The following is a 115,343-nucleotide window of genomic DNA, read 5'->3' on the forward strand; positions in this document are numbered from 1 at the left end:
ATATAAGGATCAAACATGAAAAAAGTCGTTATTTTAGGCGCAGGTTTTGCAGGCTTGCATATATTTTACAAAATTCGCCATTGCAGCAGGTGACGTTACGGCGCTTGCACAGCCAAAGCTTGGACATGATGCCACGCTTATTGCTTTAAATGTACTTTACGGCGGCAACAGAGATATTGCTTTTCATTCACCGCTTGCAAAAATGATGAAATTGGGATTTGACAACTATCTCTACTATAACAAAGGACATATGCCTCCGGATTTTGTTCTTGATGCAACAGACAGACTTGTGAAATTTTTATAAGGGGTATAATTGTACATGTGGAATATCTTAAGTTTTAATACATTCATTGCACAGGATATATTTATTTTCTTTTATTATATCTTTGCTTTGTTTGTGCCGGTGTTGGTATGGAAGATGCGTTTTTTTCTTATAAAAAGATTTTCTTTTTTGAAAGAGAGGGCTTTAGGCAAACAAAACAAACTTGTGCTTATTCTTTTTTTTGGTGTGATTTTTTTGTGTATGGAGTTGTGCCTGCGAATACTGTTCGAAGGAATGATCGGCTATTTTGACATGCATGATTATCTTTATAAAATTTCTCAAAAAGTATGAAAAATTAATAAAATAAGGGTTATAATTGTTACATGTAAATAATAAACGGAGTATCAAAAATGGTAGATTTTTTAAAAAAAGCAATGGATTGGGTACTTGAAAAAGAGCAGGAAGCGGCAAAAAAATGCTATGTAAATCCTAAAGATGTTGAAAAACAGATAGAGATTTTAGAGGAAAAAAGAGCCGAACTTCGTAAGAAATTTGAAGAAGAAGATGCCGAATTCGGGCATATACTCAGTAAACTCTCATTCATCAAAGCAAATGCAATGAAGTGCGAAAAAAAGTAAGATGCAAAACATTATAGAAGCAATACTTTTTGGTTTTAGTGAAATACTCAATTACAAAATAATGAAACGTGCCTTGGCAATAGGGGCAGCCGTTACCATTGTCTGGTCGATCATCGGCTATTTTATGTGGGGCGGACTTATCTCTGTCGCCGCAGGTTTTATTGATTTGGTACCGTTTTCTATGCTTCGTTCAAACGGAGCCTGGATCTTCTCCTCCTTTTTATGGTTTTCTCTGGTATTGGTTACCTTTGCCTTGATTTTGGCATTTTTTGGCAATATGATTTTAGAGAGGGTTTCTAAAGAAAAGTACAGCTCCTTTTCACTGCTTGTTGTATTTTTAAGTGCTGTATTTTGGGCTGTAATATGGTTTTTTAAAGGTGCATATTTGCATGAGCAGTTTTTAAGACTTTTTAACTGGTTGCCGTTTGAGACAGTACAGGAAAGTCTGGCATATTTGCTGGGGATCTATTTTATCTACAGCGGTATCATTGTCAGTATGTTGCTGATAACAAGCTTTTTCAGTGAGGCATTGCTGGAAGATATCAATGAAGAGCATTTTCCCTATGAACCGCTTTTACAGGAAGATGAGGTCAAAGCAAGCGAAAACAGACTGCTGGATATAGCGATATATACGGTGGTTTCGATTGTTGCTTTTCCTTTGCTGTTTATCCCTGTGCTTAATTTTGTTTTGCAACTCGGCTTATGGATTTGGCTTATTAAAGATACTTTTGTCAACGACAGTGCTCTCTTGGTGATACCAAAGGAAAAAAGAGCAAAGCTTTCCGGATACAAATCGGGCTTTTTTGTTATCAGCGCCGTCACAGCACTTTTTAACTTTTTGCCGATTTTTAATATTTTTGGACCGTTTTTTGGAGAAACTGCAATGTTTTATTATTTGAAAGAAATTCAAAAGGAACTGTAGATGAAAATTGCATTTTTTGAGACAAAACCGGAAGAAAAAGCTTTTTTTCAAGAGCATCTTAAAGAGCAGGAACTCTTCTTTTTTGAAGAGACTGTCAATGAGGCACTCAAAGAGACGCAGGAGTATGATGCTGTTTCTGTTTTTGTACACTCTCGCATCACCGATGAAATTTTAGAAAAACTTCCGGCACTGAAGTACCTGCAGACAAGATCAACAGGCTATGATCATATAAAATGCGATACACTCTACCGGCGCGGACTGCTTGTCTCGAATGTTGCAGGCTATGGCGGTCCTGCTGTCGCAGAGTTTGCATTTTCACTGCTTTTAAATGCCACAAGACATACACATATGGCTCTGCAGCGCACAAAACAAAACAATTTTGACTACAGTGATCTTCAGGGTATGGAAATCTCGGGAAAAACACTGGGAATACTCGGTCTTGGAACCATAGGCTCGCAAATGGCACAAATTGGCAAAGGCTTTGGAATGAAAGTAGTCGCCTGTTCAAGGACAAAAAAACCGATTGTCGATACGTTAGGGATTGATTTTTGTGATTTGGACTCTGTGATAGCACAAAGTGATATTTTGATGCTGGCACTTCCTTTGACACCGGCTACAAAAAATATTTTGAATGAAAAAAATGCAGCAGGACTAAAAAAAGATGCCATTATTGTCAATACGGCACGCGGAGAGCTGATTGAAGATGTGCTGTACGGAAGAATGAAAAATATTCTCTGTCTCGATGTTATAAGCGACATAAAGTACATTCATCGAAATAACATTCTCTACACGCCGCATATGGCATACTATACAAAAGAGGCTCTGCAAAGAATTATGCAGATCTCTTTACAAAACATGAAGGCGTTTCTTGCAGACAGACAGTTGCCAAACTGTCTGAAACTGGCATGTAATCGTGAGTACAGTTAGTGTTTTTTTGTACTTGTGTCCGCTTCATGTTTTGTAAGCAGTGATGCAAAATCTTTTTTGATTTTTTCATAGAGTTTTGCAACAATATTTTTCCCTTTAATCTCTTTTTCAATATTTTTAATCTCTTTTTGCAGCATCTTATACTCAGGCGCATGTTTCTTTGTATAACCCAGATAGACTGCTTTTTCAAGTTCATCCTGTGCCAAATCAAGCAGCTTGAGTGCTTTGTCTTTCTCTTTTTTATTGAGTTTGGATGCTTCGACTACCAGGCTTTGTGCCGTAATAAGCGGCAAAGGAACAATGGTTGTTTTAATGACTATACCGTTTAAGGCAGTGACAAGCATTGAAAAAGCCTCTTTGGCTTTGCCTTTGTTTAACTCTTTGAGTGCTTCTTTTGTCGCAAGCGGATACATACCCATCGGCAGATACTGTGTTGTCATTACCATTTCATCTTCTAAAGGCATGAGAATGGCTCTGGCCGCCTGTGTATCATAATCATCCAGCAGATCCTGCGCAGATTTTATGATGTGTTTGACCAGTTTGGCATCTCCTGTAAAATCATGGACCTCTATGGCATCTGCAACCGGTACGAGTGTGAGTTTCGGATTGTTTTTGAGTGCCGTGTCAAAAAGTTTAGTGGCTTTGTTGAGGGCATCTTTTGCTGTTTTTGTGTCTCTTTTTTGCAAAGCTTTAAGGGCTTCAACTGTCTGTCTGAGCGCCTGTGCAATCTCTTTTGGTGCTTTTTGCAGGGTTTGTCTGTGTTGGTCTGCTTCTTGATTGACAACATCTTTCAACCTTCGCATATCCTCTTTTTTTGCATCTGATTGAAAATATTTAGCATCCATTTTACGCATAAATTCTTCTTTGGATTGGGATTCTTCCACCTTTGCCTGGGCAGCAGCGTGACCTTTTACCAAAGTCGGATTATTAATGGCTCTCTCTTCTTTTTTTGAAACACTGTCATTGTAGCTTGCATAGAGTGCTGAGCTTGAAAGCAGTACGGCTGCCAATACTGTTGATAATATAACTCTTTTTTTCATAACTTTATCCTTTTAATATCAAGTTTATTTAGTCTAATTATGAAATATAATTGATAACAGACAGTAAACACTGTATTGAAAATAGTTGTATATTATTGGATATTTGTTTACTGAAAAAGGAGTACAATACTTTATAAGAGCAAAAAGCAAAAAGTATTTCAAGGAGTGCAAGGATGTCAAAAAATATTAAATGGTTTCAGGAAATCGGGATAGAGGATGTTGCCGAGGTTGGCGGGAAAAATGCTTCCCTTGGAGAGATGTATCAGAATCTGACAGCGGAAGGTGTCCGTGTGCCCAATGGTTTTGCCGTTACATCGAGTGCTTACATACATGTACTGGATGCAAACAATGCCTGGGAAAAACTGCATGCACTCCTTGATAATCTTGATGTCGACAATGTTGATGCCCTGCAAAGTGCAGGAAAAAAATGCCGTGAGATAGTTTATAATGCAAAACTGCCGGATGATCTGCGTGAGGATATTGTAAAGGCGTATGAAAAACTCAAAGAAGAGTACGGGGAGAGTCTCTCTCTGGCTGTTCGCTCCTCTGCTACGGCTGAAGATTCTCCGGAAGCCTCATTTGCAGGACAAAATGACACGTATCTGAATATTTCAAGTGCAGAAGAACTGCTGGATGCCTACAAACGATGTCTGGCATCAAATTTCACAGATCGCTCTATACATTATAAATATGATAACGGTTTTGACTATCTCAAAGTCTACCTCTCTGTAGTTGTTATGAAAATGGTGCGCAGTGATATCGGGGCGAGCGGCGTCATGTTTTCACTTGATACCGAGACAGGTTTTAAAGATGTTGTTTTCATAAATGCAGCACTCGGACTTGGCGAGAATGTTGTGCAGGGAAGCATCAACCCTGATGCTTTTTATGTGCATAAACCGACATTCAACAAAGGGTTTCGTACTGTTCTCAAACGCTCTTTGGGTTCCAAAGAAAAAAAGATGATTTTTACAGATACGATAAATCTGGACAATATAGCAGTGGAATACACAAAAAACATACCGACGACAGCACAAGAGCAGAGCCGTTTCTGTATAACAGATGAAGAGGTAATGGTCCTTGCAGATTATGCCATCAAGGTGGAAAACCACTACTCAAAAAAAGCCGGTTTTACGAAACCGATGGATATGGAGTGGGCAAAAGACGGACTCGACGGGCATCTGTATATGGTGCAGGCACGCCCTGAAACGGTTGAATCTCAGAAAAAAGGCAATATTCTTGAAACCTATCATTTAAAAGAAAAGGGCAGGGTTCTTGTCACCGGTCAGGCTATCGGTACAAAAATAGGACAGGGAAAAGCCCGATACATAGCAGGCGTCAAAGATCTCAATACCTTTAAAGCCGGTGAGGTACTGGTCGCAGATACCACAAACCCTGACTGGGAACCTATCATGAAAATAGCCTCTGCCATCATTACAAACAAAGGCGGAAGAACCTGTCATGCGGCAATTCTTTCACGGGAACTTGGCATACCTGCGGTTGTAGGATGCGATAATGCCACAGAGGTGCTCAAAGATGCTGATGAAGTGACTGTAAGTTGTGCCGAGGGAGAAGAGGGCCATGTGTATGAAGGTCTTTTAGATTATGAAATCATAAGAACAGACCTTTCAAATCTGCCAAAAACAAAAACAAAGATTATGATGAACCTCGGAAATCCTGATATTGCTTTTTCCCTCGCCTCTTTGCCTGTTGACGGAATAGGTCTTGCAAGAATGGAGTTTATCATTAACGAGTACATAAAAGCGCATCCGATGGCTTTGAAACATCCCCAAAAAGTGGATGAGGCAACACGAAACAAATTGGAAGAACTGACACGTGCTTATGATTCGATGGAAGATTTCTTCGTTAAAACACTCTCAGAGGGTGTGGCAACCATCGCTTCTTCTGTATACCCGAAACCCTGTGTGGTTCGCATGAGTGATTTTAAATCAAACGAATACGCAACACTGCTCGGCGGTGAGGTTTTTGAGCTTAAAGAAGATAATCCGATGATAGGTTTTCGAGGCGCTTCACGATATGCCCATCCAAACTATGAGGAAGGGTTTGCTCTGGAGTGTGCGGCTATGAAGCGTGTACGTGATGAGATGGGATTTGCAAATGTTATTTTAATGATTCCTTTTTGCCGCAGAGTGGATGAAGGAGAGCGTGTTATAGACACTATGGCAAAATATGGACTCAAACAGGGTGAAAACGGACTTGAAATTTATGTCATGTGCGAAATTCCCAACAATGTTATTCAAATAGATGCTTTTAGCAAAATATTTGACGGTTTCAGTATCGGAAGCAATGATCTGACACAGCTTACACTTGGAGTTGACCGTGACAGCGAAATCGTTGCCTTTGATTATGATGAGAGAGACGAAGGGGTCAAAGAGATGATACGGCTGGCAGTGGAAGGTTGTAAACGAAATGACCGTCACAGCGGCATCTGTGGCCAGGCACCGTCAGATTACCCTGAAATGGCGGAGTATCTTGTGCGTCTGGGTATTGATTCTATGAGTCTGAATCCTGACAGTGTCTTAAAAACCATAGAAAATGTAGGCAAACTTGAACAAAAACTTGGGAGAACATGATGAAATACAATATTCCGGCAGATGTACCAAAGAACAAAGAAGAAACATACAAAAAAAATCTCAAAAGTGCGACAAACGCTACAAACCATTTGATGCTTTTTGCAGGAGACCAGAAAGTCGAGCATTTGAACAATGATTTTTACGGCAAAGATATTCCGCTTGAAGACAACTCTCCGGAGCATCTGTTCAAAATTGCTTCACGTGCAAAAATAGGTGTATTTGCAACACAGTTTGGGCTTATCAGCAGATATGGGCGTGATTATAAAAATGTTCCTTATCTTGTAAAGCTCAACTCTAAAACAAATCTTGTCCCTTATGAGAAACAAGACCCGTATTCAAAAGCATGGTTGAGTGTCGGTGAGGTTGTTTCCTTTGCCAAAGAGAGTAAACTTGATATAAAAGGTGTCGGGTACACGCTTTATCTCGGCGGTGCGTATGAGCATGAGATGCTGACCCAGGCGGCGAGTATTGTCCATGAAGCACATAAAAACGGACTTTTGGCTGTGCTGTGGATTTATCCAAAAGGCAAATTTGTGAAAGATGAACATGACGGGCATTTAATAGCCGGTGCCGCAGGTGTCGGAGCAGCCTTGGGTGCTGATTTTGTAAAACTCAAAGTGCCATATGATAAAAAAGGAAAATTTGATCCGAAACTGTTGCGAGAGGCTACAATGGCAGCTGGCAGAACAGGTGTTCTGTGTGAGGGCGGCGCCAAAACAGATGAAAAAGAGTTTTTGACACAACTGTACGAACAAATTCACAAAGGCGGTTCTCGAGGAAATGGTACTGGGCGTAACATTCATCAAAGGCCGTTACAGGAGGCTGTAAAAATGGCAAATGCCATTTATGCAATAACTTCGCAAAATGCTACAGTAAAAGAAGCATTAAAACTACTCCAATAGGAGCGAGAAATGAAAACAGAATATGACTTAATTATTATTGGTGCAGGTCCTGCAGGAACTCCAACGGCTATGGCAGCAGCACAGTTTGGTATAAAAGTTTTGTTGATAGATAAAAGAGAAGCACCGGGCGGGGAATGTTTGTTTGAAGGATGTATTCCCTCAAAAGTGCTTGAAAATGCGGCAAACAAATATTGGGATGTGCTCACCTGCAGTACTTTTAATGTAGAGCGTAAAGGAAGCGAACAGATACATTGGGAAGCTGTTTTAGAAGATAAAGATATGATTTTGAAAAAACGCTCTATGGCTGCATTAAAGCAGATAGCCAGATTACCTTCACTCGATTTTAAACAAGGCAAAGCAGCCTTTGTTGACGGGCATACCGTAGAAGTAGGTGGAGAGCTTTTTGGTTTTAAAAAGGCACTGATTGCGACAGGTGCAAAAAGTTCAATTCCTGATATAAAAGGGAATGGGGTTGACAAAGTTTGGACAAACAGAGATTTGTTTTTTGAAGAAGAGATACCAAAAGAGTTACTTTTTATAGGTGCTGGTGCTATTAGTTGTGAATTGGTGCAAATGTTTGCAAAACTTGGCACAAAATGTCATGTGCTGGAGCGTGGTGAAAAAATCTTAAAGCACATCAGCAAAGATGCAACAGACATTGTTTATAACAATATGCTTACACTTGGTATCAAAGTAGACTTGAATGCAGTGTTGGAGAAGATTGATTATGAAAATGATAAATTTATCATACATTTTAAACAAGAAGGTAAAAAACAGATTCTTGAGTATGACAATGTTGTCATGGCAACAGGTCGTGTGGCAAATCTTGATAATCTGGCCCTTGAAAAAGCTAAAGTGGCATATGATGAAAAAGGGATACTGGTTAATGAAAAACTGCAATCATCGCAGGAACATATTTATGCCTGCGGCGATTGTATCAATAGCCCAAAATTCGCACATACTGCAAGTTATGAAGCTGGTGTAGTTGTACACAACATGTATGCGCCAAGCCCGCATGTAGTCGATTATGACAAAAACAGCTGGGTACTTTTTAGTGATCCTCAAATCGCTGTAGTCGGAATAGATGAAAATGTTGCAAAAAAAAGAGAGATAGAGATAAGCACAGAAGTCTATAACTATGAGATAGATGCCAGAGCACAAATAGACAAAAGAACAGACGGCTTTGTGAAGTTTATTATTGACAAGAAAACAAAAATTATCATAGGTGTAGAGATTGTAAGTGCAGATGCTTCATCTCTTGCGGGAGAGGCTTCTTTGATAGTAGCAAATAAAATGACTGCTATGGACGTATTAGGGACAATTCATCCGCATCCGACACTGGGTGAAGCTTTTGGTAAATTGGCACAGCAGATATTTTTTAAATCTATGATGAAAAAAAGCAAAAGCTAAGACAAAGGCAACAGGCAATAAATGAAAATAAAAGAGAATGATTATGAAAAAACGTATAGCAATTAACGGACTCGGAAGAATAGGCAATCAGGTACTTCGGCATTATATTAACAATCTTCCAAAAAACTGCGAAATAGTTGCGGCAAACACTTCAAGTGTAGAAGATGCTGCGTACCTTCTGAAATATGATTCTGTGCATGGGCGGGCAGATTTTTCTATTGAAACAAAAGAAAACAAACTTATCATTGACGGGCATGAAATTACAATCGTCAGTAATCACAATCCTCTAGAACTGCCGTGGAAAGAGTTGGGTATAGATATTGTTATAGACTGTACAGGACGTTTTACGGATGGAACTTTGGCTGTGCAGCATATAGAAGCAGGGGCAAAAAAAGTGCTTATCTCTGCACCGGGTAAAAATGTCGATTTAACAATTGTAAAAGGTGTGAACCATCAGGAGTATGACACTGCAAAGCACCATATTGTCTCCAATGCTTCGTGCACGACAAATTCACTTGCACCTGTGATGAAAGTGCTTGAAGAGAGTTTCGGTGTGCAAAATGCCATGATTACGACAACCCATGCCTATACATCTTCACAGGTAACAGTTGACAAACGTGCAAAAAAACGCAGACGCGGTCGTGCAGCGGCTATAAACATTATACCGACGACAACGGGTGCGGCAGTCGCCACGGTTGAAGTTATTCCGGCATTGGCAGGAAAAATGGAAGCGATGGCACTGCGGGTGCCTGTTCCCGACGGTGCTATAACCGAAGTTGTGGCATTGTTGCACAGAGATGTGAGCATAGAAAGTGTCAATGAAGCTTTTTTAGAAGCTTCAGAGGGTGAATTACAGGGTATATTGGAGTTTACAAAAGATGAAATAGTCTCAAGTGATATATTGGGAAATCGTCACTCCTCTATAATAGACGGACTTTCGACATCTGTTATAGGTGGAAGAATGGTTAAAGTAATGGCGTGGTATGATAATGAATACGGGTATTCACAAAGACTGCTTGAAGTAACTGATTATATGGCTTCAAAATTATAAAAAGAGAGGGTAAAAGTATGAAAAGAATTGTAGCGACTGTTTTGGCAGGGAGTTTATTTTTTAGCGGATGTGCAACACGCGGTGTCAATGAAATAGATCCGAGTGCTGTGAATTATGAATTGAGTTATCAGGTTGGCACAATTGAATCTGTGAAACCTGTTGTTATAAGAGATAATGGCACAGGTACATTTATTGGAGCGGTATCGGGTATAGTGTTGGGCTCACTAATCGGTAAAGGCAGAGGAAGTGCTCTGGCAACACTTGCAGGCGGTTTAGGCGGTGCATATGCGGGAAGCCAACTGGGTAAAGCCAATGCCCTTGAACTCAGCGTTCTTCTGGATGACGGACGAAGAGTTGTGGTCATTGCCAAAGGTAAGGATTTTTACAAGGGCGAAAGAATCCGTATAGTCAAAAGAAATGGTCGTGTATATAGCGTCGAACCGTTTTAAGCATGTATAAGTAGTAAAACATGAACAAACTACTGGCTGAAGAGATGTACTATCTGATGGTTCTTGGACGTGCTTTTGAGTATGCGGCAAAAGAGAATTATATGCAAGGCAATATATCCGGATTTTTACATTTGGATATTGGACAGGAAGCTTTGAGTGTCGGTGCGGTAAAAGCCTTTGAAAAAGGCGATATTTTTTCAGGCTATCGTGAACACATTATGGCAATGAGCCGTGGACTTGAGCCTAAAGCTGTTATGGCGGAACTCTTTGGAAAAGTTACAGGGGTAAGCGGCGGCAAGGGCGGTTCTATGCACCTTTTTGAACCTGCGCATTTCTTTTACGGCGGGGATGCCATTGTCGGAGGACAGCTCCCTAATGCCGTAGGCTGTGCCTATGCAAGAGCTTTTTTGGAACAAGATGAGGGTGTGATGGCCATCTTCGGTGACGGAGCTACAAACGGCGGGGCTTTTTTTGAATCACTCAATATTGCCGCCACACACAAACTTCCCCTGCTTTTTTTGTGTGAAAACAACGAATATGCAATCGGAACAAATATTCAGCGAACGGCGCCGTTTCGCGAACAGGCAAAAAAAGCAGAACCCTATATGATGACCTATACCGTGGACGGAATGGACGTTGAAGCTGTGTATGAGGTAGTGAGTGAGGCAAAAAAACAGATAGAATCAGGACACGGTCCTGTTTTTGTAGAAGCCTTTACATGTAGATACGAAGGACACTCTGTCAGTGATGCAAACAGTTACAGAAGTGCGCAGGAGATGGCACACTGCAAGGCACGAGATCCGATACAGAGGTTTAAAAAAGCCTTACATGAAAAATGGCTCTGCACGAATGAAGAGATACAAAATATAGAAAAAAAAGCACACGAAGAAGTGGAAGATGCCGTGAAATATGCCGAAGAATCCCCTGAACCAGAGGCTGATGCTCTGTTTGAACATCTCTTTTACGAGGAGCGTGAAAATGTTGTATCGTGAAGCTTTAAACAAAGCACTTGATGAGGTGATGCAGGCAGATGATACGGTGGTAACACTGGGAGAAGATGTCGGACTTTACGGTGGCAGTTTTCGTGTGACGGAAGGACTGGTGGAAAAATACGGTGAGAAAAGAGTCATTGATACACCTATAGCGGAACTGAGTATTGTAGGGAATGCCGTGGGCATGGCTATAGGAGGTTTGCGACCTGTAGCAGAGATAATGACGGGCAATTTTTCTCTGCTTGCCTTTGATCAGATTATCAACCACATGGCAAAACTGCACTATATGAGCAACGGTAAAATCATATTGCCTATGGTGGTACGGTTTCCTCAGGGCGTGAGTCGTCAACTCGCAGCCCAGCACAGTGAAAGTTATGAGCAGATGCTCTGTGCGGTACCGGGACTAAGAGTGTTGAGTGTGAATGATGTCAATTATGCCTACCATGCACTCAAATATGCGATTTTGTCAGATGATCCTGTTGTGTTTATAGAGCATGAACTGCTGTATAACAAAAAGGGCGAGGTGGATTTTACACAAAAACTGAACCCTTTTCAGGCAAGAATAGCCAAAGAGGGCAGAGACATTACCATTGTGAGTTACCTGAAAATGGTTGATGATGTGATGCTGGCAGTCCCAGAGATAGAAAAAGAGCTTGGATGTTCCTGCGAAGTGATAGATTTATGCTCCTTGAACCCTGTAGATTATGAAACACTGAAAAAATCTATAGAAAAAACTTCCCGTTTTGTAATGGTTGAAGAGGATCACAAAACAGGAGGCTACGGAGGACAAATAGTTTCCTGGGCGGCAGAAGAGATGTTTTATGCCTTGGATGCTCCGCCTTTGCGCCTGGCAGGAAAAGATGTGCCAGTTCCCTATAACAGAACTTTGGAACTCTTGAGTATTCCTACACCGGAGTCTATTGCTCGTGATATAGTGGCATGGGGTAAGAAAAACGATGTATGAAATAGTGATGCCACAGCTCTCCGACTCAATGGACGAGGGCAAGCTTATCAGCTGGAAAGTCAAAGAGGGACAAAAGGTAGATGTGGGAGATGTGATTGCCGAGGTTGAGAGTGACAAAGCAATTATGGAGGTACAGAGCTTTAAAAGCGGGGTTGTTGCAGAAATAAATGCAAAAGAGGGGGATGTTGTTCCTGTTGGAAAAGTTATTGCCCGGATTCAAACCAGTGAAAGTAAGAATGAAAAAGTTGTAAAAACGCCAGGAACAACAGTTGTTGAGAAACCGGTGGCAAAACAGGCAGAACCAATCCCCAAAACACCTGTTGTCAAACATCTTCAAAAAAAAGAAACAGGCGGTATATCTCCAAAGGCAAGAGCCAAAGCGGCACAGTATGGTGTCGATATGCAGAGTGTTTTGCAAAAAACAGCCAAAGATGCCTTACATGTAAAGGATGTGGAGGCATATTTAAGAGAACATTATTTTACACCAAAAGCATTACAGCTGTTGGACAGGTACGGCTTGGATCTTGCAGGATTTACACTCAATCATAAAATAGACGAAGCAGAAGTGCAGGAGTTTATTGACAAAAATGAAACACCCCTGCCACAGCCTTTGAGTCAGATGCAAAAGGCGATTATTGCCAATGTGACGGCTTCTGCACAAAAGCCTGTGTACCGTTTGTATGAGCATATTGATGCAAAACTTTTTGTGGAGCATGATGCATACAGCATAACCGCCTGGCTGATAAAGATTTTTGCAAAAGTGATGATGCAATATGAAGCATTTCGTTCACGCCTGCAAAATGATTCGCTTGTTATAAGTCCCAATGCCTCTATTGCCGTTGCTGTGGCAGATAAGAAAAATCTTTACATGCCTGTTGTCAAAGATGCGAACAAATGCTCCATAGCAGAAATTTCGGCACAACTGCAAAGCTTTAAAACAAAGCTCAAAGCAAATTCTTTTACTGCAGCAGATATGCAGGGATCAAGCTTCGGTATTTCAAATCTTGGAATGCTGGGTGTAGAATCTTTTGATGCAATGATCAACAAAAATGACTCGGGTATCGCAGCGGTAGGAAGTTTGCAGGATGGGAAGATATCTCTCACCCTGAGTGCAGACCACAGAGTGATAAACGGCTATGAGGCAGCACTCTTTATGCAGGATGTCAAGAAAGAGGCACAAAATCCTCTTCAATTTAAGGACTGAAAGATGTATGACATAATTTTTATCGGTGGCGGATTGAACTATGCAGGAGCAATTGTTGCGGCAAAAAGCGGCAAAAAAGTGGCTTTGGTTGAAAAAGATATGCGTCAGCTTGGCGGTGTCTGTTTGCATAAGGGGTGTATTCCTTCAAAAATGTTTTTACATTATGCCAATGTTGTGTATGCGTCAAAAAGTGATATTTTAGAAGGACAAACAGCACTTTCAATGCAAAAGCTTTTTCAGAAAAAAACAGATTTGATAAACAATGCCTGGCAGGCAATTAAAAAACAGTGTGCGCATGTAGATTTAATAGAGGGCGAAGCCCGACTCAAAGAACCCCATAAGGTAGAAGTCAACGGTAAAATTCTTGAAGCAGAGCATATCGTCATGGGCACGGGCTCTTCGGCTTTTATTCCTGAAGGCATAGAGTATAATGCCAAGGATATTATCGTCAGTGATGAGGTACTGATGATGCAAAAGCTGCCGGAAAAAATTGCCATTTACGGTGTCGGGGCTATAGGTTTGGAAATGGCAGGTTTTTTCGCAACGGCAGGCACACAGGTAACACTTGTCAATCGCGACGACCAAATTTTAAAACACTCAAACCCGCTTATTCAAAAAGAGATAAAAAACCAGCTTGAAAAAATCGGTGTGAAAATTCTTGAGATGCATAAAATACAAACTGCAAAAAGTACAAAAAAAGGTGTGCATATCACTTTTGAAGACAAAAGCAGTATCTATATGCCTGTTTTGCTTGTTGCAGCCGGGCGCAGACCGAATGTTGATTTTCTTACATGTAAAGAGATAGAAGTTGAAAAAGGCATTGTCACAGACAGATTTTTTGAAACAACCCTGAAAAATCATTATGCCATAGGGGACTGTAACGCAAAACTTCAGCTCGCTCATGCTGCAAGAGCAGAGGTTTTAAATGTTGTAGAGCGCATTTTAGGGAACAATCCACGTCCTCTCAATCTGGACCATGTTGTCAAATTTATACACACCCTGCCTATGAGTTATGCTGTAGTCGGAAAAACTGACGGTTTAAAATCAAGCATTGTTCCTTTGAGTCATTTTCCCTACTCTGTATATAATCATGCTGCAAAAGGAGTGATGATTACATATGCGGATCAGGAAGGATTTATCCTTGGTGCCGAAATTCTGGCACCGAATGCAGAAGAACTTGTCGCCATCGCAGGTATGAGTTTGGCTGGTGAAATGGATGCGGCGCAGGCAAAACGGACGATTTTCGGGCATCCGACATTCAGTGAAGCTTTAGAGAGAACATTTTTTAAGTTATGATTGTCCATGACTGGGGTGAAATTGCATATGTTACAGCAAACAGACAGATGCACGCTTTACATGTAAAGGCACAGCAAGATGCACAAAATCACCTCATACTGTGTTCGCATCCTGCGGTTTTCACAGTGGGCAGTGATGAGCAAAGGCATTTCAATGTACCCACCGTGCAAAGCGACAGAGGGGGTTCCGTTACCTGTCACTCGAGGGGACAGAACATCTTTTATTTCTGTTTTCAGGTAAAACAGCCGGCGCGATTTTATAAAAAAGTTCTTGAGGCTTTCGAGAGTTTTTTTATGAAAAATCTGCCTGCAGTCAGATATGACAAAAACAAGCCCGGTTTTTATATACAAAATCGTAAAATCGCCTCTTTGGGTTTTCGCTACTCCAGAGGGGTTTCTTTGCATGGTGTTGCTTTGAATGTTGATGTGGATTTGGACTTTCATTCACTGGTTTCACCGTGTAACCTGGCAAATATTGTACCGACTTCTTTAAAAAATGAAGGCTTGATTCTCACGTCAGAAGAAGTAAACGAGCAGATGGTACATTTTATAGGAAAATATTTTGAAGATGCCGTTTAAACCAAAAGTCAAAGTGCCTGCTCCGGAGATTTTACAAAATATGCAGGATATTTTGGAAAAAAATATTTTGACAACAGTATGCGAAGCGGCAGCCTGCCCAAACAGAGCAGAGTGCTATGCGCGAAACAGTGCAACATTTATGATTTTAGGCGATACCTGCACAAGAGCCTGTGCTTTTTGCAACGTAAAAACAGGTCATGGCAGAGCTGTCGACATGAACGAACCGCAACGTCTGGCGAAGGCTGTCCAGGAGTTAGAGTTGCAGTATGTTGTGATTACATCGGTGGACAGAGATGATTTGAAAGATTATGGATCCGGGCATTTCGCACGCTGTGTCCAAGCGATAAAAGAGAAAAATCCAGAGATAAAAATAGAACTTTTAACGCCTGATTTTAAATACACTCAAGATGCCTTGCAGACAATTACAACAAGCGGTGCTGACAAACTGGCACACAACCAGGAAACTGTCAGACGATTAAGTAAAAGTATACATCCGCAGAGTGATTATGACCGTTCATTAAAAGTTTTGGAGTATTATGCCAGATATTCACCTTTACATGTAAAGTCCTCTTTGATGTGTGGGCTTGGTGAAACAAAAAAAGAGTTGCTGGTCACAATGCAGGAGTTGTTGGATGTCGGCGTGAGTGAATTGACACTCGGACAGTATCTGCAACCGACGCAAAAACATCATAAGGTAGCAAAATATTACCCACCGGAGTTTTTTGATGAAATGAAAGAGGAGGCTTTGTGTATAGGATTTCGTGCAGTAGCTTCAGGTATTTTGGTAAGAAGTTCTTATTTTGCAGAAAATTTGGGAGATGACTAATGAGCAAAGCAAGGTTGGTTTTAGTGCGTCACGGACAAAGTATATATAACCAAAAAAATGTTTTTACAGGATGGACAGATGTTGACTTAAGTCAGCAGGGCAGGGATGAGGCAAAAAAAGCCGGAAGAGTGTTAAAAAAGCATAATATTTACCCGGACATTTGTTTTACATCATGGCTGAAACGTGCCATTCATACAGCACAGATATTACTGCAGGAGCTGGAATGGGAGCATATAAATATGCTTAAAAGTTATAAACTCAATGAAAGACATTACGGAGACTGGCAGGGCAGAGATAAAGATACAGTCAAAAAAGAGTATGGAGAAGAAAAATTTCTGGCTGTTAGACGCGGGTATGACGTGCCGCCGCCACCTTTACATGTAAACGATAAAAGATGTGTATGGAATGATAAAAAATATGCGAATGTCAACAGAGCGCTTTTGCCTTTGTCAGAATCTTTACAGGATACAAAAAAGAGAGTGCTGCAATATTATAAAGAGCAGATTTTTTCGCAACTGCAGGAGAAAAAAACTGTGCTGATTTCGGCACACGGCAACTCTCTGCGTGCCTTGGTAATGGAACTTGAAAAGATGACTCCACAGGAGATAGTGCAATTTGAAATACCGACAGGCGAGATTATAATGTATGATTTTGACAGCGATATGAAGATACTGCAGAAAAATGTTTTGATAGGTTAAACCCGAATTATGTATAATTCGACACTTTAATAAAAAACTTTATGATAGGTAAGTTGGATATTTAGAGAAGGAAAAAAATGGAAAAACTAAAAGAATTTTTTGCATATGGCGAAAAAGTTCCCGGCTATGATGTACGGGTACTCAATGAGAGAGAAGCAAGAGCTGCCGCGGCAATTCTTTTTGTAGGTGCATTTATAGGGCTTACAAACGGAGTGATGCTTGGGACAGCAGTATTTTCTAAATACTTTGTGACGTTTTTTGCTATTGATTTTACACTCAGAGTGATTCAGCCACGATATGCTCCGAGTCTGTTATTGGGACGTTTTTTTGTAAGCAATCAGACACCGGAATATGTCGGAGCCGAACAAAAACGCTTTGCCTGGGCACTGGGCATGATAATAGCCTGGCCGATGTTTTATTATCTGGTGCTTGATTTTCAGCCAAATCCGCTAAAAGTTCTTGTGTGCCTTATCTGTATGGCACTGCTCTTTTTTGAAGCAGCTTTTTCCATTTGTCTGGGATGTAAAATTTTTAATCTGGTAAAAAAGAATAAGGCAACACACTGCCCTGGCGGAGTGTGTGAGATGAAAATTAAAGAGCCTATTCAGACATTTAATCCGGTGCAAAAAAGCATTCTGATTATCACTGTGATTGTAATGGCATACGGAGCCTATGCCTACATGACGAAACTCCCGGACAGAACAAATCTGACAAAAAAGATAAAAACAATGATGCTCAGTGATGAAGAACTGCAGAGAATTTAAGATGAAAAAGCCGATCAAGAATTTGAACAAGACGATTTTTAGGAATGAACTACTATTTTGCTCTTTTAACGCTTATGCTTGGTCTCGGCTTTGCATTGCTGAGTGCCTATGTGATTTACACATACTCCAAACAAAAAAAACTGCAAAAAATCTTAGAACAGCCAATACGTCAAGAATATATAGCAATACTCAAACGTATTGTGCTCTATAACAGACTCAAAGAGGAAGAGCAACAGCGCATACATAAATCTATTTTGATTTTTATCAACACAAAAGAGTTTACAGGTATCAATATTGATGTGAGTGATGAAATGAAAATAGTGATTGCTTTTCATGCCTGTTTATTGGTGTTGCATGTAGAGTTTACAGCCTGTTATGAAAATCTTTCGACAATTTTGATATATCCTTATACTATGGTTGCAAGGCAGGTGAGTGCCAACGGTGGTATATACACCAAAGGTGAATTTTTGCTTGAGGGACAGTCAGCAAGTGATACCGTTGTCATCTCCTGGCACGATGCAAAAAAAGATGCCTATCATCTCCATGAAAATAATGTGTTGCTGCATGAATTTGCCCATGAAATAGACTTTCTTGATGGCAGTGCAGACGGAACACCGCCATTGCCGTATACAAAATATCACGAGTGGGCAAAAGTGCTTTCAAGAGAGTTTAACAAACTCAGTGATGTTGCCCTGAAAAATCGTGACTGGGGGAAATACAAGCTTTTAGGTGCCTATGCCGCAACAAATGAGGCAGAATTCTTTGCCGTTGTTACGGAGCGTTATTTTGACAAGCCTGAAGCTTTGAAAAAACACTTTCCGGAACTCTTTGAAGAGTTTAACAGCTTTTATAAAGGGCAGCCCTAAAGTTTATCTGTAATTTTTTCTCATTAAGAATAAAAGTTTCAGAGTGTGCTATAATTCGTTCGATTTATGGGGCTGGACCCTGTACTTCAATAAGGAAAATCGATGACGAAAGAGTATATATTTACTTCAGAGTCTGTAACAGAAGGGCATCCTGACAAGATGGCAGATCAGATCAGTGATGCAATTCTGGATTATATTATTGAGCATGATACCAATGCACGTGTAGCGTGTGAAACACTGGTATCAAATGGTTTTTGTGTAATTGCAGGCGAACTGAAGACGACGGCGTATGCCCCAATGCAAGAGATTGCAAGAGAAGTGATCCGAGATATCGGGTATACCGATGCAACGTATGGTTTTGATCACAGGTCAGCTGCAGTATTAAACGGCATAGGAGAACAGTCTCCTGATATCAATCAGGGGGTTGATCAGGCCGGAGGAGAAACCGGAGCAGGCGATCAGGGGTTAATGTTTGGATATGCCTGTCGTGAGACAGATGTGCTGATGCCTTTGCCTATTCACCTCTCCCACCGTTTGACAGAACGCCTGGCAGAAGTAAGAAAAGAGGGAATTATTCCCTATCTGCGTCCTGACGGAAAGGCACAAGTCAGTGTAAAGTATGTAGACGAGAAGCCTGTTTCTGTAGAAACTGTTGTTATTTCCACACAGCACGCACCTGAAGTATCGCAAGAGCAGATCCACAAAGATGTTATAGCAGAAGTGATACGAAAAGTAATTCCTGCGGAGATGATGGATGAAAACACTGTTTTTCATATCAATCCGACAGGAAAATTTGTAATCGGCGGTCCTCAGGGAGATGCCGGACTTACAGGTCGTAAAATTATTGTTGATACCTATGGAGGCAGTTGTCCACATGGCGGTGGTGCATTTTCAGGAAAAGATCCGACAAAAGTTGACCGTTCAGCCGCATATGCAGCGCGCTGGGTTGCAAAAAATCTTGTAGCCGCAGGAGCTTGTGACAAGGTGACTATTCAGGTTGCCTATGCAATCGGTGTAGTACAGCCTGTCTCAATTATGGTTGACACGCACAATACCGGCATAGTGGCAGAAGAGAAAATCCAAAGCTGTATAAAAGAGCTTTTTGATCTTTCCCCTGCCGGAATAATCAAATCACTGGATTTATTAAAGCCAATTTATCGAAAAACGGCTGCTTACGGACATTTCGGCCGTGAAAATCTTGGTTTCAACTGGGAAAAAACAGACAGAGTTGATGCAATAAAAGAGTATTTAGGCATCTAATATAGTTTAAGTGTAACCTATAAACTACAGTTTTTAAACTAGCTGAGCGCTTTTAGCTGTATTTAAAAGTCTACAGTGTATAGTTGCATTTTAATAAAAACAAGGAGAATAAAATGTCAGTTGTAATTAATGATACATGTATTAACTGTGGAGCTTGTATAGATGAGTGTCCGGTAGAAGCAATCGTAGATGAGGATGATAATCCAACAGGTGAGGATATTTATTATGTGTATCCAGACAAATGTGTAGAGTGTGTTGGACATCATGATGAGCCTGCATGTGCTACTGCTTGTCCGACTGAGGGTTGTATAACATGGGATGTTGTTGGGCCAAGTCCACAGCACCGTGAAGATATCACTGAAGAACAGCGTTTAAACCACGAACCGGTAGTAGAATAGTTATAAGAGCACTTCTGTGCTCTCATAACACTCCTTTTAATTCATTTAAATCCATAAAATTTACATTTTAAACTAAAAACAATCTTTTTTTAGATACAATTCCATTCTAATTTTATATTTTCAGAGGAGATTTGATGGAACGTACACTATCAATAATCAAACCAGATGCAGTTGCAAAAGGTGTTATAGGCAAAATTTTAGATCGTTTTGAAAGCAATGGTCTTAGAATTGCAGCAACAAAAAAACTACAGCTTTCCCGTGCTGATGCTGAGGCATTTTATGCTGTTCATGCCGAGAGACCTTTTTTCAACGACTTAGTTGATTTTATGATCAGTGGACCGGTTGTTGTTTCAGTTTTAGAAGGTGAAAATGCTATGCAGAAAAACCGTGATTTAATGGGTGCTACAAACCCTAAAGAGGCTGAAGCAGGTACTATCCGTGCAGATTTCGCTGAAAATATCGATGCAAATGCAGTTCATGGAAGTGACTCGGTTGAAAATGCTGCGAATGAAATTGCATTCTTTTTTGCTGAGAGAGAAATTTCTTAAGTATATCCGATGAGGATTGTGCTTAGAAAAGTAACAAAAACTCCTTTAGACTTTGAAGTCACCTCGAATGAAATGACTTTTAAAGGTTTTTTGGAGTATCATAGTGCAAAATTGATTCTGCTTAAAGCAAGCATCAGTGGAACACTGGAAAAATCCTGTGATATATGTGCGCAGGATTTTAATCTTAAAGTTAGTGAAGAGGTCGAATTTTTCATTAATGACGGAATATACGAAGATGACAGCAGCACTCTTTTGGATGTTGTTGAGTCTTTGGACGGTAATGTGGATCTTGAAGAGATTTTACACTCAGAGATCGAACTTATCAAAAGTGATTACCATTCATGTGGAAATTGCTCTAAACCAGAAGAAATTGAGTTTTAAACTCTTGCCTCGTTTGAGGCAAAGCTTTAGTCGTCTCAACGGCGCAATTGAAAAATTAAATTAAGGAAAAAAGTTATGGCAGTACCTAAGAGAAGAGTCTCTCATTCCCGTTCAGCGAAGAGAAGAACTCATTATAAAATTTCTTTAGCCCGTCCGGTTAAAGATAAAGACGGAACTTATAGATTACCACACCACATTAACCCAACTACCGGTGAGTATAAGTAGTCAATGGTAAAAATTGCTATTGACGCAATGGGCGGGGACTTTGGTCCCGAGCCGATTGTAAACGGATGCATAAAAGCACTCAAAAAGAAAAGATTCACTCCGATACTTGTAGGAAATAAATCAGAAATTTTACCTCTGTTACCAAAACGTTATAGAGATAAGATTTTAATTGTCGAGTCTCAGGATATCATTGCAATGAGTGATGCTGCAACAGATGCAGTAAAACGCAAAGAGAGCAGTATCTATAAAGCTGTGGATTTAGTTAGAGACGGTCAGGCAGACGGTGTGGTTTCAGCCGGACACAGTGGTGCCACAATGACACTTGCCACTTTAAGACTTGGTCGCCTGCAGGGTGTTTCCCGTCCTGCACTTGTCACATTGATGCCAACAAAAACAGGGCGTCGTTCTGTTCTTTTGGATGTGGGGGCAAATGTAGATTCCAAACCTGAGCATTTGGCAGAATTTGCTGTTATGGGCGGTTGTTATGCAGAAGATGTTTTAGGTATAGCAGAGCCGAGTATCGGGCTTTTAGCCAATGGTGAAGAAGACTCCAAAGGGAACGAAGTCACAAAAGCAGCCTTCAAAATTTTAGAAGGTTACAAAGGCTTTAAAGGAAATGTCGAAGGCGGTGATATTTTTAACGGAAGCTGTGATGTTATTACATGTGACGGCTTTGTAGGAAATCTGGTCCTTAAAACAAGTGAAGGTGTTGCCTCTACAATCTCACAACTGATTAAAGACTATATAAAAAAATCTCCTATTCGCATTACCGGTGCACTGTTAATGAGAAAAGTTTTCAAACTTTTAAAAAAAGAGATAGATTATGCCGAAATAGGAGGAGCTCCTCTTATCGGTATAAAAGGCTGTGCAATTGTCAGTCATGGAAAAAGTAATGCCAGGGCAATTGAAAATGCAATTTATCAGGCTATTGATTATGTCGATACCGGCGTTAACAGACATATTATTGCAAGGCTTCAAGAGTTAAAACAAAAGGATATCTAAATGGCTTACGCTGCATTTCGCTCTATTGGTGCCTATGTGCCCGAAAAAATACTTACAAATGAAGAACTCTCTCATATGGTGGACACTTCAGATGAATGGATTACCAAAAGAACGGGAATTAAAGAGCGTCACATTGCTGCTAAAGATGAATTTACAAGTGATTTAGGTGCAAAAGCCGCGCAAAAAGCCTTAGAGCGAAGCGGTATAGAAAGCTCTGAGATAGATATGGTAATAACCGCTACAATTTCACCCGACTACTTTTGTATGCCATCAACCGCAACAGTCATTGCTACAAAACTGGGTATCAAAAATGCCACTGCTTTTGACATTTCTGCAGCGTGCACAGGCTTTATCTATGTTTTGGCAATAGCAAAAGCATTTATAGAATCAGGGATGAAAAAAAACATTTTAATCATCGGTGCGGAAAAACTCTCTGCTATTACAGATTACAGTGACCGCGGTACATGTATACTCTTTGGTGACGGTGCAGGGGCTGCTGTAATTTCTGCAACAGATGATAAAAGTGAAGCTATTATAGATGTACATACAGGTGCTGACGGTCAATATGCAGATTTGCTAATGACACCAAACGGCGGCAGCGGTTCTGCACATGATGCACTTGAAAGTGAAGCGGGAAGCTGTTTTATGCAGATGAAAGGCAATGAAACTTTTAAAGTAGCTGTGCGTACGCTGACAAAAGATGTTAAAGAAATTTTAGAAGAAAATAACATAAAAAGTGAAAATATCAAACATTTTATTCCGCATCAGGCAAATTTGAGAATTATCAAAGCTGTTGGCGAAGCTTTAAAAATGAGAGATGATCAGGTCGTAATCACTGTACAAAAGTATGGAAATACTTCAGGAGCTTCCATTCCGATGGCTATTAATGATCTGTATGAATCAGGGGAACTTGAGCCTGGTGAGCTGATGCTGCTTGACGCCTTTGGCGGAGGATTAACCTGGGGAAGCGCCCTTATCCCTTTTTCACCACTCAAGTAACATTTTTATCCAATTTCTGCGTTGGATAATAATGTCTTTTCGTCACTTACTATAGTAAGCTCCTCAAATATATTTATATCCGCCTTGAACTAGAATAAAAATGAGAACTTGAGAGGCGAAAAATATTTTTTTGCTTCTTAATTGCCAACTATTTCGGAACCCGTACTTTAGTGCGGGCGAGAGTGGCAGAAAAACGCCAATAGCCGGCACTAAAGTACCGGTTCCGATGATATTTTGTTAAAATGCTAAAGCACCGTTTCTAAAAGAGCACGTAGGCTAGGTTTTAACCCAGGCTGATTTGTTTTAAAGCTACAACAACTCTTTTATAAAACTCTGCTTCATCCGGCAGGTTTAAAACAGCATCTCTTAGCTTTTCACCCCACATCGGATTAGGAAAGCAGCTGTCATTTTCAAATCTTGCCATTACATGTAAATGGACGCGCGGAAGCATATTTGCAAATGATGCCATATTTATTTTGGAAGGTTTGTAATATTTTTTCATTTCATCTTCGATGATATCAAAGATTTCAAAGAGCTGCAGGCGCAGCTCTTTTGGCATGTCTCCAAGCTCTTTGTAAGGCTTTTTTGTGAAGATTTTGAGCCAGGGAATTTCACTCTCTTCTTTTTCTATAAAAAAATTTTCATCTTCATAAATGATGAGAGTGTCCATAAAAACTAGTCTCTGTTTCGGTTTCTGTTTGAAGAACTTCTGTTGCCTCTGTATCCGCCGCCGTCACGGTTTCTTTCGCCGCCAGAACGGTTTCTGTCTCCGCCCGAACGGTTACGGCTGTTTCCGCGGAATCCGCCACGGCCTCTGCCGCCTTTTCCTCGACTGTCATTGCGTTTTCCGGCACGTTCCAGGATAGCAGCGAGTTTGTCAGCAGGAATACCGATATTGCTCGGTCCTTTTATATCTTGTCTGTCCAGGATCATAGAGATGAGTTTGAACATGATTTTTTCTTCGTCTATATCTTCTTTGAGACGGTCAAGAATTTTATGTGCCTCATCATATATTTTTTGGTCTTCAATTGTTTTGACCATTTTTTCCACAGTAGATTCACGCAAATCATTTTTGCTTGGCACGAATGCATGATTCATTGAGGTACCGACTTTTTGTTTGATACGCTGCAGTTCTTTAAACTCCAAAGGTGTCAACAGTGTGATAGCCTTTCCTTTTGTTCCTGCACGTCCTGTTCTCCCGATACGGTGAACATAAGACTCAGGATCAAAAGGAATATGATAGTTGAATACATGAGAAATATTGCTTACATGTATACCGCGGGCAGCCACATCGGTTGCCACAAGGACTTTGACAGAGTCGTTTTTGAACCCTTTGATAACAGTCTCACGCTGACGCTGCTCCATGTCACCGTGCAGACCGTTCGCCAGATATCCTGCATTTGAAAGAACATTGCTTAATCTGTCAACTTCTGATTTTGTTCTACAAAAGACAACTGATTTTGTACTGTTTTCAGCATCCATAAGACGAATAATCGCATCATCTCTTTCGTGCTCATCAATGACATAATACTCCTGTTCGATATCGGCATTTGTTGTCTCCCCTTTTGTGATAGAGACAAAAGCAGGGTCTTTTAAAATCTTGTTTGCAAGATTTTTAATCGGCTGCGGCATAGTTGCCGAGAAAAGCAGAGTTTGTCTGTCTGTTGGAAGATAAGAGAAAATTTCAGTGATGTCATCCAAAAATCCCATGTCAAGCATCTCATCTGCCTCATCAAGTACAACGACACTCGGTGCAAAATTGTTGAGCATATTTCTTTTTAAGAGATCAAGCATTCTTCCGGGTGTTGCTACGACAACACTTGCACCGCGACCGATAAGGTCAAGTTGGCGCTTATAAGAGCTTCCCCCGTATACGGTAACTGTCTTTACATTCAGATTACGGCCATATTTGAATATTTCATCACTGACCTGTGTTGCGAGTTCCCGTGTTGGTGTGATGACAAGCATCTCCACTTTGCCGTTGAGTTTCATGTTTGAAAGAACCGGAAGTGAAAAAGCTGCTGTTTTTCCTGTACCCGTGTGTGCCTGTCCGACCATATCACGGCCTTCAAGTATGATAGGAATTGCCTGTTCCTGAATAGGAGAGGGGACTGTAAAGCCGGCGAATTTTACACTTTTAAGTATTTCGGGTTTTAGGTTTAACGAATCAAATGTGATTGTAGGTTCTTCTGTAGTTGTTGTTTGTGTTTCTTGTGCAGTTTCTTGCATCATTATCCTTTTTTAACAGGCTTTTGAAGCCTTTTTATACATAAGGAGATGACGCAAGTTCTACTAAAATTTCCACTTTAAGTCTATCAGGGCATCTTCCCCTTAAAATATTTATGGAATTATAGCTAAATTTTTTAATATTTACAGTAAAGTTGCAAATATTTTTAATTACTTAAGTTTATAATGCTACAAAAGAGCAGGTAAATTTTTTTGTAGTCTGGCCTGGAATGATAAAAGAGCGCTCGGAGTCGGCACTAAAGTACCGATTCCGAGAAGTTTCTCAGCAGTTTTTTGCTTAACTTAACGGCATTGAGACTTCAAGTCTGGGCAAAATCCAGTATAATACGCAAAAGAAAATTATAGAAGGTTTTATATGAATGAAAACATCTCTTTAGTCGTTATTGCTTTTTTGCTCCTCTCATTTTTACTGGTTTTATATTTTTATTTAAAAGAAAAAAACACGAACAAACGTTTACATGTAAAGGCAGAAGAGTTGCAAAGCAGTTATTTTACACTCAATGGTTCGTATGAACAGCTAAAAGAAGACTATAATGCGTTGGAGATTGAATATGCAGTTTTAAATGCGAGATACAATGATGAGATGAAAGCATCGGCTGAGAAATTGGAAGTTTTACAAAAAGCAAAAGAAGAACTTTCACAGGAATTTAAAATTTTGGCAAATAAAATATTTGAAGACAAGTCAAAACAGTTCAGCAGTGCAAACAAAGAGCAGCTGGAACTGCTTTTAAAACCGTTTCGCGAACAGATAACAAATTTTTCAAAAGAGGCAAGAGAACAGTTTGAAGTGGAACTCAAAGACCGCCATCTGCTCAAAGATGAATTGCATCGCCTGAAAATGATGAATGAAACACTGGCACAAGAAGCGCTCAACCTGACCAATGCCCTCAAAGGCGAGAACAAAACGCAGGGAAACTGGGGTGAACTGGTTTTGGAAAATATACTTGAACAGTCAGGTTTGCGCGAAGGTGTTGAGTATGAACTCCAAGCCACACTCAAATCAAACGAGGGCAAAACCTACAGACCCGATGTCATAATACATATGCCGCAAAACAGAGATATCATAGTGGATTCCAAGGTCTCACTGACTGCGTATGAACGGTTTGTCAATGCGGATGAGCCTGAAGAAAAAGCAAAAGCCTTAAAAGAGCATATTGCAAGTATCTCTTCACATATAAAAGAGCTGAGTGCAAAAAACTATGAAAAACTTGAAGGGGTCAATACGCTTGATTTTGTTCTGCTTTTTATGCCGATTGAGGGAGCTTTTTTACTGGCGCTCGAACAAGACGGAGAATTTTTCAAGCGTGCATATGAAAACAATATTTTAGTCGTATCTCCTTCTACGCTGCTTGTAACGCTCAGAACCATAGAGCACATCTGGCGAACGCAAAGACAGGAAGAGCATGCAAAAAAGATAGCCGCAGAAGCAGAAGCGATGTATGACAAACTTGTATTATTTGTTGAAGAGATGAAACACATAGGAGCCTACCTGCAAAAAACACAGGACTCTTATGACAAGGCGATGAACAGACTCAGCACGGGACGCGGCAATGTTATCAAAAGAGCGCAAAATATGAAAGCACTGGGATTAAAGCCGAAAAAAGAGTTGCCGCTCAAGAGTGAAGATGATGGAGACGATACATGAAAATAGAGACAAGGTACAATTATGAAAAGAGCTGGACGCTGACATCTGAGAAGGATATTTTAAAAATAATAGAAGAAGAAATAGGCAATGATGATGTAGAGGGTGTTTTTACTTATATAAAAGAGGCTGTGAAAAAGGGTAAGGTAATAAGTGTCGGTTCATGCAAATTTAAAATAACAGAGAAAAAGGGATAAAATGTTTCAAAATCAGGATATAGCAAAACTGCTGTTGCGAATAAGTTTGGGTGTGTTGATCCTGTTTCACGGAATTCACAAAGTCATACATGGTATAGGCGGTGTTAAAAGTCTGGTTGTCAGTGCGGGATTGCCTGAGTTTTTAGCCTATGGCGTTTACTTTGGGGAGTTGATAGCGCCAATTTTTATTATTTTAGGGCTCTATGCCAGAGTTGCAGCAACTGCCTTGGCTTTTAATATGTTTGCGGCAATCTATTTGGCATATGGATTTTCACTGACACTTTCAAAGTTTGGAGGTTTGTCCTGGGAGACACCGTTGCTTTATCTGATACTGTCTCTGCTTGTCATACTTCTTGGAAGCGGAAAATACGCTGTAAATTCCAAATAGAAAATGGAGATTTTAAAGCTTAAAGCCCGCACTGAAGTACGGGTTCCAAGGGTGCTTAAAATGTAAGTTTGACATGTCAGCTTATAAATTTTTTGCAGCATAGATTTCAGTCTGAATGCCATTAAACTAAGGAACTTTTCGGAACCCGTACTTCAGTGCGGGCTTGTTTCTTTAAAGCCTGATACTTAGGGATGTTTTACTTTTATAGTAGAATTCAAACTCCACCCGATAAGCAACATACAAACGATAACTCCGTATGCCGGTAGAATATTGTAAGTATTTAACAAATAGACAAGCCAAAGCAGAATTGCTCCAAGCGGCGTCGGCACACCCGTAAAATATTTATCAACCGCACCGGCGTCGGTATGCAAATTGAAATGGATAAGACGGCGCAGCCCTGATATCACATAGTAGATACTTGCAATTGCCGCAAAAATAAACCACAACCCATGCAAAGAAGGTGCATATGCGGCTTGAAATATCAAAAAGACAGGAACGAGAACAAAACTTAAAAAATCTGCAAAGCTGTCAAGCTGTACCCCAAACTCATTGGAGAGTTTATACTTTCTTGCAATTTTTCCGTCAAATATATCAAAAGCACCGCCAATCCATGCCAAAACTATCGCCAAAGTAAAATTGTTCTGTGTGATAAAATAGGTTGCAAGGAGTCCTGCTGTGATGTTGACAAAGGTAAACATATTTGCGAGATTAAAGTGAGAAGAGGGTGTCCATAAAAATTTCATATAAATAGCTGCCTTTGTAAAATATAAATGAAATTATAGCAAAATCATATTAAACAGAATAGAAAGATATGATAAATATTATCAATATCATTAAGCTTGCTGTAAGTAGAACTGAATTATTATTGCATATCAAAATCATAAATAGGAATTTTATGCTAAAAATTATTAGACTCAGTATATTATATTTTTCTTTTACAGCATTGCTGAGTGCTGCCGAACAAACATCAGTCAATGAGAAACGTCTTCACTCTGTAAGAAAAAATATAGACAAAGAGGCCTTGATGCAGGTAAAAAAAGTTTCTCCAACAAATAATATTGAACACATGTTTGAAGATGCCAGAGTCTCAGGTCAGCTTAGGATTATGTTTGCCGGATATGAGCAAAAAGAACAAAATGTGGCGAATAACTATGCGACTGCACTTGGCGGAAAGTTAAAGTATGAGTTGGCAGAACTGCAGGGTTTTAATGCGGGTGCGGCTGTTTACATATCACATGATTTAGGCTTTGCAACAGGTGAGGGGACTCGGCACAACAGTGAACTCTCTTCAAGTGACGGCAGTTATACGCAGTTTGCCGAAGCATATATAAATTATAAATATAAAGCATTTAACATAAGGGCAGGACGCCAGATTTTAGACACTCCACTGGCTGACAGTGATGATATCCGTATGATAAGTAATACTTTTGAAGCGTATGTTGCATCTTATTCGGATGGCGGGTTAGAGATGATGGCCGGAAATATTCAGTCATGGCAGGGAGTTGATGCCGGACTGGATACTCCATGGGAAAAAACGGGTAGCCGAGGGACAAATTTTGGCGGGCTAAGCTATCATAATGTATGGGAATTAAATCTTTGGGTTTATAATATTACAGATGTAACAAATGCATTTTACCTCGATGGAGGGATTCAGTACCATTTTAATGAGGATATGATCCTTCACTGTGTTTTGCAGTATTTAAATGAAAGAGAGTTGGCTTCAAGTGCTTATGACACTACGATTTATGGCGGGTTGTTTGAATTTGTAGTAAAGGGAATCAGTTTGAGTATTGCCTATGACAAATCTTTAAACGACCCTGCCACAGCAAGTTTTAGCGGATTTGGCGGAGGAACACTTTTTAGCAGTATGGATACACTCATATTGGATGATATTGCGGATGACAGGGATGCGCATGCTTTGGTATCCTCAATTGGTTATACAACAGAGATTTTTACTCTTTTGTATGCCTATGGTGATTTTAAAGGAAATGCAAACAGTTTGGGTGAGAAAGCACATATAACAGAACAAGATGTAAGTTTAGAGTATAATATAGATAATGAATTATTGTTTGCATGTGTATACAGTATGCAAAAAGATAAAGAAAACTCTGTAAATACAGACCATGACTGGAATCGTGTTCAGTTTATGCTTAATTATAATTTTTAAAAGAGACAAAGTGAATAAAATGAAAAAATTAATAGACTGTGAAAAAGGCGAAAAAGTAAAGGTTTTAAAGTTGGCGACAAATTATGATTTAAAACAAAGACTTATCTCCTTTGGCATTATGAAAGATACACAACTGCAGGTACTAGAGCATGCCCCGCGAAAAAAAACAATAGAAGTAAAAGTAGGAAAAATGCGAATTGCCTTACGTGCCGAAGAAGCAGAACTTATTGAGGTTGAAACAATATGAATGAAGAAACAAAAGTATGCCCGATTATTGCCAATCATATTAAAGTAGCACTGGTGGGACAGCCGAATGTCGGTAAAAGTATGCTGATTAACTCTGTCTCCAATGCTCACTTGCATGTAGGAAACTTTTCCGGTGTGACAGTGGATAAAACAGAGGTGTTGTTTGATTATAAACATTATCATTTTACTGTTGTTGATTTGCCCGGAACCTATGCATTTACGGACTATACAATAGAAGAGAGAGTCACAAGAGATTATCTTTGCGCGGAAGACTATGATATTATTATCAATGTTGTAGACTCTACAAATCTGGAAAAAAATCTCCAACTCACAGCAGAACTTTTTACGATGAGTAAAAAGATGGTCATTGCCCTGAACATGAGTGACGAAGCGGATAAAGAGGGCATAGAGATAAATGCCGAGTATATGTCCGAACTGCTCAATGTCCCCTGTGTAAAAGTTTCAGCAGCACAAAAAACAGGGATAGAAGAGTTGATAAACATGGTTGTTGATGTGCATGAAAAGCCCAAACTTGAACCGAAGCTTGTATTTAGCGAACCGGTTGAAGAAGAGATACAAAAGATAGTCTCTTATCTGAAAAAGCACAAATATGAAGCAAAAAACAGTTATAGAAATATTGCAATCAATCTTTTAAAGGAAAACAGAAAAACCTATGAAAAACTGCATGATGATCCGATTTGGATAGAGTTGCAGCCTCTTTTGATAGAAGCGTCCAAACACATAGAACTGCACCATGATACAGATGACATCAAGGAAGCTTTTGCCGAAGAATATGCCTCTTTTAACCGAGGTATTGTTGCTGAAGTCGTGAAAGTAACAAAACAGGAAAAAGAAAAAAAGACAATTACGGAAAAGATCGATTCTGTTTTGATTCATCCTTTATACGGTATTCCTATATTTTTGTTTTTAATGTGGGGGCTTTTTCAGCTTACCTTTGTCCTGGGTGCAGTACCTATGGAGTGGATTGACGGATTTTTTGGTTGGTTTGGAGATGCCATCGGTGCAACAATCACTAATGAGGATATACGTTCTTTGGTTGTTGACGGGCTTATTGCGGGAGTGGGAGCGGTTGTGCTTTTTACACCGAATATCATTATCCTCTTTATAGGGATAGCCTTGCTTGAGAGTACCGGTTACATGTCGCGGGTTGCTTTTTTGCTCGATGGATTTTTCCATAAATTTGGTTTGCACGGACAGAGTTTTATTCCTTTGGTAACCGGTTTTGGATGTTCCATTCCTGCTTATATGAGTGCGAGAATCCTCAAAAATGACAGAGACAGACTGCTCACACTTTTTATCATCAGTTTTATGTCCTGTGGGGCAAGGCTGCCTGTGTATGTGCTTTTTGCCGGAGCATTTTTCAGTGAATCAATTGCAGGTAATGTTCTTTTTGCTATCTATATTACAGGTGCAATGCTCGGGCTGATTGCTGCCAAAATTTTAAAAATTACGGCTTTTAAAGGGGTAGATGAACCTTTTGTTATGGAGATGCCAAAGTACCGTTTGCCATCCTTCAAGCTTGTATGGCATACGGTAGTTTCAAAAACACTGATGTATCTGAAAAAAGCGGGGACTTTTATTGCCGGAGCTACCATACTTATCTGGTTTTTAAGTAATTATCCACACAATACGGAGTTAGAAAAAAAATATGAAGTAAAAATAGAACAGGCACAAACAGCAGAGGCAAAAGCAAAACTGACAAACGAATTTGCAAGTAAAAATTTACAACAGAGCTATTTGGGACGAATCGGTGCATTTTCCGAGCCGCTTTTTCGTCCGCTTGGACTGGATTGGAAAATGGCGGTGGCACTTGAAACCGGCTTGGCGGCAAAAGAGGTCATTGTTTCAACACTGGGTGTATTGTATGCACTTGGTGAAAATGTCGATGAGACAACCTATTCGCTAAAAGATGCCATCAGCAAAAACATCTCTTTTGCATCAGCTGTGGCGTTTATCGTAATAATCATGGTATATCTTCCGTGTTTTGCCGCTTCTGTTGTATTTACCCGTGAAGCAGGTGGCTTGAAGTATTTCTTTTATCTGTTGGCATTTACGAGTATTACGGCATATATTCTTGCATTTTTGGCATATCATATAACACTCTTACTGGGTTATTAACCCATTATTAGATTAGATTGGTTAAAATAAATTATGCAAAAAATATTAATGATTGAAGATGACTTGGAACTGGCAGAGATACTTACAGAGTATCTCGAACAATTTGAGTTTGAGGTTGTCACTGAAGACGACCCTTTTAAAGCAGTAAGTATATTAAAGTTAGAGCCTTTTGACTTGGTTATACTGGACTTGACATTGCCGGGTATGGACGGGCTGGAAGTTTGTGAAGCAATTCGTGAACGCCAGGATATTCCTATAATCATTTCAAGTGCGAGAAGTGATGTGACAGACAAGATAAAAGCACTGGAACTCGGTGCGGATGATTACTTGCCAAAACCGTATGACCCGAGAGAACTTGAGGCAAGGATTCACTCAGTACTGCGTCGTTATGAAGCAAAAAGTGAAGAAAAAGCAGAATCAAAAAGTGATTTCAAATGCGATAAAGAGACGATGACCATTACCTATAAAGGTCGCAAGATTGAGTTGACAAATGCAGAATTTGGAATATTGTCTTATATGATAAGCAAACAGGGTCTGGTTGTGTCTCGTGAAGATTTGATTCATAATGTCAATGCCATTAATGAAGACTCATCCAACAAAAGTATAGATGTAATGGTCGGACGCATCAGAAACAAGCTCGGAGACAAATCCCTCATAGAGTCTGTCCGTGGTGTAGGATACAAGCTCCTCAAATGATCAAACGTCATGCTGTTTTATTTACGGTACTTTTTGCACTTGTTGTCTCTTTGACAAGTCTGAGTGCAATCTTTTGGGAGTTTTACAAACTTAACAAAGAACAGTATATAAACCACATTTTTACAAAATACTCAGTAATCACCCAAATATACCGTGAACATCAGCAGCGCCAGAGTTCAGAGATTATGCTTGAGGCAAATCTGGCTGTGTATAATCTTGAAGTCACCAAAGATGAAAAACTGAAAAAAGAGATATTTGAAAAAGGAAAAGTTCTCAAAAGAGAGGGATTTAAAAGTTTTAAAACCTCCTTGCTTATCAATGACAAAGGGTTATATACGAAAAATATCGTAACAAATCTCAGAGCGACTATGATTCAGTATAAAAGAAATATATACTTTCATATAGAAACACCAAGTGGTGATATCCTGATCAAAGACAACGATTTAAAACCTTATAGCTATATTAATCTGCTCTATTCCTATATTACAATATTTATGATTATCAGTCTCTCTTTTATTCTGATACTTCAAAGACTGCGTCCTTTAATCAGATTGAGAAAAAAGATTGAATTGTACGGTAACGGAAATATGGACATTTCTTTTAAAACAAACCGTGAAGATGAAATCGGTGCAGTTGCCAATGAACTTGAAAATGCACGACAGAAAATAAATACTGTGTTGGAATCCCGTACACTCTTTTTAAGAAATTTGATGCATGAGTTGAAAACGCCTATAGCCAAAGGGACTATCGCCACACAGATGCTTGATTCGCAAAAACAAAAAGACAGATTCAGCTCTATTTTTAAACGCCTGGAGACACTTGTAACTGAATTTGCAATGATAGAAGAGGTGACAAGTCTGAGCGATAAAAAAGATTTTTCCGAGTACAGGCTGCTTGATGTAATTGATGGAGCTATAGATATGGCTATGGTTGACAAAGAACATGTCACAGTAAAAATCAGCGGAAAAATAAAAGTACATGTAAACTACAGACTTTATACGACAGCTATTAAAAATATGATTGACAATGCAATGAAATATGCTACCGATTCGCATATTACAATTCGTATGAATGACAAAAACGAACTTTGTTTTGAAAGCAAAGGCGCATGCCTTTCGCATCCTCTACAGTATTACATAGAGCCTTTTACAAAAGACAACCCATCGAAAAACAGCTTTGGATTAGGACTGTATCTTGTTGACTCTATCCTTAAAGCACATGGGCAGGTTTTGGCGCATGAGTATGAAAACGGAGTCAACCGTTTTATATTTGCATAAGTTTAAAAATGTAAACTAATGCAATGAATAGATACATGTACAGCTTCATATTACTTGTTTTTGCACTCTCTTTTTTTGCATTTGGCTGGGTGAGCCATACTGCCTATGTGCCCTATGAAAAAGAGCAGGAGCAAACACTGCTTGATACAATTCGCGAAAACAAAACTTTAAACGTTGTTCTGCTCAATGCTCCTTCGACCTACTATATTGGTCCGGATGGTCCACAGGGTTTTGAATATGATTTGTTACAGTCATATGCAGAACATTTGGGAGTGGATTTAAACATTACAACAGCACATACTGTCAAAGAAGCGATAGCACTCTCCAAAAATTCAAATATTCATATCACATCTGCATCTTTGTCAAAAACACCACACAGAGAAAAAAAATTTCACTTTGGACCTTCGTATTTTGAAGTCGAAGAGCAGGTAATTTGTAACAGAGGAATGTTGCGCGGATCAAATTTTCCAAGAAATGTGGAGGAGTTGGCAGGATTAAATATTATGGTAGGTGCTGATACGAGTTACAGCGAAACGATAAAATCACTGCAGGCAGACGGATATGAAATAAATGCAACGACAACTTCAGAATACTCAACAGAAGAGTTACTTGAAAAAGTTGCCAAACATGAGATAGACTGCACAATAGCGGATTCAAATATTTATGCACTTAATTTGCGGTATTTTCCTGAAATAGCACTTGCTTTTTCCATCAGTAAAAGAGAACAGTTGGCATGGCTGCTCCCAAAAAATGCAAAAGAGCTAGAAGCTGATATGTATGCCTGGCTCAATGATTATAACCAAAAAGGCAAGATGACACAGCTTAAAGACCACTATTACAGCTATATTCTTTTCTTTGATTATTATAATACAAAAATGTTTTACAAAAGAATGAAAAGCAGACTGCCAAAGTATGAAAAATATTTTAAGTATGCTGCAAAAAGATTTGACATTCCGTGGACACTGTTGGCATCTGTTTCGTATCAAGAATCACACTGGAATGCAAAAGCCAAAAGTTTTACAGGTGTTCGCGGGTTGATGATGCTGACACAACGTACAGCAAAGATGTTAGGTGTGAAAAACAGATTGAATCCGAAAGAGAGTGTAATTGGCGGAACACGGCATTTAAAACAGATGATAAAATTTGTTCCCAAAGAAGTAGAAGGGGAGAACAGACTAAAATTTGCCCTGGCTGCTTACAATATAGGTATGGGACATATAAAAGATGCGCAAAAGCTTGCAAAAAAACTGGGACTTAATCCAAATGTCTGGAGTGATTTGAAAATAGTACTGCCTCTGCTCTCGCAAAAAAAGTATTACAGAACTTTAAAATACGGATATGCAAGAGGGGCAGAGCCTGTCAAATATGTTGAGTCCATCTATAACTATAAAGATATTTTAGATAAACAAAACAAGGTGTTGAAAACTGATCTAGTGACTTCCAAGCTCCCCTAAAAATGTTTCCATATCATACTTTGTTCTGTATTCCGGAGTCATGATGTGAATAAGTATATCGCCCAAATCAACAACAATCCAGTCACCGCTTTCATCTACATTGTTAAAATGTTCGGCAGGTTTGAGTTCATTTTTTAAATGGTCCAAAAGGGCAGTGGTGTGTTTTTGTCCAAGAGAAGAGGCTATAACCGCATAATCAACGAAATAGTTTTTGTCACGAAGATCAAAAACCTCTATGGATTCCGCTTTGTTTTTATCGAGTGTATCTACTATGTTTTGTATTCTGTCTTGCATTGTGTTCCTTGTAATATTGTGTTATTTCGTCTCTGACTTTTTTTGGTATTTTTGAACTGTCAAAATTTTCTCTTAAGCCTGATGAAGATATATCTTCATTTATATCAAGTTGCATGAAATTTTTCGGTATGTTTACAGCATCTCTTGTGACGACTATAAAAGTTACCAGTTTTTTCAGTTCATCATAAGCATACCATTGATGCAGTGAAGCTAAATTATCCGCACCTATAACCAGATAGACTTTGTCATAACTTTTCAGCAAATTTTTGACGGTTGTAATCGTCGGCACTTTTCTTTTCAACTTCACTTCAAAGGCACTGACTTCCACATCTTCGTAAGAAGCAAAAATATCTTTGAGCCATCGGAGTCGTAATTCAGCCGGAGCTGTAAAAGTTTTTTTAAACGGATTTAAAAAAGTAGGCATTACAACTACTTTGTCAATAAAGTCCAGTTTGCCCAAAGCCTTGACTATTGCCTCATGTGCGATGTGTGGAGGGTCAAATGAGCCTCCGTAAAGTGCTATCGTTTTCATTTAATGCGAATTATAACTAATTTTGGATAAAATTACCCAATTATTTTATATTAGGAACTATAATGGCACTAAAAATAGCAATTAACGGATTTGGTAGAATAGGTCGTTGTGTGGCACGTATTGCACACAAAAGGGATGATGTGGAAGTTGTCGCTATAAATGACACTACAAGTATTGATATGATGATATATTTGTTAAAAAATGATTCTGTTCACGGAACATTTGCAAGTGAAGTTGTGCAGCTTGATGATGAAAACATTGCAATTGACGGTAAGAAAATAAGAGTTTTTTCTGATCGTGATCCAAAAAACCTGAAGTTTGCCGAATGTGGCGCTGATATGGTTTTGGAGTGTACCGGTGTCTTTTTGACACAGGAGTCCGCGCAGGTGCATATTGACAACGGCGTGCAAAAAGTACTTTTTTCTGCTCCTGCGAAAGACAAAGCAACACCGACATTTGTGATGGGTGTCAATGAAGAAAAATATGCGGGACAAAAGATCGTTTCAAATGCTTCTTGTACAACAAACTGTCTGGGTCCTGTTGCCCGTGTTCTTGATGATGCATTCGGTATTGAAAAAGGCTTAATGACGACTATCCACTCTTATACCAACGATCAAAATATTTTAGATGTGAAACACAACAAAGACAAACGCCGTGCCCGTGCCGGTGCTATAAACATGATTCCTACAACTACAGGCGCAGCAAAAGCCATCAGCCTTGTAATGCCTCAGCTTGAAGGAAAACTGCATGGGCAGTCAGTACGTGTACCGACACCTGATGTTTCTATGGTTGATTTAAATGTTGTCGTTTCCAAAAATACAACAAAAGAAGAAGTGACGGCTGTTTTTAACGAAATGGCAGATACAAGACTCAAAGGGCTTTTGCTTATGGACAAAGAGATGAGAGTATCTCAAGATTTTGTAGGCTCGCAGTTCAGTGCAGTTGTGGCAGAAGATTTGACACAGGTTATCGGCGGTAACATGATAAAAGTTATGGCATGGTATGACAATGAGTGGGGTTATTCGTCACGACTTTTAGATATGGCTCTTCATATTTCAAAATAGGACAAAAAATTTGGAACTATTACACCTTAAAAAATTAGATATAGCAAATAAGAAGGTCTTCATTCGATGTGACTTTAATGTGCCTATGGATGAGTTTGGAAATATTGCAGATGACCGTCGGATTCGTTCTGCCATAGCCACTATCAACTATTGTCTTGATTTGGACTGTGCTGTTATATTGGCATCTCATCTTGGTCGTCCGAAAGGAGAAGTTGTAGAAAAATACTCTTTGGCTCCTGTCGCAAGGCGTTTACAGCAACTTTTAAAGCGTCATGTAGCGTTGGCAAAAGATGTTGTCGGTGAAGATGCTATGCAAAAAGCAAAAGATTTGCCCCGGCATGAGGTACTTTTGCTTGAAAATTTGCGCTTCGAGCCGGGGGAGACAAAAGATGATGCGGAGTTGTCAAAAAAGCTTGCATCAATGGCAGAGTTTTATATCAACGATGCTTTTGGTGTCAGTCACCGAGCGCATGCATCTGTACACGGCATTACAAAGTTTTTTGACAATGAGCACAAAGCAGCCGGCTTTTTGCTTGAGCGTGAGATTCAGTACTTTTCAAAACTTATGAACAATCCTGTCCGTCCGTTTGCTGCTATTATCGGTGGAAGCAAGGTTTCAGGTAAACTTGAAGCACTTGTAAATCTGCTGCCTAGAGTTGACAAAGTATTCATCGGCGGAGGCATGGCTTTTACATTTTTAAAACAGATGGGTTATGAAATAGGCGCTTCTCTTGTGGAAGATGACTTACTGGAAGAAGCACAAAATATTATGGATGAAGCAAAAAGACTGGGTGTGAAATTCTATCTGCCAGTGGATGTTATAGCAGCAGAAAAATTTTCTGAAGATGCTGTCAGTAAAATTGTCACAGTGCAAGAGATTCCACAAAAATGGATGGGACTTGACATCGGTCCTGCAACTGTAAGACTGTACAGAGAGGCGCTCAATGATGTCCAGACAGTACTGTGGAATGGACCTATGGGCGTCTATGAAATGGAAAAATTTGCCAGAGGTTCTTCAAAAATAGCACATTTTGTAGCAGATACCTATGCCACGACAGTCGTAGGCGGTGGTGATACTGCTGATTTGGTAAAAAGAGTGGGCGTTGATGAAGACATCAGCTTTATCTCTACAGGCGGCGGTGCTTCATTGGAGTTGCTTGAGGGCAAGGTTCTTCCGGGTGTACAACCTTTGATGGTAGAAACTACAGATAAAAAGGACTAAGATGATTATTGCAGCGAATTTGAAAACAAACCTTACAAGAAAAGCGACACACAAATATATGCAAGAGTTGGATTCCTGTGTGCAAAAGAGTTCACAAGAGGTTATAGTTTTTCCTGCAATATCATCCCTTGATGCTTATAAGACGGATATCACTGTAGGTGCCCAAAATGCATATCCTGTTGAAAAAGGAGCTTTCACGGGTGAAATAGGGCTGGAACATCTTGCAGAGTTTGGCATTAAAACTATACTGATAGGGCACAGTGAGCGTCGTCATATTTTGGGTGAGTCCCAAGAATTCATAGCTGAAAAATTTCACTATTTTAAAGAACAGGGTTTTAGGATTATTTATTGCGTAGGCGAGCCGCTTGCTGTGAGAGAGTCTTCAAAAGAGGAGATGCTTGCATATTTATATCAACAATATGAAGGCATTGATACCCAATATGAAAACCTGATTATTGCCTATGAACCTGTTTGGGCCATAGGTACGGGCAAAATACCGACGCTAGAGGATATAGAAGATATTCACTCCGAATTGAAGAAAAAATCATCTGCACCTCTTTTATACGGTGGCAGCGTGAAAGTCAACAATGTTAAAGATATTTTGCAGGTAAAAAATGTTGACGGTGTTTTAGTCGGCAGTGCAGCATTATATGCTGAACATTTTTGTACAATGATAGAGTCGGCAGACGAGTTAGACCACATCTAACCGAAACCCGTACTCCAATTCGGGCTTTGCGTCTTTAAAACTAAAATTTTAATTATAAAGGAAAAAATCGAATGATAATGAAAGGAAAAAAAGGCTTAATAGTAGGTCTGGCAAACAATAAATCCATAGCATACGGCATAGCAAAAGCCTGTGCGGCACAGGGAGCTGAAATGGCTTTTACATATTTGAATGATGCCTTGAAAAAAAGAGTAGAACCTATAGCAAAAGAGTTTGGAAGTGACTGTGTATATGAGTTAGATGTCTCAAATGAAGAGCATATGTCCGGGATTGCTGCTAAAATTGAAAAAGATTTTGGAAAAATCGACTTTTTGGTGCATTCTGTTGCGTTTGCACCAAAAGAGGCACTCTCTGCACCTTTTATGAAAACAACAAAAAGTGCATTTCAGATTGCCATGGATATTTCTGTCTACTCTTTTATTGATTTGACCAATCGCTTGGAATCTGTTTTGTCTGATGATGCTTCCATCTTGACACTTTCCTATCTTGGCGGACCAAAATACATTGTAAATTATAATGTAATGGGCGTGGCAAAAGCAGCCTTGGAGTCGAGTGTACGTTATATGGCAGTTGAACTCGGTGCAAAAGGGCAACGTGTCAATGCTATCTCTGCCGGACCTATCAAAACACTTGCCGCTGCAGGGATAGGTGATTTTAAGCAGATACTGAACTGGAATGAAACAAATGCTCCATTGAAGCGAAATGTAACAATAGACGAAGTCGGCAACTCTGCAATGTATCTGTTGAGCAATCTAAGCTCAGGTGTAACAGGTGAAGTGCATTATGTGGATGCAGGGTACAACATCATGGGTATGGCAGCCGCAGCTACTAACGAAGAAGGCAAAACTGTCTTGGCATGGGATACCAGAAAATAGGATTTCTTAGCTTACATGTAAGTTAATTAAGTTTTTGGAACCCAGATTTCAATCTGGGCTGAGAAGACAACAAAGTTACAGTCGGCATTACAGAAAAAAATTTAGTTTTTCTCACAAGTCATGCTTTAGCATAGAAAGTACCGATTCCGAAAAAACCCGGAACCCGTACTTCAGTGCGGGCTAAACTGAAAAAAAACGGATTATTTCCCTATAACAGGCATATTTCCCAGTTTTTTCACATGAGAATCCTTTTCATCAGAAGGATGTAATTTTAAATATGCTGCCGCTTTGTCAACATACTCTTGAAGTGTAAAGTTCCTTTCCTTGTCCTCTACATATTTTTCTTCCCTGTCGTTGCTGGTATTTGTAGCGTTCATATCTACTTTTTTCATATATTTTTTTTGCACTTTTCTGTCTTCATTTACAGTAGGTGTCCACTCATTTTTGAGCCAACTGTCGAGATTTTTTTGTATTAATCCCGGTTTTGCTTTGCCGTTTGAGTTACTTATCTTATTTAAATCACTGTTTTGTGATGGTGCCACAGGAGCGTCTGTCGCGCATCCACTGAGTAATATAAAGAGTGGTATTGTTAGTGATGTTGTAATTAATTGTTTCATATTGTAATTATATCTTATTTTGTATAATAATTCATCACTTTAATGAAAAGTTAAGAGTTGATTATGCTATACTACCCGTGAAATTTGTAAAAGGATAAGGAGAAAATATGAAATTTACAAAAATGAGTTTGGTGGCAGCGCTGCTAATAGGTTCAAGTGCGTTTGCAATTGAAAACACAAAAGTTAGTGGTGATGCTAACTTGTTTTATGAAACAACTGATGCGGGAAGCAATTCTTTTTTTGATAAAGACAACAGTTCAGCAGATGCCTCAATCAACCTAAATGTTACAACTGATTTAGTAAAAAATTCGACTGTGGCAATTAGTGCTGGTGCCGGTTATACAGTACTTACAACATTAGGTTTAGAGCAAAACCTTGTAAGCAGTGTATGGGGTGGTGCACATGGGATTACTCCTAATACATCAAGTCGCGGTGCACATGTAAATACTCCTAACTGGATGAATGAAGCATGGATTGCAGCAACTGCTGGAAAAACTACAGTAAAACTTGGGCGTATGGAATTAGATACACCATTAGCATTTACAGAAACATGGTCTATTGAAAAAAATACTTTTGAAGCGGCTGTAGTTATTAATCAAGATCTTCCAGACACTACGTTAGTAGGTGCATATGTAGGTAACGGAAATGGTACAGAAAGTCTTGGTGGATCATCTTTGGCAGCAGGTCCAATTGCAACAGCACCTTTAGTAAATGAAGGTGGTAAGTTTGATACATATGGTAAATCAGGAGCATATGCTGTTGGTGTTATAAATAATTCATTTAAACCATTAACTGCACAAGCGTGGTACTACAGTGTTACTGCAGTTGCAGATGCTTATTGGTTACAAGCTGATTTAGATGCTAGCGGCTTAGGTGTAGCAGGTCTTACTGTAGGTGCACAATATTCTAATATTAAATCTGTAGCAAGTGGAGCAAAAGCTGATGATGTATATGCTTTACAGGTAGGGTACGAAATGAAAGATCTTTTTGCTGCAAGTTTGTCTTTCTCATCAGTAAACAAAGGTGGTTCAATCGGTTATGCCGGTTTCAATACTGCAACAGCAGCAACAACTGCACAAACAAAACTTTACACAGAAGTATGGTGGAACTATGGACAGGTTACTATGAGTGATACTGATTCAATCCACTTAACAGTTACATCACCTGTACAGGGTTTATTTGATTTAGGTGTTTATTATACAGATGTTAACCATAAAGCAACTGGTAGTCAAGATCTTAAAGAACTTACAGTAACTGCTGGCAAATCATTTGGACCATTAGATGCAACATTAGTATTTATTAATACAGATGCAGCAACAAATGACAATATAGTACAAGCATATTTAACTTTAAACTTCTAGTCTAAACTTTTCTAGCTCCCTTTCGGGAGTTAGTCTTTTCTCCTCTTCTTCAAAAAAACTAACAAAGATATTTTTTTAACTTATGATATAATATCTTTATGGCAAAAATTAATGAAATAGAATTTGCATATCTGTTTGGCTCCTATGCAAAAAATAATCAAACAGAGAGTAGTGATATAAGACAATACTCTGAATATATACGAAAGGGTTTATAGCAGAGATATGACACTTTTTATGAAAAAAACAGCCTATATCCTTTTTATGTTACTGCTCATCTCAATCATTTCTTTTTTAGCTATTCACGCTGCACCAAACAGTTTTTTTGGAGCGGGAGAATTGAATCCGAATATGACGAAAGAGGCAATAGAAAAACTAAAAGCTGTGTATGGACTGGACAAGTCACTTCTTGAGCAGTATATTTCTTGGGTGAAAAACATTACTATGCTTAATTTTGGCATATCATTTGTAAGTGGTCAGGATGTAAGTTCTGAGATACTCAAACGCCTGCCTGTAACTCTGTGGATGAACAGTATCTCTTTGGTTGTTGTTTTCATGCTATCTTTATATCTGGGTATCGAAGCAGCACTCTCGTATGAAAAAAAGAGCGACTATATTATTCGTCAAATATCTTTAGTCTCTTTTTCTATGCCCTCATTTTATCTTGCATTGATTTTTATTATTCTTTTTGCCATAAAACTTGAATGGTTTCCTATAGCGGGACTTCATTCGATTGAAGCAAAAGAGGGTTTTGCAAATTATACAGATATGGCATGGCATGTGACTTTGCCAGTGTCGGTAATGATTTTTACAGGCTTGGGAAGTATGATAATTTATATCCGGTCACTGACTCTGGAGATACTCAAAAGTGATTATTACTTTTTTGCACGTGCCCGTGGCTTAGAAAAAAAAGAGCTGTTACGATATTATATTTTACCAAATTTGATGCCACCTGTTATAACTCTGTTGGGGCTTTCTTTGCCCGGACTCATCGGTGGGAGTGTTATTTTGGAGTCTATTTTCGGTATAGAGGGGATGGGACAGCTTTTTTACATCTCGGCATTATCACGAGACTATCCCATCATTATGGGGATTTTAATGATAACCGCATTGTTGACACTTGTGGGGAATATGTTGGCAGATCTACTTTTGTTGAAATTAAATCCTTATATGAATAGAACATAAGTAAGCAGGAACAGCCGGCACTAATGCACCGGTTCCAAAAACTTTTCTAGCTAAAAAGTGCCTCCAACGCATCAACACTCTCTTTTTTCTCTTCTACGGTACCGTCTTCGTTTGTAGTGACAGCATCATTTTCTACAAGTTCTATCTGTAAACCTGTGAGCATTGAAGCCAGACGGATGTTGATACCGCTTTTTCCGATTGCCTTGCTTTTTTGGTCGGCAGGCAGTGTAATGATGGCTTTTTCATTTTCGCCCTCTTCGTTTTTGACAATTTCTACATGAGAGATGATAGCCGGACTCATTGTACGTGATACAAAAAGTTCAGGAATGGTAGTATATTCTATACAGTCAATGTTTTCACCAATCAACTCTTGGCTTACCGCATTGATACGCACACCCTTGACACCGACTGTTGCACCGACAGCATCCACTTGCGGGTGTGTGCTTATAAGAGCGATTTTTGCTCTCTCACCCGGAATACGGGCTGACTTTTCTATGATGACCGAACCCTCTGCAATTTCTGGCACTTCAAGTTCCAAGAGTGCTTCTAAAAATTTTGGACTTGTCCGAGAAAGTTCGATTTGCATCCCGTTTTCTTTGTCCATATTTACACGCCTTACAACCGCTTTTATGTGATCACCCACTTCAAATATTTCGCCTTTTATACGGCTTTTCATTGGTAAAACTGCACGAATTTCATCCACTTCGATGTATGTGTTGTTTTGTGCATCAACACGTGTAACACGACCGCTGACAAGTGTACCTACTTTGGATTTGTATTTGTTATAAATTTCATCTTCCACAAGTCTTTGTATATGGTACTCTATTTCACGGTGAAGTTGTGAAGCGGCTGTTCTGCCATAGTCCTCAAGGTCATGGTCAATTTGGAGTTGATCTCCGATTTCTACCTGATCATCATACTCTTTTGCTTCGGTAAGTGAAATATATGCGGGGGCAATCTCTTCATCCTGGAGTTTTTCATCATTATCAGCAACAACTGTGATTGTCTGAATAATTTTTAAATTTTTTGTATCTTCATCAACATCTGCTTCAAAAGCAAAGTTTTGTCCGATTACACGTTTTGCAGTTTGTACAAAAGCAGTTTTCAGTGCTTCCATTACTTTTTCAGGTTGTAAACCCTTTTCATGACCGATTGCTTCGGCTATATCTAAAATTTTTTCCATAGGTATTTCCTTAGTATTTTTAAGAAATCTGACATTGATAATTGCTATGACGGGGGATTTCTTAATTGAAGTATATAATTGTATCCAAAATCTACTAAAAATAGCTTTAACCCAATTTTTAGTAGATTTTGAGTATAATCCAAAACTTTTATGAGTTATAAAAAGCCGCAATGCGGCGTGGACTTCCTGTCGAAGGAAACCTGTGCGCTGTAAGTGAAGCGAGGAAGTACCCTCGGGGTATTAACGCAGTCAAAGGAATCAAGGTACCCCATGAGGGTATATTTTCTTTGACATGTAAATAGGGAATAAAAAGGTTCCCTTGAATGTATAGAATAAATTAAAGGAATAAGTAATGGATTTGAAATTTGCAAGAACTGATTTAGAAGCAAAACCGAAAAAAGTTGATTTAGCTAAATTGGATGCAGAAGTAGAAAAAAATGAGAGTATAATATTTTATTTTGACAGAGAAAATTCACATAAAGATTTACTCGAACTGCAAGACCATTACGAAGCAATGGGAAAAAGTTTTTATATGAGTGAAGTAAAGTACGGATTGTCAGACAATGACTACATGTACCAAGTTCACATCATGAGCTAAAGAGCAGTTTATGAGTAAAAAGTTATTTATTGAAACCTTGGGTTGTGCTATGAACTCTCGTGACTCTGAACATATGATAGCACAGTTACGCGAAAAAGAGGGGTATGAAACGACACAGACCCTTGAAGAGGCCGACCTTATTTTGATAAATACCTGTTCTGTGAGAGAGCGTCCTGTTCATAAGCTTTTCTCCGAGCTCGGCGGTTTTAACAAACGAAAAAAACCTTTGGCTAAAATCGGTGTATGCGGATGTACCGCTTCTCATCTCGGTGAAGAGATTATAAAACGGGCACCCTATGTTAATTTTGTTCTGGGTGCAAGAAATGTTTCTAAAATCGGTGAAGTTTTACATAAAGACAAAGCTGTGGAAATAGACATAAATTATGATGAGAGTGAATTTGCTTTTGATGATTTTAGAACATCCCCCTATAAAGCATATATCAACATTTCAATAGGCTGTGACAAGCGGTGTACATTTTGTATTGTTCCAAAAACACGCGGAGATGAAATTTCGATTCCTGATGATTTGATTATAAATGAAGCAAAACGCGCAGTCAGCAACGGTGCAAAAGAAGTATTTTTACTCGGGCAAAATGTCAACAATTACGGGCGCCGTTTTTCATCAAGTGAACATGAAAAGGTAAATTTTACGGAATTATTGCGAAGACTTTCAAAAATAGAGGGCCTGGAACGTATCCGTTTTACTTCACCGCACCCTTTTCATATGGATGATGAATTTATAGAAGAATTTGCCAAAAATCCTAAAATCTGCAAATCTATGCATATGCCACTGCAAAGCGGTTCAAGCAAAGTGCTCAAAGATATGAAACGCGGGTACACAAAAGAGTGGTTCTTAAACCGTGTGCAAAAACTGCGCGCAGAGTGTCCTGATGTAAGTATATCAACAGACATTATAGTAGCCTTTCCCGGTGAGAGTGATGAAGATTTTGCAGATACAATTGATGTGATGAAACAGGTAAAGTTTGATCAGATTTTTTCATTCAAATATTCTCCTCGTCCTGAAACAGAAGCACAGCATTTTACAAATACGGTAGATGAGGAAGTGGCTTCAGAGAGACTTTCGTATCTGCAATCATTGCATAATGAACTTTTAGATGAGATCAATGCAAAGTATTTGGGACAAACTTTTCGTGTTTATTTTGAAAATCTAAATAAAGATAATTTTGTTTCAGGCAGAAGTGATAATAACCTCGTAATCAAAGTCAAAGGGAGCGAAGAGTTGTTAGGAGAGTTTAGAGATGTTAAAATTACTTCTATCGGCAGAACAATTTTAACAGGCGAAGTCGTTGCTTAAGAAGATAAGCCGTTCTCTTGCACTTTACCTCCTTCCCTTTACAGGCTCTTTGCTTATAAAACTACTCTACCTTACAAATAAAAAAGTTTTTCATGCGCCTGCAACACTTGGTGAAGAGAACTTCATAATGGCTTGCTGGCACGGGGAACTTTTGATGATTCCCTATGCCTATTTACACTACAGAAAAACTCCTCATGTAAAACTTATAATTTCAGATCATTTTGATGGCACACTCATCGCAAAAACACTCAGTTATTTTGGTTTTAAAACGATTCGGGGTTCAAGCAGACGCAATGCTGCAAGAGCGCTTTTGCAAGGGATAAAGGCTTTAAAAGAGGGATATGACCTGGGCATTACCCCGGATGGGCCAAAAGGCCCACGGCATGAGGTTGCTGACGGGATCATCGTCATGGCACAAAAAGCAGATGTGAAAATTACCCTTGTAGAGATCAAACCGAGCAGTTACTGGCAGCTGAATTCATGGGATAAGTTTGTAATTCCCAAACCTTTTGGTACAATTACCTATTATATAAGTGATTTGCTGGATATAAAAGGGCTTGAACTTGAAGAGGCCAGAGACTTGATTAAAAAGGGGTTACTCAAACATGAACAATAAATTTTTTTTTCCGGCTTTGGCTGCTCTTTTTTTAGTAATTATGGGTATCTACTTTTTGGTCAATCCCTCTTATGAAAAGTCCATAGAAGCGAAATATTATTATGAGATTGGTGATTATGAAGAAGCCTATAAACGTGCCAATGAGGCCTTCAGCCTAGACATATACAACCGCATGGCTGCAACAATAATGGCACAGTCCAAAACTTCCATAAAGTATAAAAAATACATAGATCAGGCAAAAGAGTATATGACTGAGATTAATCTTATAGCAGCTAAAGAGACCATAAGTGATGCGGACAGAGCCAAAATAAAACTGATGAGTGAGATAATGGTGGATTCTTATAAAAAACTTGCTCCAAGCGTAATTACAGATAAAAAGTTAGTACGTGAAGCAGCAAAATATTATAAAGATTTTGAGAAGCTTCTTGAAAAAGTCAATAGATAAATACAAAAAAGATTTTCTCACCTCCCTGGAAGAGCACAGAGGCTATTCAGATTTAACGATAAAAACCTATGCAGATGTTCTGAGTGAAGCATTCGGATACATAGAGACAGTGGAGGAAAACGGGCATACCGTTTTAAATTTGATGCCTTACAGGATTTTCATCGCTGGTTTAAATGCAAAAACAATTAGTAAAAAATTAAGCGCTGTTCGAAGTTTTGTTGCATTTGTACAAGAACAGGGTTTACATGTAACCTTGCAGGCGGATGAGAGTATAAAGGTTGCAAAGACACTGCCAAAGCCCATCTCTCATGAACATATTTTGGAAGCTTTGCAAAAGTGTGATTTAAAAGAAAAACTGCTGGTGAGTATGTTCTATACTGTGGGGTTGCGTATTTCTGAGCTTGCATCACTGGAACTGGAAAATATTTCGGGTGAATGGATACGGGTTACAGGAAAAGGTAATAAACAAAGAGATATACCGCTTCTCAAATCCACAAGAACACTCATTGATGAATATTTGTCAACTTTTGTGCTAAAAAAATTTCTTTTTGAAAAAAATGGCGAAAGATTAAGCGAAAATAGTCTAAGATATATGATAACTAAAATATTTAAGCGTGTAGCCTTGAAAGTCACACCCCACCAGCTTCGTCACTCTTATGCCTCCTCTTTGTTAAACGGAGGTGCACCGATAGTGGATGTCAGTGAACTGTTGGGACATGCATCCATGGCAACAACGCAGATATATACAAAATTAGGCAGTGCATTGAAACAACAAAATTACAACAAAGCACACCCCTTAGGGGAGAACGAGTGCTGAGCAGATTACTGGAATCTTTTTACCTTAAAGTCCTGGTGAATATTGTTGTCCAAAAAGAGAGTACCCTGGTTCATATAGAATTATATGGAAAAAAAGGAGTAATCGATGAAGTAAACTCTGAATTTCAAACAACCTCTCTCACTACACAAATGTATGATTTTATTTCTGAATACACAAAAGAGTCTCCCTATTTTTACATAGCTGTTTTAGATACATCTTTGGTGCAGGGAGCTCTTCCTTCATGTGAAAAAAACAAGTTGGATCATTATTTTGATTTGTCTATGTCAAAATACAAATGCTTTGAGAACAGATGGACTTTTTATACTGCAAAAAATGATATTTATGAGATAGAACGCAAATATGAAGATATTGGTGTTGATATGATATTTTCTCCTTTTGTTCTTTTGGCAAATTTTTTTCAGGATAAAATTAATGGAAATCTTGCAATGTATGTTCTTGTTCAAAACAATGTAATTTCTGTGGCTATTTTTGAACATTCAAATCTTCTTTATGCAGAACATCTGGATATGATTGCATCTGATGAAGCTGAAGATATTACACTTCATGAAGGAATAGATGAAGATATTGATACAAATCTTGATCTGGACCTTGATGAGGGCATTGATTTGGAAGATATAGATGTTGATGAGAATGACTTGGATTCTTTAGATGATTTTGGTGATATTGAAGATCTGGATTCGATTGAGGACATCGATGAGTTTTCCGAAAGTAAAGATGTTGAAGAAGAACTGTTTGAGAGTGAGAATGCGTTGCCTGAAGATGAACAAAACGAATCTTTTAATGAAGACTATCAGCGGTTTACACTCATTCAGTTGGCTGTTTCACACTTTTACAAAGATGAAAAATATGAAAGCAGATTTGTAGAGAATGTCTATATTGCCGATGGTACAGGGGTGACAAACGATTTAAAAAAGTATCTTGAAGAAGAGATGTTCTTTAATGTTTATGTAAGACAGGCTGATCTTGGAGCCGAGTTATGTGAACTCACAAAGCTGGAGCTTGGTTTATGAAATACAGCTATATAAAACCAAGAAAAAAGACGCCTCTGACACCGGAATTGCAAATAGTGTTCACTTTTTTTGCGATGACACTGTTAATGCTTCTTGCAACATATTCGTTTTTGCTTTATAAAGATTATACATTCATACAGGATAAGCAATCAATCATAGAACACAAAAAAGAACTTGAAGCCAGTATCAGTCATATGCAGAATCAAATAAACTTTATTCAAAAGCAAAAGGCTTTAGCAGAAAAAGTATTTACACAAAATATGGTATTAAAAGATTCTATCGCAAACCTGTTTGACCTGGTACCGCAACGCATCACGCTTTCACGGGCACAACTTTTAAAAAACGGTTTGATACTGTATGGTATAACACCAAACAAAGATGTCTATAATTTTATGCTCCAGGCGCCATTACGTTCAATATTTCATAAAACATACAGCAGCTTTTATCCTGCAAAGAATGGTTGGCTTATGTTTGTATCGACAAACTATATGGATGAATCACAGACAGAGAGGTTAGAAAGTGAAAATTAAAATTTCCCGTCACTATTTATATATTTTACTGATATCTGTTTTTCTGTTTCTGTTTGTGCTTGTTTTTTCTTTTGGACTGCTTATTCCTAAGGGAAAAGAGTATCGCCAATCCAGGCTTGAGCTGCGAAAAGAGAATGCAGAGTTGCGTAAATATCAGGATTTTTATGACAAAACTCTCAAAACACTCAAAGATTTACAGAGTAAGAACAGACATATTATAACTGCATTTGATATGACATTTAACCCTGACAGGTTTGAAAAAAAATATAAAACTTTTTTTTCATCCTTACATGTAATGAAAGTGGAGCGCTCAAAAGATGAAGAGGGTTTTGCAACATATGAAGTCAATACAACATCCAAAATCAGTTCACCAAAAAATTTCTATAATTTTTTGGATGCACTCAACAAGGCTGACTGGATTATAGGCGTTAATTTTCCTATAGATTTTAAGCGTGAGGGAGAAATGATTAAGTCATCATTCACAATGAAAGTTTATACCAATAACAAAGATAAAAATTCTACTGCTTCCGGGTCTGTGAGTAAATAGCCCCGTAATTTCGGTTCTACATGTAAAGAACGCATTCTTTCTTTAAAATTTTTTGGCATATTGACGGGTTTTATATAGGGTGCAATCAAAATATACTCTGCCGTCATCGTCACCACATACTTTCTGCCTATGACTAAACTGTCTTGAATTTGTAGCAATTTTTTTTCTTCGCCACTCATGAGATGATTGATTGATTTGAGATATTTGTCAATATGATAGATGTCATTTCTTCTTGTAGGTGTTTTTTTAAAGCAGGCGAGTTCATTTATCTTTTGCAAGGAAGTACTCTGTATCAAATCCCTTACATCCGCATCCATGTAGGCAAAACTTTTTTTGATACCCTGTGCATATTTTTGTAAAAGAGGGTTTGTGTAGTTGTGCCGAAAAATATTGCGTGTATACTTTTCGTCCGCATTACTTGCATCTTCAAAATATCTAATGTTGTTTCCATGCAAATATTCAAGAAGTTCCTCTTTGTTTACATGTAACAGTGGTCTGTAAAGCATATAGCCGTTGCGCTGTGTTTTTTCCTGCATGCCTGCAAGTTCTGCACAACCGGCACCTTTGCAAAACTGCATAAGCATCCATTCAAACCTGTCTCCCAAATGGTGGGCTGTGAGGAGGGTGTCGTAACTATTCTGCTGTATAAGAGATTCAAAAAAATCATAGCGAATTTGTCTGGCATTGGCTTCAAAATTAGTTGTAATTTTTTGTGCGTGATGGACATTACATGTAAAGCCGTACTCTTTTGCCAAGGCTTTTGCATAGGCTACCTCTTCTTTGCTTTGTTCTCTTGTTCCGTAATCGACAATGGCAATATCAAATTTGATGTCATTTTCCAAAAGAAGAAAGAGCAGGGCAGTAGAGTCGCCTCCGGCAGAAAATGCCAGCAGGTTTTTTGTTGTTTGTAAGGCCTTTTTAGTCTTGCTTTTGAGCATTGTCTACGGTTGCTGTAAGAATATTTCCGACTAGCTCGGTAATTTTAGCAGGATAAATCTTGCCAAAATCCAAATCTTCATCAAGCGTTCTGTCATTGACATAAATTTCACCGTCAATCTCCGGTGCCCAGATAAGTTCTCTTGCGCTTAAAAGATACTCATGTTCATCACTCTCCCCGTCTATGACGATTTGTGTGGTTTTGCCGACCTCTTTTTGAAGAGATTTTTTTGTGCACTCTGCTGCAATATCACCAAGAATCTGTGCACGCTCGGCTTTGACTTTTTCTGAGATTTTATCTTGCATATCATGGGCTGAAGTCGTCTCTTCGTCAGAATAGGAAAAAACATTGATGCGGTCAAAGCCGAAATTTTGTGCAAAATTACACATCTCATCAAACATTGCCTCTGTTTCATGCGGATGTCCGACGATGAAACTTGTGCGTACAAAAGAGTCTGGCAGGCTTCTCATGTAGTTCAGCAGTTCGAGTGTTTTTTCTTTGCCGAATCCGCGTTTCATAATACGCAGCATCTCATCGTTAATGTGCTGGATAGGCATATCAAAATAGTTGTGAAACACTTTGCTTTTTGCAATATTTTTCAGAAGTTTCATGCTTGTAGTTGAAGGGTAGAGATAGAGAACTCTCGCAGATTTTACACCCTCAATCAGTTCAATTCTCTGAATAAGCAGAGAAAGTCCGTCTTTGATATTTTGGTCACGCAGATAAGAACTTGAATCCTGTGAAACAAAAGAGAAATCCCAGTAGCCTTTTTTGACAAGTCCTTCAACTTCCTTGGCGATAGAATCTAAATTACGCGAGTTTAATTTACCTTTAAAAGAGGGAATCGCACAAAAACTGCATGTCTGATTACACCCTTCTGAGAGTTTGATGTAGGCATGGTATGTGGAACCTGTTACAACACGCTCAGCACCGTCAATAAGGTACACTTCATCAGAAAAACGGCTCTTTTTCTCAACCAAAAGCTCATCAATTTTGTCATAATCACCCACACCGGTAAAAATATCAACCTCGGGAATCTGCTCCGTCAACTCCTCTTGATAGCGCTCGCTCAGGCAGCCTGCCATTACAAGAAGTGAATCCTCTTTTCGTGCATCATGCAGAGAAAGCACGGTATTGATTGATTCTTCTTTTGCCGCGTCAATAAAACCGCAGGTATTGACAATAATGACATCGGCTTCTTCATTATTGTCTGTGAGTTCAAAATTTTGTAGTTTTCCCATCATCACTTCTGTATCGACCAGGTTTTTGGTACATCCGAGTGAAACTATGTGGAGTTTGTTGCTCATATCTCTTCTTTGTATTGTTTTTGCTTCATGGCAATTTAAAATTCATTTTCTGAATGGCTTTTTTGAAACCCGTACTTTAATGCCCTCTTGGAACCGGTACTTCAGTGCCGGCTGTTGCAATAGTCTTGCCACTCTCAGCCCGGACTGAAGTCCACGTTCCAAAAAAGCTGCTTCATTTAAGGCAATAAGATCAAAATTGATTTTAAATTACGATATATTTGTGTAATTATACCGTATAATTAGCCTATGAAAAACTATGATGTAATTATTCTTGGTGCCGGGGCGAGTGGACTGATGTGTGCAGGCAGTCTGAGTAAAAAAATGAGCATTGCTATAATCGAGGGCAATGAAAAAGCTGCCAAGAAACTCAAAATTTCCGGTGGAGGTAAATGTAATATTAGCAATGTCAGTGTGCAGATAAATAATTTTGACGGTGAAGAGAGATTACTCTCAGCAGCCTTTAAACGATTCACGAAAGATGATTTATTGGACTTTTTGGACAGAAACAGGGTAGCGTTGGAGCTGCGAAAAGGACGCTACTATTTTTGTAAAAATTCTTCGGATGATATTATCAATGTATTGAAAAAAAATGCAAAAAACAGTGAAATTATTTTGAACAACAAAGTGTTACATGTAAGCAAATCAGAAGATTTTTTTACAGTTACGACAGACAAAAACAAATACACGGCAAGAAAAGTTGTTGTAGCCACCGGTGGAAAAAGTTTTCAAACGCTTGGTGCAAGTGATGTAGGGTTGCAAATTGCAAAAAGCTTTGGGATCGGTGTGAAAGAATTTACGCCTGCACTTGTCGGGCTTACACTGCAAAAAGAGCAGTTTTGGATGAAAGAGCTCAGCGGGCTGAGCTGCTATGTACATGTAAAGGTGGCAGATAAAACGCTCAAAGAAGAGATGCTCTTTGCGCATAAAGGCATTAGCGGTCCTGCCATACTTTCTGCTTCACTCTATTGGGAAAAAGGGGAAATAAGCATAGACTTTTTGCCCAATAAAAATATTTTAGATTTGGTGCAAAAGAGTAAAAAACTGGTGAGTTCACTCATCCCTTTGCCAAAAAGACTTGCAAAAGCTCTTTTGTCCGCGATAGATTTTAAAGACAAAGAGTGTACAAAACTGAGTAAACACGACAAAGAGGCATTAAAAACATTGCACAATTATACCTTTGCTCCTGCGGGAAATTTTGGTTTTAGCAAAGCGGAGGTAAGCAGAGGCGGTGTCTTGGCAGATGAGCTTACATATAATGGTTTGGAATCAAAAAAAGTAAAAGGTCTCTATTTTATAGGCGAAGTTGTAGATGTAACGGGCGAACTCGGGGGCTATAATTTTCAGTGGGCATTTTCAAGTGCCTACAGTTGTGCTAAATTTATAAAATAAAAAATTTAAAGTTTCAATTGTTTCATAAAATTATTTGCAATCATTTCACCTCTGATCTTAAAAATATCTGCGGCTTTTTTTTCATACAGTCTGTCTATAGTTTCTGAAAAAAGTTCCAGCCATCTTTGAAAACTCTCTTTGTTAAGTCCGGGCATATCCAAGTGCGGTGTTATGGGGGTACCGTTATAACTGTTGTCGCCTGTTGTCATCGCTGCCCAAAAGTCTGTCAGAAGATTGAGATGATGCTGCCATTCATCCGAAATCATCTCATCCCCAAGTTTTTCAATAAAAAAATCAGCGATAAGGTCGTCTTTGAGTACACTGCTGTAAAAGCGGTCAACCATAACGCGAATGTTTTTTTTCGTAATAGTTTGGTATTGCATAAAACCTCGTTTGTCTGTTTTGTATAAAATTATATTATATAATAGCAGAGGTTTACTTGATATAAATCAATCAGAAATACATTATAATCTTTGATGTTTCTTTCATTTGGCTATAATTCCATTAATGAAAAAGAAACCAGAATTTAAAGTAGTATCACCCTATGAACCGGCGGGTGATCAACCGACAGCTATAAAAAAACTCTCCGACTCCATACTGAAAGGGAATCGCTATCAGACACTTGAAGGGGTCACGGGGAGCGGAAAAACCCATACGATGGCACGCGTTATAGAAAATGTAAAAATGCCGACTATTATTATGACACACAATAAAACGCTTGCCGCACAGCTTTACTCAGAATTTCGTCAGTTTTTTCCAAACAATCATGTCGAATATTTTGTTTCTTATTATGATTACTATCAGCCTGAAGCCTACATCCCGCGTCAGGATCTTTTTATAGAAAAAGATTCCGCTATCAATGATGAACTTGAACGTCTTCGACTTTCCGCTACGGCAAACCTGCTTTCGTATGATGATGTTATCGTCATCGCCTCTGTTTCTGCAAACTATGGTTTGGGAGATCCTGAGGAGTACCAAAACATGGTGCAGTCTTTGGCCGTCGGTGATGAAATAGCGCAGAAGAAACTGCTTTTGCGTTTGGTGGAAATGGGATATTCCCGAAATGACAGCTATTTTGACAGCGGGCATATTCGCGTGAACGGAGAAAGCATAGATATCTATCCTCCGTATTTTGAACAAGAAGCAATCCGTGTCGAATTTTTCGGTGATGAAATAGAGGCAATTTATACCTTTGATGTTATCGACAACAAACGTCTCGAAGAGCATAAAAGTGTTACTGTTTATGCGACTTCACAGTTTAGTGTTTCTCAGGAAAAAATGGCTGTAGCTGTCAAACGCATAGAAGAAGAGCTTGATGAACGTTTGGCATATTTTCAAAAAGAGGGAAAATTAGTCGAGTATCAAAGACTCAAACAGCGTGTCGAATTTGACCTGGAGATGTTACAGACAACCGGAATGTGCAAGGGTATTGAAAACTATTCAAGACTTTTGACAAATAAAAAACCGGGAGAAGCCCCTTTTACATTGCTTGACTATTTTGAACAAAACCATAAAGAGTATCTTGTTATCGTAGATGAATCCCATGTTTCTCTGCCGCAATACAGGGGGATGTATGCGGGTGACAGAGCCAGAAAAGAGGTGCTTGTCGATTACGGCTTTCGCCTGCCGTCAGCCCTCGACAACCGTCCGCTAAAGGCAGAAGAGTATATAAACAAAGCGCCGTATTATCTTTTTGTCTCGGCGACGCCTTCTGAATATGAGCTGGAGATGTCGGCAGTCAAAGCGGAACAGATTATCCGTCCGACGGGACTGCTTGACCCTGTTATAGAGATAAAGCCCTCAGACAATCAGGTAGAAGATATACATGATGAGATTAAAAAGACCATTGTCAAAGACGAACGTGTTTTAATTACGGTTTTGACGAAAAAAATGGCAGAGGCCCTGACAAAATATTTGGCGGATTTGGGCATTAAAGTACAGTATATGCACTCAGATATTGACACAATCGAGCGAAACCAAATTATTCGTTCATTGCGCTTGGGTGAGTTTGACGTGCTTATAGGAATCAATCTTTTACGTGAAGGGCTGGATTTGCCGGAAGTTTCTCTGGTGGCAATTTTGGATGCGGACAAAGAGGGGTTTTTACGAAGTGAAACGGCGCTTGTACAGACTATAGGACGCGGAGCGAGAAATGAAAACGGCCGGGTCATTCTGTATGCAAACAAAATGACAGGCTCTATGCAAAGAGCCATAGACAAAACAAATGCAAGACGGGCAATTCAAGAAGCGTATAACAAGAAGCATGGCATAACGCCAAAAACAACAAAACGGGCCCTGGATGAAAATCTTAAAGTTGAAGAGCATGGCGGGCTCTACCAAAAATACAAAAAACAGGATAAAATACCGCCAAGTGAAAGAAAAGCAATGATAAAAGAGCTTTCCTTAAAAATGAAAGAGGCTGCCCGTGAGCTAAATTTTGAAGAAGCGGCACGACTGCGTGATGAAATCACAAAAATTAAAAAACTTTAGATTTGCTTTTTGGAACCTGTATTTCAGTGCGGGCTTTGTGTCTTTCAAGATTCAAGACTGGGTTACAGAAAAATTTAGCAATTTAGAAAGCAAAAAGTAACAAACAAGGAGCAACAATAAAATATGGAAGATACATTCAGTAATTTGGCAACATACGGGTATATAGGACTTTTTTTATACTCTTTAGGCGGCGGATTCATCGGACTTGTAGCAGCAGGTGTTTTGAGTTTTATGGGGAAGATGGATTTGACACTTTCGATCAGTATTGCCTTTTTGGGCAATGCGCTTGGAGATGTTTTACTTTTTTGGCTGACAAGATACCAGAAGTCTATGATGGTTGAGGGGCTGCGTAAACATAGACGTAAACTCGCACTTGCACATATACTTATAAAAAAACATGGGGATTGGGTTATTTTTATTCAAAAGTTTATATACGGTTTAAAAACTGTCGTACCGATTGCAATAGCATTGACAAAATATGATTTTAAAAAATTTGCTGTTTTAAATGTTTTTGCAGCTGCTGTATGGGCTTTGGCATTTGGTTTGAGCAGTTACTACTTCGGGGCTGTTTTGAGTAAGTTTGCCCTGTATATTAATGATAACAAATGGATAGCCCCTGTAATTTTGCTTACTATCGGCGGAGCAGTTTGGATCTATCTGGAAAAGGCTACGAAAAAAAAATAGCTTGAAAGAGAGTAAGAGTAAAAAGCCAAAAAGCTTTTTACTTTTCTACCTTGGGACCTGCTGCAGAGAAGTCAAATTCGCTGTCGGCATCCTGGTATCTTTTAAAGTTTTCCACAAACATATCTGCAAGTTTGTCGCGGGTTGCGTCAAAGGCCTCTTTGTCTTCCCAGGCATTTCTGGGGTTTAAAAGGTCAGGGTTGATGTCTCCCAGCGTTTTAGGTACCTGCAGTCTGAATGTTTCTGTTGTATCAAATTCACTTTCATTGATGGTACCGTCAAGTATGGCATTGATGCATGCACGGGTGTCTTTTAAACTCATACGTTTGCCGACACCGTATCCTCCACCGGTCCAACCTGTGTTGACAAGGTAAACATTTACATTGTGTTTGTCAATTTTTTCGCCGAGAAGTTTGGCATACACTGTAGGATGCAGCGTCATAAATGCTTCACCGAAACATGCAGAGAACGTTGCAACCGGCTCGGTAATACCACGTTCTGTTCCGGCAACTTTTGCAGTGTATCCGCTGAGGAAGTAGTACATTGCCTGTTCTCGGGTCAGTTTTGAAACCGGAGGCAGTACACCAAACGCATCGGCAGAGAGAAAGATAATGTTTTCAGGGTGTCCTGCCATTAAATCAGGCTTGTGGTTTTTTATGTGTTCAATAGGATAAGAAACACGGGTGTTTTCGGTTTTGGAACCGTCATCATAGTCAACTTCACCGTCATCATGCATAACAACATTTTCCAAAAGTGCATCTTTTTTGATTGCACCGTAAATTTCAGGTTCACTTTTTGCGTCAAGGTTAATGACTTTTGCATAACATCCCCCCTCAAAGTTAAAGACGCCGTAATCATCCCAACCATGTTCGTCATCACCGATGAGGGCACGTTTTGGATCTGTTGAGAGTGTTGTTTTTCCGGTTCCGCTCAGTCCAAAAAACAGAGCAGTGTCTCCGCGTTCTCCAACATTTGCAGAACAGTGCATGGAGAGTTTTCCGTCAAGCGGCAGCCAGTAGTTCATCATTGAAAAAATACCTTTTTTCAACTCACCGCCATACCAGGTACCACCGATTATAGCCATGTTTCTTTCGATATCAAAGAGAACAAAAACTTCAGAGTTCATGCCGTGTTCTTTCCATTTGTCATTGACAGCTTTACAGGCATTTAAAACAGTAAAATCAGATTTAAATGATGCAAGTTCGGAAGGAGTGGGGCGAATAAACATATTTTTAACAAAATGAGACTGCCAGGCAATCTCTGTCACAAAACGAATAGATTTTTTTGAAGCGGGACTTGCGCCACTGTATACATCAGTCACATAAAGATTTTTCCCAGAAAGCTGTTCACGGGAAAGATCCAGAAGCTCATTGAAAATTTCTTCACTGATTTTTTGGTTGACATCTCCCCATGCTATGTATTTATTAGATGGTTCACGGTCAACAAAATATTTGTCTTTGGGTGAACGGCCTGTAAATATACCTGTATCTACAGCAGTTGCACCTGTTTTGGTTTTTCTTACTTCACCATTTTCAAGTTCATGCTTGATTAATTCATCATAGTCAAGGTTATGATAAATTTTTCCGACATTTTTAAGTCCTAAATCTTCTAATTCTTTTGTTATGCTCATAGTTTACCTTGTGGTATATGTAATAATTGATACTTTTTAGCAGTGTATCATCTCTAGAGCGAAATTATACTACTTCTAAACATAAATTAAAAGTAAAATAGATTGTTTTTCAAAATATTATAGAAAAGAAAAAGATATTCGCAAAAAGTTTGAAAAAGAAAATTGGTTTAAGGATTTTTTGGTAGAATTTTACTCTTCATTTACTACAGCTCGATTAACTCAGTGGTAGAGTACTACCTCGACAAGGTAGGAGTCACTGGTTCAAATCCAGTATCGAGCACCATCACAACAAAATTTATAAAAAAATCACATATTTGTTACTTAAGTTCCATTGCTTTTTATTCCAAAAGATGTATAATCATAAAAAACAGACAGGAGTATACAATGGAAAGAAAAATTATAATCGAAGGTGATATTTCTATAGTAAGTCTGAGCAATGTCGGGACTTTTGAGGAATTTAATTTAGAAAACGAGGAAATCAACGAAGAATCAGAAATAAAAAGCATTATGGAAGAGATTGATGCTTATGCGCAAAGCGGTGAGCTTGATGCTGTAACTGACGTATGTACATATAAAGTCATGAACGGTGAGGAGATTGAGTATCTTGCATGTGCTGATGAAGAGAATGAAGAAAAAGAAATTTCAATGGAGAGTTTTAAACTGGTCAATCAAACACTCAAACCTATTAAAAACCTCTTAACGAAAGCATGCAAGGGCGATATAATATATCTAAGAAAAGAGCAGGGAAAAGCAAATATAATGCTGAGTCTTGAAATAAACAACAGCGATGAGGCTATGAGCTTTTCCTATTTTGACTGCAGTACAGACCTGGATGAGTATGATTTATTGCGTGAGAGTTACTATGATGTAGTCTGTGATACTTTTTTACCAGAATCCCTGGCAACACAGGAGAATAAAGCTACTGTAGAAAATTTTGTTTTTGAACCGCAGATTATTTACGGGGAACTGTATAAAGTCATAGAAAATGAAGAGGGGCTGAAATCTTTACAAAAAATAGAATTTCCAGGATATTATTTTCAAGATGCCCAAAGAGATATTGACGAATAGGGAGATTATTTAAAGGGCATTTTTGACATGATAATCTCTTTTTGATCTACATAGCGCCTGCAGTTTTTTCCTCCCAGACTTTTACAGGTTTCTTGCCAAAGTCTGGAGTGCCCATCATTTCTTACAGCATTTTGATGGAGTTTAAAAAGAAGAGCATGGGCATATTCATGAGGGATTACATCCGAAATCATATAAGGCATACTCTCCTGCATTACCTTTTTGTTTAAAAATATCTTTATCTTTCCGTTTTTGTAAGAGGTCAGACCATAAAGTCTTCCCGGCACTTTATCTGTAATAATAATTGGAAACCTGTAAATGAAACCAAAATTGTCCTGCATGTGTTGTAAAACATCCTGCTCTTTTGCCTGTATTTGATTGATATATGTTTGTGGAAGAGGATTGTGCTTAAATTGATAGCTTTGGTAGGAGTTGAAAATGAGAATACTCCCAAAAATAAAGATGACAGCTATAAAAATGTATTCAAGTTTTTTACCAAAGATGTTGCAGTCCTGTTTGGTGGAGCTGTGCGGAATCGAACCATTTCAAAAATAAGCCTCTTTTTGAACTGGCTTTAAAAAAGTGGTATATATTGTTGTGCATAAGTTTTTTTATTATCCTTTTTTATGCTAATTTTGAGAGTATCTCGTTACTATGAGATTGTTTTAGTTTGTTAAACTGTTCAGCTATGGCAGTCAGATGCATAAGTATCGCAGCTCTGTAAATTGCCACATCTTCTAGCGCTTTGACAACTCCTCCTGCTTTTTTAACAGTTTGTTCAATGTAGTCTATTTTTTCAATTATGAGATAAACTTTGCTTATAGACTCTTTAGGCATAAATTGCTCTATCGATGATGAACTTTTTAGCAGTTTTTCCCATCCCTGTACTATCAGCTAAATCAACTTTTATGCCAAATGCTTGAGTGAGTTCATTTTGTATCTCTTGTATGCGGGATATTGCACCAAAACCATACCTGCTGACAAATTCAGGCTTTGCTTCTACAAGAATATCTATATCGCTATTCTTATCAGCTTCATCACGAGAGTAAGAGCCAAAGAGCGCTTTGATGACAAACCCCTCTTTTTCATACTCTGATTTAACATTTTTTAAGTATGATAGTATTTGGCTTTTCTCCATGAACTGCACCTATATTTTTTTTAAATTATACTACATAATTACTTATTTAATTTATTAATTTTCATAAGACTGTTCTGCAAAAATTGAGAGTTGTTTTCGACCAAGGAAAAATTTGAACCATTTGGATGAACAGGCATCCCTTCATTTAGGTATTTATAATAGGTTTTTAGTGGGATTAAAAAATTGTTGGATGGTAGAACTATGCGGAATCGATTATATCCTATTTTACGGACTTCTAAAGGCTTCTAAAACTATTAATTCCCCAAATAATCCCCTGAAAATCACTTTGACGGTTCAAGATACAAGGTAGTTATCTAAAGTATGAAAACCCCTAAAATAGGAGTTATCTGAGTTGTCTGATAGTTTTTTACTTTTTATCTTCTTGTTTAAAAAAGAAAAAAGCTTATGCTGCATCAAGCCCAAACTCTACATGAAAATTTGTAGCTTTTACTTCTGGCACTAACGCATTGTTTTCTTTGTGTAATTCTACTATACCATATCTTTGTAATGTCTTTAGAGTTCTTGAGAGATTTGATTTTGCACGACCTGTCAGACTCTCTAGCTCTTTTAGTGATTTTGGATTATTGGTTAAGATTACCTGTAATAATTCCTGATTTTCACTAGACAATATTTGAGCTAACGATTTAATAGACTCAAACCAAATTTTTGGTTCATCTTTTTTAGGTTTATAGATACCTTTAGCTATTTTAATAGTTCTTTGTTTATACTGTTTTTTTGACATAATGCCAACTTTTATAGTTTTCATCTTAGTTATTCTCCATATAATAATCTACACTCTTCCAAAAATCTTCTAAAAGTTGTGAAGCTGATTCAAACTCATAAGCTACTATATCCATCTGTTTATGAATATGATCATAAGTCTCTTTGTTAGCTCCGTATTTTTTAGATGATTTAAAACTATGTGCATTGTCATACCCAATAACTCTGTGATTATTTTTATCATGCAGAGTTAATGAATACCTGATACCATGAGGTATTGTTTTACTTGGTTCTATTTGATAAGCCTCAAACTTTACCCAATACCCACTATCCATAGGAAAAACTTCACCATGTAAGTTAAGTAAGTTTTCTAAATCATCCACTTTGTTCCTTTTGTTATCATCTAATGATAATATTATATTATATAAACTATACTTAATTTTCTGTTTTTTTGTTTAATTTAACAAAATAAAAAGGATCTTGAATAAATAGATCTAAATATTATCCTCTGGTGAATATTCAATAGTATTAGCCATCATACATCTTTTTTATTTTGATTTGTATCTGTTTTACCAGATATACTTTCGCCAATTCTAATATCAAGTGCAATTTTTTAAAAGTAAGTTGAAAGGTAGGGTTAACTGATAACCTGCTAATCTATTTCAACCAAAAAATAAGAAGTAGCATGAGATATAAACAATTAACCCTAGAGAAACGATACCATATTTCAGCTTTGCAAAAGGCTGGATTAAACCAAAAAGAAGTTGCAAATGAACTTGGTGTGCACCCATCAACAATAAGCAGAGAGCTTAGAAGAAATAATGATAAGATAAGAGGCTATAATGCAGAGCTAGCTCAGATTATTTCAACAAAAACTGAGATGCAAAAAAGAAAGAGACACTCACTCACGAAACCTATCGAGAAATATATCAGAGCGAAGCTAAAACAGGACTGGTCGCCAGAACAGATATCAGGTCGTATGAAACTCGATACTGGGGTATCAGTAGTTCATGAGACTATCTATCGCTACATTTATACCAACAAAAAGAATGGTGGTAAACTTTACCAGTACCTCCGACACAAAAACAAGAAGTATCATAAGCGAAGTAATGACTATATGGCGAGAGGTACTATTATAGACCGTATCATGATAGATAAGAGACCAAAGATTGTAGAGAAAAAGTCTCGCATCGGAGATTGGGAAATTGACACTGTAGTTGGTAAAGATCATAAAGGATTTTTAGTTACTGTAGTTGACAGAAAATCAAAATTTGCTATCATTAAAAATGTACCAACTAAACATGCCGAAGTAGTAACCCAAGCGCTTATAGAGATGCTCACACCAATGAAAAAGATCACTCATACAATTACAAGTGACAACGGCAAGGAATTCGCATATCATAAACAAGTAGTAGCTGCACTGAACACAGATTTTTACTTTGCTAATCCATATCACTCTTGGGAGAGAGGATTGAATGAACATACTAACGGATTAATCAGGCAGTATTTACCCAAGAAAAGCACCTTTTTAAATGTCTCAAAGGATGAAATCATTATGATTCAGAACAGACTTAACAATCGACCTAGAAAAATCCTTGGATATAAAACTCCATATGAGGTGTTTTTTAGTGAAATGAGTAAAAAGTTAGCTAGTTAAATTAGGTGGAAATTGCACTTGATATTAGAATTGGCGTTTTAATATGTTTGTTGGATGTGCGGTTGAATGGGCGCAATAGATTAAGATAGACTATTTAGGAATTTTATAGACTTTGTTGGATTGACTTGGATGGAATGTTGGTGGAGCTGTGCGGAATCGAACCGCAGTCCGAAACCTGGCTACTCCCAACGTCTACATGCTTAGAAAGGTTGTTTAATCTCGTCTTGCTTCACACAACCTGCAAAGCTACGCAAGACCAGTCTCAAGGATTCGTCTTGAGCTGAGACAGACTCAAGATATATCTAAATGAAGGGTTATACTTCGAGTCCTGCTTATTTAGAATCCACAGGTGAAGCAGCCCGCCTCTTTAAGAGGGGTTAAAACTTAAGCTACTGCTAAAGCTGGGCGATAATTTGTATTGTTTGCGTTTAAGCAATTGTGAGCCGTCTAACGGAATGCTCAGTCCGACATGCAGTTGGGAACCACCAGATCCCGTCGAAACCAGGTCAGCCCCATATTTATTACTTATTTTAAAAGTAATAATATATTATACCAAATATATTTGTTAATTTGTAAATAGTAGGATGCTTTTTTAGCTGGTTTATTTTATCCATGCTGCTATTTTATCTGAGAATTTTGTGATTTTGGCAGTTAAAAAAGAGAGAGAGCGAGTGTAGTAAAGCAAAATAAAATTAAATTTTTTGCCATTTCTGATTAAGAAAAGAAGAACTTTTTCATAGTAAAGGACTATATCACCTGCCGGTACAGGTTTTATATTTTGCAACTTTTTTATTTTCCTTATAAAAACAGTGATAAAGATGCTCAAAAACAAGGGGTACAGGAAAGGGAGGGCATTCAGCTCTCGCATAATTTCTACAGAAAAGTCTAAAGAAAATGGCAAAGAGAGAATGCCTGCAAGAAGCAAAATCCAAGGCCAAAGCAGAGAAAAACTTGTACTGACCCCAAAAGGAGCTGCAGCCGGCCGAACCAAATACAGCAATCTTATCATAAGCAATGTTGTATTTACAGTGCCGATAACAAGAAGTACGGAAAGCATACTGCTCCAAGGTGCTGCAAAGTACGCGGTATAGCTCTTTAGCAAAAATTTTGCTGTCATGCCGCTGCTATAGGGTACAGCTGCCAATGCAAGAGCAGGTATACAGAGTCCGAGCCATATCGCATATCTTTGCAGTTTATTTGTGCTGCCAAGCATGCCGACACCTAAAAAAAGAGCTCCTTTGCTGAGGCCATGATGCAAAGCAAAAAAAGTGATACCGGCCAAGATACTCTTCCAATGCTCAGGCAGATAAAATCCAAAACCTATAAGCATAGTCATAATCCCCATCTGGCTTATGCTTGAATAGGCTAAAAGTGTTTTGGGATTACGTTGTGTCAAGCCTATAATGACTCCGTAAAATTGTGCTAAAAGACCTAAAAGTATAATGCCTGCTGCCCAGTAGAGGGAGATGATCTCTCCTAATGGAAGGAATCGCAACCATCCCAAAAGTCCGGCATTTATCATTGCACCGGAGAGAACTGCACTTGCAGGTGTGGGCGCTACGGGATGCGCAAGAGGCAGCCATACATGTAAACCGATAATCCCTGCCTTTATACCAAAAGCAGTAAAAAGCAACAGGATTACTAAATTTTTATTCGGGTTGTTTATAAATCCTGTTCGTACAGATTCAAATGAAGTTACATCAGATGTCTGCGCCAGTAATAAAAAAGCAACAAAAAGCATCACTTCGCCAATAACAACCAAAATTATATAGACTAATCCTGCATCAAAGGCTTCCTTGTCTTTATTAAAGACGACAAGTCCATATGAAGCAAAGCTCATTAAAGTAAAAAAAAGATAAAAGCTGAAAATATTCTGAGATATTACAAGTCCAAAGTTTCCGGCCATTGCAAGCAGAAAAAAACTATAAAAAGAGATCTGTCTGTCTTCTTTGGAAAAATATGCTTTTGTGTAGATGCCGGCAATAGACCAAAGGAGTGCACTGCCAAATAAAAAAAGAGTTCCTGTGGCATCGAGTCCGATCTTCATACCAAGAAGCAACCATGGAAAATTCCAATGAGCGATGCTAGGCGAGACAAGTAAAGCGGCAAAAAGTGCAGGGATACCTGCCCATGCAGCAAGCGATAAAGTTATAGGACGGATTTTTTTTAGAGACAACAGGGGAACCAGCATTAGAGGCCAGAGTACACCCAATAAGAGCAGGCTGTTTACAGACGTTTCATACATTTTAAAAAAACTCCCGCTGGGTAATGAGATGCACCCATGCTAAAGGACTCCAGGGAGAAGCGGCGAACAGACCAAAAGAAAGAGCAAAAAATGCTGTAATAAGCGGCGGCCATAAGAGACTGAGTTTTGTTTCCCCTTTTGAAAAATTATGTTCATCAGGCCAGGATTTTGGAGGTGCCAAAAACCATGCTCGATAAAGTATAGGTAAAAAGTATCCTGCATTCAGGAGACTGCTCGCAGCAAGTACAGCTATTACCCACCCCTGCCCGGATTCCAAAGCACCAAGTCCCAGGTACCATTTCGTAATAAATCCTGCAATCGGAGGTATACCGATCATGCCAAGGGCGCCGATAGTAAAAGACACCATAGTCCAGGGCATGCGTTTTGCGATGCCGTTCATTTGGCTTACCTGATGTACGCCAAGTGTTTCTGCAAAATTTCCTGCTCCAAAAAAGAGAGTGATTTTCATAACACCTTGGTGCACAAGATGTATAATTCCCCCTGTTGTTGCGATGGGACCCACTATGGCAATACCAAGGATGATATAAGAAACCTGGCTTATTGTAGAAAAAGCCAGCCTTCGTTTGAGATTATCCTGAAAAAGTGCCCTGAGAGAGCCGTATATGATAGTGATGGAAGCTATAATAGCCAGAGGTGTTGTCAAACCAAGAAAAGCTGCTGTTTCAAGTCCGTATACTTCATATACAACGCGTACTATACCGAATGCTCCTGCTTTGACAACGGCGACTGCATGCAAGAGAGCACTTACCGGTGCCGGCGCCACCATGGCTTGCGGCAGCCATCCATGCAGAGGAAAGAGTGCTGCTTTGACACCGAATCCTGCAATTAAAAGGATGAAAATTGCTACAAGAGCCGAAGAATGCTCTTGCAGTATTGTTTGCACAAATCCTTTTGGCGTAAACTCAAGTGTACCGGTTAATGTATAAAGCCATACTGTTCCCAGCAATAACAAGGCACCGCCGACAAGAGTATAAAGAAGGTATTTGCTGCCTGCAAGACGGGACTCTTCAGTACCTCTATGGATAATAAGAGGGTAGGCAGAAAGTGTCAGTATTTCATAAAAAAGCAAAAAAGTGATGAGGTTTCCGGATAAGGCAATGCCAATAGTGGCCGTAATACAAAGATTGAAAAACCCGAAAAAACGGCTGCTATGCGCAGATCCCTCCAGATAACCAATAGCATAGATTGTGGTTATAAACCACAAAACACTTGAAAGCCCTGTAAAAAAAAGAGCAAAAGGTCCGGCACGCAAACTGATATCAAGATTCTGGATAAGCGCAAAACGTATTTCATAATGTTCTCCGTAATAGACACCGACAAACATCCATATGACTAAAACAAGTGTTATAAAAATCCCTGAAAGGTTCAAAAGTGTACGAAGAGTATGTTGCTTTTCTGAAAGTCTGAAGATTATCAGAGCAGGCAGAAATGAACTTAAAACTACAAACAGGGGAATGTATGTGTTAAAACTCACGGGGCTGCTCCAATGTTTCCAAAAGGATTTCCGATATGTATCAGCGAAAGCAGTGGTGTGGCAAAAAAACCTGTCAAAATTGCCATAATTGCAAGAAACAGAGGTACAAGTTCCATTGAGAAAGGAATGTTTTGTGCCTTTTGTGTACGAGTGGTCTTTGTAAAAGTGAACCCTAAAACCTTGAAAATATATCCTGCAGCCAACAATCCGCCCAGAAGAACTACTGCGGTTATTCCCCAGTTGTTGTCTGCAAGTGATGCTTCAAGGAGAAACCATTTGCCTATAAAACCGCCACTGAGGGGTAATCCGATAATACTCACTCCCGCTAAAGCAAAAGCAGCAGTACTCAAAGGAAGCCTTTGTGCAATACGGTCCAAATCAATGATACGGTCATGCCCGTGAAAATGCAATAAATTTCCTGCTACAAGGAACAAAGCACTTTTTGCCAGTGCATGTGAGAGCATAAGATAGATAAGTGCGCTCCATGCTACAGACACCCCTCCCAAAGCCAAAGAAAAAGCAAGAAAAAGATAGCCTACCTGCGCTACTGTGGAGTAGGCTATGAGCAGTTTCAGCCGAGTCTGCACAAGTGCCTGAACGGAGCCCCATAAAACGGCTATGGATCCAAGTACAGCAAAAAATATTTCAAAATAAAAATTATGCAGAGGAAAAAAAAGAGATATCCATAAGCGCAGTTGTATATATATGGAAGCTTTGATGATGAGCGCCGACAATACTGCACTTATAGGGGCAGGAGCACTGGCATGTGCCGGCGGAAGCCAGAAATGCAAAGGAAAAAGAGCGCTTTTAAGAAGCAAACCGGCACTCATCAGACCCATTGCAGCCCATGCTGCAGGGGTAGATTCTATTGTATTTGAAAGAATGGCAATATCTACACTTCCAAAACCATGATACAACAGAGCGACGCCTAAAAGATAAGCAAGCGAGCCAAGCAGTGTCACTAACAAATACCGCATAGCTCCTGTCAGTGCCTCTTTTGTATTGCTCAAAGCAGTCAGGGCGGCGGAGGCCAGTCCGATAAGTTCCAAAGTTACATAAAAATTAAAGATATCCTGCGATAAGAAAAGGGCATTAAGCCCGGCTATGAGAAACAGCCAGATTGGCCAAAACCAAAGAGACTGTCTGTCTGTAAAGTACTTTCTTGCATAAACACTTATTCCGATTCCTGTAAGAGCAGTTAGCCCAAGCATAACAAGACTTAAACCGTCTATGTAAAGATTTATGCCCAAGGGTGCATCCCAGCCGCCGACAAAATGATAAAAAGCACCTTGCGTACGTAGTTTCAGAGCAATAAAAACTACAAAAAAGAGTGTGAGTATGAGTGTGGAAATACCGATAGCTTTATTGAATTTCGGCACAAGAAAGGAGAAGACTCCTCCTGCAATCGGCAATAAGATCAAAAAGATTTCCCAGGGTATCGCTAAAATAAGTTGCAGAAACATTACTTTTCTTCCAGGCTTGAAAGCTCTGCTTTGCCTGTTTTTAATGCAATTTTTATCATAAAAACCAGGGCCAGGGCCGTTGCGGATATAGCAACAACTATCCCCGTAATGACCATGGCATGCGGTACCGGGTCCGGCTGTGTGCCTGCAGTGCGCATGGAGAGGGAGACAAGTAAAAGAAAAACACCGCTTCCCATAATGTTTATGGCAAGCAGTTTTCGCAAAAGATGGGCCTGTACAATGAGTGTATACAAACCTGTACAAAAAAGTCCGATTCCGGCGACAGCATAGAAAAACAGTGTGCTCACTTCTCTTCCTTTGGTTGTGCAAAAATAGTAAAAAAAAGATTAAACAGAGTTATTGCTATTGAAACAGTTGCAGCGGCTTCAAGAATAAAAATGAAATAAGAAGCCTCTGTTGCAGAAAATTCAAGAAGTGTATCAGAAAACAGTAGTGTGATTGCCGAAACAAGAACAAAAGCAAGCAAACCTGTACTTGCAAGAAGTCGTACAAAGAAATTTTTATAAGACAAATCAAGTTTCCACCCGCTTAAAAAGATTAAAATTCCAGTAGCACTTAAAATAGAACCGGCCTGAAAAGCACCGCCTGGAGCCTGCGCTCCAATCCATAAAATATAAGCACTCAGCAAAAGCAATACAGGAACCAAAATCCCTCCCAATCTTTTTAATACAGGGCTTTTTAAAAGAGACTTCGCCTCTCTTGCTGAACTGCCCAATGAATAAACTCCCAAAAGAGCAATAAACAAAACCGCCATCTCAAGGAGGGTGTCATAGGCACGGAAGTTCATCAATACCGCTGTTACAGGATTGGAAACACCGCTGTTTTGCATTTGTGAGCCTACTGTTTGGGCAAGACCCTGTGTCTGTTGAGGTAAAGATAAAACGGTATACGTTAAGCCTGCAAAAAGAAGAGCTGTTAAAATGAATGTAAAAAAACGTACCATACTTTATACCCTCTCTTGTTTTAATCTATATTCATTTTCTTGAGTTTGACCAAAGCACTTAACAGCAGTGCCCCTGTAAGCCCGGCACCAATAACCACTTCGGCCATAGCCACATCGTAAGCACCCAACCGTCCCCATGCAACAGATATTAACAAACCAAAGACGATAAAAAAGACAATAGCCTGAAACAAGTCTTTACATGTAAGTGTTTTATAGGCAACAAACAACAATGAACTTGAGAGTAACATGTCAAAGACAAATTCTACGATTGCTAACGTTTCCATATTTTTATTCCATTGCGAAATGCGTTTTTTGCGATTAAATGTGAGACACCTGCTCCTGCCAAAAAAACCAAAAACCAGATAAGCAGCAGTTTTCCTATCTCAAAGAACGAATCTGCCTGCAAACAGAGTGCAAGTACAATGAAACCGACACCGATATTGTCAGCTTTTGTCAAAGCATGCAATCGGGTATAAACATCCGGCAGCCGTAAAAGCCCGACTGTGCCGGCTAAAAAGAAAACTGCTCCGAACAGGAGAAATATGATAGAGAGAATGTCAATCATTTTCACGCCTTTTTTGGTTTTTTCTGCTATTGCTTTGGACAAAGGCTATTGCAGTGACAGCAGCGAGTGAAGCAAAAAGCAGTGCTATGTTGCGCAAAGCGGCATGTCCGTTTATTTGCGAAAGCAAAAGCAAAATAATGATGGCAATCGTACCAAATAACTGTGATGCCAAGATTCTGTCCTCATTTGTCGGACCATAGGCAAGACGCCATATGCCTGCAATAAGGTTTAGAAACAAAAATACTGCAAGACCTGTATAGATAATATTCATCATTTGCATACCTACAGGGATACAGGAGTTTTAAATCCCGGAGGCTTGACTGCAAGAACCGAACAGTCTATCTGGTTGAGTATGTCTTCTGCTGTATTTCCCATAATGACTCCGGCCAAACCTGTTCGCGCGACAGTGCCCATAACAATCAAATCAATTTGCAGTTTTTGGGCAAACTGGGGAATGATTTTATTTGGCAAACCTCGCAGCAGATGAATATTCGGTTTTAGGAATTTTAACATATCACCGATTTGCGTATGTGCTGCATCACGTAAGAGTGCTTGTAGCTTTGAATCATGCAGATGCTGCATCTCCTGTGCATATTTAATAACTTCTGAATCCGGCATCTTTATAAATGCACCCTGCATGAGTGCTGTTTCTGGAGCATCCCATACATGCAGTACATGTAATTGGGCTAACTCGCTGACAGCAAGAGAACTTGCTATTTGAAGAATTTGATGGTTTAGTTTTTCTTGTGTATCTGGTTCTTCTTCCGTTTCAGTGTCAATATTTACATCGACAGCAGCCATGATATGATTGAAAGATTCAGGGCTGTTTTTTTTGATAAACCAAACCGGACATGGACATTTTCGTAAAAGATGCATATCATTGCTCCCGAACAATCGATGCATCCAACTTGCATTTTCCGGAATTTTGATGACCAGATCATAATTGTCTAGCAAAACATGATAGATTATCTCATAAAAAGGCGTTCCGAAAAATACTTTAATTTCGATATCTGACTGGTTTGAAACAGTCTGTGTCAAATCTTTAAGCTCTTTTGTTTTTTCTTTTTTTAAAAGAGTTTTTACATCCATATCCAAAAAGTTTTTCAAAATACCAAAACTGGCTTTTGAGTTGCCAATAACACTCGCAACTGTCAGTTTTGCCTGATTGTCTGTTGCCAACTTGACAGCGCGTTGCAAAATGCTTTGGCTCACTTGTGTATCTTCAATAATGCAGAGTATGTTTTTAAATCTTTTCATTTGAACTACCTTGAGTGTTGGTCTTTTTGGAAAATATCTCATCGATATAATCTTCAATGAGCAGGACCTCTTGTTTGATATTTTTGCCAATATCCAAAACATGAATCAACAACAAATTATTTTCAATTTCTACTGAAAGTGTACCCGGAAGCAGGTTTAATACATTGACAATCATATCCTGCTGTACTCCTTTTGGAAGATGCAACTGATACTTTAGCAAACCAGGGTTTATCGGAAGAGCCGGATGAAAAACACGCAACATGACATCAAATCCTCCCAAAAGAGAGCGTACAAGATAAAACGGAATAAATTTCAGGAATGCAGTAAAGTTCCAAAAGACAGGAGGAACAAGGATAAGACTGATTATGGATGAGAGCAATACAGCAGGAATGCCAATCCAAAGAGAAGAGATGTCCCCGTCTGTCAGTATTACCCACATAATAAAAAATAAAAACATTCTTTTGGAAAGAACAAAGAGAAAACGGGTTCCAATTTGAATATTTTTCATAGTATGACCACCTTGTATAATAACATTGTACACTTTTTTCTCAATATTTTAAAAAGATTCACAGCGGCTCCCTCAGAATGTATTTTAATTCCAGCTCTTTTTCTATAAGTTTATAGTATTCACTGAGGAGTTTTTGTTTTGCCTGAAGTGTTATGATCTCTCTTTGGTTGAGCGTAAGCAGGTTTCCTATGCCAAGCTTGTAGCGTCTTCTTTGCGCATCTTCAACTTTCTGTTTGAGTGTCACCTCTTTTTTTGCAAGATTTATAATCTCTTTTTTGGTTTTTATCTCCTGCAGTACTGTAATGATGGCCGTTCTTAGTTTGCTCTTTTGGAGTGCTATCCTGTTTTGCAGCAAAAGCGTTTCTTTTGTATAGGCACCTTTTTGTCCTTTGTAGGAACTTCGCTGTAAAGGAAGATTGAAATCAAAAGTAGCTTTGTACCCTTCTTTGTATTGCAAATCATAGACACCATAAAAATTGACATCCAGTTTTGGGTACTTTTTGACTTCATTGTACTTTTGTTTAATTGTTATTTCTTTTTCCTTTACATGTAACGCTTTGAGAAGCAAACTGTTTTTAAAGGCTGTTTGAACTGCTTGATCCTGCAGCAGCTCCAAAGAACTTTGCTTTGGCAATTCCGGAAGTGTATACTTGGCATCAAAATCTTTTTTGCTAATATTGAGATATTGCAAAAAAGAGTAAAAAACTTTTTGAAACTGCATATTTGTCAGTACAACTCTCTGTTTTCTGTTGATAATTTCACTTTCTATCTCTGTTAATGCTATTTGCGGCAATTTTCCGGTTTGAATACTTTTGTCAATAAATGCAAAATTAATATATGCTTTGTTGAGAAGTTCTCTGTTTGCTTGGAGCAGTTCTTTGTGAAGTAAAAGTTTATAATAGAGCTTTGATACATCAAGATAAAATTTGATGATTTTGTCCTGTGATTGCAGTTTTGCTATTTTTGTCTTTTGTTGGGCAAGGGAGAGATTCTTTTGGTTTTTGCTGATGCTGTTAATGATATTGAAAACTGGAAGATGCAGGTTGACAATGGCTTCTCCCTTTTTGGATGTTTTTATGTTGTTGTACTCCTGTGTTCCTGTTGCTTTTCTGTATGCGGCTGAAAATTCCACTCCGTTTCCAAGAGACTGCCTGAGTCCTGCTTTTGTAAACTCTGCTGTAGAGAGCGGGTACTCTTTTTTTTCATAGTTTGCATCAAGTTTTATATCAAAAGCACCCTTGTAGAAAATTTCATTATATTCTTTAATGTAAATATCACCCACTTTTTCGTAGTAAAAAGGGTTTTTTTCATTAAAATAGTTTATGATGTCTTTTTGGACAAATATTTCCTGGGCAAAACCGTAACTGCATAAAAGAACGATAAGCAAGCTTTTTATCTGCATTTAAAAACTCGATTCATCTATTTTTACATGGACCATTTTTGGCGGTTGTGCCGATATGAGTCTCCATATTTCATACCAGATAGGAACCGTTGAGAGCCGTACCCATATCTTTGCCTGTGTTCCGTTTCTTAAAAGATGTGACGGAGGCCATTTACTGTCTTTTTCATTTTCTACAACAAGTGCATAGTAGTTATTCTGATCATATGCCGTTTGTTCTGTTGTGGCAATTTTTCCGCCGTATGTTCCGTGAGAGATTTTTGGCCATCCGGAAATCTGCAGAGCGGGCCATCCGTAAAATATTATACGGGCTTCAAGGCCTTTTTTGATGAGTGGCATATTGAAGTTGGAGACTTCAAGGCGGATGGCCCTTGTTGTTACTTTTGGAACAAAAAAGAGAATCTTCTCCCCTTTTTTGAGAAGTTTGTTTGTGTCATTTTGATAGATTCTGACCACATAACCATCCGATTTGGCTTTAATGTCTTTATTCTCATAGCGCAGAAGTTTTACACTTTCGTTTTGCAGATTCTTTTTAAGTGTATTTATGCTGTTCTTTGTTTCCAGCAATCTGTTTTTTATGGTGTTTATCTTTTGTGTCAGTGTATTGAAAATCGCATCTTTTTCATTTTGGAGTACTGATATCTCTTTGTAGGCATTTTCTATTTTTGTGTTTATTATTGAAAGTTCTGCTTTGGTTGATATGTACGCATTGTTTTGTACCTCCAGTGCTCTTTTTGATTCTATACCGTCTTGAAAAAGTTTTTGCGTTCTTTTAAAGTTGATATAGGCAATTTTTTCCTGGTTGGTCAGTGCGGTTTTTTTCTCCTGCAGAGCAAGGATTTTATTTCTTTGCTGTGATATTTTTGTAGTAAAAGCTTTCATTTTGTTTTCAAGGTTTTCTTTTTGATTGGTGAGGTTGTTTTTTAGATTTTCAAGTTTAATTGCAAGATTGCTTATCTGGTTTTGTGTCTGCTGTTGGATATCCTGGAGCCTTTGCAGATAATCTTTGTCCAAATCTCTCATTGAAAAAAGAAGTTCCCCTTTTTTGACTTCCTGATTTTCTTGCACATAAAACTTCTCTATTACGCCATCAACGGTTGCAACTATGTTGTACTCCCGTTCAGTAGGGTTTAATGCGATTACTTTTCCTATACCGAAAACAGTTTGTTGCCATGGCAAAAAAAGCAAAATTATGAAAATTGATATAATAGAGAAGGTAATAAGCATCCAGTGTTTTATAAACTTATGCGGTTCAACGAGTTCCAATGATTTGTATTTTTTCACTTTTCTTCACTTTCAAAGACTTTGGAGAGTTTGTCGATTTTGTAAAAACCCTCAATCATGTCATAAATATAATCTATTTTTTCAATAAACTCTTTTAAGGCACCGACAACAGAGATAATGAGGATCTCAGCTGCAACGAACTCTCCAATAGGGACAATGCCTTCAAAAACAAGATAACCGCCCAAAATGAAGAAGGATGCCAAAATAAATCCTTCTGTAACAAAAGTAAGCGCAACCTGTTTGATGATTATTGCAAACATTTGCTGTCTTTTTGAAATGTATTTTGTCAGATATCCATCCAGCCTGGATGATATGCTTTGGCTTGTATCGTTTAAGAAGGGAATACTTTGCAAAAAGTATATGGCATTGTGTTTTGCATCAGACCGTGCGACTGCATTTTTTGGGCTTTTTCTTCCTAAAAATAAAATCATAATCGCAAATATAATTATAAAAACCACGCCCAGTACAAAGAAGGAAACATCAAACAGAAGAAGAAGCAGCAGGCTTATGACAACTTTGATAATAAGGCTGGAACCATTGAGGAGCAAAATCGGAAAAAGTTTCTGTATGTGTACAACATCAAAAAAGTAGTTCATATATTTGTCGATTTTATCTTTGTTTTGAAGGTTGTTTTTATTGTTGATCGCAAGTTCAGAGACTTTAATGGCATTTTTTACAAATATTTTTTGCTCAAATTTTTCTATGATGTACTCTTTTATGACTTGCAAAATTGCAATAAGTGAAAAAATGACAATTACGACAACGCTTAAGACAGTAATGGAGATAGAAGCATGTGCAAGTACGCTGTTAATAATAAATGCTGAGGTCAACGGACTCACAAGCAGTAAAATTGCTTCAATAACAGAATAGTACAGAAGATAAAAAATATTTTTTTTATCTTTTGATGCAATACTTTTGAGCTGCTTGAAAACATTACTAAAAATTTCTTCATTTGTCATGTTGTTTTTTGCCCCTAAATCTAAATTATGCCATACAAAACTGCTTTATATGCTTGAATACCGCTGCCGAACCATTTTTTCAATGGCAACTGTAACATAAATCAGCACTCCAACGGCAAATATATTGAGCCAGTCATGCAAACTGATCGGTGCAGTATGAAACATTTTATTCATAATTGGCAGATATGTCAGGGCAACAGAAGCGCCTAGCATACAAAAAATACCGATCCATATCCAGAGATTGCTGAAGAGTCCCAGCTTAAATATGGAAAAACGCAGTGAACGGGAATTGAGCAAATAAAAAGATTCTCCAACGGCAAATACATTGACTGCTATTGTTCGGGCCTCTTCCAAACTGTTTCCGTGCATGAGTGCCAGTTCAAATAAGCCAAAAGAGCCGCCAAGGAGCATAGTACCCACCAAAAAGATACGAATCAGCATCTCTTTTCTTAGTATCGGAGCAGATGGCGGATGCGGCGGTTTTTGCATCAAACCTGGTTCCTGCGGTTCAAATGCCAGAGCCAGTCCGAGAAAAACTGCAGCTGTCATGTTGATCCACAAGGCCTGAACAGGAAGAATCGGGAGTGTGACATTTGCTAAAATAGCAACCATGATGACAAGCCCCTCTCCAAGATTTGTTGCCAATATGAAACCGATAAACTTGATAATATTTTCCAGTACAGCCCGTCCCTCTTCGACAGCTGCCTCTATAGAAGCAAAATTATCATCAGTCAGTACCATATCTGCCGCTTCCTTGGCAACTTCTGTCCCTGTGATCCCCATAGCAATTCCGATATCGGCTCTGCGAAGCGCAGGGGCATCATTGACACCGTCTCCTGTCATTGCAATAATTTCATTGTTCTTTTGGAGGGCTTCGACGATACGCAGTTTTTGTTCCGGTGTTACTCTGGCAAATACCGAAGCATTTTTTGAAGCTTCGAGCATTTCTTTTTCTTGTAAATTATTCAGTGCATTTCCTGTAATAACGACACTGTTTTCATCTTTTTGCGAAGAGTGGATTAATCCCATCTTCCTGGCAATTGCTGTGGCTGTTATGGCATGGTCCCCTGTAATCATTTTTACATTTATGCCTGCCGTTTTGCATGCTTCAATCGAAATTATTGCCTCTTCTCTTGGCGGATCTATCATACCCTGAAGACCGATAAACTCCAAATTGTGAGAGATATGTTCATGTTCGAGGGTTATTTTGTGCTCTATGACAAGTCTGGCAAAGGCCAAGACCCTTAAGCCTTTTTTTGCCATAGACTCCACCTGCATAAAAATGTCATTCTCATCGAGAGGGACAGGCTCGCCGTTTATATCCAAAACAGTACTGCATCGCTGGGTAATACTCTCTGCAGAACCTTTTACATAAATGATATATTTGTTTGTTTTTTTGTCAAAATGCAGAGTTGCCATATACTGGTATTGCGATTCAAAGGGGATCGCATCTATCCTTGGCATGTCAGCTCTTAATGCGTCAGTGTCTATTGCCGCTTTTTTTGCACAGACCAGCAATGCTCCCTCCGTAGGATCTCCTTCTATGCTCCATGCCTTTTCACTATTTTTGAGTGTGGAATCATTGCATAAAACTCCTGCTTTGAAGAGTTCCAAAAGAGTCCGGTTCTTGCCGCTGTCATAATTTTTGTTTTCTTGGAGGATCTCTCCATCTGGCGAATACCCGACTCCGCTTATCTCAAATTTCTCATTTGCGCAGTAGAGTTCCTGGACGGTCATTTCATTGCGTGTCAAGGTCCCTGTTTTGTCTGAACAGATTATTGTGGTGCTTCCCAGGGTTTCTACAGCCGGAAGATGGCGAATGATTGTATTTCGTTTTGCCATGCGTGCGACACCGATAGCCAAGATAATTGTCATAACAGCAGGCAGACCTTCGGGTATCATGGCAACACTCAGAGCAATGGATGCCATAAACAACTCTTCCCAGGATTTACCGTGCCATAGCCCTACAGCAAATGTGACTGTTGCCAAAAAGAGAATTACCAACAATAAGAGATGACTGAATTTGGATATTTTACGTGTCAAAGGAGTATCCAATACGGTTGCATCATTGAGCAGCTTTGAAATATGACCTATTTCTGTCTCATCGCCTGTTGCAACAACAACACCTGTGCCTGTACCGTATGTGACAAAAGTTGACGAATAGAGCATATTGGTACGATCCGCAAGAGAAACATCTTCGGGAAGTATTGTATCTGTTTTTGAAACAGGGGTTGATTCTCCTGTAAGGGCGGATTCGTCTATCTGCAGTTCACGGGATGAGAGAAGTCGCATATCAGCAGGGACTTTGTCTCCTGACTGCAGCAACACAATATCTCCAACCACAAGTTTTTTTGCATCAATCTGCTGTTTTTTTCCGCCACGCAACACAGTGCTTACTGTAACTAAAGACTCTGACAAAGCGGCCAGTGCATTGAGTGCTTTGTTCTCCTGGATGAATCCTATGATGGCATTGAGCAAAACAACACCAAAGATCACACTGGCATCAACGTAGGCACCCAGATATATTTTTATGACAATAGCCGCCAGCAAAATATAGACCAGTGCCTGATTGAATTGACTTAAAAAACGAAGGAGTGCAGATTTTGTTTTTTTGACACTTAAAAGATTCGGACCATATTGTTTGTACCTTTTTATTGCCTCATCTTCTTGAAGTCCTTTATTCAAATCCGAGCTTAAGGTTTCCAATATCTTTTTTTGATGAAGAGCATGCCAGCTGTTTTTCATATCTAACCCTGTTTTTATTTTAAAATCAGGTAAATGGTACTCTTTTTTAGCTTAATGATAAATGTTATCGTAAAGGGATAGACCATTTGGCATAGTAGGCAATAAGCCTGAGGGTCAGTGCAGCAAAAAAGAGGATAGAAATATTTGTATACGTGGTTACATGTAAAGTATGCAGTGCATATAAAATAACGGCAATAAGAATAGAAACTGTTCCGTAAAAACCTGTTTTTAAAACAAAAGGTACTTCGTTGATGATGACATCACGTGCAATTCCTCCCCCTACTGCGGTCAGAAAGGACATGGCAATAATGCCTGTGAGATTGAAACTGCTCTCTATGGCAATCAGTGCCCCCGAGATACTGAATGAGACCAGACCGATAGAGTCACTTAAAATAAAAAGAGCTTTGTTCTCGATAGAGTTGCGGTGATGAAATTTAAAAATGATAAGAAGCAGCAAAACAGAGATGACAATCAGTGCCGGATAGTTATGCGAAAAAGTAAAAGGAATTTTTGCTACGGTAACATCTCTCATGATCCCGCCGCCAAGAGCCGTTAGAAATGTAGCGACTAATACACCGAGCAGATCAAGCCTGTTTCTGGTTGCCACAAAAAAGCCACTCATTGAAAAAGCGATAATGCCTATGTACTCTGCTATTTCAAACACAGAGCAAGCCCTTCAACTATTGCTTTTTTTTCCAGGGTTTTGATTTTTTTCTCAAGTGAATCAACCGTCTCTTCAGGGAGTATTTGTAATGATTTTTGCAAGATGATTTTTCCCTCATCATAATTTTCATTGACTTCATGAATGGTGACACCGCTTGTTTTTTCTCTGTTTTTTATGACAGCTTCATGTACAAAGCGTCCATACATGCCGGCACCGCCATATTTTGGCAGTAGAGAGGGATGCGAATTGATTATTGTAAAATTAGATGTAAGCGAAGGAGAGAGCTTTTTCATGTAACCTGATAAAAAAACACATTCGCATTGATACTCTTTCAGCAGCCGGTAAATAGTTTTATCAGGATCCGTATCTGTCTTTGCATTGACAAGTTTACATGTAAGCCCATATTTTTTTGCTTTTTGCAAAACCTTGGCATCTGTGTTGTTTGAAATCACCAAGGCAATGTTGAGCGATAAAATTCCTGCATTGACAGCTTCAAAGATGGCATCAAGACCGCTTCCGTTATGCGATGAAAGTATAGCTATGTTCTTCATGTTTTCTACCTGATTTTGAGTGTGATGAGTGCCAAAATATTCGAAAGAATAGCAATGATCCAAAAACGGACGATAATTTTGTTTTCCGCCCATTTTTTCATTTCAAAATGATGGTGAATCGGTGCCATTAAAAAGACCCGTTTTTTACGGAGCTTGAAGCTGCCTACCTGAAGAATAACGGAAAGCGTCTCTATAACGAAGATGGAACCAATCAGAAGCAGAAGTATCTCACTTTTACTGATAATTGCCAGATATCCCAAAAAAGCGCCTATGGTCAAAGAACCGCTGTCTCCCATAAAAACTTCTGCAGGATGGCAGTTGTACCATAAAAATCCTGTAAGCGCACCTATGAGGGCACTGGCAATAATGGCTACTTCACTGACCTCAAAATGAGGCATGAGCAGGTAAGCACTGATTTTGACATTGCCTATAATATAGATGATAATACTGAAAGTGGCAAGGGCAACGATGGAAGGCACTGTTGCAAGACCGTCGAGTCCGTCTGTCAGGTTGACTGCATTGGAAGTGGAAATAATGACCAAAACCCATAAAAGAACGGCAAATGCACCCATGTCAAGAAGAGGTGTTTTTAAAAAAGGCACATACAAATCGGTGTTAAAATCAGCAAAGTAACATAAAAAACACGAAACAGCAAGGGCTGAAATGATTTGAAGCAGCAGTTTTGTTCTTGCTTTAAAGCCTGCAAGATTTTCATTTTTTTTGATTTTTGCAAAATCATCCCAAAAGCCTATGAGCGAAAAAAGCACAAGGGTAAGCAGTCCGGCCAAAGCATACGCATTGTCAAGACGGACTGTCAGAAGTGTGGCAATAATGGTAGCACCTATAAAGACGATGCCTCCCATTGTAGGCGTCGAGACTTTTTCCTGATGTCTTTGCGGTGCCCATTCGTTAATAGGCTGCACACTGGATGTTTTTTGGGCCCAGCGTATAAATTTTGGCATTAAGTACAATGTAAGAGTGAGGGCAATAAAAAAAGCGATTCCGGCACGAATAGTAATATAGCCTAAAATATTTATGTCGAGAAACTGATGTATAAAATATAGCAAATATTTGTCCTGATTAGAGTCTTGTTTGTTATTTGAAAGTGACATTATAGTATAATCACGCAAGAAAATTATTAATAGGAATAAAATTGAGTAAAAAAGCAATTTTAGTCATAACAGACGGTATTGGCTACTGTGAAAAAACAGAGCATAATGCATTTTATAATGCAAATAAACCTGCGTATGACAAATTTTTTAATGAAGTGCCGCACGCTCTTATAGAAACCTTTGGTTTGAGTGTCGGACTTCCCGAGGGTCAGATGGGCAACTCTGAAGTTGGGCATATGAGTATAGGCAGCGGACGTGTTCTGTATCAGGATCTGGTCAAAATATCATTGGCGCTTAAAGACGGTTCTTTGGAACAGAATGAAGTTTTGCAAGAGCTTTTTCAAAAATCGGACAGGCTGCATTTGATTGGATTGATGAGTGACGGCGGAGTGCACTCGCATATAGATCATTTTATGGGTATAGCTGATATTGCGGCAAAAAACGGCAAAAAAGTCTTTTTGCATCTTATTACAGACGGAAGAGATGTCTCTCCAACATCGGCACAAAAATATTTAGAAGAAGTAAAAAAGCATTTGAACGAAAATGTAACAATTGCTTCCATATCCGGGCGTTTTTATGCAATGGACAGAGATAACCGCTGGGAACGGATCAAGCGTGCCTATGATGCTATTGTATCTGCACAACCGCAAACAGACATGACGCCTGAAGCCTATATAGGGCACTCTTATTCACTTGGAGAAACCGATGAGTTTGTCGAGCCGACTGCATTTGCAGGATATGAGGGGATGAAAGAGGGAGACAGTGTCCTTACTGTAAATTTCAGAAGTGACAGAATGCGAGAAATGGTAACGGCACTGGCTGATGAAAATTTTACAAAATTTGAAAGAAAAGTACAGCATGTAAACCTTGCAACAATTACCGAATATGACAAAAATTTTCCCTATCCTGTGATGTTTAGAAAAGATGTGCCAAAAAATACTTTGGCTGAAGTGATTGCCAGCGCAGGGCTTCGTCAGTTACATACCGCAGAGACGGAAAAATACGCACATGTGACCTTTTTCTTTAACGGCGGAATTGATGAACCGTATGAAAATGAAACACGGGTTTTGATTCCCTCGCCAAATGTGAAAACATATGATATGAAACCGGAAATGAGTGCAAAAGAGGTTGGTGAGGCTGTTCGTAAGGCAATGGACGGGGAGTATGACTTCATAGTGGTAAATTTTGCCAACGGAGATATGGTCGGACATACCGGTGATTTTGAAGCGGCAAAGAAAGCTGTTGAGGCTGTTGACGAAGAGTTGGGAAAAATATATGCCAAAGCAAAAGAAAAAGAGTATGCATTTGTGTTGACAAGCGATCATGGAAACTGTGAAGAGATGCGGGACGAAAACGGCAATGTGCTGACAAACCATACGGTCGGAAAAGTATGGTGCTTTGTGGATGCACAGGGTGTTGAAAAAGTAAAACCGGGCGGGCTCAACAACATAGCCCCGACGGTTTTAAAGCTGATGGAACTTCCGATTCCAAAAGAGATGGATGGAGCTTTGGTAGAAGTATAGCCGACACTACAGAAAAAAATTCAGTTTTCTCACAACTCATGCTTTAGCATAAAAAGTGCCGATTCCGAAAATGTATAATTTTTCAGGAACCCGTACTTCAGTGCAGGCTTGGGTGTTTTACAAAAAAATTAAAGGAAGGTATAATGAAATTTAGCGGAAAAAATGTTTTAGTAACAGGCGCAAGCCGTGGAATAGGTGCAGAAATCGCCAAAACTTTGGCGGGATTTGGTCTAAAGGTGTGGATAAACTACAGAAGCGGCGCAAAAGAAGCGGATGCGGTAAAAGAGGCAATCGAAGCAGAGGGAGGCAGTGCGGCGGTTATCGGGTTTGATGTAACCGATGAGACAGCTTTTATTGACGGGATAAAGACAATAGTGGATGCGGACGGTGAGCTTTCCTATCTTGTAAACAATGCAGGCATTACAAAAGACAAGCTGGCATTGCGTATGAAAACAGAAGATTTTATGGCTGTTATTAACGCTAATCTTACCTCTGCTTTTATCGGATGTCGCGAATCTATGAAAGTTATGCGAAAGAAAAAATTCGGTTCGGTTGTCAATATTGCTTCGATTGTAGGCGAAACAGGCAACGGCGGACAGACAAACTATGCAGCGAGCAAAGGCGGGGTTATCGCAATGACAAAAAGCTTTGCAATTGAAGCTGCGACAAGCGGTATACGATACAACACTATCACACCGGGATTTATTGCAACTGAAATGACAGAAGTGCTGAGTGATGAGGTGAAAAAAAGTTTTACAGACAAGATTCCTATGAACCGTTTCGGTGATGCAAAAGAGGTGGCAAACGCAACAGCTTTTTTACTTTCGGACTATGCAAGTTACATTACGGGAGAAACTTTAAAAGTTAACGGCGGAATGAACATGGCATAAATGTCCTCTAAGATATTTATGCTATAATTACAGGATTTTAAACTTAAAAAAACAGGAGCTATAATGGCACTTTTAGATGATATTAAAGAAGTAGTAGTTGAGCAGTTAAGCGTTAACCCAGATGAAGTAAAACCGGATTCAAAATTCGTAGAAGATTTAGGTGCAGACAGTCTTGATGTTGTAGAACTGGTAATGGCTCTTGAAGAAAAATTCGACATCGAAATTCCTGATGATGAAGCTGAAAAAATTCAAACTGTTCAAGATGTTGTAAACTATATCGAAAACAAGTAGTCAGTTTTTTAATTTTTCAAAGAGGTTAGTCATCTCTTTGAAAGCAAATATTTTTAATAGTTAATTTTTGTATTGATTTTTAAAAGTATTTTATTATTTTATGGAGAATATTCAATGAAAAGAGTGGTAGTTACAGGTCTGGGAATGATAAATTCAGTAGGTCACGATAAAGAGAGTTCTTTTAAAGCTATATGTGACGGTGAATGCGGAATAGACATCATCACTATATTTGACCCTGAAAAATTCAGTGTAAAAATAGCCGGAGAAGTCAAAGACTTTGATCCTGCTACGGTTATGCCTCCCAAAGAAGTAAAAAAAGCAGACAGATTTATCCACCTTGGACTCAAAGCTGCCAAAGAAGCGATGGAAGATGCGGCACTTCCTGAAGATACAGATATGGAAAGATTCGGAATCAGTGCAGGTTCAGGAATCGGCGGACTCCCTTCCATTGAGAAAAGTTCTGTTATTTTAGAGACGCGCGGACCAAGAAGAATTTCTCCGTTTTTTATTCCGGGTGCTCTTGTAAATATGCTGGGAGGATTCGTTTCTATAGAACACGGAACAAAAGGACCAAACCTTTCAAGTGTAACAGCCTGTGCCGCAGGAACACATGCAATCAGTGAAGCGGTAAAAACCATTATATGCGGCGGAGCCGATAAAATGCTGGTTGTTTCGGCAGAGTCTGCTATAACAGGTGTGGGAGTCGGCGGATTTGCCGCGATGAAAGCACTCTCTACAAGAAATGATGATCCCAAGCATGCCTCTCGTCCTTTTGATGCAAATCGTGACGGTTTTGTTATGGGAGAGGGGGCTGCGGCTCTTGTTTTGGAAACATACGAAGATGCAGTTGCGCGCGGTGCAAAAATATACGGTGAAATTATCGGTTTTGGTGAAAGCGGTGATGCGAATCATATTACAACACCATCATTGGACGGTCCTGCCCGTGCGATGAAAGCTGCCTATAAAATGGCAGGTGAACCGAAACTTGACTATGTCAACGCACATGGAACCAGTACACCGGTAAATGATAAAAATGAAACAGCAGCGCTGAAAGATCTTTTGGGCGGAAAAGAAAACTGTCCTCCGATGAGCTCTATCAAAGGACAGATCGGTCACTGTCTCGGTGCAGCAGGCGGTATAGAGGCTGTTACATGTTTGATGGCGATGCGGGACGGTATCATTCCTCCGACAATCAACTATGAAACACCTGATGAAAACTGTGACTTGGATTATGTTACTGAAGGTGCGAGAAAAGCAGATCTAAACATTGTTATGAGTAACTCATTTGGTTTTGGCGGAACAAACGGCGTTCTTATATTCAAAAAAATCTAATTGACAAGGATTTAATTTGGCTACATACTTAGACTTTGAATATAAAATAAAAGCTATTCAAGAAGATATAATCTCTGCACAGGTTCGCCATGATCAAGGCGCAGTTGAAGAGTTGAAAAAGAAATTAGATAAGGAAGTTACAAAGATTTATAAAAATCTTTCTGACTTTCAAAAGCTTCAACTGGCACGCCATCTTGATCGTCCTTATGCACTGGATTATATTAATCTTATAATGAGAGACAAGTATGAAATACACGGAGACAGACATTTCCGTGATGATGCCGCTATTCTTTGTTATATTGGGTATATTGACAATCAAAAAGTTATGGTTATCGGCGAGCAAAAAGGGCGTGGAACAAAAAACAAGTTGAAGCGAAATTTTGGTATGCCGCATCCTGAAGGCTACAGAAAAGCACTCCGTGCCGCTAAATTAGCAGAAAAATTCAATATTCCGCTTCTTATGCTTGTAGACACACCGGGTGCCTATCCTGGTATAGGGGCAGAAGAGAGAAACCAGAGCGAGGCAATTGCGAGAAATCTGCTCGAACTGGCAGAACTGAAAATTCCTACGGTTTCTATTGTTATAGGAGAGGGCGGTTCCGGCGGTGCTCTTGCCATCGGCGTTGCCGATAAATTTGCAATGATGCGTTATTCTATCTTCAGTGTTATTTCGCCTGAAGGATGTGCTGCAATTCTTTGGAATGATCCTAAAAAAGTAGAAACTGCTACAAACGCACTTAAAATCACCAGTGCAGATTTAAAAGAGCTTGATTTGATTGACGATATTATAGATGAGCCTTTAATCGGAGCACACAGAGAAAAAGAAAAAGCAGCACAGGTTCTTAAAGAGTATTTTTTACAAAAAGTGGAAGAATTAAAAGCTATGAGTGAAGAAGAGAGAATGAATGCACGCTATGCAAAACTCACAAAACCGGGTGCTTTCAAGGAGTAACTCTACTGCTCTTTTTCCTCTTTTTTTATCTCTAAAAGAGGATCAAATTTTGGGCGTTTCAGCCTTGGCGCCTCTTTTGAAAACTTAATTAAATCTTCTACCGTTTTTATATCTTCATCCAAATTCTCCAGACTTAACAAAAACAGTCCATAGGTTGTAATGACATCGCTCATGGCTCTGTGATGCCTGGCTTCCGGATTTAATCGCAGTGTTTCATTCAGATAGGAAAGTGCATATCTGTAAGAGACAATAGTTCTTTCAGCCAAGGCAAGAGAACAGAGACTCCTGTTTAGCAGGGGTTCCAAGCCGATTTTTTGCAGGCTTTTGGATATAAAGCTGTAATCAAATTTGACATCATGGGCAACAAACACGGCATTACCCAAGAAGAGTTTAAATCGTTGCAGAACATCTTTGAGTTGAGGCGCATTTGTTGTATCATCGACAGTTATGCCTGTAATCTCCGTGATATGAGGATTAATTTCTTTGGTATGGACCAAAGATTCAAATCTGTCTATGATTATTCCATTTTTTACTTTTACAGCAGCAATTTCAATGATCTGGTGTTTTTCTATTTTTGAACCGTTTGTTTCGATATCAACGATACAGAATTCTGCCTGATGGATAGGAATAAATTTTGTATCGAAATAGTAATATCCCTGGTGTCTGATTACATGTAAACCCTGTGCCTTCCAGAGTTCTATGGAAAGTTCAAGCTCTTCGCTCAGTTGCTCTTTGAGTGTTTTTAAAGAGAGCCCGCGTGAAGAGAGTCGTGAAATGCTTTTGGCATCAAGATTGAAATTATCAGTGAGCATTGTGTATAAACTCTCTTACTTTAGCTGCATCTTTTTTCCCGTGTGATATTTCTACACCGCTGCTGACATCAAAAGCATAAAAACCGTACTTTTTCAGAGCCTGAATGTTGTCGGGAGTTAAGCCGCCGGCAAGAATTATTTTGGAACATTCAACGCCCTCAAACCATTCTGCATTAAGTTGTTTTCCTGCACCGCCATATGCTTCACAGTAGGCATCAACAAGTCTGTACTCATCAGCATATTGGAGGACATCTTCTTTTTTTTGTGCTCTTACAACTTTGATATAAGGGATTTTCAGTGCCTCATAAAATGCCTCGTCTGCTTCAAAATGAATCTGGGCAAGTGTCGCACCAACCTCTTTACATGTAGCATTGACTGTCTGTGCATCGACGTTGACAAAGAGGGCTACTTTCTCAACAAAAGGAGGAAGTTTTTGAATAATTTTTTTTGCCTCAGCAGGTGTTAAGTAGCGTGGAGATTTTTCATAAAATACAAATCCAAGTGCATCAGCTCCGGCATCTATTGCCGTCATAGCATCCTCATAAGAGGTAATACCGCAGATTTTTGTACGCATTATATTTGTAAGCTCTTTATCGCTTTGGCTCTGTCTTCGTGCTTGAAAACATAGCTGCCGGCAACAACAACATCAACGCCGGCTTCTTTGAGTGCATGGATATTTTTGTCACTTACCCCGCCGTCTACCTGGATAAGACATTCGGGATTGAGTCTTTTCCTCATAGCATCAAGTTTTTTTGCTTTTGGAAGTACGGAATCTATGAAAGATTGCCCTCCAAAACCAGGATTCACACTCATAAGCAAAACCATATCCAAATCACCAAGAAGGTATTCCAATTCTTCGGGAATTGTGTTGGGATTGAGCACTATACAGGGTTTGATACCAAGAGAGCGGATTTTTTGTATGAGCCTGTGCGGGTGTTTTTCTTCTTCTATATGAAAAGAGATATATTTTGGCTGCAGAGGTGCGAAAAGCTCTACAAAAAAGGTGTTGTTCTCGACCATAAGATGAATATCCAGGGGTTTTGTAGCAGCTTTGGCTATGGCCGAAACCACAACCGGCCCTATCGTCAGATTGGGTACAAAATGCCCGTCCATGACATCTACATGTACCAGATCACACTCCGCTTCACATATTTCCTGTACATCCCGTGCCAAATTTCCAAAGTCTGCCGAGAGAACGCTAGGGGCTACTTGCATATTCTTCCTTTTAAATTATTGTGGAATTATAAACTATAATAGCTTTTACCTTGTTAAGAAAAACAAAAACTTGTCATTATCAAAGGATAAATCAACCTGAACACCTTTTTTTCCTTTGGCAACTTCTAGCAGTCCTTCAACATTATGGTAGGTTCTCGGAAGAGTAATATCCACACTGATGTGTTCGTCTGCCAAAAGTGTTTTTACTTTTCCTCCGACAATGTTGACAAGTTCAGCCAGAGTATCAAGTATCATCTCTTTGTCGTCAGTACTCTCCCCAATAAGCAGTTCGCAGGCTTTTTTCGCAATGCCCAGCGGAAAAACAAGCATAACCATGCCGTCAATGTCTCCGTAAAAACCGATAGAGCTCGCTATTTTTCCATCTTTGTCAGTAATTTCAATTTTGTCTACTTTTGCCGCATCTTTTACTGCTTTTGAATTGGTCATCATCTCTATAGTGGCTACAGTCGCATCAATAAATCTTGGCAGTTCTGTTACCAGTACTTTGTTAAGTGCACGTTTGTTCTTTGTCGCAGCTGCACTGCTGGCACCAAGTTCGTCCAAAAGTTCTTTGTTTTGCAAAATATCATCCATCTGTTCAAAAAACATGATGCCGGCATCTTCAAGTGTCTCTTTGAAAGAAAGAGGTGTTTTGTCAAAAGACATGCCTACAAAACATATGGTGGCATTGTATTCGGCAGAAGATGATGCAAGCTTTGAGAAAAAATTAAGAGCATGAATATTCATACTGACAACTTTGTAGGCATCAAAGATAAAAAGTCTAAAACCGACATGCAGGGAGTTGTTGTGATAGGCTATATTAAAAGTATTGCCTATTTCCGCATCCAAAAATGAAGAAACAGTGTATATGATGGCATTGCCCGTAACTCTTGTTGCAACTTTTTGTCCCATTTGCCCGAGATATGTGTCTTCTATGATGACATCATAGGCATTTTCTACTTTTGCTTTTTGTAAAAACTCTTCTTTTGTCTGTGCAACTATCGGGTTGTGCCCATTGTTGTGCAACTCTATTGCCAGAGCGGCTCTTTGTGACTTGTCTTCACTGTAAAGGAGTATATTTTTATTTTTTTCTTTGAACCCGTCTGCAAACAGAGAAGCGATTTGCTGAGTTTTAAAGAGTGAAAAACTTAAATCGCCATCATAAAATTTTTTAAAAGCATCATATTTCTTTTTGTCATAATCACAAAAACCGACGATTATATGGTTTTTGCTTCTGACTTTTTGAAACATTTTTACAAAAGTATCCAGACCGTTTCTGTTGAAGAAAATAACTTTTTTTAGTGAAACAAGAATCATCGAAGCATTGCTTTTGAGTGTGGCATCTATATCTTCTATGCTCAGAAAGGAACTTCCTGACGAACCGTCAAGGAATCCCTGAGGGTGAAATACGCCGATTCCTTCTCTAATTACCGCTCTCATGAAATCTCCATCAGTTTTGAAAAGTCATCATAGATGTCGCTGACAAAATCAATTTGAAAGTCAATAAAATCATTCAATCCGGCTTCAATAAAAACAGGTTTTGACAGGGTGTAAAAGAGTAGCAGATGCATCCATTTTCCAAGTTTGTTGTTTGTTTCATCCTGAGACGGTTTAATGCCGGAAGATGCCTGAATGATATCGGCAATATTTTTGGGCATTTCCCATTTTTGGGAAATTCTTTCGCATATATCAAACAGGTCCATATTGCAGAGTCTCTGCAATATGGTGTTGAGATCAATCTCATCTACACTTCTAAGAAGCTTTACATCTTCAATTTTTTCACAAAAGAGTGCTTCGGATACTATGATACTTGCAGGGAGCAGAGCAACAGCACTCTGAAGGTCTTTATCTTCTATCTGCAAATAAGCGGTAATTTTGTGCCAGTCAACAGAGAGTCCGGCCTGTAAATCATAAAAAGAAGATTTGTTCAGTTTGAAGAGTTTCCATTTTGCGGGAGAAAGCAAAGAGATCATATAGTTGTAAGCCGCCTGCTGTGATCTTGAGACACCAAGTATGCCAAAAATCTGAGAAACATTTGTGACTTCATTTTTAAACCCGTACAAAGGTTTGTTCACCAACTCTTTCAAATAGGCATTGAGTGCAGGGTCATTCTGTGCCACTTTTGCTGCTTGAACCAGATCACCCTGATCAAGCAAAGCGAGCGTCTGTTTTAAAATCTTTGGTGATGGCGGTATTTTTTCTATAAATGCGTCTATCTGTTGTAATGTAATCAAATTTTACTACTTTATGTTGGATATTATATATTCTAACGAGATTAAGATAAAATTCAAATAAAGTATAGAAAGTATATTCTCAAAAAAAACAAAACAGGCTTAAGTTGCAGTTTTGCTTTTGTTTGCTATAATTCGCAACTTTAAAATATCATTCAAGGATACTCAAATGGCAAGAAGATGTGCTATCAGCGGCAAAGGCCCGATGAGTGGGAACAATGTTTCTCATGCAAAAAACAGAACAAAGCGTCGTTTTTTATTAAACCTAAGAACAGTTCGTATTACATTAGAAGACGGTACAACGAAGAAGATTAAGATTTCTGCAAGAGAATTACGCACACTTAAGAAAAATTCGTAGACTATAGGAATCAGTTTTGAATCTTTTACCAAGGATTCGCAAGTTCCTAAATTGGGAGAGCCCTCCCAAACCTGATCCCAAGCTTCTTCCTGAAGTTTATTCCCACCTTAAAGCTTTTCGTCTCCCTTTAATTTTAACAGTATTTGTAATGTTAATAGGAACATCCGGATATGTTCTTATAGATAATTTTACAATAATGGATGCAATTTATCAAACGGCCATTACTTTTACTACTGTTGGGTTTGGTGAAATTGCTCCAATATCAAACGCAGGAAGAATTTTTACTATCAATTTAATTATTGCAGGGTTTGCAGTATTTTCAAGTGCTATAGGTATTTTGGTTTCAGAACTGAACAAGGGGCATATTGTTGCCATAATGAAGGAGAGAAGAATGCTGTACAAAATAGCAAGACTTAAAAAGCATTTTGTTGTGTGTTATCATAATGATTATACAATAGAAGTAACAAAACAGTTGCGAAAAAACCATATTCCTTTTATTGTGATTGATCCAAGAGCTGAAATCCATGAATGGGCAATAGAGCATAAATATCCGCATTTTTTGCAGGCACAGCCTCATGCTGAGCTCTCAATGCTCAAAGCACATCTTTCTTCTGCAAAAGGTTTGATTACTTTGTCGAGTTCCATTGCTGACAATATTGCGCTGATTGCTTCGGTGCGGCTTTTTGAGAAAGAACATTTTTTGCCTCGTCCCTATTATGTGATATCCTCAGCAGAAACAATGAGTGATGTGGAAAAGCTGAAAAAACTTGGAGCAGACACTGTCGTTTCTCCGACAAAACTCACAGCGCAGAGAGTCTCTGCAATGGCAGCCCGTCCCGATATGGAAAATCTGCTTGAAGAATTTTTATATAAAAGTGACAATCCTTTGGATATGCAAGAGATCATAGTGCCGCGTTACAGTTGGGCAGTTCTCAAAAAATTGAAAGAGACACATATCCGGGAAATTGCAAACACATCAGTTGTGGGAATTACCAGAAAAGACGGAAAGCTTATTGGCATGCCAAAGGGAGATACCTTGGTGACAAGTGAGTCGAAACTTCTAGTGATAGGCACACAGGAAGGCATTAAAATAACAAAAGATCTGATTTCAAAAAGAGTCAAACCTAAGGAGTTGAAGTTTGTATAAGTTGATAAAAGTTGATGGTGGGGTTTGTACGGCAGAAGGTTTTTATGCGGATGGTATCAGTGCAGGATTAAAACCGAACAAAGCAAAAGATATGGCTTTTGTTTACAGTGATACCCTGTGTGAAATAGCAACAGCATTTACAACAAACAAAATGACGGCAGCACCTATACGCCACTTTAAAGCAAAAGGTGAGTTTCAAACAAATTTTGTACTTATTAATTCTAAAAATGCCAATGCTATGACCGGAAAAGCAGGTATTGAAGATATAGAAGAAATTTTAGCCACCTTGCCGGAGGAAGTGCACAATCCTGTAATGAGCTCAACAGGTGTTATCGGTGTACGACTGCCAAAAGAGAAGATTATAGCCGGTGCCAGACTTTTTGATTTGAAAAAACGAGACGGCAGTTCGGCGGCGGCAGCGATTATGACAACCGATACTTTTTCAAAACAGATTGCCTACAGAGTTGAGCTTGAAGACGGCAGCAGTTTTCACATTGGTGCAATGGCAAAAGGCGCGGGTATGATTAATCCCGCTATGGCTACTATGCTCTGTTTTATCACAACTGATGCCAAAATTGACAAAGATGAAATGCAAAATATTTTAACTGAAAATGTAAAAACAACTTTTAATGCCGCAAGTGTTGACGGAGATACCTCGACCAATGACACAGTCATGTTGCTCAGCAATGCAAAAAGTAAAGTCTACCACAGGAGAGCATTCAGTGAGGCTCTTTATAAAATTATGCGTTTTTTGGCCCGTGAAATGGTAAGAGACGGAGAGGGCGCGACAAAACTTGTTACCTATGAAGTGAGTGGGGCAAAAGATGATGCGGAGGCAGAGATTGTGGCCAAAGCGCTGACCAATTCTTTACTTGTCAAAACGGCACTCTACGGAGAAGACCCAAACTGGGGAAGAATCGCTTCAACAGTCGGTGCAAGCGGTGCTGATGCGGATGAAGAAAAACTGCGTATTGCCTTTGAAGATGTCTGTGTCTATGACAGGGGAACACTGTATTTCGATGCAGTGATGGAGCAAAAAGCCGGTGAGATAATGAAAAGAGAAGCATTTACCATTTATTGCGATTTGGGAATAGGAGACGGAAAGTTCACAGCTTTTGGCTGCGATCTCGGGTATGAATATGTCAAAATAAATGCAGATTACAGAACATAATCCTCTTTAAACGCCACATAGCGTGAGGCAGAGGCATAAAGTTCTTTTATCTCCTCCTCGCTCAATTCTCTGACAACTTTTGCAGGGCTTCCCATTATGAGTGAGCGTGGCGGAAAAACTTTGTTTTTTGTCACAAGCGAACCTGCTCCGACTATGCTCTCTTTGCCTATAACCGCACCGTCCAGTATAGTAGCGCTCATGCCGATAAGACAGGCTTTTTCTATGGTACATCCGTGCAGCATGACGCGATGTCCTATGGTCACATCATCTTCGATGATTGTCGGATTTCCGTCACTTTTGTCCTCTTTTTTGTAGTGCGTTACATGTATCATACTCAAATCCTGAATATTGACACGATTGCCGATTTTTATATAATGCACATCACCGCGAACGACACAGCCAAACCAGACAGAGCAGTCCTCTCCGCAGCTGACATCCCCTATAACATCTGCAGAAGGGGCTATCCAGCTCCTGTTACCTATAGTCGGAGTTATATTTTTGTATACATGTAACATAAGGCGTGCTCCTTTAACTTTCTATGAAGAGACGGTTAACCAGTTGCTGCACATAGGTAGAGGTCTCTTTTTTGGTTGCTTTTGCAATGCGATTGACATAGTCTTCAAGAAGTTTGTGGTTGTTGATAACCTTTTGCCCCTCTTTTGGTTTGATTTTTATATAGGATCCGTCACTTTGCAGTTCATGTGCAAGGGCATTGTCGGAGCATTGCAGTTTGAGAATCTGTATAATTTTCTTTTTGGCATCTTCATCTTTGATGGCAGTTAAAAGCTCTATACGCCGCACAAGATTTCGGGGCATCCAGTCTGCACTTGAGATATAGACTTTTGATGCATCATTTTTAAAATAAAAAGTACGGGCATGCTCGAGGTATTTTCCCAAAATGGAAACAACTCTTATATTTTCGCTGACATCTTTGATACCGGGCTTCAAACAGCAGATACCACGTACAATAAGCTCGACTTTTACACCGGCTATAGAGGCTTTGTAGAGTGCTCTGATGACATCATCGTCAACAAGTGAGTTTATCTTTGCAATGATATGTCCGTTTTTTCCCTGTCTTGTTTCATTGTGAATGAGTGAAAGGACTTTAGGCTTGATTTGTGAAGGAGACATATATAACTCATTGAGTTTTCCTTTTTTGCTAAAGCCTGTCAAAAAGTGAAAAAAGCGTGTTAAGTCATTGGTGATGGTGTCCTTGCTCGTCATATAACTCATGTCAGTATATATTTTTGCAGTGGAAGGGTTATAGTTTCCTGTGCCTAAATGGGCATACTGCTTGAGTTTTCCGTTTTTTCTTCTTGTGATCAAAGCCGCTTTTGCATGGACTTTAAACCCTTGAATTCCGTAAATAACATGGGCTCCTGATTTTTCAAGGGCTTTTGCCCAGATAAGATTGTTTTCCTCGTCAAAACGTGCTTTAAGTTCAACCATAACGGTAACCTGTTTTCCCGATTCACTGGCATCCATCAAAGATTTGACGATAGGCGACTTTGTCCCTGAACGGTAGAGTGTCATTTTTATAGAGACAACATCAGGGTCTTTTGCCGCATGTTGAATGAGATTTACCACAGGGTCAAAACTCTGATAAGGATGGTACATCAAGACATCCTGCTTTTCCAGGATAGAGAAAATATCTTCATTGTTTTCAAAAGGCGGCAGATTTTTTGGTTGAAATGCCGGTGACAAAAGATGTGCAAAGTTTTTGTTCGATACTATCTGCCAAAGACTTGAGAGATTTAAAAAGGTATGGTATCTGTAGATGTCATCTTTGTATATATGTGCATGACGGTTAAAAAAGTTAATGATTTCATCATCAGCATTTGAACCGACCTCAAGCCGGACCATTTCTCCTTTACGGCGGAGTTTGAGCCCCTCTTCAAGAATCTCCATAAAGTCATCAGCTTCCTCTTCTTCTATGGCAATATCAGCATTTCTTGTCACGCGAAAAGGGGCATATTTGATAAGCTCATAGCCCGGAAAAAGTTCATCAACATGCTTTTCCACAACACTTTCTATCGGTACATAGGTTCCGTTTCCAAGCTCTACAAATCTGTTTAAAACACGGGGAACACGTATAATTCCAAAGCGTTCTATGTTTTCGTTGTCCATATCGCGAAGTTTTACGATAAGTCCGAAACTCAGGTTGTTAAGGTGTGGAAAAGGATGTGTGGCATCTATGGCAATGGGAATAATTACCGGATAGATGTTTTCATTGAAATACTGGTTGAGCTTATGTTTGTCCTGATTGTTCACTTCATCATATGTCTTTACACTGATACCATGAGGCTCAAGTTTTTTAAATATTTCACTTCTGCAGTGCTCGACAACCTGCTGTTCCTGATGCAGATAGTTTCTTATTTCACGAAGCTGTTGCAGAGGTGTCAGCCTGTCGGCCCCTGAGACGATAATACCCGCGGCAAAAAGCTTTTTAAGTCCTGCCACGCGAATCATATAGAACTCATCCAGATTTGTCCCGTAAATGGCAAGAAATTTGAGACGTTCAAGCAGAGGCAAAGATTCATCCTGTGCCTGTTTGAGGACTCTTGTGTTAAACTGTAACCATGAAAGCTCACGGTTTAAATAAAGATTGGGATTTTTAAGGTTTATCATAAAATTTTCACTTTCTTTGGTAAGTTTTTTCTTTATTATAGCAAAGAAATTATTACTATTTGATTACACCTGTGCCGCTCATGTTGGCTGCGTGGTAAATTGTCACACCGTTTTTTCGGGCATAGTACTCTAAAAGCAACTTCTGCAGTGTCGGCTCAATAGAAGGGGTAAACCATGCATTGTTGCTTATGGCAATCATATATTTTACATTGCCATTGTAGAGCTCTTTACATGTAGCCTCATAACAGACGGCATTTCTGAACCTGATACCTTTTATGACAAAGTCTGTCGGTTTTTTTGCCGTAACAAAATCACTTGATCCTTGAAAAAAAGTATCGTTGATGAATTTTTGTGCAAATTTTGGCAGAGGAATGTACTCGCCAAAGGGTACCAGAATGAGTTTTTTGGCAACCTTGTATCTGCCTTTGTCAAACATATAGGTGACATTGTAGTTGAGATTGTTTTCACGCATCAGTGCACCGGCAATGACAGTGATTTTTTCAGAAGCCTTACGAAGTTCCTGCATCAGTTTCGGCATTTCATTCATAAAAAGAGGGAAGACAGATTCGGGGAATATGACAACATCATAGCCTTCTGCCTGTGCCTGACGGATTTTTTCAAAAATCATGGCAACGGTAGGGTAGAGGCTGCTTCTCTCCCACTTGACACTTTGGGGGATTTCTGTTTGTACCAGCTTTATTTTCAGGGGCGCATCATGCTGCTTGGGATAGCCGTAGTTATAGGCAAAAACGAGAAGCAAAAGAGGCAAATATCTGTATTTTTTGTTTTTTATCAGTGAAGGCAGGGAGAGGGCGAGCAAAACAGCCGCCAACTGATATTTGTAAACACCTATATAACTGTTGACAAACAAGAGCTCAATTTTCATCCAGTTCCAGCCAAGCGGTTCAAAAAAGCTGAGCCCAAAAAGCAGTAGGGCCCGTATATAGGGCTTGTCTGTAAAGGCAAGCGGTGCAAAAAAGAGAAGATAGAGAATGCCGAAGCCGAGAGTAACAAAAGGCTCCATATAACCGACACCCTGGTATTTAAAACTGAAACCGATCCAGTAAAACCAAAAGAGTCCTATAAAAAAACCGCTAAAAAGAACCGCTTTTTTAGGAATGCTAAGAAGCAGTGCTATTGCTCCAAGTCCAAAAAGGGTATTGAAAAATTTATTTTCAATGCTAAAATATTCCAAATAGATAAAAGCACTGAAAAGTGCAGCCGTGCCAATTGCGAGTAAAATATTTTTTGTTAAGGAATTCATTTTGAAATTGTACTGAATTTAAGAGCTTATTAGTATATTTTTTGTATAATCGCTGCAATTTTATAAGAGAAGGAAGCACAAGATATGGAAATTATCTCCCAACTACTACCGTTTGTATTTTTAATTGCAATTATGTATTTCGTAATTATTCGCCCACAGCAAAAAGAGGCCAAGGCCAAAAAAGAGATGATTGAATCTCTTAAAAAAGGTGACAAAGTCATCACTAACGGCGGTTTTATCGTTGTTGTTCATAAAGTTGAAGAGAACTTTTTGACAGTAAAACTCAATGATGATACACTCGTAAAAATTACAAAAGATTCCATTGCAAAGAAGTTCGAGGATGAAGCTTAATTATCGCATAGTCATCTTTGCTCTGGCAATAGTGTTTGGAATTGTATTTTCTCTTCCATCCCTTTTACAGACCCAAAGCGGCAAAAAAATAACCTTAGGCCTTGATTTACAGGGTGGACTGCATATGCTGCTCGGTGTGAAAACCGAGGAAGCGACTAAATCACGTATTAAATCAATAGCGGCAAGTATCAAACACTTTGCAGAACGCAATGATATTTTAATAGACGGATTGAGCTTTGACAGCAAAAGTGTAACTTTTGAAGTGCTTGATAGTGACGAGATTAAAAACTTTGATGATTTTTTATCAAAACTTGAAGGTGTGAAAGTTACACACAAAGGTTCTGTCATAACCTTGAGTCTGACGCCTAAAGAGATAGAAAAAACAAAACAGCAGGCAGTCTCGCAGGCAATTGAAACGATCAGAAACAGACTTGACCAGTTCGGACTCTCAGAGCCCGTTGTCGCACGTCAGGGAAAAGACAAGATACTTGTAGAGCTTGCGGGGATTAAAACACCGCAGGAAGAACAGCGTGCACGCGAGTTGATTTCTCGTGCGGCAAAACTTGAGATGATGGCAGTTGATGAAGCCAGAAATGCACGTGTTTACAATATGAGTGACGCAGATGCGGCGGCATACGGTGATGTGATTTTAGAAGATGTGAAAAATCCTAAAATCAAATATCTTGTGCATGAAATCCCTATTCTGGACGGCGGGATGCTTACCGGTGCAAATGTCGGTTTTGACCAAAACAACCGTCCGGTGATTAATTTTAAACTCAATGCAGAGGGTGCTGACATCTTCGGTGATTTTACCGGCAAAAACGTAGGCAAACGTCTGGCAGTCGTACTTGACGGGAAAGTCTACTCTGCACCGAACATTAATGAACGCATCGGCGGAGGCAGCGGACAGATTTCCGGAAACTATACAGTGCTTGAGGCAAAAGATTTGGCGATTGCACTGCGTTCGGGTGCATTATTGGCACCAATATATATGATGGAAAAACGTTCTGTCGGCCCAAGTCTGGGTGCTGACAGCATTAAAGCATCTATGATAGCGCTGATAGGCGGTTTTATTCTTGTTATTGTTTTTATGATGGTTTATTATCGTATGGCAGGGGTAATTGCAAATATTGCCCTGATTGCAAACCTGTTGATTCTTTTGGCGGTTATGAGTCTTTTTGGTGCGACGTTGACGCTGCCGGGTATGGCAGGTATTGTCCTGACGGTCGGTATGGCGGTGGATGCGAATGTCATTATTACCGAAAGAATTCGTGAACTCATTTATGAGGGAAAATCTATGCACAAGGCCATAGAAGAAGGCTACGCAAACGCAATGACGGCAATTTTGGATGCAAATATCACGACGCTGATTGCTTCTGTTGTCTTGTATGTCTATGGTACAGGTGCTATAAAAGGGTTTGCCATTACTATGAGTATCGGTATTTTGGCATCTATGCTCACTGCAATTCTCGGAACACACGGAATTTATCAGATGCTTGAACCTAAAATGGGCAAAAGCAAAAATTACCGTTTCTGGTTTGGGATTAAAGGATAATTATGGAATTTTTTAAGTATAAACAGCCCATTGATTTTATGGGTAAATCAAAAATTGCGATGGCAGTTTCAATTATTCTTATCTTGGCTTCATATGCGATTTTGGCGACAAAAGGACTCAATTACGGGATCGACTTTGCCGGAGGAACGATTGTTCAGGTAAAGTATGACACAAAAGCCCCTATCAAAGCGATGCGGGAAAAACTGCAGGCAGACAAACTTTTTGACGGTGCTTCCATCAGTGAGTTCGGTTCTCCGGATGAAGTTGTCATTCGTATGAAAACATCGAGTGCGAGTGTAGCAAAAGACATCGGTGATGTTGCAAGAGCAGCACTGCAGGGTACAGGCAATTTTACGATTCGCCGTGTTGATATTGTAGGTCCAAAAGTAGGTTCAGAGTTAAAAGAGAAAGGGCTTATGGCACTTTTTCTCTCTATAGCCGCGATTCTTGTTTATGTGGCATTTCGATTTGAATGGCGATTTGCCGTGGCTTCTATAGCCGCGTTAGTGCATGATGTCTCGATTGCAATGGGTGCGGTGGCTCTCTTTCAGATTGATGTCAATCTTGATGTACTTGCTGCAATACTGACACTTTTGGGATATTCGCTCAACGATACAATTATTGTCTTTGACCGTATCCGCGAAGGGATTACAAAATCCAAAAAAGCGAATTTGACAGAGATTATCAATGAATCTATCACAAGAACGCTTGCCCGTACGACACTGACCTCTTTAACGACCTTTTTTGTGGTTTTTACACTGTTTATGTTTGGCGGAGAGATTATTCATGCCTTTGCATTTACGCTTTTGGTAGGTATAATCGTAGGAACATATTCGTCCATCTTTGTTGCTTCACCGTTGTTGATACTGTTTGGTTTTGATGTGAAAAACTATCATGCAAAACTGGCAGAAAAAGCAAAAAGAGAAGCAGAAAAAAACAGAATGCGCGAACAGTTTGAATCAGGAGTTATGTAATGGATTGGGGTAAAGTAGTATACGTATTTTTTTCATTAATGAGTCTTACATCGATCGCAGGGTTTTTATATGAAAATACGGCTATTTCATTGTTTATAGCCGCAAGTGTGAATCTGATTTCAACAATTTTAAAAATCGGTGTGCGTAATCTGCTTTCAGCCGAACTGTTGGCATCTTCTTTGGTGGCAGACCTGCACCTGATTCCGGCATTTGTCTTTTTGGTTATTGTGCAGAATGATTCCTGGGCAATTGCCCTGGCAATCGGTGCATTGATTGCCAATGTATTTTCAATGGGACTTGTCTACATTGAGAGCAGTAAAACACACGAAGAATATTAACAGGAAGAATAAAATTGGAATATAACGCAAAAACTATAGAAAAAAAATGGCAGGAATATTGGAATCAAAACGAAAGTTTTGAGCCGAGTGAAGATTTTACCAAAGAGAAAAAATACATTCTTTCAATGTTTCCGTTTCCAAGCGGACGCCTGCATATGGGACATGTAAGAAACTACTCTATCAGTGATGCTTTTGCGCGGTACCACAGACAGCAGGGCAAAAATGTTTTACACCCGATTGGCTTTGACAGCTTTGGTATGCCTGCGGAAAATGCTGCTATAAAAAACGGTTCACATCCTAAAAGCTGGACCTATGACAACATTGACTATATGAAAAACGAATTTTATTCTCTGGGTTTCTCTTTCTCACGTAAACGTGAATTTGCCACAAGTGATGAGCTTTATACGAAGTTTGAACAGGGCTTTATCATAGATATGTATAACAAAGGTTTGCTGTACCGTGAAAAAGGGATGCTTAACTGGTGTCCGCATGATCAGACTGTTTTGGCAAACGAGCAGGTAGTGGATGGATGTTGCTGGCGATGTGACACACCGATTGTCAAAAAAGAGATGAATCAGTACTATTTTAAAATTACTGCTTATGCAGACGAACTTTTAAATGATTTGAAAAAACTTGAAGGTGGCTGGCCAAAACAGGTTCTGACGATGCAGGAAAACTGGATAGGCAAGTCAAACGGACTTGCTTTTGATTTACACTTTGATGAAGCAAGTCAAGCAAAACTTTCGCATACATTTGAGTGTTTTGATGTTTTTACAACAAGACCTGACACCATTTACGGTGTGAGTTATACGGCTTTGGCACCTGAACATGAAATTGTTTCGTATATGATTGAGAACAAACTGCTTGATGCGGATGTTGTCGCAAAAATTGAGACTATGAAAAACACCTCTTCAATCGAGCGGCAAAAAGAGAAATCGGGTGTTTCTCTTGGTTTACATGTAACGCATCCGCTCACAGGAGAAAAAATTCCTGTCTGGGTGGCAAATTTTGTGTTGATGGATTATGGAAGCGGAGCGGTTATGGCCGTACCTGCACATGATGAGAGAGATTATGATTTTGCTAAAAAGTATGACCTGCCTGTAAAACCGGTTATCAAGCCTTTTAAAACAGAACATGACTTTTCAAAATCTGCTTTTACAGAAGTCGGTGAGCTTATAAATTCCGGCGAATTTACAGGGATGAACTCTCAAGAGGCACAGGAAAAAATCATAGCTGTGTTTGAACAAAAAGGTTTGGGCAAAAAGACGACAAACTATAAACTCAAAGACTGGGGTGTGAGTCGTCAAAGATACTGGGGTGCACCTATTCCTTTTATTCATTGTGAGGCGTGCGGTCTTGTTATGGAGAAAAAAGAGAATCTTCCTGTGGCTCTGCCGGATGATGTAGAGATTACAGGAGAGGGAAATCCTTTGGAAAAACACCCGACATGGAAACACTGTAAATGTCCGGAGTGTGGCAAAGATGCTGTTCGTGAAACAGATACGATGGATACTTTTGTAGAATCCTCCTGGTATTTCCTGCGTTTTTGTGCATCGCCTCAAAACTGGGAAAAAGAGGCATTTTCACCTGAGCAGATAAAATACTGGATGCACCAAAAAGGGCATGAAGGTGTTGATCATTACATCGGTGGGATAGAACATGCGATTTTACACCTTTTATATGCGCGTTTTTTTACAAAAGTGTTCCGTGATTTGGGTTATATTGATTTGGATGAACCTTTTGAGAAACTTTTAACCCAGGGAATGGTACTTAAAGACGGGGCCAAAATGAGCAAATCAAAGGGCAATACGGTTGACCCTGATGCCATCATTGAGAAATACGGTGCAGATACGGCACGTCTGTTTATACTTTTTGCCGCACCGCCGACACAGGAACTTGAATGGAATGACAGTGCTGTTGAGGGTGCCTACAAGTTTATAAAAAGATTTTTTGAGCGAACTGCAAATGTCTTTACATGTAACGAGAAGCCTGAAATCAATCATGCAGACTTGAGTAAAGAAGAGAAGTTTGCCCGTAAAAAAGTCTATGAAGCACTCAAACGTGCCGAAGATGTTTATAATGAAAGATACACATTTAATACAATGATTGCCGGTGTCATGGAGGCGATGAATGCGCTCAATGCACAAAAAAATGCAGATGTATGGACGGAAGGATACTGGATACTCAGCTCGATTATGGAACCTGTTATTCCTCATACCTGTCATGAAATCAGTGAGCAATATTTCAAACTGAACAACCTGGCTCCGCAAGAAACAGTAGAAGAAGTTTTTGTAGAAGAGAGCATCTCTTTGGGTGTTTCTCTCAACGGGAAAAAAAGAGGGGAAATTGAAGTTGCCGCTGATGCTGATAAAGAGACAATTATTGCAGCAGCAAAAGAAAATATTGCCAAGTGGCTTGAAGGCAAAGAGATTGTCAAAGAGATTTTTGTTCCTAAAAAGCTTGTCAATATTGTTGTAAAGGGCTAAGAATGAGAAAATATTCACATGCATTGAAGGTATTTGTTCTTTTGATTCTTCTTGTTTCAATGAATGCATGCGGATATAAGCCAAGTTCAAAGTATGCCAGAAGTGTCATTGGTTCAAAAATATACACACATGTTGTCATTTCAGCTTTGGATCCCCAAAATACCGTTTTAATAAAAGATGCGGTAGACAGCGCCATTGTGGAAATTTTTCATGCCTCTCTAACAGACAAATCCCATGCCGATACAACGTTGAATTTTTCTCTGACACCACCGAGTTATTCGCCAATTCAGTATAATGCAGAAGGGTATATTATTGCATATCGGGCAAAAATTGTTTTAAAGATTGCAAGAGAATCAAAAAATATTAAAAAAACGTATACGGCAAGAGGTACCTATGACTTTTCGGTTGTACCAAATGCTGTTATAACAGATCAGGAACGATTTGATGCGATAAAATTCAGTGCCATCAAGGCTATAGCATCTTTTGTTGCACAGGTCTCAGCAGAAGGATCACAACTATAAATCAGGAGAAGATTACATGACTATACAAACAATCATAAGTAAAGCTGTCAAAAGATTAAAACTCGAAGGAAAATTACTGACTCCTGACTTTTATGCAGAAGCATTTTGCAAAGAGGCGCAAAAAGCAAATATGCAGGTTGAAGATTGTCAACATATTGACAAGTTCAATGCCATGCTCAACAAAGACTTACAAAAAGAGCTCAAAAAATACAATATAAAAACGATGCATGAGTTTGTGCGTTTGCTGATTTCAAAACTCAACAGAACCAACCCGACGCAGTGTTCAAACCTGCTTGAATCCCAAACATTACTGACAAAAAGGGTACTGCAGGTTATTACTGTACTGCACAACAAAGAAGCGGGTGAGCTTGCACAAAAAACTCTGGAACTTATAGAACATGGTGCCCAGCCTGAACAGTTGGACCAGTTTCGACAACGATGGGTCAATTTTTTAACTACTTATGATGATGCTTTTTTGCAAAAATTGAAAGAGTACGGTGATGTAGATACGCGGGATTTACAAAAAACTATTGAAAATTTACATTTGGAATGTGTTGGTGCACAAGAAAACCAAAGTGTGGATTTACAGAAAATATCAAAACTTTTGATAGCTTCTTTTGTTCCCTCCATTGCTTCAAGTGTGAATGATACGATTGCAGCTTTGAGTGAAAAAATCCAGAAAAATCCTGAACTGCTTGAACATGAAAGTGTTGAAAATGAAATCAGGTCAGCCATATCTTTGCGCATAGCACTTGACAAAAAAACTGTCAAAGAGATGGTAGAGTCTATTGACGGAGTTCTCGATAAACTTTCACTGCGTCTTATAGACATGATAGAGAGTTCTGACAACTCAAATGCCGAAATACAAAAAATAAAACTTGAGTTGGAATCTTATACGGAAGAATCAACTGTAAACTTTGCACTTGCACATAAAAAACTTTTTACAATTGCTGTTGCCTTAGAGAAAAATACACATCTTTTAAGTAAAGATTTGCAGGGACACAGTGAGGAAGTCAAAGCTTTGAGCAAAAAAGTCCGTACACTTGAAAAAGAGCTTGAAGAAGCAAAACAGGAATCAAAAGAAGATTTTTTAACGAAGTTGTATAACAAGCGCGCGCTTGATGAGTTTTTAACGATGAAAGAGGCAGAATACAAACGCTATGGACATAATTTTGTCATTGTTATGTTTGATATAGACTTTTTTAAAAAAGTAAATGATACCTATGGACATGAAGCCGGGGATGCGGTTTTGGCGGCATTTGCCAAAATACTCAAAAAAGAGAGTAGAACAGTAGATATAGTCGGGCGTTTTGGAGGCGAAGAATTTTTGGCACTTTTAAGTGAGACGGATTTGGAAGGTGGTGTGACTTTTGCCCAAAAGGTGAGAAAGCATGTCGAAAAGACTCGTTTTGTATATAAAGGCAAGCGTATTAAAGTGACTGTGAGTGCCGGTGTCGCGCAACGAAGTGATCATATTTCACTTGACGCGACGATAAATTCTGCCGATGAGTATCTGTATAAAGCCAAAAAAGAGGGAAGAAACAGAGCGGAGTATAAAAAATAAACGTGTTAGAGGAATTTCTTAGCAGCAAACCATTATATTATGACACCATAGACTACACCCGTATGCCCAGAGTATACGCAAAAATCAAAGCTTCATTAAAATTGCCAAAAATTATTCATCTTGTGGGAACAAACGGAAAAGGGACAACAGGACGTTTTTTGGCGTCAGCCTTGTACTCTTTGGGGTTTACTACGGGGCATTATACCTCTCCGCATATACTGACTTTCAATGAACGCATTTGGTTCAACGGAGAAAATGTCAGTGATATACTCTTAAACGAAGCACATCAAAAGCTTTTATCGCTGTTGGACCCCCAGGATGCAGATTCATTAAGCTACTTTGAATATACAACACTTTTGGCAGTTTTTTTGTATCAGGAGTGTGACTATATTGTTCTTGAGGCAGGGCTTGGCGGAGAGCATGATGCAACAGCGGTATTTGAAAATATTTTAACGCTTGTGACACCGATTGGTTTTGATCATGAAGCTTTTTTGGGTTCGGATATTTTGTCCATAGCAACGACAAAACTCAATGCTATGCAAAAAAAAGTAATTGTGTCCAAACAGCCACATAAAGAAGTGATGCAGATTGCCAAAAAAATCGCACAGGAAAAAAATATCCATGTCGCAGATTACAGTGAACTTTTAGATGCACAAGACAAAGCGAAGATTGAAAAAATTGCCAGGTATCACAGGTTGGCGTGCTATTTAAAAGAAAATTTAATGGCAAGTATCGCGGCATTAAAGAGTCTGGGCATTTCGTACGAAGCAGAAGACTTTAAGCATGCAAAATTATTTGGCAGACTTTCTCAATTAGAGACAAACATACTGATAGATGTGGGACACAACACGCTTGCGGCACGTTCAATTTATGAAAGTTTAAAAGAGAATAAATATATATTGGTTTATAATAGTTTTAAAGATAAAAATTACAGTGAAATACTTACTGTTTTACAGCCGATAATTGAACATGTGGAAATTATAGCTGTAGAAGATGAAAGAATAGAAGAATTGAGCAAACTCAAAAAGGCAATAGAGGATTTGCAGATGAAACACACAAGCTTTCAAGGGATAGATGCAAATAAAAATTATCTTGTTTTTGGCTCCTTCAGTGTTGTGGAAACATTTTTGAAGGTGCATGGTGGATAATCATTTTACGGTTACTATTCATGATGACAACGGTGTCAAGCAGTTTAATGTTCACAAGTTTATAAAAAAAGCTTTTTTGTATACCGGACTTTTTTTACTGAGTATTGTACTGATTGCCGCAGGAACTATTTTGTATTTAAATGCCAGTGTAGATAAACTGCAGAGTAAAAAAAATGAAGTGGCACAGGCATATAAAGAGATGCTGCGTCAAAATCAAGCCTTGCAAAAAGAGATGAAGAGTACAACACATTCCCTTTTGGCAAAAGAAAAAGAGCTTGATGAACTTTCAGATTCTTTGTCTCAGATTGAAACGCTCATAGGGCTCAAACCTCTTGCGACTGAATCTTTGGCCGAAAGAGTAAATATGACAATGCTCAGTTCATCGCACAGAGCAACACTGCTGGAACTTATACCAAGCGGATCCCCTGTAAAATACCATGGAATTACAAGCAAATTCGGCTACAGAATACACCCGACACTGCATAAAAAAGAGTTTCATCGTGGTTCTGACATGAAAGCGAAATTCAATACTCCTGTGTATGCAACGGCTGACGGTATTGTTGAATGGGCAGGGCTGCACAGGCGCAGCGGTTTTGGAAAACTTGTCATACTCGAACATGTGTATGGTTTTAAATCGTACTTTGGACATTTAAACAAAATTGTGGTAAAGTCAGGACAATTTGTAAAAAAAGGTGATTTAATTGCCTATACAGGCAATTCCGGGCTCAGTAACGGACCGCATTTGCATTATGAAATACGCTTTATTCACCGTGCATTAAATCCGTATTATTTTATAAAATGGACACAGCAAAATTATGATGAAATTTTTAAAAAGGAGAAAAAGATACCATGGCAATCTTTAATAATGGCAACATCACGGATAAAAGTGATAAAACAGATGCAAACACAGCAATTGTCACAGCCGGAGCAAAAATCAAAGGCGAAATAGAACTTACATGCAATCTTTATATAGACGGAGAGTTAGAGGGGTTTATAAAGTCGTCCAAAGAGGTGAATGTGGGTAAAAACGGACATGTAAAAGGCGATATTACAACAAAGCGTCTCGTGGTTCAAGGCCTGGTTGAGGGGAGTATACATGCAGACCGTGTTGAAATAAAAGCGGCAGGACATGTAAATGGCGAAATTACCTCGCTTGAACTTGTCATAGAGGCCAAAGGTATTTTTCAGGGAAACTCAATAGTAAAAGAAACAGGAAAGTAATGTCACAGGCAATTTTATTTAATCATTTTAAAAACAATGCACAAAAAGATGCCCTTGAAGTTTTGGTATGTGAAGATGCAAAAGAAGCATATGAACTTGAAAATGTAGCAAAGTTTTTTGGACGGGATGTTGTTGTTTTTCCCGATTTCAGACCAGGTTACGGTGATGATTTGCGTTCTTACAAAGAAGAGTTGCACGAACTCTGTTTTGCTTTAAGAACATACCATTTTTGCGCGAAAAAACCGCTTGTAATATCTCCTTTAAAAACACTTCTCTTTCATTTGCCAAAAAAAGAGCTGCTCGGTGAGATGAGGCTTGAATTTGGCTCAGAGATTAATCTCAAAGAGTTTAAAGAGCAGATGCTTTACTGGGGATACACTTTTGTTGATATGGTACAGGTTGCAGGTGAAATTTCTCATCGTGGGGATATTATAGATATTTTTGTACCTTCTTCCGAAAATCCGATAAGAATTTCCCTCTTTGACAATGAAATAGAACAAATAAAATCCTTTGCCCTTGAAACACAAAGAACCCTCGGCGATGATTTGGAAAGTGTAGAAATACGAAGTGCTTTTTATGCTCTGGATGAAGCATCCTACAATGCCTTGCATCAAAAAATACAAAAGAGTGAATTTGATGCACTCAACAAAGATGTAGCCTCTTTGGGCTTTTGGCATCTTGATGAATTGGCAGAGAATTTTTTAGCAGGCAAAAATGTCAAACTTGTCAGAAATTTAGACAATATACTCAAAGATGCCTACGGTATAAACAATCCGCAGCTTCCAAGAGATGCTTTTGATCTTGAATTGTTAGAAGAAAACGATGCCGTCAAAGAGTTGGTTGTTGTCAATGCCGCCCAGCTTTTAAAAGTACATCCAAACAAGAAAGTAACGCTCATTGCTGCAAATAATGCGACAATAAAACAGGCCGGTATTTATGATACAACAGGTTTAAGCATTGTAGAGGCTCCTTATATATTAAATATTATTACACCTGATGAGCTGGTTATATCACTGAACAAAGCCGATAAAAAACGCCGCAGAAGAAAAACCTCTATTCTTTTGGATGATTTAAAAGCAGGTGATTATGTAGTTCATGAAGATTATGGTGTTGGTATCTTTGAAAAAATCGAAAAAACCGAAATACTCGGCGGAGTCAAAGACTTTATCGTCATTAAATATGTTGGTGATGATAAAATACTGCTGCCTGTAGAAAACCTCGACTATATTGACCGTTACATTGCAGGAGGCGGTGCGACACCTGTACTGGACAGGCTGGGAAAAGGAAGCTTTGGCAAACTCAAGGCAAAGGTAAAAAAAAGGCTGCTTGAAATTGCAGGACAGATTGTTAACACGGCAGCAGCAAGAGCGCTTATAAAAGCACCAAAGATTTCCTTGGATAAAAAAGAGCTGGAGCAGTTTCAGGCACTTTCAGGCTTTGAATATACAGATGACCAGACTCAGGCTGTTGAGGAGATACTCTCACAAATGAGTTCAGGGCATATAATGGACCGACTTTTAAGCGGAGATGTCGGTTTTGGTAAAACAGAAATCGCACTCAACACTATTTATGCAGCCTACAAGTCAGGCTATCAGTCGGCATTTATTGTACCAACTACACTGCTTTCAGCACAGCACTGGCGTTCTTTGGATGAGCGGTTTAAAGATTTGGGTATCCGTTATGCAAAACTTGACAGATTTGTCACCACAAAAGAGAAAAATGCAGTTATTAAAGGGCTGGCAAGCGGTGAAATAGATTGTGTTGTCGGGACACATACGCTTTTTGGACTGGAATTTAAGAAACTTGGCGTCGTTATTATAGATGAAGAACACAAGTTTGGCGTGAAGCAAAAAGAGAAAATCAAAGAGCTCTACCATAATGTGCATCTGCTCTCTATGAGTGCAACACCGATTCCGCGATCACTCAATCAGGCACTCAGTTCCATAAAAACAATGAGTCAGCTATTGACAGCGCCGAGTGAGCGCCAGGGTGTAAGGACTTTTGTAAAAGAGTATGATGAAAAGCTGATAAAAGAGGTTATTTTGAGAGAACTTCGTCGTGGCGGTCAGGTTTTTTATGTGCACAATTCAATTGACCATATGCCTATAAAACTGGGAGAACTGCAGGCCCTGTTACCTGACTTGAGAATGCTGATGCTGCATTCTAAAATATCGGCAGTGGAAACAGAAAAAGAGCTGCTGAAATTTGAAGCAGGCGAATATGATGTCATGATAGCCACCTCCATTATCGAGAGCGGTATTCATATGCCCCGTGTCAATACCATCATTGTAGACGGTGCAGACAGATTTGGTATAGCAGATTTGCATCAGCTTCGCGGGCGTGTAGGTCGTGGACACAATGAGGGTTTTGCCTATTTTATTGTACAAAACAAAGAAAATTTGACAGATGAAGCCAAAAAACGCCTTTTGGCATTAGAATCGAACTCCTTTTTAGGCTCGGGTTCTGTGCTGGCACATCATGATTTGGAAATTCGCGGCGGCGGGAATCTTGTAGGAGATGCACAAAGCGGACATATTAAAAATATCGGCTATTCTCTGTATCTTCGAATGCTTGAAGATGCTATAAAAGAGTTGAGCAATACAGCCGAGGGAGAGCGGGCAAAGGTAGATGTAAAACTGAGCATATCCGCTTTTATCAGTGATGAAATTGTACAAGAAGACAGGTTGCGTTTAGATATCTACAGAAGACTTGCCCAGTGTGAAAGTGCTGTGGAGATCTATGAAATAGAAGAAGAGGTAATAGACCGCTTTGGCGAATTGGACATTCCTACCAAACAGTTTTTTGAATTGATGGTTATTAAACTTTTGTCCCTGGAGAAAAAAATCAAAACGATTTCAAACTATGGACAAAATATCACATTTACCTATTTAAATGAGTCCAAGGAGACAATAAAATCAGATTCGAAAGATGATGATGACATTATTAAAGCAACACTGTACTATTTAAGAAACAGCAAACCAAAAGTGCTCTAGTTGGTCTATATTACTCTTTTTTTAAGCGCTTTCGGTGCTGCGACTTTATTGCCGGTAGTGAGTGAAGCTGTATTGGTTTATGATATTACAGCCGGTTACAATATTTATGCTCTGCTGGGTGTTGCTACACTCGGCAATACCCTTGGTTCCTGTTTGAACTACTTTTTGGGCAAAAAAGGGGTTGATTATCTGGCACAGAAAAAATATGTAAAAATGAGAGCGTATAAAAAAGCCGAATCAATGTTTGATCGTTACGGTGCCATCGTGCTGCTGCTCTCCTGGGCGCCGATAATCGGTGACCCTATTACTTTTGTAGCCGGTGCTCTGCATTATAACTTTAAAAGATTTTTTTTGCTTGTTCTGTTTGCAAAAGGTATTCGTTATATTCTGTTGGCACTTTTTTTTATCTGATTTTTATCTCTTTGGAAAAAGCTTCAAAAATTCGGTAGGTACTCCAGTGATAGGGCATAAACTCCGGGTGCCACTGCAGACCCAGAATGAAGTCTTCATTGTCTGTTTCAATGGCCTGTATGAGGCCGTTTGTATCTTTTGCTGCAATTTTCAGCCCTTTTCCAAGTGTTCTCACTGTTTGATGATGCAGGGCATTGACTTTTAATTTTTCGGCTTTGAGAATTTTATGCAGATGGCTTTTTGGTTCTATTTTGATGGTGTTTTGAGGCAGCAGAGAATGCGGATGTCTAAAATCCAAATCCATTTCCGGTATATGCGGGTGAAGTGATCCGCCCATAAAGAGATTGATAAGCTGCATGCCTCTGCATATTCCCATAACGGGAATGTTTTGTGTGAGTGCGCGCTCAAGTAAAAAGAGTTCCATTGCATCACGCAGTGGTTCGGTTTTTTTTACACTGGGGTGCCTGGATGTATGAAAAGTATGCGGATCAATATCCACACCTCCTGTAAGCACAAGCCCATCCATTTGGGTGTTCTTGTCCCAATTATCAGGATGCAAAAACCTTGCATTCACACCAAAAAGCGTGAGCAAAGCACGACTTGTCACCCAGGCACTGCGACTTCCTTTGCTTGAGCCTGTTATGATTATATTTGTTTTTTCAGCCATACATTTACCTGCTGCAACCACTTCTCTTTTTTCAAAAATGAAAAAGGGTCAGTGAGGTATTTGCTGTATTCGCCGGCAAGTTGTGCAAGCATCTCTTTGTCTTGAGCGAGTTTTTCAATGATGACCCAGCTGTTCCAGGCATCGTAGGTGTGCCACTCTTTTTTGTCAACCTTGGAGTTTGGAAGGCGATAATGATAGGCAGGACGTGGTGAAATTTTTTCTTCGGGAAGTGTCTTGAAAACCTGATTGGAATCTATCCAGGCAAGCAGAGGCAAGAGGTCCAGCGCGCGATTACGGGTAGGGTTATATTGCATATAGTCACAGATAAACCGGTTCATATCCGGTTTGTAAGAGGCTTTGAGTACTTTTTGTATATACTCCTCTTCAAAAGGTTTGATATAGGGGCTGATTCTGCGTACAATATCAGGTTGCAGCCATAGCACAAGCGTCTCATAAAGAATGAAAAAGGCCCTGAGTGTATCAATAATTTCTGTTACTTCAAAAGAGAAGGCCTGAGGATTGATATGAAAGCCAAAGGCATAGAGAGGATTGGCATCAGTTCCAAGTGCTCCGTTTATTCGAAACGTCTCTTTTATCTTCTCTATAATTGCAATTTTATCCAAAGGAAGCGGCGGTGTTGTGATTTCATAAGGCACGATAGTTTGAGAAAGGGTGGCTATGAACTCTTCCAAAGCCAGTGCAATTTCTGTTTCGATAAACTGATCAAGTCCTATATTCTGCAGCCATTTTTGCAGACCCTGTGAAATAAGAAACTGAAAATCAAGGATAAGATTAAAGTCGCCACAGCAGGTATCTCTGATTTTGTAATGATAAGGATTTATTTTTTCCATACTGCCGGATTCTAGAGTTTCAATAAGTAATTCTGCACTTTTTTGTAACTCTATGGCACTGTATTCAAGTTCAAAGCCGACTTTTCGAAGCTCATTTGAAGCGTTGATACGTACAGGTGGTTGCATAAAATGATTCATACTGCAATTATACTGTTTTTAAAGAAAAACAGGGAAAAGATTTGGCTATAATTCTAAAAAACAAACGAAAAGAATTATACATTGAAAATAGCATTTATAGGCGATATACTAGGTCAGCCTGGACGTATTATGTTGCGGGATTATCTGAAGAAAATAAAAGAAGAACACAAAATAGATTTTGTCATTGCAAATTATGAAAATGCTTCTCACGGTTTTGGGTTGACACTCAAAAATGCAAATGAACTCTTCTCCTACGGCATCGATGTTATGAGCGGAGGCAATCATACCTGGGATAAAAAAGAGATTATTCCTCTTTTAGATACGCATGAACTGCTGCGGCCCCATAATTATCCTGAGGAAGTACCGGGAACCGGTCTGCGTATTTATGATATAAAGAGTGAAAAACTTGCTGTCCTTAATATAATGGGGCACTATGCAATGCCCTATACTGACAATGCCTTTCGCTGTGCAAAAAATACGGTTGAGGAGCTGCACACGCAGGAGATAAAAAATATTTTTGTTGATTTTCATGCTGAAGCTACAAGTGAAAAACGTGCACTGATGATGATGCTTCAGGGAAAAGTAAGCGGAATTATCGGGACACATACTCATGTAGGCACTGATGATTTTCAAATTGTAAACGGTACGGCATATATGAGTGATATAGGGCTTACAGGGTGCCGTGACAATATTATAGGCATGGACAAGGATGTTCCTGTAAAACAGTTTTTGACAGGTCTAAAAGGGCATTTTGATATTCCAAAAAAGTGTAAAAAAATTCTGCAGATGGCTGTCATGCAAATCAACGACGGCAAATGCAGTGAAGCATATAAACTGAAAATTTTTGATGACAGCAGAGTGATTAGAACCGAGGCATGGCTGGATTAGGCGGCAGTTACTCTGTAGTAGTTGTCATTTGCAATATAGGTATTGATAAATTTCTGTTTTAAAAGAGTGTTGCGTTGTATGTTTTCAGGCTGTTTGACCTCTTGTGTTAACGCTGTTTTGGGTTTTTGCGCAAGAGAAAAATAGTGAGAATTTTCACTGTAGGCATTCTGGGCACTGCTGATTTTTTTTATTTTTTCAAATTTTGTTTTGGCATACTCTTTTTTGGGTGTATTTTGCTGTTGCAGTAACTGCTGGTTGTGTAATGACTTATAGTTTGAAATATAATTGAGTGGTATTTTTACAGAAGAAGCAACAACTTTTTCAAGGCTTTTTGAGAATACTTTTTCTTGCTCTTGAGAGAAATTGTCTCTTTCATTTTGCGTATTCTTATCTATTTTTGATGTGTGCTTGTTTGGTATATATGTATTGTATGATGAAACAAACATCTTTTTTCCCTCTTCAAAATTTCCGCAATTAGTCTATTATACCATAGAATCTTTGATATAATTATAAAAAATATTAAGGCATATTTATGAGTGCAAATATAGTAATAGTTGAGGATGAGGAAGATTTGCTCGAACTGTTGGAATACACCCTGGAAAAAGAGGGATTTGAAACAATAGGCTTTTTAAATACAAAAACAGTTGTGCAGATTTTAGATGAAGAAGATATAGATTTACTTATAATGGACAGGAACCTTCCCGGTGTTGAAGGAAGTGAGTTTGTTGCAAAACTACGTGATGAGGGGCTTGATATACCCGTTATATTTTTAAGTGCAAAAGACAGAGATGAAGATATTGAGAGTGGCTTTTTGCGAGGCGGAGATGATTACATCACGAAACCGTTTAATATGAAAGAATTGGTCCTTCGCATCCGATCTGTGTTAAAAAGAACTTCAAAAAAATACAATAATTCAAAATTGCTTTTTAGAGATTTACTGCTTGACAAAAGCAGCAGAACATTACATGTAGACGGAAGACCTGTTGATGTGACAAAGCTTGAATTTGATCTTTTAAGTGAATTTATCTTAAATAAAAACAGTGTACTTGACAGGGATTATCTGCTTGAAAATGTTTGGGGTGACAGTGAAAACCACCAGTACAAGACTGTCAATGTTGCCATCAACAGGCTCAAAGAGAAGATAGACCCGGACAAGTCAAAAGACTATATACAAACAGTTCGCGGAGTAGGGTATAAAATATGTTAACAAATTGACATATTTTTAGCTTTCTTGATTTTTCTTGGTTATATTGTTGCTCTTAGGAGTAAGAATGAGAGATTTTCGAACGATTATAGAAGTTTTCAAAGAGCATATTGCGAATGGATCAAATACGAAAGTATATGATAAGGATGTGGCAAATTTACTAAATATTTCCCAATCAAAATTTGCAACAATCAAAAAAAGGAACTCTACCCCTTTTGTTGAGATATTAGAGTATTGCCATCAAAAAGATTTGTGCTGCAGTGAAATTTTTTTTGATTAGATTTTTGACTGAACAGTGACCTTTTTTGCCTCAAACATCTCTATCGCCTTTTGGATCATCGGCTCTTTTGTGATGTCTGTGCCGTTTGTTTCATCTTGCACAGAAGGCTCGTCACAGTTTGTGACACAGCTTGCAGCACCGCCTGCTTCAATGTCCTCGACGGTAGAGCCGCTTTGCATTTCGGGCTGTTGTTCGACGGGTTGTGATGCCTGTGTCTGTGGTTCCTCTTCTGTTTCTAACTTCGTGCAGGCAACTCCTTTTATTTTTGTCTCAAAACTAAAGGTTTCACGAACAAGCTGTTTAATGACCGCATATCCGTGTTTGAGCACTTTTTTACACTCTTCGTCCGCACAACTTTCCCAAGTCAGTATGTTCTTTTCATAGGAAACAAAGCGAATATTTTTTGTAAAACACTCACCAAGTGCATAGTTTCTGTCTGTGATTCTTTCTATGAGCGTTTGAAAAGTGAGAAGATGCTCATTGGGTGGTATTTCCTGCGTATTTTCTGCAGAGGTTTCTTTTGCGACTTTGCCGTTCATCTCAGGGGTAGTTTCCTGCATTTTTATTTTTACAGGAGAGGAGGTTTGCACCTCCTTTTTCTCTTCCTGTGATACAATAATTTCAGGACGTTTTACATCTTTTTCAAAAGATTCTATCATCTGATCAATTTCCCGTATTTTAAGCGCTTCTGTCATCTTGAAAAATATCATCGAAAGCACAAAGGAACCATCGGCATTAATGCTGAAAAGATATTTTGATTCACTCAGTATTCTAAAAAACCTGTCAAGTACCAGTGTAGAAAAAAGAGCATCCTGATTATACATTTTATCTTTGAGATAAGCGATGAGTTCGTCTACAACCATTTCACTTTCGTAATCTTCCAGTTCTTTTGTATACTCTACCAGCCGTGCATAGTCTTTTGCAAAAACAGTATCGAAAAGTTTACTGATAAATTTTGGGTCAACCAGTCCGAGCATATCTGTAACGGTACGAACATCAACATGGTTTTTTGAGTAGATTATTGCCTGATCAAGCAATGTCAGCGTATCACGAAGACTTCCGCTCCCGCTTCTTGCGAGAATTTCAAGCGCCTCTGTTTCATACTCTATCCCCTC

125 protein-coding genes, 1 tRNA gene and 1 other RNA gene (1 of these 127 running past the window's edge) are annotated in these 115,343 nt (G+C 39.0%); 80 read left to right on the forward strand and 47 right to left on the reverse strand.

Translation table 11 applies throughout. The annotated features are described in order from the left end of the window. The first annotated feature begins 46 nt into the window (after positions 1-46). The 5 genes from MLC35_RS02485 to MLC35_RS02505 are packed head-to-tail and all read left to right on the forward strand — an operon-like array spanning position 47 to position 2,749. On the forward strand, positions 47-304 hold the full coding sequence (locus MLC35_RS02485; RefSeq protein ID WP_434637663.1) for a hypothetical protein: 258 nt from the start codon (positions 47-49) through the stop codon (positions 302-304). Between the two features lie 15 nt (positions 305-319). Then, positions 320-613, forward strand: coding sequence for a DUF4282 domain-containing protein (locus MLC35_RS02490; RefSeq protein WP_151900999.1), 294 nt, complete (start codon positions 320-322; stop codon positions 611-613). Positions 614-672: 59 nt separating this feature from the next. Further along, positions 673-900: a hypothetical protein gene (locus MLC35_RS02495; protein WP_151900998.1), complete on the forward strand. Its 228-nt coding sequence runs from the start codon at positions 673-675 to the stop codon at positions 898-900. A 1-nt stretch (position 901) separates the two neighbouring features. Further along, positions 902-1,822 (forward strand): EI24 domain-containing protein, encoded by a 921-nt coding sequence (locus tag MLC35_RS02500; protein ID WP_151900997.1) that lies wholly within the window; start codon positions 902-904, stop codon positions 1,820-1,822. After that, positions 1,823-2,749, forward strand: a complete 927-nt coding sequence (locus tag MLC35_RS02505) for an NAD(P)-dependent oxidoreductase (protein ID WP_434637666.1) — start codon at positions 1,823-1,825, stop codon at positions 2,747-2,749. Here the strand turns inward: MLC35_RS02505 and MLC35_RS02510 are convergent. After that, positions 2,746-3,789: a YfdX family protein gene (locus MLC35_RS02510; protein ID WP_151900995.1), complete on the reverse strand. Its 1,044-nt coding sequence runs from the start codon at positions 3,787-3,789 to the stop codon at positions 2,746-2,748. The genes MLC35_RS02505 and MLC35_RS02510 overlap by 4 nt on opposite strands. Positions 3,790-3,962: 173 nt before the next feature. Here MLC35_RS02510 and ppsA point away from each other — a divergent pair, with 173 nt between their 5' ends. The 21 genes from ppsA to MLC35_RS02615 all read left to right on the forward strand — a co-directional run bounded on the left by ppsA (position 3,963) and on the right by MLC35_RS02615 (position 23,193). Continuing rightward, positions 3,963-6,380 (forward strand): phosphoenolpyruvate synthase, encoded by a 2,418-nt coding sequence (gene ppsA, locus MLC35_RS02515; RefSeq protein ID WP_434637668.1) that lies wholly within the window; start codon positions 3,963-3,965, stop codon positions 6,378-6,380. After that, entirely contained in the window at positions 6,380-7,282 is a 903-nt protein-coding gene (locus MLC35_RS02520) for an aldolase (RefSeq protein ID WP_434637670.1), read from the forward strand. The genes ppsA and MLC35_RS02520 overlap by 1 nt, the downstream gene beginning before the upstream one ends. Before the next feature lie 9 nt (positions 7,283-7,291). Continuing rightward, positions 7,292-8,692, forward strand: a complete 1,401-nt coding sequence (locus tag MLC35_RS02525) for a dihydrolipoyl dehydrogenase family protein (RefSeq protein WP_434637672.1) — start codon at positions 7,292-7,294, stop codon at positions 8,690-8,692. Positions 8,693-8,735: 43 nt separating this feature from the next. Continuing rightward, positions 8,736-9,743: a type I glyceraldehyde-3-phosphate dehydrogenase gene (gene gap, locus MLC35_RS02530; protein WP_151900991.1), complete on the forward strand. Its 1,008-nt coding sequence runs from the start codon at positions 8,736-8,738 to the stop codon at positions 9,741-9,743. 17 nt (positions 9,744-9,760) lie between these two features. Beyond that, entirely contained in the window at positions 9,761-10,192 is a 432-nt protein-coding gene (locus MLC35_RS02535) for a glycine zipper 2TM domain-containing protein (protein ID WP_151900990.1), read from the forward strand. A 20-nt stretch (positions 10,193-10,212) separates the two neighbouring features. Further along, complete coding sequence (locus tag MLC35_RS02540) at positions 10,213-11,184, forward strand: thiamine pyrophosphate-dependent dehydrogenase E1 component subunit alpha (protein ID WP_346389363.1); 972 nt, start codon at positions 10,213-10,215, stop codon at positions 11,182-11,184. After that, entirely contained in the window at positions 11,171-12,148 is a 978-nt protein-coding gene (locus tag MLC35_RS02545; protein ID WP_434581148.1) for an alpha-ketoacid dehydrogenase subunit beta, read from the forward strand. Before MLC35_RS02540 ends, MLC35_RS02545 begins: the two co-directional genes overlap by 14 nt. Further along, the gene (locus MLC35_RS02550; RefSeq protein WP_434637674.1) at positions 12,141-13,352 is read left to right on the forward strand and encodes a dihydrolipoamide acetyltransferase family protein; all 1,212 of its coding nucleotides are present in this window, start codon (positions 12,141-12,143) and stop codon (positions 13,350-13,352) included. Before MLC35_RS02545 ends, MLC35_RS02550 begins: the two co-directional genes overlap by 8 nt. Before the next feature lie 3 nt (positions 13,353-13,355). After that, the gene (locus tag MLC35_RS02555; protein WP_434637676.1) at positions 13,356-14,648 is read left to right on the forward strand and encodes a dihydrolipoyl dehydrogenase family protein; all 1,293 of its coding nucleotides are present in this window, start codon (positions 13,356-13,358) and stop codon (positions 14,646-14,648) included. Beyond that, positions 14,645-15,226, forward strand: coding sequence for a lipoyl(octanoyl) transferase LipB (lipB, locus tag MLC35_RS02560; RefSeq protein WP_418641050.1), 582 nt, complete (start codon positions 14,645-14,647; stop codon positions 15,224-15,226). The genes MLC35_RS02555 and lipB overlap by 4 nt, the downstream gene beginning before the upstream one ends. Then, entirely contained in the window at positions 15,216-16,052 is an 837-nt protein-coding gene (gene lipA / locus MLC35_RS02565) for a lipoyl synthase (RefSeq protein WP_434637678.1), read from the forward strand. The genes lipB and lipA overlap by 11 nt, the downstream gene beginning before the upstream one ends. After that, on the forward strand, positions 16,052-16,750 hold the full coding sequence (locus MLC35_RS02570; RefSeq protein ID WP_346389367.1) for a 2,3-bisphosphoglycerate-dependent phosphoglycerate mutase: 699 nt from the start codon (positions 16,052-16,054) through the stop codon (positions 16,748-16,750). Before lipA ends, MLC35_RS02570 begins: the two co-directional genes overlap by 1 nt. A gap of 77 nt (positions 16,751-16,827) precedes the next feature. Continuing rightward, positions 16,828-17,514, forward strand: coding sequence for a DUF4395 domain-containing protein (locus MLC35_RS02575; protein ID WP_434637680.1), 687 nt, complete (start codon positions 16,828-16,830; stop codon positions 17,512-17,514). A gap of 44 nt (positions 17,515-17,558) precedes the next feature. Continuing rightward, the gene (locus MLC35_RS02580; protein WP_434637682.1) at positions 17,559-18,380 is read left to right on the forward strand and encodes a zinc-dependent peptidase; all 822 of its coding nucleotides are present in this window, start codon (positions 17,559-17,561) and stop codon (positions 18,378-18,380) included. Between the two features lie 102 nt (positions 18,381-18,482). Then, positions 18,483-19,640, forward strand: coding sequence for a methionine adenosyltransferase (metK, locus tag MLC35_RS02585; RefSeq protein WP_151900981.1), 1,158 nt, complete (start codon positions 18,483-18,485; stop codon positions 19,638-19,640). 113 nt (positions 19,641-19,753) lie between these two features. Continuing rightward, positions 19,754-20,038 (forward strand): 4Fe-4S dicluster domain-containing protein, encoded by a 285-nt coding sequence (locus tag MLC35_RS02590; protein WP_151900980.1) that lies wholly within the window; start codon positions 19,754-19,756, stop codon positions 20,036-20,038. Between the two features lie 134 nt (positions 20,039-20,172). Continuing rightward, entirely contained in the window at positions 20,173-20,586 is a 414-nt protein-coding gene (ndk, locus tag MLC35_RS02595) for a nucleoside-diphosphate kinase (protein WP_151900979.1), read from the forward strand. Between the two features lie 9 nt (positions 20,587-20,595). Continuing rightward, positions 20,596-20,967, forward strand: a complete 372-nt coding sequence (locus MLC35_RS02600) for a hypothetical protein (protein WP_346389370.1) — start codon at positions 20,596-20,598, stop codon at positions 20,965-20,967. Positions 20,968-21,042: 75 nt separating this feature from the next. Further along, positions 21,043-21,192 (forward strand): 50S ribosomal protein L32, encoded by a 150-nt coding sequence (gene rpmF / locus MLC35_RS02605; RefSeq protein WP_013326319.1) that lies wholly within the window; start codon positions 21,043-21,045, stop codon positions 21,190-21,192. A gap of 3 nt (positions 21,193-21,195) precedes the next feature. Beyond that, on the forward strand, positions 21,196-22,194 hold the full coding sequence (plsX, locus tag MLC35_RS02610) for a phosphate acyltransferase PlsX (protein WP_151900977.1): 999 nt from the start codon (positions 21,196-21,198) through the stop codon (positions 22,192-22,194). Further along, positions 22,195-23,193: a beta-ketoacyl-ACP synthase III gene (locus tag MLC35_RS02615; RefSeq protein WP_151900976.1), complete on the forward strand. Its 999-nt coding sequence runs from the start codon at positions 22,195-22,197 to the stop codon at positions 23,191-23,193. Between the two features lie 283 nt (positions 23,194-23,476). On the opposite strand, the gene MLC35_RS02620 is transcribed toward MLC35_RS02615, so the two are convergent. Together MLC35_RS02620 and MLC35_RS02625 are read right to left on the reverse strand one after the other, a co-directional pair. Beyond that, positions 23,477-23,863, reverse strand: a complete 387-nt coding sequence (locus MLC35_RS02620; protein WP_151900974.1) for an HIT family protein — start codon at positions 23,861-23,863, stop codon at positions 23,477-23,479. Between the two features lie 5 nt (positions 23,864-23,868). After that, entirely contained in the window at positions 23,869-25,422 is a 1,554-nt protein-coding gene (locus tag MLC35_RS02625) for a DEAD/DEAH box helicase (RefSeq protein WP_151900973.1), read from the reverse strand. A gap of 373 nt (positions 25,423-25,795) precedes the next feature. On the opposite strand from MLC35_RS02625, the gene MLC35_RS02630 reads away from it, so the two are divergent. From MLC35_RS02630 to MLC35_RS02640, 3 genes are read left to right on the forward strand one after another with little or no spacing between them, the layout of a single operon-like run. After that, positions 25,796-27,085: a DNA recombination protein RmuC gene (locus MLC35_RS02630; RefSeq protein ID WP_434637685.1), complete on the forward strand. Its 1,290-nt coding sequence runs from the start codon at positions 25,796-25,798 to the stop codon at positions 27,083-27,085. Beyond that, positions 27,082-27,279, forward strand: a complete 198-nt coding sequence (locus tag MLC35_RS02635; RefSeq protein ID WP_434581167.1) for a hypothetical protein — start codon at positions 27,082-27,084, stop codon at positions 27,277-27,279. Before MLC35_RS02630 ends, MLC35_RS02635 begins: the two co-directional genes overlap by 4 nt. 1 nt (position 27,280) lies before the next feature. After that, complete coding sequence (locus tag MLC35_RS02640) at positions 27,281-27,667, forward strand: DoxX family protein (protein ID WP_434581169.1); 387 nt, start codon at positions 27,281-27,283, stop codon at positions 27,665-27,667. Between the two features lie 185 nt (positions 27,668-27,852). Here the strand turns inward: MLC35_RS02640 and MLC35_RS02645 are convergent, their stop codons facing one another. Continuing rightward, on the reverse strand, positions 27,853-28,410 hold the full coding sequence (locus MLC35_RS02645; RefSeq protein ID WP_434637687.1) for a CDP-alcohol phosphatidyltransferase family protein: 558 nt from the start codon (positions 28,408-28,410) through the stop codon (positions 27,853-27,855). A gap of 152 nt (positions 28,411-28,562) precedes the next feature. Between MLC35_RS02645 and MLC35_RS02650 the strand changes: the two genes are divergently transcribed. The 6 genes from MLC35_RS02650 to mltF are packed head-to-tail and all read left to right on the forward strand — an operon-like array spanning position 28,563 to position 35,646. Next, a complete protein-coding gene (locus MLC35_RS02650) occupies positions 28,563-29,834 on the forward strand; it encodes an OprD family outer membrane porin (RefSeq protein ID WP_434637689.1) in 1,272 nt (423 codons plus the stop codon). Between the two features lie 19 nt (positions 29,835-29,853). After that, positions 29,854-30,081, forward strand: a complete 228-nt coding sequence (locus tag MLC35_RS02655; RefSeq protein WP_151900967.1) for a FeoA family protein — start codon at positions 29,854-29,856, stop codon at positions 30,079-30,081. Beyond that, positions 30,078-32,219, forward strand: coding sequence for a ferrous iron transport protein B (feoB, locus tag MLC35_RS02660; RefSeq protein WP_434637691.1), 2,142 nt, complete (start codon positions 30,078-30,080; stop codon positions 32,217-32,219). The genes MLC35_RS02655 and feoB overlap by 4 nt, the downstream gene beginning before the upstream one ends. Positions 32,220-32,252: 33 nt before the next feature. After that, a complete protein-coding gene (locus MLC35_RS02665) occupies positions 32,253-32,915 on the forward strand; it encodes a response regulator transcription factor (protein ID WP_151900965.1) in 663 nt (220 codons plus the stop codon). Next, positions 32,912-34,192, forward strand: a complete 1,281-nt coding sequence (locus MLC35_RS02670; protein ID WP_188109982.1) for an ArsS family sensor histidine kinase — start codon at positions 32,912-32,914, stop codon at positions 34,190-34,192. The genes MLC35_RS02665 and MLC35_RS02670 overlap by 4 nt, the downstream gene beginning before the upstream one ends. A 35-nt stretch (positions 34,193-34,227) precedes the next feature. Continuing rightward, positions 34,228-35,646: a membrane-bound lytic murein transglycosylase MltF gene (mltF, locus tag MLC35_RS02675; protein ID WP_434637693.1), complete on the forward strand. Its 1,419-nt coding sequence runs from the start codon at positions 34,228-34,230 to the stop codon at positions 35,644-35,646. Here the strand turns inward: mltF and rsfS are convergent. Together rsfS and nadD are read right to left on the reverse strand one after the other, a co-directional pair. Then, positions 35,623-35,940, reverse strand: coding sequence for a ribosome silencing factor (gene rsfS / locus MLC35_RS02680; protein WP_434637695.1), 318 nt, complete (start codon positions 35,938-35,940; stop codon positions 35,623-35,625). The genes mltF and rsfS overlap by 24 nt on opposite strands. After that, positions 35,900-36,472, reverse strand: a complete 573-nt coding sequence (gene nadD / locus MLC35_RS02685; protein ID WP_434637697.1) for a nicotinate (nicotinamide) nucleotide adenylyltransferase — start codon at positions 36,470-36,472, stop codon at positions 35,900-35,902. The genes rsfS and nadD overlap by 41 nt, the downstream gene beginning before the upstream one ends. Positions 36,473-36,534: 62 nt before the next feature. On the opposite strand from nadD, the gene gap (MLC35_RS02690) reads away from it, so the two are divergent. From gap (MLC35_RS02690) to fabI, 4 genes are all read left to right on the forward strand, one after another. After that, positions 36,535-37,536, forward strand: coding sequence for a type I glyceraldehyde-3-phosphate dehydrogenase (gene gap / locus MLC35_RS02690; RefSeq protein ID WP_434637698.1), 1,002 nt, complete (start codon positions 36,535-36,537; stop codon positions 37,534-37,536). Positions 37,537-37,546: 10 nt separating this feature from the next. Beyond that, the gene (locus tag MLC35_RS02695) at positions 37,547-38,758 is read left to right on the forward strand and encodes a phosphoglycerate kinase (RefSeq protein WP_151900960.1); all 1,212 of its coding nucleotides are present in this window, start codon (positions 37,547-37,549) and stop codon (positions 38,756-38,758) included. 1 nt (position 38,759) lies between these two features. Continuing rightward, positions 38,760-39,464, forward strand: a complete 705-nt coding sequence (locus MLC35_RS02700) for a triose-phosphate isomerase (protein ID WP_346389379.1) — start codon at positions 38,760-38,762, stop codon at positions 39,462-39,464. Between the two features lie 71 nt (positions 39,465-39,535). Next, entirely contained in the window at positions 39,536-40,357 is an 822-nt protein-coding gene (gene fabI / locus MLC35_RS02705; RefSeq protein WP_151900958.1) for an enoyl-ACP reductase FabI, read from the forward strand. Between the two features lie 200 nt (positions 40,358-40,557). Here fabI and MLC35_RS02710 read toward each other — a convergent pair whose 3' ends face one another. Next, positions 40,558-40,974: a hypothetical protein gene (locus MLC35_RS02710; protein ID WP_434637700.1), complete on the reverse strand. Its 417-nt coding sequence runs from the start codon at positions 40,972-40,974 to the stop codon at positions 40,558-40,560. A 107-nt stretch (positions 40,975-41,081) separates the two neighbouring features. Between MLC35_RS02710 and MLC35_RS02715 the strand changes: the two genes are divergently transcribed. The 3 genes from MLC35_RS02715 to MLC35_RS02725 all read left to right on the forward strand — a co-directional run bounded on the left by MLC35_RS02715 (position 41,082) and on the right by MLC35_RS02725 (position 43,517). Next, positions 41,082-42,335 carry a hypothetical protein gene (locus MLC35_RS02715; RefSeq protein WP_418641058.1) on the forward strand — a complete coding sequence of 418 codons (1,254 nt, stop codon included), beginning with the start codon at positions 41,082-41,084 and terminating at the stop codon, positions 42,333-42,335. A gap of 98 nt (positions 42,336-42,433) precedes the next feature. Further along, positions 42,434-42,550 carry a nucleotidyltransferase domain-containing protein gene (locus tag MLC35_RS02720; RefSeq protein WP_188109981.1) on the forward strand — a complete coding sequence of 39 codons (117 nt, stop codon included), beginning with the start codon at positions 42,434-42,436 and terminating at the stop codon, positions 42,548-42,550. 7 nt (positions 42,551-42,557) lie between these two features. After that, positions 42,558-43,517 carry an ABC transporter permease gene (locus tag MLC35_RS02725; RefSeq protein ID WP_434637702.1) on the forward strand — a complete coding sequence of 320 codons (960 nt, stop codon included), beginning with the start codon at positions 42,558-42,560 and terminating at the stop codon, positions 43,515-43,517. Between the two features lie 46 nt (positions 43,518-43,563). On the opposite strand, the gene nusA is transcribed toward MLC35_RS02725, so the two are convergent. Further along, positions 43,564-44,700 carry a transcription termination factor NusA gene (gene nusA, locus MLC35_RS02730; RefSeq protein ID WP_418641059.1) on the reverse strand — a complete coding sequence of 379 codons (1,137 nt, stop codon included), beginning with the start codon at positions 44,698-44,700 and terminating at the stop codon, positions 43,564-43,566. 352 nt (positions 44,701-45,052) lie between these two features. Here nusA and MLC35_RS02735 point away from each other — a divergent pair, with 352 nt between their 5' ends. From MLC35_RS02735 to MLC35_RS02770, 8 genes are read left to right on the forward strand one after another with little or no spacing between them, the layout of a single operon-like run. Continuing rightward, positions 45,053-45,298 (forward strand): HP0268 family nuclease, encoded by a 246-nt coding sequence (locus MLC35_RS02735; RefSeq protein ID WP_151900953.1) that lies wholly within the window; start codon positions 45,053-45,055, stop codon positions 45,296-45,298. 10 nt (positions 45,299-45,308) lie between these two features. Next, the gene (gene miaB / locus MLC35_RS02740; protein ID WP_434637704.1) at positions 45,309-46,613 is read left to right on the forward strand and encodes a tRNA (N6-isopentenyl adenosine(37)-C2)-methylthiotransferase MiaB; all 1,305 of its coding nucleotides are present in this window, start codon (positions 45,309-45,311) and stop codon (positions 46,611-46,613) included. Continuing rightward, positions 46,606-47,229 (forward strand): lysophospholipid acyltransferase family protein, encoded by a 624-nt coding sequence (locus MLC35_RS02745; protein WP_346389384.1) that lies wholly within the window; start codon positions 46,606-46,608, stop codon positions 47,227-47,229. Before miaB ends, MLC35_RS02745 begins: the two co-directional genes overlap by 8 nt. Next, a complete protein-coding gene (locus tag MLC35_RS02750) occupies positions 47,219-47,674 on the forward strand; it encodes a hypothetical protein (RefSeq protein WP_346389385.1) in 456 nt (151 codons plus the stop codon). The genes MLC35_RS02745 and MLC35_RS02750 overlap by 11 nt, the downstream gene beginning before the upstream one ends. Continuing rightward, positions 47,655-48,491, forward strand: coding sequence for a tyrosine-type recombinase/integrase (locus MLC35_RS02755; protein WP_151900949.1), 837 nt, complete (start codon positions 47,655-47,657; stop codon positions 48,489-48,491). Before MLC35_RS02750 ends, MLC35_RS02755 begins: the two co-directional genes overlap by 20 nt. Beyond that, positions 48,485-49,522 (forward strand): hypothetical protein, encoded by a 1,038-nt coding sequence (locus MLC35_RS02760; protein WP_151900948.1) that lies wholly within the window; start codon positions 48,485-48,487, stop codon positions 49,520-49,522. The genes MLC35_RS02755 and MLC35_RS02760 overlap by 7 nt, the downstream gene beginning before the upstream one ends. Further along, positions 49,519-50,052 carry a hypothetical protein gene (locus MLC35_RS02765; RefSeq protein ID WP_434637707.1) on the forward strand — a complete coding sequence of 178 codons (534 nt, stop codon included), beginning with the start codon at positions 49,519-49,521 and terminating at the stop codon, positions 50,050-50,052. The genes MLC35_RS02760 and MLC35_RS02765 overlap by 4 nt, the downstream gene beginning before the upstream one ends. Continuing rightward, positions 50,042-50,599, forward strand: coding sequence for a hypothetical protein (locus MLC35_RS02770; RefSeq protein WP_346389387.1), 558 nt, complete (start codon positions 50,042-50,044; stop codon positions 50,597-50,599). Before MLC35_RS02765 ends, MLC35_RS02770 begins: the two co-directional genes overlap by 11 nt. Here MLC35_RS02770 and tilS read toward each other — a convergent pair. Then, the gene (tilS, locus tag MLC35_RS02775; RefSeq protein WP_434637709.1) at positions 50,545-51,537 is read right to left on the reverse strand and encodes a tRNA lysidine(34) synthetase TilS; all 993 of its coding nucleotides are present in this window, start codon (positions 51,535-51,537) and stop codon (positions 50,545-50,547) included. The two genes, MLC35_RS02770 and tilS, sit on opposite strands and share 55 nt — an antisense overlap. Next, the gene (gene rimO / locus MLC35_RS02780) at positions 51,518-52,843 is read right to left on the reverse strand and encodes a 30S ribosomal protein S12 methylthiotransferase RimO (protein WP_434637711.1); all 1,326 of its coding nucleotides are present in this window, start codon (positions 52,841-52,843) and stop codon (positions 51,518-51,520) included. Before rimO ends, tilS begins: the two co-directional genes overlap by 20 nt. A 246-nt stretch (positions 52,844-53,089) precedes the next feature. On the opposite strand from rimO, the gene MLC35_RS02785 reads away from it, so the two are divergent. Beyond that, a complete protein-coding gene (locus MLC35_RS02785) occupies positions 53,090-54,232 on the forward strand; it encodes an NAD(P)/FAD-dependent oxidoreductase (RefSeq protein WP_434637713.1) in 1,143 nt (380 codons plus the stop codon). A gap of 5 nt (positions 54,233-54,237) precedes the next feature. On the opposite strand, the gene MLC35_RS02790 is transcribed toward MLC35_RS02785, so the two are convergent. Further along, on the reverse strand, positions 54,238-54,615 hold the full coding sequence (locus MLC35_RS02790; protein ID WP_434637715.1) for a group III truncated hemoglobin: 378 nt from the start codon (positions 54,613-54,615) through the stop codon (positions 54,238-54,240). 124 nt (positions 54,616-54,739) lie between these two features. Here MLC35_RS02790 and uvrB point away from each other — a divergent pair, with 124 nt between their 5' ends. Both uvrB and MLC35_RS02800 read left to right on the forward strand, forming a co-directional pair. After that, complete coding sequence (uvrB, locus tag MLC35_RS02795; protein ID WP_434637717.1) at positions 54,740-56,722, forward strand: excinuclease ABC subunit UvrB; 1,983 nt, start codon at positions 54,740-54,742, stop codon at positions 56,720-56,722. Positions 56,723-56,845: 123 nt separating this feature from the next. After that, positions 56,846-57,406, forward strand: a complete 561-nt coding sequence (locus MLC35_RS02800; RefSeq protein WP_434637719.1) for a DedA family protein — start codon at positions 56,846-56,848, stop codon at positions 57,404-57,406. A 37-nt stretch (positions 57,407-57,443) separates the two neighbouring features. On the opposite strand, the gene pckA is transcribed toward MLC35_RS02800, so the two are convergent. Continuing rightward, positions 57,444-59,033: a phosphoenolpyruvate carboxykinase (ATP) gene (gene pckA / locus MLC35_RS02805; protein ID WP_151900941.1), complete on the reverse strand. Its 1,590-nt coding sequence runs from the start codon at positions 59,031-59,033 to the stop codon at positions 57,444-57,446. Positions 59,034-59,241: 208 nt separating this feature from the next. Here pckA and MLC35_RS02810 point away from each other — a divergent pair. Further along, positions 59,242-59,316 (forward strand) — tRNA-Val (locus MLC35_RS02810). 101 nt (positions 59,317-59,417) lie between these two features. Next, the gene (locus tag MLC35_RS02815) at positions 59,418-60,101 is read left to right on the forward strand and encodes a hypothetical protein (protein WP_151900940.1); all 684 of its coding nucleotides are present in this window, start codon (positions 59,418-59,420) and stop codon (positions 60,099-60,101) included. A 5-nt stretch (positions 60,102-60,106) separates the two neighbouring features. On the opposite strand, the gene MLC35_RS02820 is transcribed toward MLC35_RS02815, so the two are convergent. Then, positions 60,107-60,439, reverse strand: coding sequence for a SprT-like domain-containing protein (locus tag MLC35_RS02820; protein WP_230973257.1), 333 nt, complete (start codon positions 60,437-60,439; stop codon positions 60,107-60,109). Positions 60,440-60,511: 72 nt separating this feature from the next. Here MLC35_RS02820 and MLC35_RS02825 point away from each other — a divergent pair, with 72 nt between their 5' ends. Next, the gene (locus MLC35_RS02825) at positions 60,512-60,676 is read left to right on the forward strand and encodes a hypothetical protein (RefSeq protein WP_434637721.1); all 165 of its coding nucleotides are present in this window, start codon (positions 60,512-60,514) and stop codon (positions 60,674-60,676) included. A 46-nt stretch (positions 60,677-60,722) separates the two neighbouring features. On the opposite strand, the gene MLC35_RS02830 is transcribed toward MLC35_RS02825, so the two are convergent. From MLC35_RS02830 to MLC35_RS02845, 4 genes are all read right to left on the reverse strand, one after another. Next, positions 60,723-60,935 (reverse strand): hypothetical protein, encoded by a 213-nt coding sequence (locus MLC35_RS02830; RefSeq protein WP_434637723.1) that lies wholly within the window; start codon positions 60,933-60,935, stop codon positions 60,723-60,725. Next, positions 60,928-61,236, reverse strand: coding sequence for a nucleotidyltransferase family protein (locus tag MLC35_RS02835; protein ID WP_434637725.1), 309 nt, complete (start codon positions 61,234-61,236; stop codon positions 60,928-60,930). The genes MLC35_RS02830 and MLC35_RS02835 overlap by 8 nt, the downstream gene beginning before the upstream one ends. A gap of 403 nt (positions 61,237-61,639) precedes the next feature. Continuing rightward, entirely contained in the window at positions 61,640-62,002 is a 363-nt protein-coding gene (locus tag MLC35_RS02840) for a transcriptional regulator (protein WP_418641066.1), read from the reverse strand. A gap of 1 nt (position 62,003) precedes the next feature. Next, positions 62,004-62,339 (reverse strand): toxin-antitoxin system TumE family protein, encoded by a 336-nt coding sequence (locus tag MLC35_RS02845; RefSeq protein ID WP_418641067.1) that lies wholly within the window; start codon positions 62,337-62,339, stop codon positions 62,004-62,006. A 302-nt stretch (positions 62,340-62,641) separates the two neighbouring features. Here MLC35_RS02845 and MLC35_RS02850 point away from each other — a divergent pair, with 302 nt between their 5' ends. Then, positions 62,642-63,613, forward strand: coding sequence for an IS30 family transposase (locus MLC35_RS02850; RefSeq protein WP_434636706.1), 972 nt, complete (start codon positions 62,642-62,644; stop codon positions 63,611-63,613). Positions 63,614-63,751: 138 nt separating this feature from the next. On the opposite strand, the gene ssrA is transcribed toward MLC35_RS02850, so the two are convergent. The 18 genes from ssrA to mraY form a co-directional block, all read right to left on the reverse strand. Continuing rightward, positions 63,752-64,127: a transfer-messenger RNA gene (gene ssrA / locus MLC35_RS02855) on the reverse strand. A gap of 87 nt (positions 64,128-64,214) precedes the next feature. Beyond that, positions 64,215-65,858 (reverse strand): complex I subunit 5 family protein, encoded by a 1,644-nt coding sequence (locus MLC35_RS02860; protein ID WP_434637728.1) that lies wholly within the window; start codon positions 65,856-65,858, stop codon positions 64,215-64,217. A 1-nt stretch (position 65,859) separates the two neighbouring features. Next, positions 65,860-67,353 carry a complex I subunit 5 family protein gene (locus MLC35_RS02865; protein WP_434637730.1) on the reverse strand — a complete coding sequence of 498 codons (1,494 nt, stop codon included), beginning with the start codon at positions 67,351-67,353 and terminating at the stop codon, positions 65,860-65,862. Beyond that, positions 67,350-68,816: a complex I subunit 5 family protein gene (locus MLC35_RS02870; protein ID WP_434637732.1), complete on the reverse strand. Its 1,467-nt coding sequence runs from the start codon at positions 68,814-68,816 to the stop codon at positions 67,350-67,352. Before MLC35_RS02870 ends, MLC35_RS02865 begins: the two co-directional genes overlap by 4 nt. Further along, positions 68,816-69,124 (reverse strand): sodium:proton antiporter, encoded by a 309-nt coding sequence (locus MLC35_RS02875; RefSeq protein ID WP_151900936.1) that lies wholly within the window; start codon positions 69,122-69,124, stop codon positions 68,816-68,818. Before MLC35_RS02875 ends, MLC35_RS02870 begins: the two co-directional genes overlap by 1 nt. Next, the gene (gene mbhE / locus MLC35_RS02880) at positions 69,121-69,780 is read right to left on the reverse strand and encodes a hydrogen gas-evolving membrane-bound hydrogenase subunit E (RefSeq protein ID WP_151900935.1); all 660 of its coding nucleotides are present in this window, start codon (positions 69,778-69,780) and stop codon (positions 69,121-69,123) included. Before mbhE ends, MLC35_RS02875 begins: the two co-directional genes overlap by 4 nt. A 20-nt stretch (positions 69,781-69,800) precedes the next feature. After that, a complete protein-coding gene (locus MLC35_RS02885) occupies positions 69,801-70,064 on the reverse strand; it encodes a Na(+)/H(+) antiporter subunit B (RefSeq protein WP_151900934.1) in 264 nt (87 codons plus the stop codon). Continuing rightward, on the reverse strand, positions 70,052-70,345 hold the full coding sequence (gene mnhG, locus MLC35_RS02890) for a monovalent cation/H(+) antiporter subunit G (RefSeq protein WP_346389398.1): 294 nt from the start codon (positions 70,343-70,345) through the stop codon (positions 70,052-70,054). The genes MLC35_RS02885 and mnhG overlap by 13 nt, the downstream gene beginning before the upstream one ends. Continuing rightward, positions 70,338-70,619, reverse strand: a complete 282-nt coding sequence (locus tag MLC35_RS02895) for a monovalent cation/H+ antiporter complex subunit F (RefSeq protein WP_346389399.1) — start codon at positions 70,617-70,619, stop codon at positions 70,338-70,340. The genes mnhG and MLC35_RS02895 overlap by 8 nt, the downstream gene beginning before the upstream one ends. An 8-nt stretch (positions 70,620-70,627) precedes the next feature. Then, positions 70,628-71,602, reverse strand: coding sequence for a universal stress protein (locus tag MLC35_RS02900; protein WP_434637735.1), 975 nt, complete (start codon positions 71,600-71,602; stop codon positions 70,628-70,630). Next, positions 71,589-72,110 carry a Na+/H+ antiporter subunit E gene (locus MLC35_RS02905; RefSeq protein ID WP_434637737.1) on the reverse strand — a complete coding sequence of 174 codons (522 nt, stop codon included), beginning with the start codon at positions 72,108-72,110 and terminating at the stop codon, positions 71,589-71,591. The genes MLC35_RS02900 and MLC35_RS02905 overlap by 14 nt, the downstream gene beginning before the upstream one ends. 58 nt (positions 72,111-72,168) lie before the next feature. Further along, entirely contained in the window at positions 72,169-73,512 is a 1,344-nt protein-coding gene (locus MLC35_RS02910) for a TolC family protein (protein ID WP_434637739.1), read from the reverse strand. After that, on the reverse strand, positions 73,513-74,793 hold the full coding sequence (locus MLC35_RS02915; RefSeq protein WP_434637741.1) for an HlyD family secretion protein: 1,281 nt from the start codon (positions 74,791-74,793) through the stop codon (positions 73,513-73,515). Beyond that, positions 74,790-75,752: an ABC transporter ATP-binding protein gene (locus MLC35_RS02920; RefSeq protein WP_434637743.1), complete on the reverse strand. Its 963-nt coding sequence runs from the start codon at positions 75,750-75,752 to the stop codon at positions 74,790-74,792. Before MLC35_RS02920 ends, MLC35_RS02915 begins: the two co-directional genes overlap by 4 nt. 45 nt (positions 75,753-75,797) lie before the next feature. Beyond that, positions 75,798-78,497, reverse strand: coding sequence for a cation-transporting P-type ATPase (locus tag MLC35_RS02925; RefSeq protein WP_434637744.1), 2,700 nt, complete (start codon positions 78,495-78,497; stop codon positions 75,798-75,800). A gap of 64 nt (positions 78,498-78,561) precedes the next feature. Further along, complete coding sequence (locus MLC35_RS02930; protein WP_346389405.1) at positions 78,562-79,161, reverse strand: trimeric intracellular cation channel family protein; 600 nt, start codon at positions 79,159-79,161, stop codon at positions 78,562-78,564. Continuing rightward, on the reverse strand, positions 79,149-79,712 hold the full coding sequence (locus MLC35_RS02935; RefSeq protein WP_434637746.1) for a phosphoribosylglycinamide formyltransferase: 564 nt from the start codon (positions 79,710-79,712) through the stop codon (positions 79,149-79,151). The genes MLC35_RS02930 and MLC35_RS02935 overlap by 13 nt, the downstream gene beginning before the upstream one ends. Positions 79,713-79,717: 5 nt before the next feature. Then, positions 79,718-80,779 (reverse strand): phospho-N-acetylmuramoyl-pentapeptide-transferase, encoded by a 1,062-nt coding sequence (mraY, locus tag MLC35_RS02940; RefSeq protein ID WP_151901544.1) that lies wholly within the window; start codon positions 80,777-80,779, stop codon positions 79,718-79,720. 86 nt (positions 80,780-80,865) lie between these two features. Between mraY and gpmI the strand changes: the two genes are divergently transcribed. The 5 genes from gpmI (at position 80,866) to accA (ending at position 85,812) form a co-directional block, all read left to right on the forward strand. Further along, a complete protein-coding gene (gene gpmI, locus MLC35_RS02945) occupies positions 80,866-82,347 on the forward strand; it encodes a 2,3-bisphosphoglycerate-independent phosphoglycerate mutase (protein WP_418641079.1) in 1,482 nt (493 codons plus the stop codon). A gap of 143 nt (positions 82,348-82,490) precedes the next feature. After that, positions 82,491-83,237, forward strand: coding sequence for a 3-oxoacyl-ACP reductase FabG (gene fabG / locus MLC35_RS02950; protein ID WP_434637748.1), 747 nt, complete (start codon positions 82,491-82,493; stop codon positions 83,235-83,237). Positions 83,238-83,300: 63 nt separating this feature from the next. Further along, positions 83,301-83,528, forward strand: a complete 228-nt coding sequence (acpP, locus tag MLC35_RS02955; protein ID WP_013326372.1) for an acyl carrier protein — start codon at positions 83,301-83,303, stop codon at positions 83,526-83,528. Between the two features lie 114 nt (positions 83,529-83,642). Next, positions 83,643-84,860 (forward strand): beta-ketoacyl-ACP synthase II, encoded by a 1,218-nt coding sequence (locus MLC35_RS02960; RefSeq protein ID WP_151900922.1) that lies wholly within the window; start codon positions 83,643-83,645, stop codon positions 84,858-84,860. A gap of 16 nt (positions 84,861-84,876) precedes the next feature. Beyond that, positions 84,877-85,812 (forward strand): acetyl-CoA carboxylase carboxyl transferase subunit alpha, encoded by a 936-nt coding sequence (gene accA / locus MLC35_RS02965; RefSeq protein ID WP_346389431.1) that lies wholly within the window; start codon positions 84,877-84,879, stop codon positions 85,810-85,812. Positions 85,813-85,814: 2 nt separating this feature from the next. On the opposite strand, the gene MLC35_RS02970 is transcribed toward accA, so the two are convergent. The 5 genes from MLC35_RS02970 to MLC35_RS02990 are packed head-to-tail and all read right to left on the reverse strand — an operon-like array spanning position 85,815 to position 90,073. After that, positions 85,815-86,624, reverse strand: a complete 810-nt coding sequence (locus MLC35_RS02970; RefSeq protein WP_151900920.1) for a 3'-5' exonuclease — start codon at positions 86,622-86,624, stop codon at positions 85,815-85,817. Continuing rightward, on the reverse strand, positions 86,614-87,198 hold the full coding sequence (locus tag MLC35_RS02975) for a phosphoribosylanthranilate isomerase (RefSeq protein ID WP_434637750.1): 585 nt from the start codon (positions 87,196-87,198) through the stop codon (positions 86,614-86,616). The genes MLC35_RS02970 and MLC35_RS02975 overlap by 11 nt, the downstream gene beginning before the upstream one ends. Continuing rightward, a complete protein-coding gene (gene rpe, locus MLC35_RS02980; protein ID WP_434581221.1) occupies positions 87,198-87,839 on the reverse strand; it encodes a ribulose-phosphate 3-epimerase in 642 nt (213 codons plus the stop codon). The genes MLC35_RS02975 and rpe overlap by 1 nt, the downstream gene beginning before the upstream one ends. Positions 87,840-87,884: 45 nt before the next feature. Further along, positions 87,885-89,279, reverse strand: a complete 1,395-nt coding sequence (locus MLC35_RS02985; RefSeq protein WP_346389435.1) for a chemotaxis protein CheX — start codon at positions 89,277-89,279, stop codon at positions 87,885-87,887. Next, a complete protein-coding gene (locus MLC35_RS02990) occupies positions 89,276-90,073 on the reverse strand; it encodes an HDOD domain-containing protein (RefSeq protein WP_151900916.1) in 798 nt (265 codons plus the stop codon). The genes MLC35_RS02985 and MLC35_RS02990 overlap by 4 nt, the downstream gene beginning before the upstream one ends. Before the next feature lie 166 nt (positions 90,074-90,239). On the opposite strand from MLC35_RS02990, the gene rpmB reads away from it, so the two are divergent. Genes rpmB through argJ form a run of 3 tightly spaced genes read left to right on the forward strand, consistent with a single transcriptional unit; the run spans position 90,240 to position 92,746 of the window. Next, positions 90,240-90,428, forward strand: a complete 189-nt coding sequence (gene rpmB, locus MLC35_RS02995) for a 50S ribosomal protein L28 (protein WP_013326380.1) — start codon at positions 90,240-90,242, stop codon at positions 90,426-90,428. Between the two features lie 16 nt (positions 90,429-90,444). Continuing rightward, complete coding sequence (locus MLC35_RS03000) at positions 90,445-91,575, forward strand: potassium channel family protein (protein ID WP_188109979.1); 1,131 nt, start codon at positions 90,445-90,447, stop codon at positions 91,573-91,575. Continuing rightward, complete coding sequence (argJ, locus tag MLC35_RS03005) at positions 91,568-92,746, forward strand: bifunctional glutamate N-acetyltransferase/amino-acid acetyltransferase ArgJ (protein WP_434637753.1); 1,179 nt, start codon at positions 91,568-91,570, stop codon at positions 92,744-92,746. Before MLC35_RS03000 ends, argJ begins: the two co-directional genes overlap by 8 nt. Here argJ and MLC35_RS03010 read toward each other — a convergent pair. The 3 genes from MLC35_RS03010 to MLC35_RS03020 are packed head-to-tail and all read right to left on the reverse strand — an operon-like array spanning position 92,734 to position 96,638. After that, a complete protein-coding gene (locus tag MLC35_RS03010) occupies positions 92,734-93,261 on the reverse strand; it encodes a gamma carbonic anhydrase family protein (protein WP_434637755.1) in 528 nt (175 codons plus the stop codon). The genes argJ and MLC35_RS03010 overlap by 13 nt on opposite strands. 13 nt (positions 93,262-93,274) lie before the next feature. After that, the gene (locus MLC35_RS03015; RefSeq protein ID WP_434637757.1) at positions 93,275-95,374 is read right to left on the reverse strand and encodes an RNA degradosome polyphosphate kinase; all 2,100 of its coding nucleotides are present in this window, start codon (positions 95,372-95,374) and stop codon (positions 93,275-93,277) included. Positions 95,375-95,429: 55 nt separating this feature from the next. Further along, positions 95,430-96,638, reverse strand: a complete 1,209-nt coding sequence (locus MLC35_RS03020; RefSeq protein ID WP_434637759.1) for an apolipoprotein N-acyltransferase — start codon at positions 96,636-96,638, stop codon at positions 95,430-95,432. 84 nt (positions 96,639-96,722) lie between these two features. On the opposite strand from MLC35_RS03020, the gene yajC reads away from it, so the two are divergent. From yajC to MLC35_RS03080, 12 genes are all read left to right on the forward strand, one after another. Then, complete coding sequence (yajC, locus tag MLC35_RS03025; RefSeq protein ID WP_151900910.1) at positions 96,723-96,989, forward strand: preprotein translocase subunit YajC; 267 nt, start codon at positions 96,723-96,725, stop codon at positions 96,987-96,989. Continuing rightward, positions 96,979-98,544 (forward strand): protein translocase subunit SecD, encoded by a 1,566-nt coding sequence (gene secD, locus MLC35_RS03030; protein ID WP_151900909.1) that lies wholly within the window; start codon positions 96,979-96,981, stop codon positions 98,542-98,544. Before yajC ends, secD begins: the two co-directional genes overlap by 11 nt. Before the next feature lie 2 nt (positions 98,545-98,546). Then, on the forward strand, positions 98,547-99,518 hold the full coding sequence (gene secF / locus MLC35_RS03035; protein ID WP_151900908.1) for a protein translocase subunit SecF: 972 nt from the start codon (positions 98,547-98,549) through the stop codon (positions 99,516-99,518). After that, positions 99,518-99,856, forward strand: coding sequence for a DUF6394 family protein (locus tag MLC35_RS03040; RefSeq protein WP_151900907.1), 339 nt, complete (start codon positions 99,518-99,520; stop codon positions 99,854-99,856). The genes secF and MLC35_RS03040 overlap by 1 nt, the downstream gene beginning before the upstream one ends. 14 nt (positions 99,857-99,870) lie before the next feature. Next, positions 99,871-102,342 carry a leucine--tRNA ligase gene (leuS, locus tag MLC35_RS03045; protein ID WP_434637761.1) on the forward strand — a complete coding sequence of 824 codons (2,472 nt, stop codon included), beginning with the start codon at positions 99,871-99,873 and terminating at the stop codon, positions 102,340-102,342. A 2-nt stretch (positions 102,343-102,344) separates the two neighbouring features. Next, positions 102,345-102,863, forward strand: coding sequence for an LPS assembly lipoprotein LptE (gene lptE / locus MLC35_RS03050; RefSeq protein WP_188109978.1), 519 nt, complete (start codon positions 102,345-102,347; stop codon positions 102,861-102,863). A 16-nt stretch (positions 102,864-102,879) separates the two neighbouring features. Beyond that, positions 102,880-104,427: a GGDEF domain-containing protein gene (locus MLC35_RS03055; RefSeq protein ID WP_434581237.1), complete on the forward strand. Its 1,548-nt coding sequence runs from the start codon at positions 102,880-102,882 to the stop codon at positions 104,425-104,427. A gap of 62 nt (positions 104,428-104,489) precedes the next feature. After that, positions 104,490-105,575 carry a bifunctional folylpolyglutamate synthase/dihydrofolate synthase gene (locus MLC35_RS03060; protein ID WP_434637764.1) on the forward strand — a complete coding sequence of 362 codons (1,086 nt, stop codon included), beginning with the start codon at positions 104,490-104,492 and terminating at the stop codon, positions 105,573-105,575. Beyond that, complete coding sequence (locus MLC35_RS03065) at positions 105,565-106,524, forward strand: peptidoglycan DD-metalloendopeptidase family protein (RefSeq protein ID WP_230973255.1); 960 nt, start codon at positions 105,565-105,567, stop codon at positions 106,522-106,524. The genes MLC35_RS03060 and MLC35_RS03065 overlap by 11 nt, the downstream gene beginning before the upstream one ends. Continuing rightward, positions 106,425-106,796, forward strand: a complete 372-nt coding sequence (locus tag MLC35_RS03070) for a bactofilin family protein (protein ID WP_151900903.1) — start codon at positions 106,425-106,427, stop codon at positions 106,794-106,796. The genes MLC35_RS03065 and MLC35_RS03070 overlap by 100 nt, the downstream gene beginning before the upstream one ends. After that, complete coding sequence (locus tag MLC35_RS03075; RefSeq protein ID WP_434637767.1) at positions 106,796-109,789, forward strand: DEAD/DEAH box helicase; 2,994 nt, start codon at positions 106,796-106,798, stop codon at positions 109,787-109,789. Before MLC35_RS03070 ends, MLC35_RS03075 begins: the two co-directional genes overlap by 1 nt. Beyond that, complete coding sequence (locus MLC35_RS03080; protein WP_151900901.1) at positions 109,790-110,200, forward strand: YqaA family protein; 411 nt, start codon at positions 109,790-109,792, stop codon at positions 110,198-110,200. On the opposite strand, the gene MLC35_RS03085 is transcribed toward MLC35_RS03080, so the two are convergent. After that, complete coding sequence (locus MLC35_RS03085; protein ID WP_434637769.1) at positions 110,193-110,867, reverse strand: gamma-glutamyl-gamma-aminobutyrate hydrolase family protein; 675 nt, start codon at positions 110,865-110,867, stop codon at positions 110,193-110,195. The genes MLC35_RS03080 and MLC35_RS03085 overlap by 8 nt on opposite strands. Further along, positions 110,846-111,844, reverse strand: coding sequence for an amidoligase family protein (locus MLC35_RS03090; RefSeq protein ID WP_434637771.1), 999 nt, complete (start codon positions 111,842-111,844; stop codon positions 110,846-110,848). Before MLC35_RS03090 ends, MLC35_RS03085 begins: the two co-directional genes overlap by 22 nt. 93 nt (positions 111,845-111,937) lie before the next feature. Here MLC35_RS03090 and MLC35_RS03095 point away from each other — a divergent pair, with 93 nt between their 5' ends. Further along, a complete protein-coding gene (locus MLC35_RS03095; protein WP_434637773.1) occupies positions 111,938-112,744 on the forward strand; it encodes a TIGR00282 family metallophosphoesterase in 807 nt (268 codons plus the stop codon). Here MLC35_RS03095 and MLC35_RS03100 read toward each other — a convergent pair. Continuing rightward, a complete protein-coding gene (locus tag MLC35_RS03100; protein ID WP_151900897.1) occupies positions 112,741-113,190 on the reverse strand; it encodes a hypothetical protein in 450 nt (149 codons plus the stop codon). The two genes, MLC35_RS03095 and MLC35_RS03100, sit on opposite strands and share 4 nt — an antisense overlap. Before the next feature lie 86 nt (positions 113,191-113,276). Here MLC35_RS03100 and MLC35_RS03105 point away from each other — a divergent pair, with 86 nt between their 5' ends. Together MLC35_RS03105 and MLC35_RS03110 are read left to right on the forward strand one after the other, a co-directional pair. Continuing rightward, on the forward strand, positions 113,277-113,951 hold the full coding sequence (locus MLC35_RS03105; protein WP_151900896.1) for a response regulator transcription factor: 675 nt from the start codon (positions 113,277-113,279) through the stop codon (positions 113,949-113,951). Positions 113,952-114,015: 64 nt separating this feature from the next. After that, entirely contained in the window at positions 114,016-114,228 is a 213-nt protein-coding gene (locus tag MLC35_RS03110) for a hypothetical protein (RefSeq protein ID WP_418641097.1), read from the forward strand. On the opposite strand, the gene MLC35_RS03115 is transcribed toward MLC35_RS03110, so the two are convergent. Beyond that, positions 114,225-115,343, reverse strand: partial view of a DNA polymerase III subunit gamma/tau gene (locus tag MLC35_RS03115; RefSeq protein WP_434637775.1) — the 3' portion only. Its footprint extends 585 nt past the window's final position; only the last 1,119 of its 1,704 coding nucleotides appear in the window; its start codon lies beyond the right edge, outside the window; its stop codon occupies positions 114,225-114,227. The genes MLC35_RS03110 and MLC35_RS03115 overlap by 4 nt on opposite strands.

This window comes from Sulfurimonas sp. NW7 (assembly GCF_051132265.1).
Taxonomy (GTDB): Bacteria; Campylobacterota; Campylobacteria; order Campylobacterales; family Sulfurimonadaceae; genus Sulfurimonas; species Sulfurimonas hydrogeniphila.

Coding starts and splice junctions, on each gene's coding strand:
- MLC35_RS02490 (WP_151900999.1), top strand. CDS start 320: ATGTGGAATATCTTAAGTTTTAATACATTCATTGCACAGGATATATTT.
- MLC35_RS02495 (WP_151900998.1), top strand. CDS start 673: ATGGTAGATTTTTTAAAAAAAGCAATGGATTGGGTACTTGAAAAAGAG.
- MLC35_RS02500 (WP_151900997.1), top strand. CDS start 902: ATGCAAAACATTATAGAAGCAATACTTTTTGGTTTTAGTGAAATACTC.
- MLC35_RS02505 (WP_434637666.1), top strand. CDS start 1,823: ATGAAAATTGCATTTTTTGAGACAAAACCGGAAGAAAAAGCTTTTTTT.
- MLC35_RS02510 (WP_151900995.1), bottom strand. CDS start 3,789: ATGAAAAAAAGAGTTATATTATCAACAGTATTGGCAGCCGTACTGCTT.
- ppsA (WP_434637668.1), top strand. CDS start 3,963: ATGTCAAAAAATATTAAATGGTTTCAGGAAATCGGGATAGAGGATGTT.
- MLC35_RS02520 (WP_434637670.1), top strand. CDS start 6,380: ATGAAATACAATATTCCGGCAGATGTACCAAAGAACAAAGAAGAAACA.
- MLC35_RS02525 (WP_434637672.1), top strand. CDS start 7,292: ATGAAAACAGAATATGACTTAATTATTATTGGTGCAGGTCCTGCAGGA.
- gap (WP_151900991.1), top strand. CDS start 8,736: ATGAAAAAACGTATAGCAATTAACGGACTCGGAAGAATAGGCAATCAG.
- MLC35_RS02535 (WP_151900990.1), top strand. CDS start 9,761: ATGAAAAGAATTGTAGCGACTGTTTTGGCAGGGAGTTTATTTTTTAGC.
- MLC35_RS02540 (WP_346389363.1), top strand. CDS start 10,213: ATGAACAAACTACTGGCTGAAGAGATGTACTATCTGATGGTTCTTGGA.
- MLC35_RS02545 (WP_434581148.1), top strand. CDS start 11,171: ATGTTGTATCGTGAAGCTTTAAACAAAGCACTTGATGAGGTGATGCAG.
- MLC35_RS02550 (WP_434637674.1), top strand. CDS start 12,141: ATGTATGAAATAGTGATGCCACAGCTCTCCGACTCAATGGACGAGGGC.
- MLC35_RS02555 (WP_434637676.1), top strand. CDS start 13,356: ATGTATGACATAATTTTTATCGGTGGCGGATTGAACTATGCAGGAGCA.
- lipB (WP_418641050.1), top strand. CDS start 14,645: ATGATTGTCCATGACTGGGGTGAAATTGCATATGTTACAGCAAACAGA.
- lipA (WP_434637678.1), top strand. CDS start 15,216: ATGCCGTTTAAACCAAAAGTCAAAGTGCCTGCTCCGGAGATTTTACAA.
- MLC35_RS02570 (WP_346389367.1), top strand. CDS start 16,052: ATGAGCAAAGCAAGGTTGGTTTTAGTGCGTCACGGACAAAGTATATAT.
- MLC35_RS02575 (WP_434637680.1), top strand. CDS start 16,828: ATGGAAAAACTAAAAGAATTTTTTGCATATGGCGAAAAAGTTCCCGGC.
- MLC35_RS02580 (WP_434637682.1), top strand. CDS start 17,559: ATGAACTACTATTTTGCTCTTTTAACGCTTATGCTTGGTCTCGGCTTT.
- metK (WP_151900981.1), top strand. CDS start 18,483: ATGACGAAAGAGTATATATTTACTTCAGAGTCTGTAACAGAAGGGCAT.
- MLC35_RS02590 (WP_151900980.1), top strand. CDS start 19,754: ATGTCAGTTGTAATTAATGATACATGTATTAACTGTGGAGCTTGTATA.
- ndk (WP_151900979.1), top strand. CDS start 20,173: ATGGAACGTACACTATCAATAATCAAACCAGATGCAGTTGCAAAAGGT.
- MLC35_RS02600 (WP_346389370.1), top strand. CDS start 20,596: ATGAGGATTGTGCTTAGAAAAGTAACAAAAACTCCTTTAGACTTTGAA.
- rpmF (WP_013326319.1), top strand. CDS start 21,043: ATGGCAGTACCTAAGAGAAGAGTCTCTCATTCCCGTTCAGCGAAGAGA.
- plsX (WP_151900977.1), top strand. CDS start 21,196: ATGGTAAAAATTGCTATTGACGCAATGGGCGGGGACTTTGGTCCCGAG.
- MLC35_RS02615 (WP_151900976.1), top strand. CDS start 22,195: ATGGCTTACGCTGCATTTCGCTCTATTGGTGCCTATGTGCCCGAAAAA.
- MLC35_RS02620 (WP_151900974.1), bottom strand. CDS start 23,863: ATGGACACTCTCATCATTTATGAAGATGAAAATTTTTTTATAGAAAAA.
- MLC35_RS02625 (WP_151900973.1), bottom strand. CDS start 25,422: ATGCAAGAAACTGCACAAGAAACACAAACAACAACTACAGAAGAACCT.
- MLC35_RS02630 (WP_434637685.1), top strand. CDS start 25,796: ATGAATGAAAACATCTCTTTAGTCGTTATTGCTTTTTTGCTCCTCTCA.
- MLC35_RS02635 (WP_434581167.1), top strand. CDS start 27,082: ATGAAAATAGAGACAAGGTACAATTATGAAAAGAGCTGGACGCTGACA.
- MLC35_RS02640 (WP_434581169.1), top strand. CDS start 27,281: ATGTTTCAAAATCAGGATATAGCAAAACTGCTGTTGCGAATAAGTTTG.
- MLC35_RS02645 (WP_434637687.1), bottom strand. CDS start 28,410: ATGAAATTTTTATGGACACCCTCTTCTCACTTTAATCTCGCAAATATG.
- MLC35_RS02650 (WP_434637689.1), top strand. CDS start 28,563: ATGCTAAAAATTATTAGACTCAGTATATTATATTTTTCTTTTACAGCA.
- MLC35_RS02655 (WP_151900967.1), top strand. CDS start 29,854: ATGAAAAAATTAATAGACTGTGAAAAAGGCGAAAAAGTAAAGGTTTTA.
- feoB (WP_434637691.1), top strand. CDS start 30,078: ATGAATGAAGAAACAAAAGTATGCCCGATTATTGCCAATCATATTAAA.
- MLC35_RS02665 (WP_151900965.1), top strand. CDS start 32,253: ATGCAAAAAATATTAATGATTGAAGATGACTTGGAACTGGCAGAGATA.
- MLC35_RS02670 (WP_188109982.1), top strand. CDS start 32,912: ATGATCAAACGTCATGCTGTTTTATTTACGGTACTTTTTGCACTTGTT.
- mltF (WP_434637693.1), top strand. CDS start 34,228: ATGTACAGCTTCATATTACTTGTTTTTGCACTCTCTTTTTTTGCATTT.
- rsfS (WP_434637695.1), bottom strand. CDS start 35,940: ATGCAAGACAGAATACAAAACATAGTAGATACACTCGATAAAAACAAA.
- nadD (WP_434637697.1), bottom strand. CDS start 36,472: ATGAAAACGATAGCACTTTACGGAGGCTCATTTGACCCTCCACACATC.
- gap (WP_434637698.1), top strand. CDS start 36,535: ATGGCACTAAAAATAGCAATTAACGGATTTGGTAGAATAGGTCGTTGT.
- MLC35_RS02700 (WP_346389379.1), top strand. CDS start 38,760: ATGATTATTGCAGCGAATTTGAAAACAAACCTTACAAGAAAAGCGACA.
- fabI (WP_151900958.1), top strand. CDS start 39,536: ATGATAATGAAAGGAAAAAAAGGCTTAATAGTAGGTCTGGCAAACAAT.
- MLC35_RS02710 (WP_434637700.1), bottom strand. CDS start 40,974: ATGAAACAATTAATTACAACATCACTAACAATACCACTCTTTATATTA.
- MLC35_RS02715 (WP_418641058.1), top strand. CDS start 41,082: ATGAAATTTACAAAAATGAGTTTGGTGGCAGCGCTGCTAATAGGTTCA.
- MLC35_RS02720 (WP_188109981.1), top strand. CDS start 42,434: ATGGCAAAAATTAATGAAATAGAATTTGCATATCTGTTTGGCTCCTAT.
- MLC35_RS02725 (WP_434637702.1), top strand. CDS start 42,558: ATGACACTTTTTATGAAAAAAACAGCCTATATCCTTTTTATGTTACTG.
- nusA (WP_418641059.1), bottom strand. CDS start 44,700: ATGGAAAAAATTTTAGATATAGCCGAAGCAATCGGTCATGAAAAGGGT.
- MLC35_RS02735 (WP_151900953.1), top strand. CDS start 45,053: ATGGATTTGAAATTTGCAAGAACTGATTTAGAAGCAAAACCGAAAAAA.
- miaB (WP_434637704.1), top strand. CDS start 45,309: ATGAGTAAAAAGTTATTTATTGAAACCTTGGGTTGTGCTATGAACTCT.
- MLC35_RS02750 (WP_346389385.1), top strand. CDS start 47,219: ATGAACAATAAATTTTTTTTTCCGGCTTTGGCTGCTCTTTTTTTAGTA.
- MLC35_RS02765 (WP_434637707.1), top strand. CDS start 49,519: ATGAAATACAGCTATATAAAACCAAGAAAAAAGACGCCTCTGACACCG.
- tilS (WP_434637709.1), bottom strand. CDS start 51,537: ATGCTCAAAAGCAAGACTAAAAAGGCCTTACAAACAACAAAAAACCTG.
- rimO (WP_434637711.1), bottom strand. CDS start 52,843: ATGAGCAACAAACTCCACATAGTTTCACTCGGATGTACCAAAAACCTG.
- MLC35_RS02785 (WP_434637713.1), top strand. CDS start 53,090: ATGAAAAACTATGATGTAATTATTCTTGGTGCCGGGGCGAGTGGACTG.
- MLC35_RS02790 (WP_434637715.1), bottom strand. CDS start 54,615: ATGCAATACCAAACTATTACGAAAAAAAACATTCGCGTTATGGTTGAC.
- uvrB (WP_434637717.1), top strand. CDS start 54,740: ATGAAAAAGAAACCAGAATTTAAAGTAGTATCACCCTATGAACCGGCG.
- MLC35_RS02800 (WP_434637719.1), top strand. CDS start 56,846: ATGGAAGATACATTCAGTAATTTGGCAACATACGGGTATATAGGACTT.
- pckA (WP_151900941.1), bottom strand. CDS start 59,033: ATGAGCATAACAAAAGAATTAGAAGATTTAGGACTTAAAAATGTCGGA.
- MLC35_RS02815 (WP_151900940.1), top strand. CDS start 59,418: ATGGAAAGAAAAATTATAATCGAAGGTGATATTTCTATAGTAAGTCTG.
- MLC35_RS02820 (WP_230973257.1), bottom strand. CDS start 60,439: ATGCAGGACAATTTTGGTTTCATTTACAGGTTTCCAATTATTATTACA.
- MLC35_RS02830 (WP_434637723.1), bottom strand. CDS start 60,935: ATGCCTAAAGAGTCTATAAGCAAAGTTTATCTCATAATTGAAAAAATA.
- MLC35_RS02835 (WP_434637725.1), bottom strand. CDS start 61,236: ATGGAGAAAAGCCAAATACTATCATACTTAAAAAATGTTAAATCAGAG.
- MLC35_RS02840 (WP_418641066.1), bottom strand. CDS start 62,002: ATGAAAACTATAAAAGTTGGCATTATGTCAAAAAAACAGTATAAACAA.
- MLC35_RS02850 (WP_434636706.1), top strand. CDS start 62,642: ATGAGATATAAACAATTAACCCTAGAGAAACGATACCATATTTCAGCT.
- MLC35_RS02860 (WP_434637728.1), bottom strand. CDS start 65,858: ATGTATGAAACGTCTGTAAACAGCCTGCTCTTATTGGGTGTACTCTGG.
- MLC35_RS02870 (WP_434637732.1), bottom strand. CDS start 68,816: ATGTTTCTGCAACTTATTTTAGCGATACCCTGGGAAATCTTTTTGATC.
- mbhE (WP_151900935.1), bottom strand. CDS start 69,780: ATGGTACGTTTTTTTACATTCATTTTAACAGCTCTTCTTTTTGCAGGC.
- MLC35_RS02885 (WP_151900934.1), bottom strand. CDS start 70,064: ATGGAAACGTTAGCAATCGTAGAATTTGTCTTTGACATGTTACTCTCA.
- mnhG (WP_346389398.1), bottom strand. CDS start 70,345: ATGATTGACATTCTCTCTATCATATTTCTCCTGTTCGGAGCAGTTTTC.
- MLC35_RS02895 (WP_346389399.1), bottom strand. CDS start 70,619: ATGATGAATATTATCTATACAGGTCTTGCAGTATTTTTGTTTCTAAAC.
- MLC35_RS02900 (WP_434637735.1), bottom strand. CDS start 71,602: ATGAAAAGATTTAAAAACATACTCTGCATTATTGAAGATACACAAGTG.
- MLC35_RS02905 (WP_434637737.1), bottom strand. CDS start 72,110: ATGAAAAATATTCAAATTGGAACCCGTTTTCTCTTTGTTCTTTCCAAA.
- MLC35_RS02910 (WP_434637739.1), bottom strand. CDS start 73,512: ATGCAGATAAAAAGCTTGCTTATCGTTCTTTTATGCAGTTACGGTTTT.
- MLC35_RS02920 (WP_434637743.1), bottom strand. CDS start 75,752: ATGACAAATGAAGAAATTTTTAGTAATGTTTTCAAGCAGCTCAAAAGT.
- MLC35_RS02925 (WP_434637744.1), bottom strand. CDS start 78,497: ATGAAAAACAGCTGGCATGCTCTTCATCAAAAAAAGATATTGGAAACC.
- MLC35_RS02935 (WP_434637746.1), bottom strand. CDS start 79,712: ATGAAGAACATAGCTATACTTTCATCGCATAACGGAAGCGGTCTTGAT.
- fabG (WP_434637748.1), top strand. CDS start 82,491: ATGAAATTTAGCGGAAAAAATGTTTTAGTAACAGGCGCAAGCCGTGGA.
- acpP (WP_013326372.1), top strand. CDS start 83,301: ATGGCACTTTTAGATGATATTAAAGAAGTAGTAGTTGAGCAGTTAAGC.
- MLC35_RS02960 (WP_151900922.1), top strand. CDS start 83,643: ATGAAAAGAGTGGTAGTTACAGGTCTGGGAATGATAAATTCAGTAGGT.
- MLC35_RS02970 (WP_151900920.1), bottom strand. CDS start 86,624: ATGCTCACTGATAATTTCAATCTTGATGCCAAAAGCATTTCACGACTC.
- MLC35_RS02975 (WP_434637750.1), bottom strand. CDS start 87,198: ATGCGTACAAAAATCTGCGGTATTACCTCTTATGAGGATGCTATGACG.
- rpe (WP_434581221.1), bottom strand. CDS start 87,839: ATGCAAGTAGCCCCTAGCGTTCTCTCGGCAGACTTTGGAAATTTGGCA.
- MLC35_RS02985 (WP_346389435.1), bottom strand. CDS start 89,279: ATGAGAGCGGTAATTAGAGAAGGAATCGGCGTATTTCACCCTCAGGGA.
- rpmB (WP_013326380.1), top strand. CDS start 90,240: ATGGCAAGAAGATGTGCTATCAGCGGCAAAGGCCCGATGAGTGGGAAC.
- MLC35_RS03010 (WP_434637755.1), bottom strand. CDS start 93,261: ATGTTACATGTATACAAAAATATAACTCCGACTATAGGTAACAGGAGC.
- MLC35_RS03015 (WP_434637757.1), bottom strand. CDS start 95,374: ATGATAAACCTTAAAAATCCCAATCTTTATTTAAACCGTGAGCTTTCA.
- MLC35_RS03020 (WP_434637759.1), bottom strand. CDS start 96,638: ATGAATTCCTTAACAAAAAATATTTTACTCGCAATTGGCACGGCTGCA.
- yajC (WP_151900910.1), top strand. CDS start 96,723: ATGGAAATTATCTCCCAACTACTACCGTTTGTATTTTTAATTGCAATT.
- secD (WP_151900909.1), top strand. CDS start 96,979: ATGAAGCTTAATTATCGCATAGTCATCTTTGCTCTGGCAATAGTGTTT.
- secF (WP_151900908.1), top strand. CDS start 98,547: ATGGAATTTTTTAAGTATAAACAGCCCATTGATTTTATGGGTAAATCA.
- MLC35_RS03040 (WP_151900907.1), top strand. CDS start 99,518: ATGGATTGGGGTAAAGTAGTATACGTATTTTTTTCATTAATGAGTCTT.
- lptE (WP_188109978.1), top strand. CDS start 102,345: ATGAGAAAATATTCACATGCATTGAAGGTATTTGTTCTTTTGATTCTT.
- MLC35_RS03055 (WP_434581237.1), top strand. CDS start 102,880: ATGACTATACAAACAATCATAAGTAAAGCTGTCAAAAGATTAAAACTC.
- MLC35_RS03060 (WP_434637764.1), top strand. CDS start 104,490: ATGCCCAGAGTATACGCAAAAATCAAAGCTTCATTAAAATTGCCAAAA.
- MLC35_RS03065 (WP_230973255.1), top strand. CDS start 105,565: ATGGTGGATAATCATTTTACGGTTACTATTCATGATGACAACGGTGTC.
- MLC35_RS03070 (WP_151900903.1), top strand. CDS start 106,425: ATGGCAATCTTTAATAATGGCAACATCACGGATAAAAGTGATAAAACA.
- MLC35_RS03075 (WP_434637767.1), top strand. CDS start 106,796: ATGTCACAGGCAATTTTATTTAATCATTTTAAAAACAATGCACAAAAA.
- MLC35_RS03085 (WP_434637769.1), bottom strand. CDS start 110,867: ATGGCTGAAAAAACAAATATAATCATAACAGGCTCAAGCAAAGGAAGT.
- MLC35_RS03090 (WP_434637771.1), bottom strand. CDS start 111,844: ATGCAACCACCTGTACGTATCAACGCTTCAAATGAGCTTCGAAAAGTC.
- MLC35_RS03100 (WP_151900897.1), bottom strand. CDS start 113,190: ATGTTTGTTTCATCATACAATACATATATACCAAACAAGCACACATCA.
- MLC35_RS03105 (WP_151900896.1), top strand. CDS start 113,277: ATGAGTGCAAATATAGTAATAGTTGAGGATGAGGAAGATTTGCTCGAA.
- MLC35_RS03110 (WP_418641097.1), top strand. CDS start 114,016: ATGAGAGATTTTCGAACGATTATAGAAGTTTTCAAAGAGCATATTGCG.